Here is a 115,343-nt window from a genome sequence, read left to right as displayed (position 1 = left end):
ATAGCATCAATCGGTGTTTGTGAATTAAAGTAATAAGCACTTTGTGGCAATCGAAGCTCGTCTGCTTCGTCTAGCTCAAATTCATTGCCAGTTGTAGAGCCGGTAATTGAGAAGTTTTTAGCCGTTTCAAGCGTATCGATAATGTGCATGTAATGCGCCCATGTTTCAGCCCAGTCTTCATAAGGGTGCATGGTAGCGTATTCACTAATAAAGGTTTCATGCCAGTTAGCAGGAGCGCCTTGTTTGTAATGAGTATCGAGCGCTTGTTGATAATCTAATTCATCATCACCAAAATATTGCTTACATAAAGCATGTTTTTTTGGTGAATTTGCGATTAGTTGATCAAAATAATAATGACCAAGTTCATGGCGAAAATGACCAAGTAAAGTACGGTAACGCTCACCCATCGCTATTTTAGCTTGAGAGCGTGCTACGTCGTCTGCCTCGGCTAGATTTATAGTGATATGGCCACAGTCGTGTCCTGTAAATACAACGTCTTGACCTATAATTGGGCTTACAAAGTGATCGCTCACGTTACGGTCAGTTATGAAGTCGAAGCTTAATCCGCTTTCAGGTTCTTGAATCGTGGTATTTAAAGGGAGTGATAATGATTTTAATGTATACAAAGCGCGACGTTTTGCTGTCTCCATTTTTTTCCATAATGGAATATGTTCAACAATACTTAAATCGGGCACCGTTTCATTAAAGCGGCATGAAAAACACAGCACTTCGGCTTTATCGGCAACGGGTATAAATGTATCTAAATTAACCATACCATTACAAACGTGGTACTGAGCATTGTTATCACATTTTTTATAAAAAACGTCAGGCGCTTCTGCTTTGTAAAATAGACCCGATTGTTCATCAATTTCATAGGGTTCAACTTGGTCGAACTCATCATCTATACCAACGGTTCTGCCACAAGCCAAACAATGGCTGCTTTCAAAAAATAAAATAAGTTGTTCTGTGCAATTACATTTAAATGTTTTCATATGTTACCGAATAAAAAAGAGACCGTATAAACCACTTTTATTGAGCGTTATGCTATTGGAGGATAGTGGTTAAATCCTTTTTAAAAGTTCAGACTTTTTAATATTAAATTCATCATCACTCAACGCATTTGAATCGCGTAGTTGTGCTAACTTTTCAATAATTTGAAGTGTTTCGTCTACCGAGTATTGCCCCGTTGTATTATTAACAGGTGCTTCAATTTGGCTAGGCGTTAATGATGCAAAATTGGGCTGCGTTACTTGCTGTGTAAAGTCTTTTTGTGGTTCTGGAGTCGTTGGCGTTTGCCCTGAAATTAATGGCAGGGTATTTACATTAATTGTCCCCCACTGACTGTTAAATGTAAGGGAGGTATTATTGCCTTGCTGTTGGCTTACACCACCAATATTATGATCTAACGTGTCGTATACGCTCACTTGTCCATTTAATTCAACGGCTAAGCGATTAGGGAATATAGCGTAGCGAATATTATTTTGCGCACCACTGCTAAATGGGCTGCCTAGATTACCTGGCCACCACTGATTGCTGCCAGGCGATCCTGCAGGAATAACCGGAAATATTTGGTTATTGCTCAATATATTAGCAAGTTCGTTGCACAAGTTATCAACGGTTGATTTTAAACCGTTGTTAAACATGTCGCCAACCATTGTCATTCCGCCACGCATCCATTGACCAGAACCACCAAGTTCTGGGCAATTAAACTGTGCCATTGAGCAACCGCCGTTATTAACGCTAACTAACATGTGAATTACTGCATCGTGACTGAGGTTATAACGAGATGCTATACCATTAACTAAGTTTTCACCGACATCTGTTAGCTTTTGCATAAGAGAATATCCTATTAGGTAGATTGGGTTGATTTAAAAAATCTTAAATACGCTAGGGCGTGTTGTTTTTTGGGATTGAAATTTGTTCAATCTAGGGGCGATTTAATCGCGGCGCGAGGTTTGTAACCTAGTGGGCTAAGTAAAAACCGAGCAACAAAGAGTCAATCGTCCCTAGAAAGAACCCAGGGGCAGCGCATGTTTGGCATTTATGCTGCGTTATCGCCTATGTATGGGGAACAACCACACATCATAGACTCTGCCTTGCTTAAATACCAAACACACTGCTGCAAATTCAACCACCAAAGAACAATACGCCCTAGTGCTGCATTACCTTTAGCTTTGATGATAATGAAAAATTAACAGGTTAGTGAGGTGTGCTGGTTTTTCAAATTGGACGTGTTCTGTTTTGTTTGAAATTAAAACACACCACTGCAAAACTAATCTTTAAAGTAAGCATCTATGTATTAAAAGTTGCTTGTTTTATGTCATCGAGATTGTTAGTTTTACTGTAACGTAAGCGGTTAAAAATCGATCTAGTATAGCACCGTTACTTACTTTAACAGCAGCTTTATTGTGAACTATTTCTTACTATTTAATGATTATTTTTAATGATTTTTAAACTCTAAATAAATACTTTTAATTATAACCGTTTAGCGTTATAAATAACGGAGTAAGTATTTTTAAAAATTAACTTTATTTGTTTTATTTCAATATTTTAAATTAATTAGCTTTAATTGTAAGTTATTTTAAAGCACTATTTTGGTGCATTTTCTGCACCATTAAAAATCTAAAATTGATGGTTTAAATTACACTAAGTTTACTATTTATTAAATAGGTGTGTTTTTCCTATTAATTAGGTCAAAACCTTTATGCATAACGTTGCTTTGTGCAAGAGCCGCGAGTGGATGAACAGTACTACTTAAGCAAGTCTTTTGGTATAAAAATTGCACAAGTGAATTAGTCCAAATAATATTTTCAGCGTTATATTGTGGCCATACATTATTAAAGGGGAATTAATAGATGACAATTACAGTTGGGATTTCGCACCATACTCAGTATAAATACGACCGGTCAGTTAATATGGGGCCGCATATATTCCGATTACGTCCAGCGCCACATAGCCGTACAAAAATTAAAAGTTATTCTTTAAAAATAGTTCCAGAAGATCATTATATAAATTGGCAACAAGACCCTTTTGGTAATTACCAAGCGAGGGTGGTGTTTAACAAGCCAACTACCGAATTTAGTTTTACAGTTGATTTGGTCGCCGAACTAACGGTTATTAATCCTTTTGATTTCTTTTTAGAAGATTACGCCGAAAACTTCCCGTTTGTTTACGATGCTATTTCAAAGTCAGAACTCTCTCCTTATTTAAAAAAACGCAAAGCCAGTCCAAAATTTAAAGAATTAATTGAATCTTTAAACCCTAAAGAGCCGCTTAGAAGCGTTGATTTTTTAGTGGCTGTTAATCAAGCTATTTATGAATTAGTAGGTTATGGCATTCGTTTAGAACCCGGTGTGCAAACGGCAAACGAAACAATAAGTAAAAAAACAGGTTCGTGTCGTGATTCTGCTTGGTTATTAGTACAATTGTTTCGTCATTTAGGGTTGGCATCTCGATTTGTATCGGGTTACCTAGTACAGCTAACCTCAGATCAAAAATCACTAGATGGCCCAAGCGGTCCAGAAGAAGATTTTACCGATTTGCATGCATGGACCGAGGTGTATATTCCGGGTGCAGGTTGGATAGGGCTTGATCCTACCTCGGGTTTATTTGCTGGTGAAGGTCATATTCCATTGGCGTGTACGCCAGAGCCAAGCTCGGCGGCGCCGGTAACCGGCGGTATAGACGACTGTAAATCTGAGTTTAGCTTTTATAATAAAGTAACGCGTGTACACGAAGACCCACGTGTAACTAAGCCATATTCTGAGGCGCAGTGGGCGGCAATTAATCGCTTAGGTCAGCACGTTGACAATGTTTATAATGAAGAAAATATACATTTAACCATGGGTGGCGAGCCTACGTTTATTTCTATTGACGATATGGAACATCCTCAGTGGAATACTGATGCCGATGGCAAAGAAAAAAGAATATTAGCTCAAAATTTATTTGTAGAAATGAATAAAGTATACACAAAAGGTGGCTTTACTCATTACGGACAAGGTAAATGGTATCCGGGTGAGCCATTACCACGTTGGCAATATGCGTGCTATTGGCGCAAAGACGGCGAGCCTTTATGGCAAGATGCCGCACTATTAGCCGATCCTAATAAAGACTATAAATTTGATCATACCGATACTAAAAAGTTTGCTGATAAACTGTGTGACTCACTTGGTCTTGAAACCAAGGCACTTACTACAGCTTATGAAGATATTTTATATCACATGTGGCAAGAAGCCTCATTACCTACCGAAATAAAGCCAGATCAACCAGAACTTCTCCATGCAATGAGCCGAAAAGGCTTTTTAGCTAAAATGGATAAAGGGATAGAAAAGCCAGTTGGTTATGTTCTCCCTTTAAAATGGAACGATAGTAAAAACTGTTGGCAGTCGTGTACGTGGGAGTTTAAACGGGGTCATTGTTTTTTATTACCGGGTGAATCACCACTTGGTTATCGCCTACCTTTAGACAGCCTTGAGTGGAGCGGCAATATTATTGACCGCGACCCGTTTGATATTCCAGAAAATTTTACCAAAGCTAAAAAGCTTAAAAAGGGCTTTATTGGTAAAGAAATGGTTAAAACTGCGCTTGTAATGGAAGTGAGAGAGGGGCGTTTATATATATTTATGCCACCAACAAGTCATTTTGAACATTACATGGGTTTAATAAGTAGTATAGAGAGTGTGGCTAAAGAACTTAAAATGCCGCTTGTTATTGAAGGCTATAGCCCACCTAAAGATAGCCGCGTAGAAAAATACGCTGTAACGCCAGATCCAGGTGTTATTGAAGTAAATATTCATCCTTCAACATCGTGGGATCAATTAGTCAGTCGAACCACAACGCTATATGGTTTAGCAAAAGAATGCCGATTAGGTACCGATAAGTTTATGGCAGATGGTCGCCATACTGGTACTGGTGGTGGTAACCACGTAACGCTTGGTGGCGAAACACCTGAGCAAAGCCCATTTTTACGCAGACCTGATATTTTAAGAAGTTTTATTACCTATTGGCAGCATCATCCTGGTTTGTCGTATTTGTTTTCGGGGCTTTTTATTGGTCCTACAAGCCAAGCACCGCGAGTGGATGAAGCCCGTGATGAAGTTTTATACGAGCTAGAAATTGCTTTCTCACATATGCCCGAAGGTGAGGTGCCTGAGCCTTGGTTAGTTGATAGGTTACTGCGTAATTTATTGGTGGATTTAACGGGTAATACACACAGAGCAGAATTTTGTATAGATAAGCTCTATTCACCCGATTCAGCCACAGGTCGTTTAGGGATTGTAGAATTTAGAGGCTTTGAAATGCCTCCACATTCACAAATGAGTTTAGTGCAAATGCTACTGTTGCGTACTTTACTTGCTTGGTTTTGGAAAAAACCTTACCACAAGCCATTAATACGTTGGGGTACAGAGTTACACGATAAGTTTTTATTACCACAATATGTAGAAAACGATTTAGCTGAAGTAAGCCGCGATTTACAACAAGCAGGTTTTCAATTTCAGTTAAGTTGGTTAAATCCATTTTTTGAATTTAGGTTTCCGGTATGTGGTACGCGAGAACTTGATAACGTTACACTTGAGCTTAGAACCGCAATCGAGCCATGGCATGTACTAGGCGAAGAGGCGAGTGCGTCGGGTACGGCGCGCTATGTGGATTCGTCATTAGAAAGAGTACAGATAAAAGTACAAGGAACAATGAGCGACCGCTATGTTGTAACGTGTAATGGTCGAAGAGTGCCGCTTAAACCGGTTAAAGGTAAAGCAAAAGATGAAATGGTCGCGGGTATACGATACAGAGCTTGGCAACCACCTACAGCGCTTCACCCAACTATTGGCGTACATGCACCATTAGTTTTTGATTTAATCGATACGTGGGAAGGACGTTCAGTTGGAGGCTTTGTATATCATGTGAGCCATGCTGGTGGGCGTAATCCTGAAACGCTACCGGTTAATGCATTTGAAGCAGAAGGGCGCAGAGTCGCAAGATTTTGGGAGCATGGGCATACACCATCTTTACTTGCATCAGCAGAACCAAGCTGGAGCCCATCGGCGGTTACGCATAGTTTTCAATCGGCGCAAAGCGCAAGTGAATACGTGGTACCTGATGAAGAAAGTAGTAATCCTGATTATCCAAATACCTTGGATTTACGCAGGCAGCCTAACTTTAAATAATAATTGATAGTTGTGTCATTCCACTTTGAAATTATTTAAAGTGGAATGACTAAATATTTTTAAAGCATCATTATGAACACGGCTATTTACTATAAATTGGAGCAATTTCAGCTTGTATATTAACAATAACGCGATGCCGGAATTGCCTGAGTGGTTGTCTTTATACCTTGATAAATCACATGGACATGATGAACTAGCAAACCACAGTGGTTTAAACCCAGAACATTGGGATACTTTATTTAAGCGTTTAGCTAGCCTAACAGCAGATGATGTTAGTAGCCGCGCTACAGAAATTAGCCAATTACTACAAAATGGCAATATTAAAAATGAAAGTAATAAGCAATGGCACTTCGACCCGTTGCCTTTTATGTTATCAAAAGCTGATTGGGCGTTGCTCGAAGAGGGAATAAAACAAAGAACCCTTCTATTAAATAAAATTCAGCAAGATATTTACGGTGACCAAACTCTATTAGTTGATGGCCATATTCCTGCAAAGCAGCTTTTTCAAGACCCTAATTACTTACGCGAAGGTTTTAGTTTACCTAGTAACGAATTAACACTTTTTTTTACAGCATTAGATGTTTACCGCACGCCAACAGGCGAATTTAAAGTATTAAGCGATCATTGCCAGTGCCCGCTGGGCTTAGGGCTATTAATTAAAAGCCGTATTATTGCAAGGCGTGTAATGGCTGAAGAATTTGCAGAATGTAATGTTCAGCAAATTAAAGAGTTTTTAAACCTATTCCAAGAGGGTATTAATGAATATACCCACTATATGGATGACCCACGAATTGTAATCCTCACCCAAGGAATTGATGACCCTAACTACAACGAGCATGCATTCCTATCTACCTACTTTGGCTACACATTAGTACAAAGCGCCGACTTAACCGTACGTGGTGGTGACGTTTGTTTAAAATCATTACAAGGCTTGGGTAAAATTAATGTCATTTTACGCTGGGTTTCTGATCGTTGTATTGACTCTTTAGAGCAAACTGAATATTCACTTCATGGTATTCCGGGCTTATTACAATCGGTACGACAAGGGTCGGTTAAGGTTTTAAACCCGTTTGGTAGCGGTGTGCTCTCGTCACCTTCAATAAAGTGCAACTTAGAAAAGTTATCGCAGCAAATTTTAAAACAACCGCTGTTATTAGGTGAGCCAAATTATTTAAGTGTAAAAGAAGCGCAAGCCGTTGATTGGAATAACCTCGAACTACTATCTGCTATAGACCCTACACTCAAGTTAGATGGAGTGTTAGACGAGCAAGAAATAAAGCTACTTATTAGCAAAGAACCCGATAATTACTTTTTCCAAGAAAAACCTTCTTTTAGCAGTGCACCATTTTGGCATGACGGGCAATTAATCTCCAAGCCAGTGGTATTTAGATGTTATGCATTAACCACAGAAAATGGCGTAGAAGTACTTCCTTCAGCACTGTGTTTTTCGAACGAAAAAAGTAACAATCCGAGAATATCTGGTTGGATCAAAGATACATGGATAAATACAGCCGATAGAGTTGATTTAGGCGAGCATAATCCACCGGTACCAATTAGAAAAAGAATGGATGTAACGCTACTCGAAGGGGTTATTTCGAGCCGTACGGCTGAGCACCTTTTTTGGTTGGGTCGATACTTAGAACGCTGCGAAAACACGATACGTATTTTGCGTATTTTTATAGACAAGTACACCGAGTTTTCTGTTTACCCAGATTCAATACGAAAAAGTATAGTTGCACGGCTTTCTAATGCCATTAGGTCGCAATATATTGTTTATCCCTATATAGAACCTGATTTAAAACTAGATGGCATTGATGTAAATCTGTCTAAAGAAACCGCCTTTCAACTCCTTGCAGACGAGCAATGCGCTGGCAGTATTATTAATACATTAAAGTACATTGCAAATGCGTCGGTGCAAATTCAAGAATTACTATCTCATGATAGCCGCCGAATAATTGATGATATTAATGAGCAAATTAAAGTATTTAAAAATGTAAATATTAATATTCCAACGCGTGCAATGCAAAGCAGCCTAGATAGAGTTATAGGCTCAATTATGGCTTTTAATGGCTCGATTGCAGATTGTATGCCAAATAGTAATGGCTGGTTTTTACTCGAAATGGGTAGAAGAGTAGAGCGTAGCTTACAAATAACATCATTAAGTGCGGCTTTATTAACCAAAGAGTTAGACGAGCCCGAAGAGCTTGGCTTACTTGAAGCAGTACTAAGTTGCCAAGTTAGTTTAGTTACGCATAAGCGCCGATACAGAATGTATCAAACCATTGGTACAGGACTTGAGCTATTACTTTTAGATGCTGAATACCCACGTTCTTTATTATTTCAGTTAGAGGAAATTAATAAGTTGTGTAAGCATTTACCCACAAAACGCAGACAAGGTGTAATTGCGGCACACGAAAAAGCAATTTTACTATCTAAAACAAGTTGTTATGTAACTGAGAAAGATTACCTACAAAAAAGTGAAAATAGACAACGTAACCAGTTAATCGAATTTAACCATAATACGCGTATGAACTTAGATACATTTTGTGATGTATTATTACTACAGTATTTTTCTCATACCCAAACGGCAAATAAATTGAACTGGACTAATATTGAGCAAGCTCAATCGTGAAATATAAAATAAAGCACTCGACTACATACAACTATTCAGACTTTGTTAGTTTGTGTCAAAACCAAGCGCGATTAACGCCAAAAACGAATCGCGGGCAAATATGCCACAGTAGTCGTATAGAAATTGAACCTACTCCGACTTACTTACAAACATTTACTGATTATTTTAATAATCAGGTAACAGCGTTTGAAATAGCAATACAGCATAAAAAACTTAAAGTAACGATGATCAGCGAGGTAGAACTGTTAGTCGGCGCTAATAGCAATTTAGAGAGTGTTGATATTACTTGGCGAAAAGTACGTGATTTATTGGTTAAACCAAATACGGCAGAATTATTAAAAACGTCTGAATTTGTACTACCTTCACAACTTATTCCAATAGATAAAGGAATTAAGGAATACGCATTAATTTCGTTTGATGCACACAAAAATATAATTTCTGCGTGCACAGATTTAATGGCACGGATTTTTCATGAATTTCATTATGATCCTGGTTTTACAACAATTAGTACGCCTTTGAGCACTGTTTTTGCACAAAAAAGGGGCGTTTGCCAAGACTTTGCACACTTTGCGCTTGCATGCTTACGTAGCGTAGGGTTAGCAGGTCGATACGTAAGTGGGTACATAGAAACCATGCCGCCAGAAGGCGAAGAAAAGCTAGAAGGTGCAGATGCAACTCATGCATGGTTTGCGGTATTTGTGCCAAACTTTGGCTGGGTTGATTTTGATCCAACAAATAATGTTTTACCACGCGATCAGCATATTACTCTAGCCGTAGGGCGAGACTTTTCTGACGTAACTCCTTTAAAAGGAGTGGTATTTGGTGGCGGTAGTCAATTGCTTGATGTAGCGGTTGATATGATTCGAATGGAATAGCAGTTTAACTACGTCATATATGATGATGGATAAGGTGAAAGAGTGTATGAAAATTGATTGGAAAGCGTACCAAACAAAAGGTTTCTTTGATGAATTAATTGATGCACAAGGAAACGTTAGATCGCATGGAACACAATTAGCACAATTTTTTGCTAATTTATCAGCAGAAGAATTAGTAAAAGCCAGAGCGGTTGCTGATTTAGCAATTAAAGAAATGGGTATTACTTTCACGGTTTACAACGAAGGTAATATGATTGATAGAGCCTGGCCGTTTGATATTATTCCTCGAACTATTGGTAAAAAAGAATGGCAAAGCGTAGAGGTTGGTTTAAAGCAACGTGTTGAAGCGCTTAACCTTTTTATAGATGATTTATACCACGACCAAAAAATAATAAAAGATGGTGTTTTTCCAAAAGGGTTACTAGAAAAATCAGTTAACTTTCGCGAGCAATGCGTGGGAATAAACCCGCCAAATAAGATATGGGCGCATATTTGTGGCTCAGATTTAGTACGCGATGGTAGCGGTACAATGTATGTGCTTGAGGATAACCTGCGTGTTCCTTCTGGTGTATCTTATATGCTTGAAAATCGCTCTGTAATGAAGCGTGTATTCCCTGAATTATTTGAGCAAGTATCGATTTTACCTGTTGATGATTACCCTTCACAATTATTTGATATGCTAGCGGCAATGTCGCCTCGTCCACAAGATAAACCAGAAGTCGTGGTACTTACTCCTGGGGTATTTAACTCCGCTTATTTTGAGCATTGTTACCTTGCCCAAGAAATGGGTTGCGAACTGGTAGAAGGGCGCGATTTAGTTGTTGAAAAAGATGACTGTGTATACATGAGAACAATCACAGGGCTACAACGAGTTGATGTTATTTATCGTCGTATAGATGATTTATTTTTAGACCCAGAAGCCTTTTTACCAGAATCCCAACTTGGCGTTCCTGGATTAATGCGTGCTTGGTCTAAAGGTAATGTGGCTTTAGTTAATGCACCAGGCGCAGGTGTTGCTGATGACAAAGTAGTTTACGCCTATGTACCTGAGATGATTAAGTACTACTTAGGCGAGGAAGCTAAACTTGCTAATGTCCCAACGTTTAAATGTTTAGATCCGAAAGAATGCGACCATGTGATTAAAAATATCGATAAGCTTGTTGTTAAACCTGCAAATGAATCTGGCGGATATGGATTATTAATTGGTCCTAAATCGACTAAAAAAGAACAAGAAGCGTGTATTGCTCAAATTAAAGCGGACCCACGAAATTGGGTAGCTCAACCAACATTAGATTTATCAACAGTACCAACATTTGATGGTAATAAACCAGATGGTCGACATACCGATTTAAGACCGTTTATTTTATCATCAGGTAAAGATACGCAAGTTACCACTGGTGGATTAACGCGTGTTGCTATGGTTAAAGGCTCTTTGGTGGTTAATTCATCACAAGGTGGTGGCAGTAAAGATACTTGGATTGTTGACGAAGAGGCTAAATAATATGTTATCAAGAGTAGGCGAAACTTTATATTGGGTATCTCGATACATTGAGCGCGCGGAAAATGTGGCTCGTTTAATCAACGTTAACAATTTACTGATGATGGACTTACCCAAAGGCGTATGTACCGGTTGGGAGCCATTAATTGATATTATTGGTGTGCGTAAAGCGTATTCAGAAAACCATACTGATTTTACTGAACAAAAAGCATTAAGGTATTTACTTGTTGGTAGTGATAACAGCTCGTCAATTTTAAACTCAATCACTTCGGCACGAGAAAGCGCGCGTACAATTCGCGATGTAATACCGCGAGATGTATGGGAAGAAATTAACTCTCTTTATTATTATGTAAAAGATAATCAAAAAGAAGGGATAACAAAGCGCGGACGTTTTGATTATTTAAAAAAGATTATAGATTCAGCCCATCAAATATTTGGGGCGTTAGATGCCACAATTAATCATGATCAGGGCTATGTTTTTATCCGCTTTGGTTCGATTATAGAGCGCGCAGATATGACATCGCGAATTTTAGATATTCGCTCTGCTACGTTAATTACTAATGAAGAAGAAGTGAAGCCGTTTGATAATATTCAGTGGATCAGTTTATTGCGTTCGTTAAGTGCTTATCAAATGTATCGCCAAGAAATGGGCGTTAGAGTACAGCGTGCTGATGTAATAGAATTTGTGATGCACAGCAAAGTATTCCCACGATCTATTTTATTTTGTATGAATGAATTAAAAGCATTGGTTTTACCTTTGCCAAACTCAACAGAAATTATTAAATCAATTGATGATGCAATTGTTGAGTTAGAAAATAAAGACGTACGAGTACTTAAAAATGGTCTGTTGCATGACTTTATCGATGAAATACAAATAGACTTAGCTGGAATACATAACGGACTGGCCGAAACGTATTTTTTAAAACAAGCAGAATAATAAAAACTGTATATTGTTAAATGACTGCTTAGTCTTAAGCGGTCATTTTTTTGCTTAAATTTATTTATAATAATTTTAAAACCTGCATAATTAATCTTTACTTCCTCATCCGTTGGTATCGCAATGAAAATCATCTCGACTAATATCTCTAAAATTAAAACTCTTATTCATAATGGTAAAGAGGTGAAAACGGGAATATTCAAAACGCCAACTAACGAACCTGTTGTTATTGAAAAGCTAAATATTATAGGGGATGAGCAAGCTGATTTAGTTAATCACGGCGGGGTTGATAAAGCGGTTTACGCGTTTTCGCACAATCATTATGATTATTGGAAACAAACCCTCGAGAATGATGATTTGGCAGTAGGTGCCTTTGGCGAAAACTTCACGATTTCTGACCTTGATGAAGCGAATATACACATAGGTGACCATATTCGAATTGGTACTGCATTACTTGAAGTAAGCCAGCCTCGTGTGCCTTGTTTTAAATTAGCTATCGCCCTTAATAATAAAAACAGCCTTAAACTGTTTACGCAGCATTACTGCACTGGCGTGTATTTTAGGGTACTAGAGCAGGGCGCTGCAAAAACGGGTGATAGTGTTGTTATCGAGAAGAAAGCCTCGCACGACATATCAGTAAAAAAACTGTTCCAGGCTTTTTTTGATAAAAAATATCCAGATTATGAAAGTGTATTATTAGCAGCACTCGAATTGCCGGAGCTTGCTCTTGAGTGGCAAACTAAAATTAAAAAGAAGCTTTGTATTAAAAATGAACTAAGTTAAGCGTAAATTGTTATTTATAGAGGAGCTAGTAAAAAAGATAAAACCTGCTATACCTAATGTGATAAATACTATAATTATTATAGTGTTATTAAAAAACTGTTGGGTTAGTAGCTAAAATAGGTGTCGTATATGAATATCTCCAGAAAACTGATGCTTATTGTGATTTTAACAGCTGCAGAGGTAAGTATTACTGTTTACTCAGCTTTTGAAATAGCTAAAGGGGCCAAGTTTCACCAACTTAATTTTCTTCACTTAAAATATACTCATCAACTTACTAAGTCAGTTAAAAAAATAGAAAATGATCTCCCCATAGATATAAATACCATTGAGTCAGATATATTGTTAATTAGGCAGCAACCAATTGACTGTATTGAAGAAATAAATCCATTAAATTATGCTGTTATGAAATTTATTAACACAGAGCAAACTTTAACAATTTGTGAAAAAGATATAGAAATTGCGGATAAAACACTACTATCAGTTACTCAGTATGAAAAAGGTGAGCTCAGTAGAGCTGATTTTTTACTAAACCTTAATGTTGCACTTGTCAGCTTTAACAAACACTCTGAGATGTTTGAAGAACCAATCAGAAAAACAGTATCGTTTATACTAATGACGTTAATTCCACTTGTTATCGTCATATCTTTTTTTAATATTATTTTTATAAGTTACCTTTCTCGTACTATATCCAGCTCTATTCGAAATCTTACCCTGCTCTTATCAAGTAAACCCGAAAGCAATATTAACCTAGATGATGAGCTTGATATAAAAACGTCGGGTGAATTAAAAGCACTCGTTATTGCGGCCAGGCAGCGTATTAAAAATGATCTTTTAAATATTGAAAACAGTATTGAACTCAAAGAGATTATAAACAGCCAAACGGCGTCCCTGCAGCAAGCAAATGATGAACTTGCCCAGTTTGCTTATCGAGCTTCCCATGACCTGAAATCACCGCTGTCAGGGGCTAAATCCCTAGCGCATTTTGTTATTGAAGATATAAAAGCGGGAGACACAGAGGAGGCAAGCCGAAATGCACTGGTTATCTATCAGCAAATGGAAAAGTTGGAAACACTTGTTGTTGATATTTTACTATTAGCTAAAGCTGAAATTGGCAGTGAAGATAGATATGTAATTGATTTTAATCAGTTGATTATTGATATGAAAGAACGACTGTCTTGGCTCATGAAAGACAACCCTTGTAAGCTCGAGACAACAATTAATCTATCAGTACCTATAAAGTCAGAAAAAGCGCGTTTTGCTCAAATTATTGAAAACTTAATTTCAAACGGGTTGAAGTATTACGACAGAAATAAAGACTCCCCTTATGTCCGCTGTGATATTTTCAATGAGCAAGAGACGTTTTTTATTACTGTTACAGATAACGGAATGGGAATACCACAAAAGCATCAAGGTGAAGTGTTTGATATGTTTAAGCGATTTCATGCACAGACGAGTACGGGCTCTGGTTTAGGGATGGCGTTGGTTAAAAAACATATTGAGTACTTAAACGGTGAAATATCACTGCAAAGCTCTGATAAAGGCACAACATTTAAAATAGTAATACCATTGGATAAGCTAATATGACAAAAATTAAACCCCCTATATTAATTGTCGATGACAACGAAGTTGACCGGTATATTCTTAAAAGGCTAATAAAAGAAGCCAAGTTAGATCTTACAATTTTTGAAAAAAAAGATGGTCAAGAAGCATTAGAATTTTTAGAAAATTATGAATCTAATAGAATAAAGTACCCTGATGGATTTCCTCCAATTCTTATATTTTTAGACATTAATATGCCAAAAGTTAATGGCATTCAATTTTTAGAGAAGTTCTCTAAACTCAGAAAAATGATAGAGATAAGCTCGTGTGTAGTTATGATGTTTAGCTCATCTGAAAGAGAAGAAGAAAAAAAGATTATAATGTCACACGACTTTGTAAAAGGTTACCTTGTAAAAGGAAGTTTTCAGGCGGCAGAGTTAAAAGAAAAAGTCATGGCTGTTATTGGTCAGCATTTAGATAAATACAGCTGATGTGCATGTATTTTAAGTTTTAACCTATTAGGCTGTGCCAATTGAAGAGCCTTTAGTTTGAGTATGTGGCTCAAACCAAAGGTTTTTAGCTTAAAGTTATATAGGTGTCTGATTTAAGCTTCAATTTTACAGAGGCTCAAAATAACCTATTTATTTAAGGATGATTTTTTACAATAGTCATCGAGTATCAAGTTAATCTCGTTTGCAGGCATAGGTTTTGAAAATAGAAAACCTTGCAAGTAGTCTATGTTTAGTTTTTTACATAGCTGATATTGGGCTTTCGTTTCGATTCCTTCAGCTACCACAAAAAAATCTAATTTTTTTAGCATTAAAGATAAACTCTCGATTATTTTTAATCGCTTATTATTTTCTCCATCCAACGACTGCATGCTTTTGTCTAATTTTACTATATCAATAGGGTAAGATATTAGATGAGATATGGATGAGTACCCCATACCAAAATCGTCCAAAGCAATCCTAAATCCCTTGTTAGACAAAGAAGTTAATATCTCAATCACTTCTTTACTATTTTCCATAAAAGCTGTTTCTGTTATTTCAAGAATAATACTGCTGGTATTTAAGTTGTATTTTTTGACTGTCTCTAATAAATAGGTCTCTAAAATCTCTTTTTGTAGCTGAATAGGTGAAATATTAATAGATAGTGTTAACGGCGTTTCATAGCTTTGCTGCCATAAAGATAACTGCTCTAAAGCGGTCATTATTATCCATTTTCCAAGCGGATCAATTAAACGACACTCTTCAGCAATAGGAATAAACTCATCAGGGGTATAATGAATGGTTGTATTTGGCCAACGGATCAGTGCTTCGACACCTGTCATTATTTGTGTTTTAGAACAGTAAACAGGTTGATAAAATAATCTAAAGCTTTTTTCTTCTATGTGCTCTTTTATACTATTTTGAATATCTACCCGGCGACTAAATTCGTACTGATATTGCTCTTTGTAAAAGCTAATTCTACTTTTACCACTTTGCTTTGAGCGATACATTGCAATGTCAGCACATTTTAGCAGTTCATGCGATTCAGTCGCATCGTTTGGGTATAAAGCACTTCCTATACTAACACTGCAATTTAAAGTTCTACCTTCATGCAAAAAGGGTTTAGACACTTCAGCTAGTATTCTATTTGCTATCATACCTATTTGATTAATATTGCAAATTCCACCTATTATAACTGCAAATTCATCGCCTCCTAAGCGTGCAAATCCTTCATTTTGTCTCAGGCAACTATGAATCCTTTCTACTGTTTGTATTAAAATTTCGTCGCCGACACTATGCCCAAGCGTATCATTAATATTTTTAAAGTTATCTAAATCTAAAGCAAGTAACGCCACGCAGTTTTTAGCACGTTTATTGTTAGCTATCATTACTTTTAGTATTTCTTCAAAATGATATCGATTAGACAAACCAGTAAGCTGATCCCGTTCTGCCATATGCTTTACAGCAAGATAACTGTTGTGCATACGTTGTTCTGCCTCGAAGCGTTTTTTGGCATATATAAGTGCTTTATTTAAACTATCCCTCGTTATATCACCTTTTGGTAAAAAGTCTTGAGCGCCTGCTTCTATACACTCAATAGCCAAAGCTGAGTTCTCTGAGGAGCTAATCATGATAATTGCGGTGTTACCGAGTTTAGGCTTTGCACGCATTTCAATTAGCATTTCAATGCCATCTTCTTTAGGCATATTATAATCGAGTAGTATTATATCAAAGTGCGTGTCTTCAATGGCTTTCAAGCCCTCGGGTACGCACGTTACTTCGGTAATGTCATGATGATGAGAGCCATCAGAAATAAGCATTTTTTTAATTAATTTGCGATCAACTAAGTCATCATCAACAATTAAAATATTCATAAGTTCCTTCTAAGAGCAGCATCTACATGATGCTCGTTTATAATTGATAATTTCATAGTTAAACTTTGGGCCAAAAAATAGTGAATGTACTGCCGAGTTCCCCATCGGAGGCTACTTCAATTTTGCCCCCATAATTAATAATGAGCTTATTGGCAATACAGAGTCCGATGCCGCTCCCTTCAACGTCATCTCGAGATTGTAATGTCTGAAATAACTTAAATATGAGTGAAAAATACTTAGGGTCAATTCCTGGGCCATTATCTTTTATTTCAATAATGTAATATTGATTAGAGGGGATAAGTGAAATGTCGATAACCGAGTGCTCTTTATTGTTATGTTTTATTGCATTACTAATAAGATTTTGAAAAACAGTTTTAAAAGGGATCAGTGGTATATCGAGTACTTCGTTATTGGCGTGTATATCAACAGTGACAGCTTGTGGAACTTCTAAAATTTTTTCTATATCTTGGTAAAGACTTTCTAAAGATATGTTTGCACGAGTTGAATCACAGCTATTTATTCTCGAGTAGCTTAGTAAATCTTCTAGGAGTACTTGCATTCTATTAGCTCTGCTGAACACAAGCTGAAAATTTTCTAGGTGCTCTTGAGGGAGTAAATCTTTGCAATCATCATAAACCCATTCTAATAAACGTTTTATAGCATTTAATGGTGACTTGAGATCGTGTGAAGCAATACTAGTAAATTCATCAAGTTCATCGCTCATTTTTTGTAATTTTTTAATTAAGCGATCTTTTTCAGTTTCGTCTTTTTTGTTTTGCTCGCAAATTGTTGAATTATACTTAGCACTGTTTATTTTATCTAATAAGTTTTTACGTTGGACTAACTGATTTACAAAGTTTTTTTGTAAACTATTTAAAATTGATTTTTCTTTTTCTGTAAGTAGTGAATCACTTGCTCGCTCGAATACCAACCATCCAAACTTAAGGTTTGAGGGCAATATAATAGGCGATATAACTCTAAATATTTTAAGGTCATGCTCAATAATCGATTCATTAAAAATATCATCAGCTAGTTGCTCTTTAGCTACTGCTATTTCTGAACCTGATTTATATAGCTCAACGACACCTGAAGGCTGATTAGCAACAATAGAAAATGAGCTCGCATCAAAAATGTTTAAAATTAGCTCAGCAATGTTTTTTATGTTTGTTTGAATGTCATTATCAAGAGAAGTTGTTAATTGCTGCTCATCTATTAATGATACACCTTCTATATAACTCTCTACATTGGGCATTCAAACTCCTACAACAGTATTAAATATGCCTCATTAAAATGAGATGCAACAAATGATTAACTTATTGTAGTTGATTATTTTGAATGCGTTGAATAATTTGCATTATAAATAGACTTCAAATTAGGGTTTTACCTTATTATAGTCAGCAGGTTATGAATCAATTTTAAAATAAGGCAAAACTCAATATGGGTGTGAAATTTGTAACTTAATAAATAACTATTATTTAGGGTAGTGGTATTACTAAAGATCAACATGCCCAAGTAAAAACAGCATATTTAATCGCTCATTTGTACAATTGTTTGCGCTACGCTAAATAAGGTTTTATGCGTATCCATTGCTTGTTTTTGTAGCTGTTTATGGGCTTGCTCTTCGGTGAGCTTTAACTGCTCAATAAGTATGTACTTGGCTTGGTGAATTACCTTTTGCTCACTAATAACTTTTTTAGCGTCAAGTAACGCTTGGTTTATTTGTTTTATATGCTGGCTTTGCTCGATAATTAAATCATACATAGTTTTATTACTGTTGAGCTTATCGGCCGCTATATTTTGGTTTACTTCTGGCTCTGGTTGCTTAATGGCTAATTGGCCAAAAGTAGGGGCTATGTGTTGCTCTGCCATATTGTTAAGTACTTGCTTATTTGTATTTAAACTACGTTGAGCACAGGCTATTTGCATTGCTGCAGTATCAATTAATTGATCTGCTATATTTTGTTCAATTTTGTGCATTATATCTATGCGCGTAGTGGTTACTTCGTACCATACTTCGCTTAGTTGCGAGAGCGGTTGAGCATTCTCGTCATCGAGTTTTTGCAGTAAACTTCTAAGTTGCTCTACCTGATTATTAACCTGATGTGTTGTTAACGTGGCAAAGCATTTTAAAAGGTGCGCATCGGCGTACTCATTAAAAAAGTCAAAGCTGTGGTTTTGCTCTTGTACGAAATGCGCGAGTTGTTGTTTTTGCTCAGTGGTAAATTTACTCGCTGCAAATGCTTGTGCACCACAGGCGCGCTCTTGTCCTGCGTACTCTTTACCTTGCATAAAATTGAAAAATGCGACTAACAAACGCGTTATTTTAGGATCGCTTGCGCCATCTGCTGCCTCTAAAATAATATTGAGTAAACTAGCAATTAACTGCGTGAACGACTGCGTAGCATGCACTGCACTAATGTTTTGTTGTGCTATTTGATTGCGTAATTCGGGCAATGCGTCAAGTGTTTGCAGGCTATAGGTAATTAAATTAAATAACCGAGTATGACCAGTATCGGCGTTGTCGTTTATAAATGTTTGTTTAAGAGAATCATAAAATGCAGTTTGTGCGCTGCTGCTTAAAGGAATTTGTTCTTGTAATTTGGTTTTAAATCGCTCGCGATTTGAGGCCAAAAATATATTACTCATTGCACGTTCTTTTTGTAACTGATGTACAAAATCGCCTAACTTAGTAAGCGAGGCACAACTGTTTTGTAATTGCTTTAGCGCGTGTATTTCTTGATACTTAGCCGCTAATAAAAACTGTTTTGTGAGAGGATTGCTTGTCGCCATTGGTATTATTCCACACTTTTTTGTTTTTAAAGTGCAACCACTGTTCCAATCATTAATAAATTTCATCATTGAATTTAAAATCAAGCTAATACAATTGCTTAAAGTGTTATTTTTGTTTTTCACTTTGTTTCTATAATTTAACTTACCATTACTTTTAACTTATTTGGTGCATTTAAGTATGTTGTTGCACACAACTTGAACCCAAATTAAAAACAAAAAAAGCGCCTACTCCTGGGGAGGTAGTAAGCGCGAAAAGTGCATTATTCATTTTACGTCATGCGTTAACATTTACACTGTTTAGTAACTCAGGACTAATAGCCATTTTATGATTTATTACTTCACCAATCATAATTAGGGTAGGGCCTTGAAGGTTGTGTTTAGCATGCTCATTTACTATTTTCTCAAGCGTACTGGTAATTACTTTTTGCTTAGTAGTAGTGGCATTCTCTATTAGTGCGATGGGTGTATTACTTGGCCAGCCCACTGATTGCAAACCGCAGCTTAGCGTTTGTAAGCGCGAAAGCCCCATATAAACCACTAAAGTGGGGTTGTTGTTTGCAGGCATAAACGCGTAATTTTGCCAATGAGGTTGCTTGTTAGGATCGGCAAACTGCGCTGTTAAAAATGTAACACTACGCGCTACATCGCGTGCAGTGAGCGGAATACCCGTATAAGCGGACGTAGCACAAGCCGTTGTCACACCCGGAACAATAGCAAAATTAATATTATGCTCACTAAGCGCATCGGCTTCTTCGTTAATACGTGCAAATATACTCGGATCGCCGCCTTTTAAACGCACTACGTTTAAGCCTTGTTGTGCGTATTTAACCAGTAGTTCGCAAATGTTAGCTTGGGTCATCGAATGTTTACCCGCACGTTTACCTACAAATACTCGCTGTGCTTTTTTAGGAAGCGTTTTTAATAAATCATCGCTTACTAACCAATCGTATAAAACAACATCGGCGGTATTAATTAAACGCTGCGCTTTTACTGTAATTAGCTCTGCGTCTCCTGGGCCCGCACCAATTATATAAACGTTGCCGCTTTTGACGCTGCGACTATTTGAGCTTGTTAGCTTAGTAACAAGCTTATTTAGCCACACGTTTTCAATACCCGAAAAATAAGACAGTACACTCATACTATTCCCTTAAGCCACTGCTGTTGTAACTTTTGGTTCAGCGCTTATAAATACACTGCCGTCTTCAATTTTTGCATTAAAAACCGGTAGGTGTATTGCTTCTGCTTCTAAACATTCGCCTGTTTCTAGGCAAAAGTGTTGCTTATATAAAGGCGATGCGACAACTAATTTATTGTCGATTGAGCCAATAATGCCACGCGACAATACATTGGCTTTGCCAATCGGGTCGTAGTTACTAATAGCAAACACAGCCGTTGGATTTTGTGGAATGTAAAAAATAGCCACTTGCTGATTATTAACTAATGCGCATACGCCGCTATTAGCCACTAGGTTGTCGATTGTTCCAATATTATGCCAAGACATCAGCTTGCTCCTGTTCAACTTCCATTACTGGAATACGGTTTTGTGTATTACGTTGCTCACGCTTTTCGGCTTCTGTAGCAGGGCGTATTTGGTTACGCTCTTGTACAAATAAAATGTTATCGTCGGTTTCGGGGCTATTAACAAACTGGCGGAATCGTTTGGCAGCATATGGGCTTTCAATCGCTTTTTTCCATTCACACGCATAGGTTTGTGTAATTAATTCCATTTGCGCTTCTAGCTCGTCGCAAATGCCTAAGCTGTCGTCAATTACTACGCTTTTAAGGTAGTCTAAACCGCCTTCAAGGTTTTCCATCCATACCGACGTACGCTGTAATTTGTCAGCCGTTTTAATGTAAAACATAATTACGCGGTCAATGTATTTAATAAGAGTAGGTGTGTCTAAATCGGTCGCAAATAAATCAGCATGGCGAGGGCGCATACCGCCATTACCACACACGTATAAGTTCCAGCCGTTTTCGGTGGCTATAATGCCAATATCTTTACTTTGTGCTTCGGCGCATTCGCGGGTACAACCCGATACCGCCATTTTAAATTTATGCGGTGCACGTAACCCTTTGTAGCGGTTTTCAATTTCAATTGCGTGTCCAACGCTGTCTTGCACACCATAACGACACCACGTACTACCTACACACGATTTAACAGTTCTAAGAGACTTACCATAGGCATGACCGGTCTCAAATCCGGCTTCTATAAGTCGCTCCCAAATAACAGGAAGCTCTTCTAAGCGCGCACCAAATAAATCAATACGTTGACCGCCAGTTACTTTGCAGTACAGGTTAAAATCTTTGGCTACTTGTCCAATTACAATGAGTTTGTCGGGCGTTATTTCGCCACCCGCAATACGCGGTACCACAGAGTACGAGCCATCTTTTTGCATATTTGCTAGGTACGTATCGTTAGTGTCTTGTAAGCCAACATGAGCGGGCTCTAAAATGAAGTCGTTCCATGTTGAAGCTAAAATAGAGGCAATGGCAGGTTTACATATTTCACAGCCATGACCGCTACCGTGTTTAGTTAGTAAGTCATCAAAGCTTTTAATGCTTTCTACTTTTACCATGTGCAGTAGTTCTTGGCGTGAATACGCAAAGTGCTCACATACATGGTTGTTTACTTCAACACCGCGGCTTGCTAATTCGTTATCAACAACTGACTTTAATAACGCTGCACAACCACCACAGCCACTTGCTGCTTTAGTACATGATTTTACTGAGGCTAAATCGCATGAGCCGCCATCAATGGCACCTACAATGTCGCCTTTACTCACATTGTGACACGAACAAATAGTGGCTGTGTCGGGTAGGGCACTGCCCGATAACGACGGCGCGCCGCCGCTATCTGGTAAAATTAAACACTCAGGGTTTTCAGGTAAGTCCATGTCGTTAAGCATGTACTGCAATAAAGTATCGTAATCGCTGGTATCGCCAACAAGTACAGCGCCCAGTAATTTATCGCCTTTTTCACTTAGTATGATTTTTTTATAACAGCCGCGAATAGCGTCTTGGTATATAAGCTCTTTACAGTCAGGCGTTTTTGCATGAGCGTCGCCAATTGAGCCTACTTCTACGCCTAACAACTTAAGTTTAGTGCTCATGTCGGCACCTAAAAACTCAAGCTCGCCACCACTTAATTGGCTCGCTGCAACGCGCGCCATGTTGTAACCCGGTGCGACTAAGCCAAATAGTCTTTTGTCCCACAGGGCGCATTCCCCAATGGCTAAAATATCAGGATCAGATGTTTGGCATTGGTTATTAATAATAATACCGCCGCGCTCACCGAGTTCTAAATCAGCAATTTTGCCGAGTTGGTCATACGGGCGAATACCAGCAGAAAACAAAATTAGGTCTGTTTCTAAAAATGACTCATCCGAAAAATTTAATCTAAAGCGACTGGTTTCGCCTTTTACTATTTCACTGGTTGCCTTTGATGTGTGTACCGTTACGCCAAGTTCTTCTATTTTATTTTTTAGAAGCGTACCGCCTTGTCCATCAAGCTGAACAGCCATAAGCTGCGGTGCAAATTCAACTACGTGGGTATCAAGTCCTAGTTGCTTAATCGCATTTGCGGCTTCAAGCCCTAACAAACCACCGCCAATAACTACACCACTTTTACTTACAGCTGCACTGGCTTTTATTTGTTCTAAATCTTCTAATGTGCGATACACCAAACAATGGGGTTGGTCGTTACCTTTTATAGGCGGCACAAATGGGAACGAACCTGTAGCGAGTATAAGTTTGTCGTACGGGTATTGCTCACCGGTTAATGTGGTCACTATTTTTGCTGATCTATCAATGTCTTCAACCCACTGGCTGGTATGCACATTAATATTTAGTTGTTTATAGTTGTCGTGAGTGGTAAGTGCTAAATCGGCGGCTGTTTTGCCATCAAATACACTTGATAAATACACGCGATCGTATGCAAGATTTGCTTCTCCGCAAAGTACGGTAATGTCTGCGTTGGCATCGCTTTGGCGCATTTGCTCAACAAAGTGGTGTCCGACCATACCATTACCAATAATGAGTATTTTTTGCGAGGTTTGCATATGGCATTCCTTAAAGTGACGGTTTAAATACAAATAACAAAAAAGCCCGCCACAAATACGCATTAAGCATAATTGTGTGCGGGCTTCTTTGCCGATGGTTGCTAATAGCTATAGTGCCAACAACCTAAATTTTTGCCGTAAATAAAACTGGCTTGTTAATAGAGTGTTTGCAAAAACATAGCCAGTTTTTTAAGTTGTTGTTTAAATAGTATTTAATGTTTTTTTAGAGTGAATGAAAAACCCGTTTTGACATATGTTGGTGCGCGCCTGGCACTAAGAGGGTGCAAGTATTGTCATTGTATTGTGCATTATCAGTCAATAAAACACCCATTATCATTCATTGTGTATTGAGTTAAATTTAGCCCATAAAATACGCACACGAATTACAAGCAAAATGATAAACACAAATTCAATAGATGATTCCCCTTTTCACGAAGGCAAGTTGGCAATACAAGACAAACTCGGTAAACGAAAAATAATGGCAACATTTAGCAAACGTGGCGTGCGCTCATTTATGCCAGAGCAGCATAGAAAGTTTGTGGCTCAAAAGGTTACGTCGTTTATTCAGTTTTTATTTGAAAAGTTTGAAGCTAAGCCAAAAACAAAAAAGCCTAAAATCAGTTAAGTGATTTTAGGCTTTTTGGTGCAGGTTATTAAATTTATTTTAAAATAACCACAGGCACATCGCTGTTCTCGAGCATTTTAATTGTGTTACTGCCCACAAAAAACTGCCTTAGTTTAGAGTGCCCAAATGCACCCATTACAATTAGTTCTACATTATTTTGTTCTTTATATTGCATTAACGAGTCAAAAATATTGCCCTCTAAAAAGCTTGCCGACACTTCAAAGTCCATACTGATAAGCTTGTGCTGTGCGTTAACAAATTTTTCTTCAAGGTCTTTTTCGTTATTTTTAATACTCACTAAATGACAATGCAAACCATGTAACAAGCCGCCATCAATCACTTGTTGTAGCGCTTTGTCGGCTGTTTCGCGGCCGTCGTACGCAATCATAAATGATTTAGGTTGTTTAAATGTTTCAGGAATAAGCAAAATAGGTTGTGTTGCATTGCGCACTAAGGTTTCTATATGTGAGCCCAGCACCGCGAAGCTATTACTATGTCCAGCACCATTTTGGCCAATAACAATAAGGCGTGTATCGTCTTTTAAGTCTATAACGGTATCGAGCAAATCACCGTGGCGCTTAATTAGTTCAAAATTAGTAACACCTGCCGATTTAGCATGCTCACTTACTGAATTTAATAATTCGTCAGCCATTTTTAAACTTACTTTGCAGCGTTGTTCGTCAAGCTTAGTCATTTCATCAAGAAGTGTTGACTGTGCACCAAGCCCAATACTACCAGAGTAGTCGCCGATATTAGTTTGCTGCGTTTTTTCAATTGTATGCACAAAGCTAATTGGTTTATTTAGCTTTTTTGAAGCCCAAATAGCAGCATCGGTTACATTTTTAGTAATGGCTGAGCCATCTACATAGGTAATTATTTTAGTCATTGCATTCTCCTTAATGTCCGCCAAGTAGTTTTTCGACTTCTTCAGGGTTGTTATGCACACCAAATTTATCAATTACAGTTTCGGTTGCGCTATTCATACCAATAATACTAACCGTTGCGCCTTCACGCCTAAATTTAATAACCACCTTGTCGAGTGACGATACACCAGTTATATCCCAAAAATGTGCATGGGTTAAATCAATTACCACGTTAGAAACCGCATTTTTAAAATCGAACGATGCAATAAATTGCTCAGCTGAGGCAAAAAATACTTGGCCAACGACTTCATAGGTTATTTTATCGTTGCTTTCATCATGCTTGGTTTTAACCACCATAAAGCGACCAATTTTATTGGCAAAAAACAACGTAGCTAACAACACACCAACTAAAACGCCAATGGCTAGGTTATGCGTGGCAACAACCACAATAACGGTGGAAATCATCACAACATTTGATGAAAGCGGGTTCTTTCTTAAATCCTTAACAGATGTCCACGAAAACGTACCAATCGATACCATAATCATTACCGCAACTAATGCTGCCATAGGAATTAAACGCAGCCATTCATCTAAAAACACCACCATGATGATTAAAAATAAACCTGCAATAAAGGTAGAAAGCCTGCCGCGACCGCCCGATTTAACATTAATAATTGATTGCCCAATCATAGCGCAACCCGCCATACCACCAAATAAGCCTGCGCCAATATTAGCAATACCTTGGCCCTTACATTCTTTATTACGATCGCTCGTTGTATCAGTTAAGTCATCAACAATAGTGGCGGTCATCATTGACTCAAGTAAGCCCACAACAGCAAGACCAATTGAATACGGTAATACAATTTGCAGTGTTTCGAGTGTTAGCGGTACATCGGGCCATAAGAATATAGGTAGAGTGTCTGGCAGTTCGCCCATGTCGCCAACGGTTCTTATATCAAGACCCAAAAATATTGAAATCAGTGTAATAACAACAATACACACTAAAGGAGAGGGAAGTATTTTGCCAATAGTTGGAATATACGGAAATAAGTAAATAATACCTAAGCCCGCTGCGGTCATCGCATAAACATGCCAAGTAACATTAGTCAGCTCAGGTAACTGCGCCATAAATATTAAAATCGCCAGCGCGTTTACAAACCCTGTTACAACAGAGCGCGATACAAAGCGCATTAATTCACCGAGCTTTAAAAAGCCTGCAAATATTTGTAGTACACCAGTAAGTAAGGTGGCAACCAGTAAGTATTCCAAACCATGATCTTTAACCAGCGTCACCATTAACAGTGCCATTGCACCGGTGGCCGCCGATATCATGCCAGGACGTCCGCCTACAAAGGCAATAATAACCGCAATACAAAATGAGGCGTATAAACCTACTTTTGGATCAACACCGGCAATAATAGAAAAGGCAATAGCTTCAGGTATTAGGGCAAGCGCCACAACAATACCAGCAAGCACATCACCACGAACATTAGAGAGCCAATCTCTTTTTACGTGATCAAACATGTAATAAACCTAATTAGTTAGTTTCCCAAAGTATAGGGGAATATTTTATTTAAATAACAGTGATTCTCGCGCAGGCGGCGATTAAGGTTGCACGTAACGTGCTGATGAAAAAGGGGAGTGGTTGCCTAGGGCGGCGTAAGTTTCAAGAAAAAAGCTCCTTTTGATTAGTTTATATTAATAATGCGGACGAATTATAAACATCACATATATATTAGCAATATGTTATTTGGCCTTAAAGACCAAACATTAATTTAATTATGCATTTGCTTATTTAAAACTCAAATGTAAAACCAAACTCTCTTAGTTTTTCGTATACGTTTATATCAAAACGGTACAAAGTAGCAGCTCGGTGAGCTACGTTGGTTTGTTTTTCTTTGCAGTTTATTAGTAAGTTCATTTTTTGGAACTTACGTCTAAAGTTAGGCTTATCGAGTGATTTATTTAAAATCGACTCGTGCCTTACTTTATAGCGTAAGTAATCTAAGCCACTTTTCAAAATGTCGGCGTGGTCAAACATTAAAGGGGGAACGTTATTTACATCAAACCATTCACATTCTAAAGCATTGTCGCCGCTCACAAGATTGGTTTCTTCAAAGCGTACGAGCGAATAGTAAACAATGGTTATAATACGTCTAGCAGGGTAGCGGTCAACGTTACCAAACGCACCTAACTGATCTAAATAAAGGTTTTCAACACCGGTCGTACTTTTAACAACACGCAGAGCTGCTAACTAATGGTGACTTTGAAGCCGGTCTTGATTCATGGCAATCACGAGGCAGTGCTACTATTTCACTTGAAACAACCCAAGCTCACAGCGGAAATAATGGTGCATTAGTACAAGGGCGAGCTGAAACGTGGAATGGGTTACAAAAAGATGTAAAAGGCCTATTTACAGCGGGCAAAACCTATAATGTATCTGCGTGGGTTAAGTTATCTGACGATAACGCAGCGGTATCGCCAGGAATTAAACTTACACTGCAAATTGAGCATGCGAGCACTGAATACCTCGAGCTAACCACTGTTACAAACGTAGTTGCAGGCGATTGGGTAAAGCTTTCGGGCACTTATACCCATTCAATAACAACCGAGGAAAGTGCGGCTTTACTTTATGTGGAGTCAAACGAACTGACTGCTGATTTTTATGCAGACGACGTATCGGTCATTTTGGTAGAACAATAAACCAAACTAAAAGTAATTAACCCCACATTTGATAGTCTGTATTTTTATACAGACTATCAAATGTGGGCTTTCATAAAAAGAAGTGCACTATGCTTTTATATTAGTAATGAGTAACGCTTTAAAGCGACATATACCGTCATTATAAATACATTAGCACGATAACGCCGGTGCGTGAAAAGCTATATTAGTTTGACTCAAATGACGAAAGTTTCTTTTGAACGTTATTTCGTAATACATCGTCTATGTACTCATTAAATGCCTTATTACCGGTTACCACGGGGTTTCGTTGATCAGATTTACGATTTTTTAATGTAATAATTTGATTAATTAGATCATGTGAAAACGGGTGGTTTGAGATACTTCCATCAACATCGTTTTTGTTTGCAATTTTTTGAAAATAATTTAAAGAGTGCAAATAAGTTTGATTTGCTTCTTTAGTATCCGGTAAACCGGTACCTCCCCAAAGTGCAACTGTATGAGGTATGCCATTATCTGTAACAGGTATTATCAAAGACAACCCACCAGGCGTATGCCCTGGTGTAGCAAGTACCGTTAAATTAGTTTTGCCTAAACTTATTTTTTCACCATCGATAACTTGGGTGTAAGTGCTAGGCAATGGTATTTCGGTAGAGAAATTACCGAAAGGATCAGTTAATACAGGTGCATTTGGATTATGGATGTAGTCCCACTCATTTTTTCTCATTAAAACTTTAGCGCCATAATGTGATTCAAAGTAGTGAGCGCCACCATAATGGTCGCTGTGGCCGTGAGTAACTATCACGTATTTAATATCTTCAGGATTTAAGCCTAACTTTTTTAGTCCAGGAACAATCACACGTTTGGCATCGTGCGGGGTCCACATGGTATCGATTAAAATAATGCCCTCAGTTGTAGTGATAACAAAAGTACCTACGCTGACATATCCTACAAAATAAAGGTTATCAAATAGCTGAGTGGGTTCAATAACAGTGGTATTGAACAAATCACTAGAGGTTAGCGAGGAAGGTAATTTATTTAATCTAGTACTTATTTTATCTTCACTCAATTTTGTAATATTACCGTCATTTGATGTTGTGCAGCCGCTCAGTAAGTAAGTTATTACTGTAATCGAGAAAATGCCTAAAAATGTTTTTTTCATATTTTACACCTTAGTTAATTAGGCATATTAAAAGCCCAAGTAATAAACTTTAGTACGTCGTATATTTAATTATTAAATACAGGGTATGAACTCAAAATTAAAATTTAATGGATAAAACAACCTTAGCCTTTGTTTGTTTAGAGATCGAGTTTGTTATCTTTAGGCTAAATGAGAGATGCGAAAGCATTTGTCATTTTGTAAATGAGGGTTTGAATAACGATAGAAGCGAATATATCGTTATTCATTGTATTGAAAATAGCTCTAGTTTACTTACTATCCAAGGCGTTTATATCATTGACTCGGTTAATTATGATATTAATTAAAAAAGCACATAAAATAACGGCAGGTATTGCATTGGCAACACTGTCGTAAACTACATGAAAAAATGTTGCACCAGCCATAATAACTAACAAACCACTTGCAGCTAAAATGCTTAGTTTTTTGATCCAAATAGCAATAGCACCTGCAAGTTCACTTGCACCAATAAAATAGCCAAACCAAGCAGGTAAACCCATAAGAGCAAAAGATAAGTGCATTTGCTCAACTCCTGCTAGTTTTGCAGAGCCTGCAGCTATAAAGGCAAGTGTTGTTAATCCTAGTGATGTATACATAAAAATTCTTTTTACTTTTGTGCTCATGTTATTCCCAACTTTAATAAGAGTGATTTAAGCAGATGCTTAGCTTTTGACGTTAGAATAATCACAGTTCTTGTTAATTAATATTGAATGTTTTTTTATAAGATATAAACTTTAGCTTTACATGTTTGGCGTAAATTATGAAATTAGAACAGCTTAGTATGTTTGTTACTGTTGCTCAGGTTGGATCATTGAGTGAAGCAAGTGCTCTTTTACACAAAACTCAACCAGCTATAAGCCAAGGTATTAAGCAACTAGAAAATACCCTTAACTTTGCCTTATTTAGTCGTAATGGTTATCGGTTAGAGCTTACCAGTGCAGGAAAAACTATGTTTCATAAGGCTATGAAATTGCTAGATGATGCAGCACAACTTAAACAAGTTGCACACCACATAGCACAGGGGAATGAGGTAAGTATAACGATTGCAATTGAAGCATCATTTAATTTAAAAGGTATTTTACCATTACTAAAAAATATGCAAAATCAGTTCCCTGAAACTCAAATAATAATCAGGCAAGAGTACATAACAGGTGCAATTGAAGCCTTACTTGATGGCGGTGCCGATCTGTGTATAACACCAACAATGGAATTTTCTGCACAAGAAGAGAAAATTGAAAAGCATTTGTTAAATAGCGGCTCATTAATCAATGTAGCTTCCCCTTTGTTGTTAAAGCGAAATCCAAACCTTAGGCAAGCCACTGATTTGTTGAACGAATACCAAATAATTGTGCAGGACTCAGGCACTGGTTCAAAAAACATAGAGTGGGGTGTACAGCAAGGTCAGCGACGATGGTATGTAAATGACTTTCCAACTAAAAAAATGCTTATCGAAAGTGCAATGGGTTGGGGCAAATTACCAGGTTATTTAGCTGATGAAGGTATTGTAAATAATACTCTTCAAATGCTGTCACTTAGTGATGTGCAAAATATAACGCCTCTAAAATATTACATTATTAAGAAAAGGGGAGAAGTGTTGGGGCCTGTAGCAGAGGCTGTGTGGGAGCAATTTAAAAACTATCAGATATAACAATCTTATATATGTGAAAAACTTATTTAAGTGTTTATATTGAGGTAATTTTGCAGCTTGTAAAATTAACGAAGGATTGGTTTTTGCATCAACCGGTTGTAGGGCTTTGATTGACTCTACATCGCCACTGTCGGCAACGACCGTGGTTACTTTTTTGAGTTGTTCTAACAAGTTCATAATGATGTACGCCTCGGCTTTAAAACCGAGGCGATGTCCTTATACGTAGCGGTTAACAATATTCTCAAGCAGCTCTTGTCGGCCAGAAACTTGCTTAGGATAGATGTCGTTTTCGTGTACTAACGCAGCAAGGCTCTCAAGTGATTGTTCACCTTTTAAAATGCTTTGGCCTAGGTCTTCTTTCCAACCTGCGTAACGTTTTTCTACAAAGTCAGAAAGCTCGCCGCCTTCAATCATTGCTGCTGCATTGAGTAATGCTTTTGCCATCGTATCCATACCACCAATGTGGCCGATGAATAAATCATCGCGTTCACACGATTGACGACGAAGTTTAGTATCATAGTTAAAGCCACCGGTTGTAAAACCGCCATTCTTTAAAATTTCGTAAACGACAAGTGTTCACTCAGCTACATCGTTAGGGAATTGATCTGTATCCCATCCGTTTTGCATATCACCACGGTTAGCATCAATACTACCCATAATACCTTTAGCGCAAGCAACGGCAATTTCGTGGTGGAAGCTATGACCTGCAAGTGTTGCGTGGTTTGCTTCAATGTTTACTTTAATTTTGTCTTGTAAGCCGTGCTTGTGTAAAAAGCCTGCAACCGTTGCTGTATCGTAATCGTACTGGTGCTTAGTTGGCTCTTGTGGTTTTGGCTCAATTAATAATGTGCCTTTAAAACCAATTTTTTTCTTGTGTTCTACAACCATTTTCAAAAAGCGTGCGTACTGCTCGCTTTCTTGCGCAAGGTCTGTATTTAGTAGTGTGTCGTAACCTTCACGACCACCCCAAAGTACGTAGTTTTCGCCGCCTAAACGATGCGTAATTTCCATTGCATGTTTAACTTGCGCTGCTGCATATGCATACGTATTAGGATTAGGGTTTGTTGCACCACCGGCACAAAAACGTTTGTTTGAGAACAAGTTAGCAGTACCCCACAGTGGCTTTACACCAGTGCGTTGCATTTCTTTTTAGATAATGTTAGCTATGTGCGTTACGTAATCGAGGCTTTCTTGTAGTGTTTTGCCTTCAGGGGCAATATCAACATCATGAAAAATATTTGTATTTAAGTTTTTACACGAAACCAAAGGCAAAGAGCTTGAACAAATGAAAGGGTAAATATTACCCCTTTAATAAGCGCCAAAACTATTGTAATAGTTTGGCGCTTATTTTATTTATTTTCATATCTACAATGAAAAAGAGTGCTTATATTCATTTTTATTTTTCTATAAAAGACTCCTAATAGATAAAGTTATATTTAGGAGTCATTAATTTTCTAACTTGCACCGCAATAGTACCTTACATAAATTATGCTGGCTAAGTGGCCTTAATAATAGTTACCCTATTTGTATGGTTGTTTTAGCAAATTTAAGAGGTTGTAATTTAGGTTTTGCAAAACAATAAGCAAATGTCAGTGGACCTACTCTGCCAATCAGCATAAGTAAAATTATTATTAGCTGGCTTGGCATACTTAAATTACTAGTAAAATCACGAGATAGCCCTACAGTGCTCAATGCCGAAATTACTTCAAAAGTAATATCTAAAAGAGACGCTTGCTCGATTTTACTCATAATCATGATGCTTAAAAAAGCCGTAAATAAGTATAAAATTACAACACTCAGTGCTTTTATCACAAGTTTGTCGCTTAGCTCTCTGTTAAATATGGTTACCTGTGGTTTTTGGCGTAAATAACTATACATAGCAAGTAGTAAAATAACAAAAGTTCCTATTTTAATGCCGCTTGCTGTACTTACCGAACCGCCACCTATTACCATTAATAACAATGTAAGCAATGTCGAGTCGGAACTGAGCTGGCTAATAGGTAAAGTATTAAAGCCTGCAGTACGTGGTGTAACTGCTTGAAACCAAGCAGCAATTACTTGCTCGTTAATAGGTAGGTTGGCAAGTGTGGCTGGATTTGAATATTCAAATAAAAAAATAAGCAAAAATGCACTGCAATTTATTACAGCACTTGCAATTAATACAATACGTGTATTAGTTGCTAATTTATGCCAGCGACGTTGTTGATATATATCTATTAAAACGGTAAACCCTAAGCCACCGATTATAAATAATGCACTGATAATAAGATTAACAGATACATCACTTTTAAAAGCCATTAAGCTATTACTATCGAGTGCGAACCCGGCATTGTTAAAAGCCGAAATAGTATAAAATAGACTTTGATAGGCGCTACCCGCAATACCATAGTCATCTACCCAGCTAATAAAAAGTAAGCAAAATGCTATAGTCTGAATTATTAGCGAGTAAGTTATTACACATCTAGCCACATGGATCACTCCATTTAAATCGCTGGTATCGAATGCTTGGCTTGCAAGTAAACGTTGTTTTAATCCTAAGTTTTTACCAATACTTAAAAATGAAATAACGGCCACAGTCATAAAGCCGATTCCTCCAATTTGAATAAGTACCATAACAACACATTGCCCAAATGTGGTTAGCGCAGTACCTGTATCAATAACAACTAAGCCTGTAACTGTAACCGCAGAGGATGCAGTAAAAAAAGCTTGAATAAAGCTAAGCGATTCAACACTTGCAAAAGGTAATAGTAATAAGCAAGTGCCTAAAATAATGAGAGCAAAAAAACCAGCAGTTAAAATTAAAGGGGGGTTAACAGGCCTTTTGAAATTTTTTAAACGGCGATTAAATTGCTTTGGAAGTACGTGTGCTTGCCAGTTGATCATAAAGCTTTAAACCGTTTGGTGAGTTTTGTTAGGTAATGTTTAGAGCCCAGTAATACAAGGCTATCACCATGGCGTAACTCGGTGTCGAGTGTTAGGTCTGTATTAAAATTATCATCTCGGCGTAAGGTGAGCGGTTTTATATCTGAGTTACGGTCTTTTAAAAGCCAGCCAATATTGCGCCCTGATAAATGTAAATCTATGGCAAGCTCAACAATAAATGTAGATTGTGTAAGCGCAAAGTACTGGTTAACCATAGGGTAGTTAAGTGCATGTGCTACTCTGATACCCATTTCTTCTTCGGGGTGAATAATACGGGATACGCCAAGTTTACTTAAAATTTGATGGTGACTTTTAGAGCACGCCTTAACCCATATTTGTTTAACACCAAGGTTTTTTAAATGCAGCACGCATAAAATACTCGCTTCTATGTTTTCACCAATTGCAACTAATACAGCTTGGCAGCTGGTTAAGTCGAGTCGAGCAAGCTGTGTTTCATCACTAGCATCTAAAATGACAGTGTAATTTAACTGATTAGCAAACGTGTTAATGGTGCTTTCGCTTATATCGGCTGCGCAAACGTGATGCCCCTGATTAGCAAGCTCAAGCGAGGCGGTAACACCAAAACTACCTAATCCAATTACTGCAAACTGTGCCATGTGTGTTCCTATTAAAAAATACGACATAGCAAAGACTATGGAATTTTAAAAAAGAGTCACCCCATATCAATTAAGCTTTATAAACATTTAACACTACAGCCAAAAATCTTTATAAAAACTTTATACACAACGTATTAAAAAGCAGTAACCTATAAAAAGAGAATTTTATGGGAGTGCACAAATGGGTATTAATAAATGGCTTAAGCCGCTTTTATTAACAACAATTGCGCCTATTTTTATTGTGCTGGCTATTTTTCCAGTTCGAGAGTGGCTAACGACCACCGACATTGTGATGTTGCAATTACTTTGGGTGGCATGGGTTGCGGTGCGTCAAAATGCCGCCTTAGCGGGGATTACAACGTTAGTTAGTGTGGCATGTACCGACTGGTTTTTTGTACTGCCGTATTTTACATTTCATATCGAAAAAATTGAATACTTAGTCACTTTTACTGTCATGCTTATAGTTGGCTTGATGATAAGCAAATTGGCGGGCGAGCTAAGTAAAAACGTTCGTGATACCCAGTTACATGCCAGTAATACACGATGTTTATATGAGTTAGCTAAGGCGCTTAATGGGCTTGATGATATAAACGCTCAGCGCCAAGTATTTACAACCTCGATTAAAAACCATCTAGGTATTACACTTCGTTGGAACAATAATACAATGGATAATGGAGAGTACTTCAATATCGAACAAAACACACAATGGGGCGGCTTTAGTTCAGATGCCGAACTTAGTCCTGAAAACCGTGCATTTATAGATACGGCACTGTCTTTGTTGTTTCAGGTCCACGAAAACTCAAATCTTAGAAACCAGTCTGCATCGATGAAAGTACAAGCAGAGTTAGAACGTGCTAAAAACGCATTGCTGCGTAGTTTATCTCATGATCTACGCACGCCTTTAGCTACTATTATGGGCTCATCGAGTATGTTAGCTGACGAAAATATTGAGCTGAGTAAGGCATCAATTACAGAACAAGCAAAAAATATTTATGAGCAAAGTGAAATCTTAAATCAGCATTTTAATAAAGTGATGGAGCTTAGCCGGGTAAATAAAATAGGAGAGCAGCTAGCATGGCAAGCTATCAACGTACATACACTTGTTACTGAGGCTAAAGCACGCAGGCAGCAGCAATTAAGTGGTTTTAACTTAGTGTTAGTCTTTGATAAAGCTACTTGTTGTATAGGTGATATAACACTTTTAGAAATCGCGCTTGCGAATATATTCGAAAACGCGGCACGTTACGGTGATGGAGTGGCGACAGTGGACTTTAATACTGAGCGAATTGCTAATATAACACACTATAAAATAGCCGTAAGCAATCTCATAGTTACTCATCCAAGCAGTTCGGATGAAGGAGTTGGGCTTGGTAGCGTAATTTGCGATGTAGTTGCTCAGTTTCATCAAGGCGAATTTGTATTAGCTATTGATGAGCTGACCCAAGTAGCCACAGCAATACTTAGCTGGAGTGCAAAGAATGATTAATGTATTGGTGCTAGAAGACTCACCTGCATTGCAAAGTTTTTTAAAAACATTACTAGGTGCCAGTGGCTATAACGTATCAATTAGTGCGAAAGGGCTTGATGGTTTTTCATTAATGAGTGAGCAAAGCTTTGACTTAGTGTTACTTGATTTGGGATTGCTTGATATGGATGGACAAGCTTGGTTACTTGAAGTACGACAATGGAGCCAAATACCAATATTAGTGCTTTCGGCTCGCGATGGCGAGGTGGAAAAGGTTACAGCCCTTGATAATGGGGCAAACGATTATATAACCAAACCTTTTAGTGCAAACGAACTTCTGGCAAGAATGCGTGTGCTACTAAGAGTAAATACACAGCCGAGTTTGGCACTGCAATGCGGTAGCATCATTATAGATCCGCATAAGCACACAGTTACGCTTAACAGTAGCGATGTTAAGCTCACTAATAAAGAATATAAAATTTTGCTTATGTTATTTCAAAATAAAGATAAAGTGCTTACTCATAATGCTATTTTAAGTCAGGTATGGGGGGAGCAATACATTAATAGACCTGAGTATATTCGTGTACATGTAGCGCAACTAAGACAAAAGCTTGAAGTAAACCCTGCAAGCCCAATTCATATCTTAACTGAGCCAGCGGTAGGTTATAGATTAGTTGGGTAGGCACTAAAAAATTATCGTCCTAAATTTAGCTATTTAGGACGATAAAGTTACACGTTTTCTAGTTTCGTTCCTTTGGTTTCTGTTACTAAGTAAATAACAAAAAGCACCGATATTAATGCGAAAAATGCATAGAGCGAATATGCGAGTACAAGCCCTCCAGCGGCTAGCAATATGGGAAAGGTAATAGTGACTAAAAAATTAGCCAGCCATTGAGCAAGCCCTGCAACTCCTAAGCCTAATCCTCTCATGCTATTTGGGAATATCTCGCCGAGCATTACCCACATTACGGGACTCCATTAAAGGTTAAAAAAGAATACATATAAGTTGGCCTTTACAAGAAAACCAAAGCAGCAAAATCTTGATTCCATACAAAAAATTAGTAATAACCGCTCATGGACATAGCCGAAGTTGATATAAAAGCTGAACATTCAGCTAACCCAATACAAAGCGAATTAAACCTGCTCTACAGAGTAGTGCTCTTTTTATTTCAGTGTGAGATACCCAAGTTAGTAATACTTATATAATGCGGCTTTTTCATGTGGCTGCATTAATCAATAAGCAATTGCTTAATAAGGCAACCTGCTTAATTTAGGAATTTAATATGAATACCTTAAAACGAATTCGCTTTATCATTGCAATGTTTATGAGCATAAGTATTTGTGCGAACGGGCAAGACTCAGCTGAACTTAATGAGCAAGCAAAAGCCACACATAATGTGATTGCAAAAACACAATTAGGGCTTGTTAAAAGGGTATCTGTACTAGATACAAAAATGCCAGTTAATAAATTTTTGGGGATCCCTTATGCACAAGCACCTAGTGCTAATTTACGCTGGCAGGGACCTAAAAGTGCGACTCAGTGGCGAGACGTGCTTGATGCAACTCAATATGCCCCTGACTGTATGCAAACCACATTTCCTGGTGATTCGGCGCCCCTAAAAGGCTCATTGAGTGAAGACTGCCTTTACTTAAATATATGGGCACCAGCACAAGATATCACTCAAAAGCGCCCAGTTATGGTGTGGATACACGGTGGAGGCTTTGTCAATGGCGGTTCGTCAGCGGCTATTTATAGTGGTCAGTCGTTTGCCGAATCGGGCGTTGTATTTGTTAGTTTTAACTACAGGTTAGGGCGTTTTGGTTTCTTTGCTCATCCTGGGTTGAGTGAACAAAGCAAAAATACACCGCTTGGAAATTACGGCTTAATGGATCAAATCGCGGCCCTAAAATGGGTTAAAAATAACATTACCCATTTTGGTGGAGACGCTGATAATGTAACACTTTTTGGTGAGTCAGATGGTGGGCGCTCGGTGAATTTTCATATGTTATCGCCCCAATCTAAAGGGCTTTTTCACAAAGCGATTGTGCAATCAGGGGGTGGTAGAAGTGATTCGACAGAGACGGTCGTATACTTAAATAAAAAAGGCACTAAAGGTAACCCTTCAGCTGAGGATGCTGGCATTCAATTTGCAAGAAGTGTGGGAATTAATACCAATGATATAAAAGCACTCGCAAAACTACGTGCTTTACCTGCAGAAAAGGTATTGAGCGGTTTGAATATGATGAACGCAAATACGCCTACTTACAGCGGGCCTATGATTGACTCATCTATTGTATTAACAAGTGTCGAGGAGGGGTTTGCTCAAGCTCTACAAACAAAAGTTCCACTTTTTATTGGCAGTACGGATTTTGAGTGGGGATTTTTAAAAGACTACAATCCGAAAGGTGCTATTGCAATAGCCACAGAAACGCTCGAATCAGTGAACAATAAAGCTCAGTTTACTAAAGCGTATGCGCCATTTGTGCTAGCTAAAAATGGGGAGTTAAATTATCCACTGCTAGGCTCTATGATATTCGGTGATAAGCGTTTTGTAGAACCTGCGCGCTATATTGCAAGCAAAGCGAGTATGAGTGAACAGCCTACATGGCTTTATCGTTTTAATTACGTCCCTAGCCACTTAAAAGGCAAAGTTGATGGCGCATACCATGCCACTGAAATACCTTTTGTATTTAATACTCTTGCGCAAAATCCGTTAACATCGCAAAACGATTTTAAAATTGCCAGTGCAATGCACGCTGCATGGGTAAGGTTTGCTAAATACAGCAACCCGTCACCTAAGCAAGGCATTGCTTGGCCTAATTACAATGCTAAAGATAATAGAATAATTGAATTTAACGAGAACGGAAGTGAGGTAAAACAAGACCCACTTGAGAATCGCTTAAATGAGATAACCAATCTAATTAGTCAATAAACATTTATAGAGCCCGTATATATACGGGCTTTTATTGGCATAAATATTAAATTTTCATAACTAAAATTTATATTTTTAGAGCGTGTTGATATGTGTTTATTAAAAAATTAAACAAAGCATGTTTAGTGCATTTTAAGCATGATATTAGATTTTAATGTATTAACCATTTGGTCCGTCTGTTAGGCTGATTCAGTATGCTAAAGCTGCATATGTGCCATTTAAATTAAACTCAAATACCACACAATAGCATTAAATCAAGGCGCAAACCCTGACCAAAGCGTTGCTGTTTACTTTTTAATTATTACGAAAAATTTCATTGATTCAGTAAAATTGTAGCTAGGTAAGCCGTATTTATTGGGTAGCAGACATGGCCTTAACGATTCAAATACATAGCTTATAGCTTAAAAGGAAAAGTTTAGGAGGCATATTATACAATTTGAATTCAATTGTTTTGATTCTGTGAAAGTTAAATTTCAGCAGCAAATCACCTCCAGATAAAATGTTGCCACTGAAATGTATGTTGTTTGGGTTAAATTTGTTACATATGGCAACCCATCACCTTATTTTACTCAAAATTTGCCACTACTTTCAGCGATAAAGAATGAAATTATTGAATTTAATCAGTTTTGGTAAGCTATCAAAAACGATCAGATAGTTAAGCTTTTAAACGATATAACTAAGTTAGTTAACTAATTGTATATTAATAAATAAAGCCCATGTTACTAATATCATATGAGCTTATTATTTTAAGGGAACTTGTTTAAATTTTCTCGTATGGCATTCCCACATATTGGATTGCTATTACTTTTTTACCTTCTTCATAATTTAGATGAAAATCAAGGTCGGATGCCATGAATCGTTCAAGCGTTTTAGTCTCGTTTTCATTCATGTTGTCATCATCGTATTCATGCAGCATGTTTGACATCCACCATGAGAATCGCTCGGCGTGCCATACTCTTTTTAATGCTATTTCGGAGTATTTGGCTACCGCATCAGGTTCCTCACCATTGTATGTCTTATCTAGCAATTTGCTGAGGGTGGATACATCAGATGCTGCCAGATTAAGACCTTTAGCGCCTGTAGGTGGTACAATGTGAGCGGCATCGCCAACTAAAAATAAGCGTCCATCTTGCATTGGTTCACATACAAAGCTACGCAGAGGGGCAATACTTTTTTCAATGCTGGGGCCGGTAATCAGCATCTCAGCTACGTCTTCAGGTAAGCGTTTTTTAAGCTCAGTCCAAAATTCATCATCAGACCAATCTTCAATTTTATCAGTTAATGGCACCTGTAAATAATAACGTGAAAGGGTTGAAGAGCGCATACTAGCTAAAGCAAAGCCTCGTTTAGTTTTACAGTAAATAAGCTCATCAGCAACGGGGGGAGTATCGCTAAGTAACCCAAGCCAGCCAAAAGGATAAATACGTTCAAATTCGTTACGTTTTTCTTTAGGGATAGATTGTCGAGAAACGCCATGAAAGCCATCGCATCCAGCAATATAATCACAGTCTAATTTATATTCAATACCATTTTGTGTAAACGTTACAAATGGGGAGTTTGAACTTTGCTCATGAATGGCAACATCACTAGACTCATAATAAGTCGTTGCCCCTATGTTTTGGCGCGCTTGCATTAAATCACGGGTAACTTCTGTTTGCCCGTAACACATAACGGTGCTGCCATTTGTAAGTGCCTTTATATCGATTCGATGACGTTGACCATAATGTGCTATTTCAAAGCCATCGTGAATGTGGCCTTCCTTTTTCATTCGCTCATCTACACCAGCTTCTGCTAGTAGACTCACTAATCCTTGTTCTAAAATACCTGCACGAATACGACCTAAAATATATTCGCCTGATGCGCGCTCTATAATTATGTTATCGATCCCCTTTTTAGCTAGAAGTTGACCGAGTAACAATCCAGAGGGCCCAGCGCCAATGATTGCTATTTTAGTTTTTAATGATTGCATTTTTATACTCGTTGAAAACATCGTGTTCTTTTATATTGCTCATTAGTTAATGTTTAAACCATTCACAATTGATGTCATCTGTTGTACTTTTGAGTCAAAGTTAATTTGAGTACACGTGCACATGAATAAAAAAATTCCATTTTATGACCTATACGGAGAGCCGTTTATTCGCCAAGAGCCAGGTGCTGTTCATGTTGAAGATATAGCTTATCGAAGCAGTGAGCTTAAATGGGAGATATCACCACATCGTCATAATAAGTTAGTTCAAATTGTAATTGTTTTTAATAACTCTTGGGCTGCGAGGTTAGATGAAAGAGAGTATCAACTGAATGGGGATTGGGGGGTAATTATTCCGGCTGGTGTTGTACATGGCTTTCATTTTAAACCACGCACACAAGGCTTTGTAATTTCAATAGACGACAGTTTTTTAGTAAGCAATTATGGTGAGACTAGCCTGAATCAATTGTTATTAAAGCCATTAACGGTTGAGTTTGAAAATGCAGCACGTTTAGTGCATTTAAAGCACCACATAGAGCTGCTAATGTATGAAATTAATTATAATGAATTAGGTTCGCCTATTGCCGTTGAGCAATTGCTAAAATTGATATTATTAAATATTTTTAGGCAAAAAAACACTACTCTTTTGGCAAGTAACGCCCGCAGTCGAGAAACAGAAATAGTCGTTAATTTTAGAAGCTTAATTGAGCTAAATTATACCTCACATATGACTATTCCTGACTACGCTGAGAAGCTACATATATCTACTTCAAAGTTAAACCGTATTTGTAAAAGTTTATTAAATGATTCTCCCAAAGCAATTGCTCATCAACGTCTGATCACTGAGGCAAAGCGACGTTTAATCTATACTACACAAACAATCGACGAAATAGCGCTTCATTTAGGATTTAAAGATAGCGCGTATTTTTGCCGTTTTTTTAAGTTAGCCACTAATACAACCCCAACATTATTCAAGCAACAGTCGAATATTAACTAGCTCGATTAAAGCATGCGCGTATTGTTTTTAATTATTGTTAAAAAACGCGATTGCATTTGGGTAGGCTGCCAGTCTTTTCGTATCGTCAGTCCTATACTACGGTCAGTATCGGGCAGTGTCATCGGGCAGATAGCTAATATTCCTGTTTGTACTTCTATTTCAACTTGCTTGGCTGGTAACAAGGCCGCTCGAGAACTGTTTAATAAAATACCGCGCGCAGCAACTTGCGAGCTGCACTCTATTACATGGCTTGGTGGTGGTAAACCTCGGCTAACAAATATGTTACTAAAAACCTGCCACGCGGGTGTGCTTTTGTTAGGTGCTACCCAATCAAGTTGCTGGAGCTCTTTTGTTGATATTGTTTGGCGGCTTGCCAAAGGGTGTTGAGCATTTACTACAACACAAAGTTGATCTTTAAATAATGGAATTTGTTCAATATCATTATGTTGAGCAGGGATGCGTAATGCACCGACAATGATGTCAATTTCACCATGAAGTAAGTTAGCTAGCTGCTCTTGGTATGGACCATCTATAATACTTAGCTGGGCATCAGGAAATTCATTATTTAAAGCAATAATACTCAATGGCACAATAGCTGAGCGTGCCAATGGTAAGCTACCTACTTTTAGAGCACCATCCATTTGTCCATTAAACTCCCTCATTTCATAAATACCTTGGCGTAATTCAGAGAAAAACAGCTTTGCAAAACGATTTAGCAAGTTTGCCGTCCAAGTAGGTTCAATACCCACGGGTGAACGTACCGCGAGGTCCTTTTTACATAGTTGCTCTAAATCTTTGATGCTGCGGTGTAAGGTGGGTTGCGACAAATTAAGTTTATTGGCTGCAGCGGTGTAGTTTTTCATTTGTACTAAGTGTATGAGTGCTACTAATTGCTTTGAAGTGACAGAGCGATTAAAGGCATCTTGCTTATGTTTATTATTAAAAATAACCCTCGAAAATTCATCCAAATACTCAAATGCACGTTCAACCCGATTTAGAAAAAATATACCGCTTGGCGTCGGTGTCATCCCCGAGTGGGTCCGAATAAATAGGACTTGATTAAGTTCGTTTTCAAGTTTTTTAATGCCTTGGGTGAGTGCCGACTGGGTTAAGTGAACAGTATTAGCTGCCTTGCTTAACGACATTAAGTTCTTTATATACAAGGCGCTTAACAAATGTCTATTGTTAAAATTCATTTTTATTTAACTCACACATTAATATTTGATTACTACCACTATAGAAAAAACTAATGTCCTTTGACAGCTTTTTAAAGTTCTTTATATAGCTGACTTCAATATACTCATTGCATCAATAGCGTTTAATTATAAATAAGGTAAATAGTATGGCTGTGTGTATTACAGATATAGCGCGCCCTAATAAAGAGATATTAGAAAAATACCAAAATGCTGAAGTTGCAACGGTACATGAGGCACAAGGTCGCGTTGGCTTATTAGCCAGCTATATGAAGCCTATTTATCGCTCTGCTCGTATTGCTGGCAGTGCAGTAACATGTGAAGTGGCTCCTGGCGACAACTGGATGATTCATGTAGCTGTAGAGCAATGTCAGCCAGGTGATGTACTTGTTGTTACACCTACGAGCGGGTGTATTGACGGTTTTTTTGGTGACTTGTTGGCAACTTCATTACAAGCGCGAGGCGTTAAAGGTTTAATTATTGATGGTGGCGTACGCGATATCGCAACACTGACTGAAATGGGCTTCCCGGTTTGGTCTAAAGATGTTTATGCGCAAGGTACAGTTAAAGAAACCATTGCAAATGTCAATGTGCCAGTTGTGTGCGCAGGGGCTTATATAAAACCTGGAGACATCATTGTTGCTGATGATGATGGCGTTGTTGTTGTTGAACAAAGTCGTGGTGAAGAGGTTCATGAAAAAGTCCTGAAACGTGTTGCTAACGAAGAAGACAAGCGAAAGCGTTTAGCTTCGGGTGAGTTAGGCTTGGATATATATGCTATGCGCGAGCGTTTAGCAGCTAAAGGCTTAACTTATATAAAGCAAAGTGAGGATAAGTAAATGCACGCGGCTATTCCTTGCTCAATTATGCGCGGTGGTACCTCTAAAGGGCTTTATTTTTTAGCCAGTGATCTTCCGAGTGATTCCTCAAAGCGCGATGAATTACTGTTACACATAATGGGGTCGCCTGACACAAGGCAAATTGATGGTTTAGGTGGTGCGCATCCTCTCACCAGTAAAGTGGCTATTGTTGAAAAATCAATGCGAGCAAATACTGATGTGGATTACCTTTTTTTACAAGTTGTAGTTGATAAAGCGGTGGTGAGTGATACACAAAATTGTGGCAATTTACTCGCCGGTGTTGCGCCATTTGCAATTGAGCAGGGTTTAGTGAATGCAAAAGAAAAAACAACCGATGTACGAATTCATATGCTAAATACTGCAGCCTCAGCTGTGGCACGCGTTCAAACTCCTAATGGCAAAGTAAGCTATAAAGGGGAGGCCGTAATCGACGGTGTACCAGGTTCAGCAGCGCCTATCACGCTCGACTTTCTAGATATAGCGGGTGCCAATTGTGGTGCACTTTTTCCTACGGGTAATGCCATAGATGAAATTAATGGGTATTCAATAACCTGTATTGATAACGGCATGCCAGTGGTTATTTTAGATGCTAGCGAGTTTGGTTTAGTGGGTGATGAGTCGCCTAATACACTCGAAGATAATACCGATTTAAAGCAAAAGATTGAAGCTATTCGTTTAATCGCGGCTAAGATGATGAATTTAGGGGATGTAACTAATAAAACGATTCCAAAAATGTCTTTAGTAAGCCCTGCAAAAAATGGTGGGGTAATTAACACTCGAACATTTATACCCCACCGTGTTCATGAGGCTATTGGGGTGTTAGGCAGTGTGAGCGTAGCAAGTGCATGTGTTTTAAAAGGTACAGTAGCCTATAGGCATGCTAACCAAAACTTTATTGATGGGGAGTTTGATATCGTTGTTGAGCATCCAACGGGTCAGTTTACTGTTGAAATGCAGGTATCAGGTATCGCTCAACTGAGCACTTATAAAATACATCGTTCTGCGCTGTTAAGAACCGCGCGCTTATTAATGGTCGGCTCAGCAATGGCTTGATCGACTACTAAAAGATAGTTTCAATAATACTCTCAGCAGGAGACACACAATGATAATAGACTGCCACGGACATTACACAACAGCGCCAGAGCCATTACAACTTTTTAGAGAAGCGCAAATTAAAGCATTCAAAGAGGGAAAAGCGCTCCCAGACGTTCCCCATATTTCAGACGATGAAATTCGCGAAAGTATTGAAAAAAATCAGTTAAAATTGCTCGATGAGCGCGGCCTAGACATGACCATTTTTTCACCTCGTGCATCGGCTATGGCGCATCACGTAGGTAATGAAGAGGTATCAAAACAATGGACCTCAGCGTGTAATGATTTAATAGCAAGGGTTGTTGACTTATACCCTACGCGCTTTATAGGAGTGTGCCAATTACCACAATCGCCGGGAGTACCGATTGAAAATTCAGTTGTTGAGCTAGAGCGCTGTGTTAATGAATTAGGATTTGTTGGCTGTAATTTAAATCCTGACCCTTCTGGCGGTCATTGGACTTCAGCGCCGTTAACCGATCCAAGTTGGTTTCCACTTTATGAAAAAATGGTTGAATTAGATGTTCCTGCAATGATCCATGTATCGGGCTCATGTAATCCAAATTTTCACGCAACAGGTGCGCACTATATGAATGCTGATACCACCGCATTTATGCAATTTTTGCAAGGTGATTTGTTTAAAGAGTTCCCTGATTTAAGGTTTATTATACCTCATGGTGGTGGAGCTGTGCCTTATCATTGGGGGCGTTACCGAGGATTGGCTGATATGATGAAGCAGCCACCTTTAAATGAGCACGTAATGAAAAATGTGTATTTTGATACCTGCGTTTATCACCAACCGGGGATTGATTTATTAGTAGACGTTATTGATACTAAAAACATTTTATTTGGCTCTGAAATGATTGGTGCCGTGCGCGGTATTGATCCACAAACCGGGCACTATTTTGATGATACTAAACGTTACATTGACACATTAGAAATATCGGCAGCGGACAAAAAAGCGATATTTGAAGAAAATGCGCGTCGCGTATACCCACGTTTAGACGCCAAATTAAAAGGGTTGGGTTTATGAGTCAATTTGTAATGGATGCCGATTGGCTTCATTGGCATCAATCGCCATCACAACCTAGCTTTGAGTTACCGAAAGGGGCTGTTGATGCGCATTGTCATGTGTTTGGTCCTGGCAATGAGTTTGGTTTTGCACCCGAACGTAAATACACACCATGCGATGCATCAAAACAGCAGCTCTGGGATTTACGCGACTACTTAGGGTTTAGTCGAAATGTGATAGTGCAAGCAACCTGTCATGGAGCTGATAATAATGCGATGGTAGATGCGCTTTTGGCATCAAATGGTTTAGCACGTGGTGTTGCAACTATTAAAGAAGATATTAGCGACGCTGAGCTTGATAGATTGCATGCTGCAGGTGTTAGAGGTGTACGCTTTAATTTTGTTAAGCGGTTAGTTGATGCTTTGCCATTTGACTCGTTAAAACGCATTGCAGAACGAATAGTTAAACGTGATTGGCACATTGTTATTTATTTTGAAAGCCAAGATTTACCCGAGCTTTATGATTTTTTCACTAGTTTACCAACGATATTAGTTGTTGATCATATGGGGCGCCCAGATGTTACTAAATCTGTTGAAGGCGAAGACTTTGCGTTGTTTTTAAAGTTTATGCGCGAAAATGAAAATGTATGGTCTAAAGTAAGCTGCCCTGAACGAATTTCTATTGATGGTCCAAATAAAGGCTACCAAGATGTTGTTCCTTTTGCGCGCAAAGTCGTCGAAAGTTTTCCTGACCGTGTTTTGTGGGGCACAGATTGGCCTCACCCAAATATGAAAAGCCACATGCCTGACGATGGTAAATTAGTGGACATGATCCCGCTGTTTGCCCCCACTACTGAATTACAGCAAAAGTTATTAATTGATAATCCAATGCGTTTGTATTGGTCAAAATAAGGAATATATATGGCTATTAATAAACCTTACAAAGAGGTGCCAGGTACCACTATATTTGACGCCGATATGGCGCGTTTAGGTTTTCACTTAAATCAATTTTGCATGTCGTTGATGAAGGCGCCAAATCGTGAAAGGTTTAAAGCAGGTCAGAAAGCCTACCTTGATGAGTGGCCAATGAGTGAAGCACAAAAAGAAGCGGTTATAGCACGTGATTACAACAAAATGATGAGCTTAGGCGGCAATATTTATTTCCTTGCAAAAATCTTTTCTAGCGACGGTATTAGTTTTCAAGCCGCAGCATCAACGATGACGGGTATGACACAAGACGAATACGCGCAAATGATGCTATCAGGGGGTCGTGTACCCGACAGCAGTAATACATTAAAAAAAGGAAGTTAATCATGGCCAAAATAAAAGCAGGTGTTGCAACATCACATGTTCCGGCTATTGGTGCCGCAATCGATAATGGCATAACTGATAATGAGTATTGGAAACCATTATTCGAGGGGTATGATTACGCTAAAGAATGGATAAAGGAGCAAAAGCCGGACGTTGTATTATTGGTATATAACGATCATGCAACCGCGTTTGACTCTAATTTAGTTCCTACCTTTGCGATTGCAACAGGTGAAGAGTTTAAACCAGCCGATGAAGGGTGGGGGCCACGTCCTGTACCCAATGTAAAAGGCTATCCTGAATTTGCATCACATATTGCTCAATCTGTTATTCAAGACGACTTTGACTTAACTGTTGTTAATACTCTAGATGTTGATCATGGCTTAACGGTTCCGTTATCGCTAATGTTTGGTCAGCCTGAAAATTGGCCATGTAAAGTTATACCTATTGCTGTCAATGTAGTACTTTATCCAACCCCATCTGGGCAGCGTTGTTACAATTTAGGTAAGGCCTTACGTAAAGCTGTAGAAAGCTTTGATGAAGACCTAAATGTACAAATTTGGGGGACGGGCGGCATGAGCCATCAATTACAGGGGCCACGTGCAGGTTTAATTAATAAAGAATTTGATAATGCCTTTTTAGATGACATTGTTGATGATGCTGAAAACTTAGCCCTAAAACCTCATCTTGAATACATTAACCTTGCTGGCTCTGAAGGGATTGAGCTTATTATGTGGCTTGTAATGCGTGGAGCGCTCAATGATGAGGTTGAATTAAAGAAGCGTCATTATCATGTACCCGCATCGAATACTGCTGTTGGTCATCTTGTTTTAGAAAATAAATAACCTGGAGAAATTTTATGAAAGTAATTGTTGTTGGACCAGGCGCATTTGGCATTAAGCACCTTGATGGTATTAAAAATATCGATGGTGTTGAAGTGGTTGCACTCGTTGGTCGTACGCCAGAAAAAACTCAAAAAGTGGCTGATGACTACGCCATACCACAAGTTTTTACGAGCTTAGACGATGCGCTTAAAATTGATGCAGATGCAGTGATTTTATGTACACCCACTCAGCAACACGCTGCGCAATCTATTCAATGTATGGAAGCGGGTAAGCATGTGCAAGTTGAAATCCCATTAGCAGATAGCTGGGAAGATTCATTAAAAGTAGTTGAGGTACAAAAGCGCACGGGGCTGACCTGTATGGTTGGGCATACTCGCCGCTTTAATCCATCTCATCAATGGGTTAATAATAAAATTTCGGCTAACGAGTTTAATATTCAGCAAATGGATGTACAAACGTACTTTTTCCGTCGTAAAAATATTAATGCTAAAGGCGAGGCCCGGTCATGGACTGATCATCTGTTATGGCACCATGCTGCTCACACTGTTGATTTGTTTGCTTATCAAGCTGGCGCTAAAGTGGTTAAAGCTAATGCTATTCAGGGGCCAATTCACCCAGAGCTCGGTATTGCTTTAGATATGTCTATTCAGTTATTAGCTGAAAATGGTGCAATTTGTACCCTATCATTATCGTTTAACAATGATGGGCCTTTAGGGACATTTTTTCGCTATATCGGTGACACAGGTACATATATAGCACGCTATGATGATTTAGTGGATGGCAAAGAGAATGCGATTGATGTCTCTAATGTTGACGTATCTATGAATGGCATTGAGCTACAAGATAGAGAGTTTTTTACTGCTATCAAAGATGGCCGAGAACCTAACTCGAGTGTTAATCAGGTACTTGATTGTTATCGTGTGCTTCACGACTTAGAGCAACAATTAAATAATCAATAATTAATCGCAAAGGAGGGGGTATGAATAAGCGTCAAATTAATGGTTATAGCGTTAATCCAATTGGGTTGGGGTGTATGAACTTGAGCCATGCCTATGGGCATCCTCCCTCAAATGAAGCTGCAATTAATTTATTACACGAGGCGATTGAGTTAGGTGTTGAACATTTTGATACTGCCGCTTTGTATGGGTTTGGTAAAAATGAAGCTCTGCTAGGCAAAGCAATAAAACAACACAGAGATAAAATTTTTTTGGCGAGCAAGTGTGGTATGGCCGGCGTTAATGGCAAACGCGTTATTGATGGGCGCCCTAAAACGCTTCGCTCAACAATAGAATCGTCCTTAACTAGACTAAATACAGAAGTCCTAGATTTATATTACCTGCATCGTATGGATAAATCTGTCCCGATTGAAGAGAGTGTTGGTGAGCTTTCGCGTTTAGTTACTGAAGGAAAAATTAAAGCAATTGGCTTATCTGAGGTATCAGCTGAGTCAATAATGCGAGCAAATAGCGTACATTCGATTGCAGCAGTGCAAACAGAGTATTCGTTATGGACGCGTAATCCTGAGATTGCAGTGCTCGAAACATGTAAGCATATAGGGGCTGCTTTTATTGCATTTTCACCATTAGCCAGAGGCTTTTTAACTGATCAGGTTACCAGTCGAGAGGCACTAGTTGAAAGGGATATTAGACGTGGAATGCCGCGCTTTAACGAACCTCACTTTAGCAAAAATAAGCAATTGTTAAGTGCACTAAAATCTATTGCACAGAGCACACACTTAACACTGGCTCAATTGTGTTTAGCTTGGGTGCTTCATCAAGGTGAGCATGTACATGTTATTCCTGGCACACAGAATAGTGATCATTTAGCCGATAATGTAAGTGCTGAAAATATTGTACTGTCTGCAGAACAGTTAACGCAACTATCAGCTTTATTCTCACCATCTTCAGTTAGTGGTTCGCGTTATCCTGAAGCAACTCAAGCAGAAATAGATACCGAAGAGTTTTAAATGTAGCAATTAAGGTCTTTCGGTTTGAGCTTATTACTAAATGATTTACTCTCCCCGCTTTATGCGGGGATTTTAATTGCATCCGCTTTTTTTGGATCATTTATTACTGCCGCATTTGGTGCAGGAGGCGGCTTATTACTACTTCTTACAATGGCCTCAATGCTGCCTATGTCCATTGTCATTCCTGTTCATGGCCTTGTTCAGTTAGGCTCTAATGCGACTCGTGCAATAGCAACGTATAGATACATTGACCTAGATATGTTGGCTTATTTTTCAGTAGGGGGCTGTTTGGTGCTGTGTTATCGACTACCGTATTAACACAAATAGCACTTGAGCCGATGAAAATTGTGTTGGCAATATTTATTTTTTATTTGTTGTGGGGTCCAAAGCCCAAATTTAGTGGCACATCACCAAGCGTGCGCCTTATTGCAGGGTTGAGTACTGCCTTTCTCTCTGTATTTGTTGGCGCTAGCGGCCCAATTGTAAGCAGTTATTTGTATACAAAAGAGTATGAAAAATTAAAATTTACGGCAACATTTTCAAGCTGTATGGCACTTCAGTATGTATTAAAAGCGGCGGTTTTTAGCGTTGTTGGATTTGCTTTTCTTGATTAGCTGCCTTTAATTTTTTGTATGGTTATTAGTGGTGTGTTCGGAACGTTTGTAGGTTTACATGTATTAAATAAAACTCATGGAGCTAACTTTAGAAAGGTATTACGACTTATCTTGAGCTTTTTATCCCTGCATTTGATATGGCAAGGCGTCCGTTATTTTTATAGTTAGTTGGGATAAGGTAAATAATACCCCCTCGCTGTCACTCATTTTCAGCGAAGGGGTATTAACAACCTAGTTAACCTAAAAACGGGTCAGTTATATTGCTTTAGCTAAAGCAATATGGGAGTCGCGCATAATTGCAGAGTGCTCAGCTTTGTCGCCTCCTTCTATTTCAATTTGAGCAAGCCGACCCGAGTTTTCAACAACAAGCTTACAACGCTCCCAACGGCGCTCTTTAAAGGCGCTAAGTGCTTGTTCCAAGTGAGCATGATTAGTTAGTTCATCAGCCAATACAATAGCATCTTCAATACCTATACATGCACCCGACGCTAAATGGGGTGTTGTTGCATGTACTGCATCGCCGATAAGGACGATTCGGTTTTTGTGCCATGCATCTTTAACTAATAGTCCTTCAAGCGGGCGGTAATCAATTTTAGAGTTTTCATTTAGATGAGCATGTATCTCTTGTACTACAGGAGCCGGAAATTTGGCTACAAGTGCTTTTAATAAAGGTAAAAAGTCTTTTGGTTCAATATAATTATTTTCAATTTTATCTTCAGTAACAAACATATACATTTCGTTTTTCGACATAGGGTTAACCCCTACTTTAATATGTTCGCCTACCCACATTACCGTGTTATCAATGCCTTCAAGGCGAGGCAGTACGGCTCGCCATACACCTTGGCCTACAAATTTAGGCTTTTCAGCTTCAGGGAATATGATTTGTCGTACTTTTGAGTACAAGCCATCAGCACCAATAATTAGGTCATATGTTTTTGTCGTGCCATCGGTAAAGGTTACTGTTGCCCCATTTTCGTCTTGTTCTATAGATGAAAATGTACAGCCAAGCCTAACATTGGCATTGGTTTGTTTCGTTTTATTTGCCAAAATTTGTGCAAGTGCTGGTCGCATTATAGCGCCCGCTTTTGGAATATTAGCATCAGCCATTAATGGCGTTGGTATATGGGCAAGGTGCAAACCATGCGGGGCATATATATCTAGCCCTTCATGGGCACTGCCTTTTGCTAAAAACTCTTCTAAAATTCCAAGTTGTTGAAAAGCTCGAATGGTGGCTCCGCCTAAACTGATCCCAGCCCCTTCTGCTCGCCAGTTAGGGTCAATTTCGACCAAATCGACAGCAATATTTTTTTTCTCAAGTTCGATGGCTGCTGACATACCAGAGAAGCCACCACCAATTATTAATACATTAGAAATACACGGGTTCATTTTAGAACTCCTTTATTGTTGTTATATCCACCCAAATTTCATTGTGTTGGCGAATATCTAATTCAATGTTTGTTAAGACCTGATTTTTACATGGCCCTTGTGTGCAAATACCAGTGCGAATTTCGAATAAAGCGCCGTGGGCAGCGCAGACTATTTGATCACTTTTTGAATCTAAGTATTTATCTTTTTTCCAAGGTAATGTGGTATCACCGTAGTGAGGACAGATATCTTTATAGCCATAATACTCCCCATTTTTATGAACTATAAAGAGGCTGTCGCGCCCTTGATTAAGAGGGTCAAAGCCTTTCGCTTGCCCCTCTGTAATATCGCTTTTATGGGCGATAAATACTTTACTCATGTTTACTCTGGTTTACCCGGAGGTGGGCCCATTGGTGCCCACTTTTCCCGGTACTGAAGTAAGAAAGCTTGCGAATTATCAGCACCAGGCATCGCTTCTCGCGCAGTCCATTCATCATCATGTAAATCCATATCAGCATCATACTCAATGTTGCAGCCAAACGGACTTTTGAAGTACCAGAACCAATTTGATCCGAATATATGACGACCTGGCCCCCAAAAGCTTTGATAGCCTTTATTAACTAAGGCAGTACCTGCCTGAGAAACTTCTGTTGGTCCGCTCATATGAAAAGTGAAATGCTCAATACCTTGCATATGTGGTGGGGTATTTATAAAAAATAATGTGTGGTGATCATTGGTACCGGCAGGGCGCATAAAAGGACCTACGTGGGTAAAACGATCCGTAGTAATAAAGCCTAAACGCTGTGCGTAAAAAGCTTCAGCTTTAACGGCATCCGGTACAAAATACACAACATGAGAAAGGCTACGAGGCTTTGCCTTGAAGTCTGTATTAATACCAATATTGTTTACAGCACGGTTGTTTTCACACCCTGGCGCGTTGACTTTTTCTGCTGGTAGATTCTCGAGCGATTGCCGTATGGTCACTTGAAAACCAATAACAAACCCTAAATCGTCAACAGATTCGATACTGCCATCGTCTAAAGTTGTTACTGTTCGGTCTTTTTCAAGCTCTGTTTTTAAAGCATCTATTGTATGCTGATCTTTTACACCGTAAATTGTTTTACGCAGCATTGAACCAGTAGCAAGAGGATTCGGTAATGAGCTGTCATCTGCTTTTTTAATCTCAATACCTGTGCCATCAAGAGCAACAAATCGTGTTTCAGTTTTTTGTGTTAAGCCATAATCTAGTGCGAACTGCTTACAACTCTCGGTGTCTTCAACACCAAAAACAAGCGTATCGGGGCCAATAATATTCATGGTGTGATCCTTATTGTTTTTTTAATTCGTTAAATGTTTCAGCTACCCAATCAGCTATGTACTGACCCGCGTTTGAACTGTTGTCGAAGCTAGAGTGCTGTACACCACCTTCTCGTTCTGTAAAGATTTTTAGCTCACGCTTAGGGCTATTGACTAGTTGCTCAAAGGTGCGCTCGGCCCATTTAAGTGGAATTTGCGAATCTTTAGCGCCGTGAGTGACTAAAAATGGCACTTTAATTTTTTCAATTTGACCATCAAGGTGGACGTTTTCAGCGATTTCCATGAAGTCGTCTATATCTTTGGCGCCCCAAACCCATTGCACATGTGCCCAGTAATGAGGTACGGGGAAGTCACCTTCTTTTTCTAAGCGACGTTTTTGAACGTCACGCCAATCGTGGTTTGCACCCCATACACAGCCTAGGGCAAGTCTCGGTTCATTCGCTACCGCACGAGGGCAGTAATAGCCACCTAAAGAGACACCTTCCATGCCAATTAGCTTGCTATCTACTTCATCATGTTGTTCTAACCAATCAACAACAACACTTGCCCAATGCTCAGTGTCAAAACGAGCATGGAAGTCTTGTAGCTTTAACGCTTCACCTGTACCTGGTTGATCTAAAACAAGTGATGAAACGCCACGTTCTGCTAACCATTGTGGTAAACCAACGCGATATTTCATTTCCTTTGATGAATCTAGGCCGTTTATTTGTATAAGAATAGGGGCAGGGCCTTTAACGCCTTTGGCTTTGACATAAAGAGCACTAAGGTGTTTGCCTTCATAAGGAATTTCCACGCGTTCACAGTTTTCGTGACCCAGTTCGATTGATTTTTGAAAAAGCGAAAGTGAACGTTTATACAGCTCTGTTCTTCCCGAGGCGCCATGTGCTTGAATGCGTTCACAGGTTATAAGGTAGGTTGCAGCGCGATTATATTTGTACCCTGCAGAAAGCAGTCTGCCACGTTCTAGATCTTCTTCAGCAAGACCACATAGTTTATCGGCCATTTTAGCCCACGTGTCTCTAAATGCTTGAACGCCTTCTTTATCTGGTGATTTTGCAGCCTCTTGTAAAGGGCCACACATTTCTTCGATTTCGCCAATGCGAGCGCCCATTTCGATAGCTAAATTTACTGATAAATTCCATACATAATTCGTCGGGAAATACTTAAACATAATAACCTCTTAATAAATTAATGTGTTGTGCTCAACTACTTTTCTAGAAATGCGACAGCTCTGACAAAACCTGCTGAGGCATGTTTAATTTTGTAAGGAAAACATGAAACTAAAAAACCACTACTTGGTAGTGATGCTAAGTTTGCTAGCTTTTCCATTTGCCCATAACCAATGTCGCGACCCGCTTTATGGCCTTCCCAAATGATTGATGGGTCGCCGCTTTCTTCGAAACGTTGTTTAGTGAATTTAAAAGGAGCATCCCAGCTCCAAGCGTCGGTACCCACAACTTTTATACCGCGCTCTAAAAGATACAAGGTGGCTTCGCGGCCCATACCAACACCAGCATCAAGGTAACCAGGCTTACCGTAAACAGAGCCTGCACGGGTATTGACTAAAACGATGTCTAACGGCGATAAGGTGTGATTAATTCGGGCTAGCTCTTTTTCAACGTCTAGGGCAGTAATTACATAACCATCAGGGAAATCTCTAAAATCTAATTTAACACCGCGTTGAAAACACCACTCCAAGGGCAACTCATCAATACCAAAGGCTGGTTTTCCACCATCTGTGGTAGAGGCATAGTGCCATGGTGCGTCCATGTGAGTGCCACTATGAGTGGTGATCTCTAAACGTTCAGCCGCCCACGATTCATTCCCTGGGAGTTGATCTTTTTTTAAACCAGGGAACATTGATGACATTTCTGGCCAACCTTGTTGGTGGTCGGTATACTCGATTTTTGGTAATAATGGCGGTGGATCGGTATAGGGGTTATTCTCAAGCGTTACCGATAAATCGATTAATGTGTATTGTGATGGATTAAACATGTGTATTCTCCATTATGGCTTCTTGTTTTATATCTCCAAATATTGACTTGCCCTGCGAATCTAGTACTCGCATATGAACTGTTTCGCCAGATTGTAAAAAGTCTGTTTGTGGTTTGCCTGTGGCAATCATTTCCTTAGCACGTAGCTCTGAGATACAGGCTTGTCCTTTACTAATATCTGCGTTAGAAACAGTACCTGAGCCAAACACGGTGCCCGCTTTAATAGGGCGAGTTTTAGCGACATGGGCAATTAATTCATGAAAACCAAAAAACATCTCTGTGCCATCAGGCGCACCAAACCATTTGTCGTTACGGTAAACTTCTAGTGGCAGTGAAATACGACCATTACGCCAGTTTTCACCAAGCTCATCAGGGGTAATAGCAAATGGTGCGAAGCTGGTAGGGCCTTTAGCTTGTACAAAGCCAAAACCTGTTTTCATTTCTCTTGGCCCGAGTGCGCGATAGCTGATGTCGTTAAGCATGACTATTAGACGTATTTTCTCAAGTGCAAACTCTGGACTACTCCCCATTGGGATGTCACCGACCATCACGCCAAATTCACCCTCAAAATCAAGACCAACTTCGTTACTTGGAGCTGCAATTTTATCATTAGCGCTAAGAAAGCTATCGCCAGCACCTTGATAAACAAGTGGATAAATATCAGCATCTTCGATTGGGTCCAGATGAAATGCTTGCTGCATCAACACGCCATGATTTAAAAAAAGTGAACCGTCTAACCATTGCCAACTACGTGGTAAAGGGGCCATTAATTGAGTTTTACACACTTTATTAATGCCTGTTAGCTCAAGTGCGTTAAGTGCCTCGTAGCGAAGTAAAAGCTTATCTTGTATAGCAGGCCATAAATCTAGTGCCTCTTGGAGCGTGCCGGCTAGGTCGCTAATGTCTACGTAGTCAGTTAGATCCTTAGAGACTAATACAAGCTGACCATCTGGTTTTGAATTATTAATTGTTGCAAATTTCATTGTGTGTCCGCAGATGTTGTTAAACTTTGGTTTAAGTCATATTAATACTTCATTTGCAATTGATGAAATTGAATGTTTAGATAGGTTGTATCAATAATTTTAATACTTAAAAATAATCAAAATTTAAAAATCAGCAGTGGGCCAATGTTATGAGATTTGAGCATTTAGATTTAAATTTACTGGTTGCATTAGATGTTTTACTAGAAGAAAAAAACATAACCAAAAGCGCTAAGAGACTGCATTTATCGCAGTCTGCTATGAGCAGTATTTTGGGTAGAGCACGTGCCTTTTTCGAGGATGACTTGTTGGTGCAAGTTGGTAAAACTATGCAACCGACCCCTTTTGCGCTTGAAGTTCAAGTACCAATTACTGAAGTTCTGACAACCATTAGAGGCGGGATTATTGGTAAGCGATTTAATGATCCATTAAAAAGTGAACGTCATTTCAAAATTGTTGCATCGGATTATGTTATTCAAGTTCTGTTTTCTAGTATTTTAACCGAGCTTGCTACGTTAGCTCCATTATTGACGTTTGAGTTTTTATCGCCGTTTTCGCATGAAGTTAATATACTTACCAAAGGAGGAGCCGATTTATTTATAGCACCGGAATCGGTAATGCTTGATGGTTACCCTAGTTCATTACTTATGGTTGATGAACTTGCATGTGTAGTCGATATGGATAACAAGTTAGTTGCTGGTGATGTAATTTCAGCTGAACAAGTTGGCAGTATGGGGCATGTGTCGGTAGGTTTTGCACGAACAAGTCATTTAAGTATTGAAACATGGTTAACGGAGACGATGGGAGGAAGTCGAAAAGTTGATATTATTACAAATGACTTTTCTACTATGATTTATACTTTGAAGGGGACTCAACGCGTAGCTATTTTACCCAAAAAGTTTGCCAATATACACGCACAAAAGCATGGTTTAAAGGTCGTTTCATTTCCCTTTGATACACCCCTTTTAGTTGAATCAATGATGTGGCACCCTACACTTGATAACGACCCTATACACCGGTGGTTAAGAGAAAAAGTAATTTCTACTGCACAAAACTTATAAAAAAGTCGCCTTAATAGGCGACTTATAGTTTTATATAATTAGGTCAGTGCTTTAATTCATACCGATTCAAATCTTGAGCTATTGATATCGTCCCTTTGTATTCACCTTGCACTTGCTTGGTATAAAAGTCGATTTCCTCTGAAGTATCTAACCCTGGCGCCATATGAGTAATGACGAGTTTTTTTACGTCTGCTGCTTTAGCCAGCTCACCGACCTGCTGAGGCGATAAGTGATGCTTTGAAAGGTGCCTATGAATACCTTTAAATTTTTTCTCTGGCATACGAGGATTCGTTTTCTTAATTTGATTAACGGTATGATCAATATCCATCATCTCACTAACTAATAAATCAACGCCGTTTGCGAGTTTTTCTACGGCCTTACTAGGGCCCGTGTCACCAGTGTAAACAGCAGTATAACCATCATCCAGTGTAAACTTAAACGATAAAGCTTGAAACTTGTTCCATTCGTCACTGCCTTTTGGCCAGCTATAATGAGTGTTTCTAATTACATTTAGGGTAAAGTCATCAAATTTAATATCTGAGCCATCTTGAACCTCAATTACTTTAATATTGTTATTTGCAGGAGCTGGAACTTGACCAGGAACACCATAATGACCTAATGCACCGTAAGTCATGTATTTAAAAATACCATCAACGGTTTGCTGAGTACCTGGCGGGCCATATATAACAAGCTCATTATTAGCACTTGTTTGCCACCTTAAGCTAATAATTGCAGGCAAACCACCTGTGTGATCAAAGTGAAGGTGACTTAAAAATATAGCATCCACATCCTTTATATTAAGTCCTGCTTTTGCTAATTGCCCTGCAGTTCCATCACCCGCATCTACTAAATAGGTATTACCATTAACAAGCATCGCATTAGCTGGTTGAGAGTGTTTTGCATTAGGAATAGGGCCTGCCATCGTACCTAGAGTTATCCACTCATTTTTTGTTTCGCTTGCGTTACCGTTAAACGTAAATGCTAAACAGCCTATAGATAGAAATAAATTAAATAAAATACTACTTTTTTTCATTGTGTGTGCTCTCTTAATAGAAGTCATATTTAAATGTAATGCCGTATGTTCTTGGTTTTTCATAGGTTGACACCATGGTGTTGCCACCATTTGCAAATAACTGTGATGTTGCTTTTATCTCTTCGTCAGTTATGTTTCTCACATATGCGAGAATTGACCACTTATCATTTGCTGAAAATAATTGCATAGAAGTGTCTAAGGTAATAACATCTTCAGCACGCTGTGATGGTAAGAAGTCAAAGCCAACCCAACGTTCGTCGCGGTAACGAGCATCAAAAGACACCGATGCCGAATAACCATTATTAAACTCTAAGTAATGGTTAATACTTGCAGTTAAAGAAAGTGATGGCGAGTTTCTGCCTTCCTTACCTGAACAGTTGACATTATATGTGGGCTCCCCATCAGTCATGCTTATTACCGTTGTGTCACAACCAGTCACAACATTTACAGCTTCGTCTGGCGTTTTTTGAAGGTAACTAAACTCTTCAATCTCATTTTTTAGGTATTGAATATTACCTTTGATTCGTGTTGCTTCAGTCAGTTGATAAAGAATATCAACTTCAACGCCTTTAATACTTGATTGACCTATATTTTCAGTAAAGAATGCAGAATTACCATTACCATCAATACCAAAGTGACTTGCCTGTTGATCTTCATAATCCCAAATAAATGCCTCAGCATTGATTTGTAAATAATTATCTAAAAATCTATTTTTAGAACCAAATGTCCATGCGTTTATATACTCAGGTAAAAACTCTTCACGACCTGCTGTTGGACTAAACCCTCCTGAACGATAGCCTGTTTCGTAACTAGTGTAGAGTAAATTACTATCAGCAATATCGTATTCTATTGCTGCTCGATACGTTATTTCGTCATTTTCTTGAACACGGTCAATTTGTGTTTGGTTAATGAAAAGCAAGTTTGCACGCAGGTTATCTGGCGCACCAGGAAACAACGGAATTTGGCCATACGGAACAGGACCTCGATTAGCTATAGGAGCTCCTTCTGGCAAATCCGCTGGATCAATAGATGCAATTGTTTCTGCAACAGTTGCACCAACAGGAATAACTGGCGCACCGTCACAATTAGGGATTTCTGGTCCGCCAGGGTAGGCTGGTAAATCTCTAATACATAAATTTAGAAATACATCCGCTTGTCCCTTAAATTCTTTTTTATCTTTGGTCCAACGCACAGCACCAACGAGTCTAAGATCATCAGAGATGTGATATTTACCATGAACAAAAAACGCGGTTGACTTTGTACTGGAGTTTTCAATATCTTGCGTTGATTGCAAGCTGTATTGGTTAAATGAGGCTAGACCATCAACTTTTTCATCAAAGTAAAAGCCACCCATAATTAAATCAAGCGCCCCTACGGTTGTAGAGAAACGAGCTTCTAAACTAGATTGCTGGTGATTTTCTTGATTAATAGCTGCTTGGAAAGCGGGATTATTAAATAAAACGTCAACCGTATTCTCTCTATAAGCCGGAATAATTGTTAGATCACCCAATGATGTTGCAACGTTTAACTCTGCCGACACCCCCATATACTCGTTGTCTATATAAGGGTCATATAGGGGAGTGATAGAAGTAAATGCTGGCGAGGTTATTTGGCCTGTGTAGTATTCAACTGCAGCTGGTGTACCTGGGCCTGTATGAGGAGCTGATACATTATCTGGAGCAGGATTGAAGTTGTAACCTGGAATATTTTTTGGGTGGTTATTACTTCCTTGGAGTGGGAATCCGTAACTACCTTCAAATGAAGGTGAATTACCATTGCCTTTTGTTGTTGAGTAATCTGCAGTGACGGTAAGGTTTACATCTTCTGAAAACTCACCAAATAAACGTGCGCGGAATGCGGTATCATCTGTTGCCGCTGTACCATCATCGTTGTAGCCGTCATTTTTAGTTTTACCAATCGCAAAACGAGCTGCCCAGTCATCGCTTATTGGTAAATTGACAGCACCAGAAGCTGTTATTGTTCCATAGTTAGCAGCACCAATAGAAATATTGCCAAATGTCTCACCAAGTTCAGGTTTTGTTGAAATAACATTGATCGCACCCGCTGTTGCATTTCGGCCATAAAGAGTGCCCTGAGGTCCCTTTAAAACCTCTATACGTTCTACATCTAAAAATGATGCCGTTGTGGCTGTTGGGCGCCCTAAAAATACACCGTCTACGTTAAATGCTAAAGCAGCATCTGTGTATGCATTTACAGCAAAGTTACCAACGCCTCTGACAAAAAATACAGTATTAGAGCCGCCACCAGAGACAACATTGAGTGCAGGTGATATTTTATTAAGCCCTGTTGCATCGGTAACACCGATGCGTGATAGTTCTTTACCTGTTGCGGCATCAATAGGTACAGCCACATCTTGTAAACTTTCTGTTTTTCTAAGTGCTGTAACCGTTATTAACTCAATACCACTATCTGCTTTAGGTTCTGTAGTTTTTTCGGCAGTTTGAGCCGAAATAGCTAAAGGTGCTAAACATGCAGTCAGAATACATGAACGTAAATACGATTTGTTCATAGTTCTATCCTTATAATTGTGTGTGTAAAAGCGTTTTACTAATCACTTGTTAATACAAGTGACGAGATTGCGATGTGTGTGCAACGCAAAAGTAAAGATAAAGTAAAAACTGCATATCAAGTTAATTGATTTTTATGATTGAAGTTACCTATTTCATAGATACATGAGAGAGCTAGGCACTCTAGCGAGGAAAGGTGATAAAAAAGGTAATTGCAATTAACTATTTATTTACGTGATACATTCTATCTAAATATTAAATTCTACAATTGGAAACTTTCAACACATAGTGGAGCCTTCGGGTTTGTATTTAATGACCCGACAACACACTAAGCAAAACACACAATAATTAAAGGAAGTTTTTATGAATACTATCTCGCCCACTGTGGCTTCTACTAAACACGGTATTATTTTAATTTTAGCGGCTATTATGCCTGTTATGGCAGTCATCTCCCTTGTTCCTGTGCTGCCTATGTTACTTGAAGAGTTTAAGCATATTAGTGGTTATGAGGTTTTAGTGCCTATTGCTATGACTATTCCTGCACTCTGTGTTGCTGTATTCTCTCCAATTGCGGGTTCTCTTTCTGATAAGTTTGGCAGGAAGTCGCTCCTTATTTTTGCTCTGTTAATATACAGCGCTGTTGGGGTATTACCTTATTTCTTGGAAAGTTTATCTCATATAATAGTATCTCGTATTTTTTTAGGTATTACAGAAGCGGTTATTATGACAATTGCTACCGCATTAATTGCTGACTACTTCATAGGAAAAGAAAGACAAAAATGGATTTCTATACAAATAGCGTCAGTGAGCTTAAGTGCTATTTTTCTCATTGCACTTGGCGGTATGTTGGGTGAAGTATTGGGTTCAAGAGGCCCATTTGTTTTATACTTACTTGCCTTGCCTGTTGCTTTGCTGGTTGCTTTAAACTTATTTGAACCTAAAGTAAGAGCAAATGAAGACAAACAACTCACGGGATTCCCTGTAAAAAAAGTACTGCCTCTATTATTTATAACACTATTTGTTGGTATTATTTTTTATTCTATGATTGTAAAACTAGGTGAAGTACTGTCGATTAGTCAGGCAGTGACGCCCGCTATTATTGGCGGAATAGGAGCTTTAGCAAATATAGGTGTTGCATTAGGTGCATTTTGTTACGGAAAAATTAAGCATATCTCAGGGCCACTTTTATTATGTGTTGGTTTTGGTTTAAGTGCCTTTGGTTACTTTGCAACAGCAGTGTCTTCTTCAATTGTAATTTCATCAATAGCTATTTTTATTGGTTGCTTGGGTTTTGGCTCTTTATTACCAACGACTTTAACATGGGTATTAAAGCTACTCCCTGAAAATGTACGTGGTAAAGGAACTGGGATGTGGACGGGTATGTTCTTTTTAGGTCAGTTTACAGCACCTATTGTTGTAACTTTACTTCAAAAAACATTGGACTCTTTGAGTGCTGTGCTTGTGCTAATTGCTATTTGTTGTGCAATTGCATCGCTGGTCGCTGCACTAAAAAGTAAAGGTGCAAGAGATTTAAAGTGTGATGATACAAATAAGGCACCTGTTTGAACATTCAATGGGCCTAAATTCAATCTCTTAACTCCAATGAATAGAGCTTAATTGTTTCAAGCATTGATTTAGCCGCGATAGATAAAGACGTGATAGGTTTAGAAATAACGCCTACACGTCTTGCAATAATAGGGGAATTTATTTCTCTGCATATTACGCCTGCTTCTAATGCTTGCTCTTTGCAAAGTGCAGGTACAACAGCCACTCCTAAATCATTACTCACCATCCTTATAACAGTCGCTAACTGGTGCGCATCAAATGCAGGGTTGAGTGCAATGTTATGCTGCGAGAGAGTGTCTTCAATTAGCCCTCTGACAGAAGAGGGACTTTGCAGAGTAATTAACTCAAACTTTAGTAGCTCCGACCAACTAATACTATGGCACTTAGCAAGCGGATGAAATTGAGGTAAAACCACAATAAATTGATCGTTATACAGCGGATGAAATACTAAGTCACCATTATGTTTAGGCTCAAATGAAATACCGAGTTCCACCAAGTCAGCATTTACCAAGTCAATAACCGTATCAGATAAGACATCGTCCACTGAGAGTTTTATGTTTGGGTACTTTGTATGAAAACGCTTAATTATTTTTGGCAAAATTGAACTGGCAAAAGAGGGCATGGCTGCGATAGATGTATGCCCAAGATCCAGTGCAAATCGCTTTTTCATCTCTCGTTCTGCTGCGTCTATTTGGTTTAATAAGTTTTTAGCGACAGGTAAAAATGCTTTACCTTCTTGGGTGAGTACTAATGTACGTGTTGTGCGAGTTAATAATTTACCGCCCAAGCTCTCTTCTAAATTTTTGATACTTAAACTAAGCGCGGGTTGCGATAAGTGTAATTTAGCTGCGGCTTCTACAAAGCTTAGGCTGGAAGCCACCTGCGTAAATGCCTTCAATTGTTTTATATTCATTTATAAGAAAAACTAATTAATAAAACATAATTATAAAATTAACTATATCTTGCTTTGTTGTCAAACTAATAAACACATTCTTAATTTGGACTTAAACAATGGCTGGATTTAATAAAGTAGTAATTACGTATTCTCAAGCGCTTGAAGGACTTGAAGACGGTATGACCGTTTTAGCTGGTGGCTTTGGCTTATGCGGTATACCAGAGAATTTAATTAAGGAAATACAAAAAAAAGGTACTAAGGGGTTAACGCTTGTGTCGAATAACTGTGGTGTTGATGACTTTGGTTTAGGGTTGCTGCTAGAAAAACGACAAATCAAAAAGATCATTGCGTCTTATGTTGGTGAAAATGCAGAGTTTGAGCGACAAATGATGTCTGGTGAACTGGATGTTGAATTGACACCTCAAGGTACATTAGCCGAAAAAATGCGTGCCGGTGGTGCCGGTATTCCTGCCTTTTTCACCGCAACGGGTTATGGAACTCAGGTTGCACAAGGGAAAGAAGAACGTAACTTTAAAGGTAAAACCTACATTTTAGAAGAATCGATAAAAGGTGACTTTGCCATTGTAAAAGCGTGGAAAGCCGATACGTATGGTAATTTAGTTTATCGAAAGACAGCACGTAACTTTAACCCTTTGGCGGCTACAGCGGGGAAAATTACGGTGGCAGAGGTTGAAGAGATTGTAGAGGCAGGACAATTAAATTCAGATGAAATTCATACTCCTGGCATTTACGTGGATCGTATTATTAAAGGTTCATTTGAAAAACGTATAGAACAACGCACTATTCGTGCTTCGCAAGCTGAAGGAGTGTAACAATGGCTTTATCTCGTGAACAATTAGCAATGCGTGTTGCGCAAGAATTACAAGATGGATATTACGTTAACTTAGGCATTGGTATTCCGACGCTTGTTGCTAACTATGTCCCTGAAGGTATTGAAGTAATGCTTCAATCTGAAAATGGCTTATTAGGCATGGGTCAATTTCCAACAGAGCAAGAAATTGATGCTGATTTAATTAATGCCGGCAAACAAACGGTGACTATGGCAACCGGCGCCTCTGTTTTTGATAGTGCAGAGTCGTTTGCCATGATCCGTGGCGGGCATGTTGATTTAACCGTATTAGGTGCCTTTGAAGTAGATGTGAATGGTAATATTGCGTCTTACATGATCCCTGGTAAGTTAATTAAAGGGATGGGAGGCGCTATGGATTTAGTGGCGGGTGCTGATAATATTATTGTCACAATGACTCATGCATCAAAGCATGGTGAATCAAAGTTATTAGCAAATTGTACATTGCCATTAACAGGTAAGGGCTGTATTAAAAAAGTATTAACTGATCTCGCTTTTATGGAAATTAAAGACGGTAAATTTCATTTGTTAGAAAGGGCGCCGAATGTCTCGGTAGAAGATATTCAACGGTTAACAGCAGGTGAGCTTGTTATTCCTGAGCATGTACCCGAAATGGACTTGCCCGAGGTGGTAGCATGAAGGCTGTTATTGTTGCTGCAAAAAGAACCGCAATTGGTGGTTTTGGACAAAGTTTATCAAGCCTGTCAGCTATTGAAATAGGTAGTCAGTTACTTAAAACCGTTCTTGATGAAGCACCGCAAGTAAAGCCACACATTGAGGAGGTGATTTTAGGGCAGGTGCTAACAGCAGGTTGTGGCCAAAATCCAGCAAGGCAGACAGCACTTAATGCCGGACTACCTATTAATGTGTCTGCTTTTACTATTAATCACGTATGTGGCTCAGGACTAAAAGCGGTGCAATTGGCTGCGCAATCAGTTCTTTGCGGTGATACTAAAATGGTGGTTGCTGGTGGGCAAGAAAGTATGTCTCAGGCGGCGCACGTATTACCCAATAATAGAGTACCTAAAAAATTAGGTGATTTATCACTGGTTGATAGCTTAATAAAAGATGGACTGTGGGATAGTCGTGAAAATATTCATATGGGAATTACAGCTGAAAATATAGCTGAAAAATTTGCTGTTTCTAGAGCGGAACAAGATGAATTTGCAGTTCATTCACAGCAAAAAGCAGCACATGCTATTAGTAGGGGTTTATTCAAAGATGAAATTGCCCCTATTTATATTGCAAAACGTGGAGGCGATATCCAGAGTTTTGATGTTGATGAATCAGTAAAAGCTGATACACAAATTATAAACCTTAGTAAGCTTAGGCCTGCGTTCAAAAAAGACGGTTCAGTTACTGCTGGAAATAGTTCGACTATTAACGACGGCGCAGCGATGGTGGTGGTTACTACAGACGAGTATGCAAAAAAGTTAAACTTACCTATTTTAGCTGTGATTGAAGCTACCGCTTGCGAAGGTGTTGAGCCGCTTTACATGGGCACTGGCCCAATAGCGGCCACGCAGGCTGTGTGTAAAAAAGCGGGCTGGCAGGTGCATGATATTGATTTAATTGAGGCTAATGAGGCATTTTCAGCCCAAGCACTGCACGTAAATAATGAATTAGGGCTTGATCCTAAAAAATTAAATGTAAATGGGGGGGCGGTAGCTTTAGGCCACCCCATAGGTGCTTCAGGTTGTCGTATTTTAGTCTCGCTGATATATCAAATGCAGCGAGCTAATAAAACAAAAGGGTTAGCAACACTTTGTATTGGTGGTGGTATGGGCATTGCTATGTTGGTCTCGCGTGAACGCACAAAGGCTTAATAAGTTTTAATATTTAAAGGCCTCCTTCATTAGCAAGCTTTATATCTTATAGAATATGGCTCCCTCAATATGTAAGAGTGAGTAACACTTCTGTGCAGGTTATTAATTTGCGTGCGAAATAACTGTGAGTTTGTTTTTAAGCTCTGTTCGGTGATAGTTTCGATCGTAACCGAGTGTTGCTTGTGCATGCTCACGCATAATTCCTTCAGCACGAGCACCTTGGCGAGAAAGCATTGCATGAAATACGTGGTGATGTTGCTGATGTGCAAATGCAAAGCGTTTAAACTCTTTTTGCATATTATTTTTGTCGATGGCAAGCGCGCTTACCGAGGCAAATGGTAGGTGCTCATTTTTAGATAGTGCAGCCTGGATAGCCAAGTTACCCGACGCTTCAATAATTAGTAGATGAAAACGGCGGTTCATATCATGGTAGGTTGCTAAGTCATCTTCAGTTAGTTCGGCCCCTTCAAATAATAAATCACCACAAGCAAGCAGGGATTGCATTTCATGCTTTTGTTCTTCGTTAAGGCCGTTTTCAGCAGCTTGTCGAGCAGCTAGGCCTTCTAATACTCCTCTTACTTCAATAGCGCCTTCAATTTCAATTGGTGAGACTGAGCGAACTTCGTAGCCACGCCTAGGAAGTTTGGTCAACAAACCTTCTTGTTCAAGTGTTCTAAATGCAATTCTGACAGGCGTTCTTGAAACACCTAGACGCTCAGAAGTAGCAATTTCAACGAGCCTTTCTCCGGTTTTTAGTGCTCCAGTTAAAATCATTTGTCGCAATGTGGTTACTGCATTTTGGCCTGACTTAGTCATAAAAAATTACCTTAATTACTTTTTAAACTGGATCCAATTAAGAATCTACACTGCATATAGTCATTGAAATAGTGTGAATTTACAACTAAAGCGTGACTAAAAGTACAAAAAATAAAATTATATGGATCCAATTTACGCATGTTTGTTTTATTTATCTGGATTATTAGTTTATATTGGATCCAATGACAACAAAAACACAACAGGAGATCAAGGTATGGCTAAGCAGACCTTTATTAAAAATACATGGTATGTGGCGGCAATGAGTGATGAAATCAATCACAATAAACCACTCGGCCGAAAAGTGTGTGATCAAAGTATTGCTTTTTATCGTCAGACGGATGGAAAAGTAGCTGCGGTGCTAGATTTTTGTCCACACCGTGGCGCAGCTTTATCTTTAGGATATGTTGAGGACGGCTTGCTTGTATGCGGCTATCATGGTCTAAAAATGGGTGAGGACGGTAAAACAAAAGAAATGCCGCTGCAACGTGTGCAGAGATTTCCGTGTATGAAGTCATTTGCAGTTGAGGAGCGCTTTGGTTTTATCTGGGTTTGGCCTGGTGATAAAGAGGCTGCAAATACAGATCTTATCCCACACTTACCTTGGGCTGAAGATGATACTTGGGCCTATGGGGGGGGGTTGTATCATATAAAATGCGACTATCGTTTAATGATCGATAATCTAATGGACTTAACACATGAAACGTACGTTCATGCTAGTAGTATAGGCCAAAAAGAAATTGATGAGTCTCCGGTGCAAACTGAAGTAGAAGGCGATAAAGTTTTTTGTCGCCGTTATATGGAAAATATTATGGCACCGCCATTTTGGCGAACTGCTCTGGAGGGTAATGGGCTTGCATCGGATACACCAGTAGACCGTTGGCAAATTTGTCGCTTTATGCCGCCATCACATGTAATGATTGATGTGGGTGTAGCACATGCTGGTTATGGTGGTTTTGATGCACCAAAAAATAAAAAAGCGAGCAGTACAGTGGTTGATTTTATTACTCCTGAGACTGAAAATACGATGTGGTACTTTTGGGGGATGGCACGTAACTTTAATGCCCAAGACGCTACATTAACTGATAAAATTAGAGAAGGGCAAGGCAGTATTTTCCAAGAAGATTTAGAGGTATTAGAACGTCAGCAGCAAAATCTGAAGAATTTCCCGCAATTTGATCTTTTAAAGCTTGATATAGATGCAGGTGGTGTTCAGTCGCGACGTATCATTGAGCGTTTAATCGATAAAGAAATAAATGCGAAAAATATATCTACAGACGAGCTACCACTCCAATCAGTAACATTTTAACAAAGGGAATTAGGATGATTTCAGTTATTGTTAAAAATGTGGTCATTGAGGCAAAGGCGGTTGTGAGGCTCGTACTTGGACGCGCTGACAATGTGGATTTGCCACCATTTGAGGCAGGTGCACATATTGATATAAAGCTACCAAATGGTTTGCTTCGTCAATATTCTCTATGTCGGTTACAGTGCGACCCTCGTTACTACGAAATTGCAGTATTAAAAGATCCTCAATCTCGTGGCGGATCAGCAGAGGTACATAGCCTACAAATAGGCGATCGAGTCGAAGTAAGTGAACCTAAAAATCACTTTTCATTGCTGAATCCAAAGAAAAATACATTACTGATTGCAGGTGGAATAGGGGTTACGCCATTATTAACGATGGCTCAAACATTACATAGTTTAGGGACACCTTTCGCATTTCACTATTGCACTAAATCTTCTGAAACTGGAGCATTTGTTGAAGCATTAAAATTAGGGTCGTTTAGCGATAAAATAGCGTTTCACTTTAGCCAAGAATTGCAATCGGGTCGTATGGATGTAGAACAGGTGCTAAGTGAGCATATTCATGATACTGACTTGTATATATGTGGCCCTGCTGAGTTTATAACATATGTATTAAATCATGCTCGTTTGCTGGGTTGGTCTGAGGAGAGATTGCATCGAGAGTACTTCGCCGCACCAGTGGTTGCTGAAAATGTTTTAGAAGACACGTCATTCACTGTGAAAATTGCTAGCTCAGGTAAACAGTTTACTGTAGGCGAAGGGCAGTCTATCTCTCAAGTGCTAGAGGTTAATGGGATATTTATACCAGTTGCGTGTGAATCAGGAGTTTGTGGCACTTGCCAAACTGGTGTAGTGGAAGGCAATCCGGAACATCGCGATGTTTTTTTAACAGACAAAGAAAAAGCACAAGGCAAGTTGATTATGCCGTGTTGTTCAAGAGCAAAAACAGGGTTTATAACACTCGATTTATAAATACACTTACACGTATAAAACGATTTATAATTACTTTTATACGTGTAACCCGTATCAGCAACGCATAATTTAGGCTTTCCCACGAAATGCCGAGATACAGCTTGCTAGAATTACAAAGCCTAAAGACACGTTAAACGCGAGTGAAATTGTACTCATTAAAGCATGACTATGTTGCGCTGAAAACGTGCTGTCCCCTAAGTAATAATGCACAATTAAATTTACCAAGCTCATTCCAAATAAATTACCAATTGTCCGTGATAAATTCATGGAAGAAGAGGCTACGCCTAGCTCATTCTTATCTACAGCACCCATAATTGCATTATTGTTAGGCGTTGAGAATAAGCCAAAGCCAATACCTAACAATAACAGTGAGCCACTAATGTATGTGATACTTGAGTCCATAGATAACAGTGATAGTAAAAAAAAGCTGACCATAACAATTATACAGCCAAATGTAGCTATTATGCGTGGCTGTAATTTATCTGAAAGTTTACCAGACAATGGTGCCATAATGGCCATAGAAACCGCTTGCAGTAACACGATTTGGCCAGCATGAGAAGGACTTAACCCTTTAATATATTGCAGATATAAGCTTAACAAAAAAGCCAATGAAAAATTACTGGCGTACATTAAAAACGATGTAGACAGCGATAAGCTAAATACTCTGCTTTCTAAGAACATTTGTACTCTGATTAGTGGTCGCCTGCTTTTACTTTGGTGAATAATAAATAATCCTAAGCTTATTACCGAAAGTAATGTTAAACCCCATCCAGTCATAGTGGGTAAATCACTGAGTCCTAATACTAAACATATTGCAAAGAGTGAGAAAAGTGCAGTACCCCACCAGTCAAACGAGGATTTTTTATCGTTTTTCCACTCACCATGTAAAAAAAGTTTAATAGCAAGTAGTAGCAGAAGGACAAGCGGAATTTGAGAGTAAAATACAGCCCGCCATCCCCATATTTCGGTGAGCCAACCGCCTATTGCAGGGGCTGCACTTAAGCCTATATACACACACGCTGCAGAGGTGCCCAGTGCCATGCCTCTTTTATTATTTGGCGTAATAGAAGTAATAATTGCAACACCAATACCAAAAATCATGGCACCTGCAGCGCCTTGTACAAAACGCCAAAAAAGTACCCATTCAATTGATGACGCAATAGCACACATCAGTGATGCTAGTGCATTTAGGCCTAAACCAAATGCATATACTCGTTTTCGACCATAGTTATCGGCTATTTTCCCGCAAGGCAGCATAAATATCACGCTACTAAGTAAGTAAAGGGTCGGCATCCAACCAATCATTTTAGCGCTTGCTTGTAAATCCTCGGCAAGATTTGGAATAGCTATGTTGACGCCGGCCATGCCGAGAGGTCCGATAATAGATCCGCTGCATACAATTATAAGCGCGATGGTAGTAATAGGGAGTTTAAACAAATATGATCCTTAAACGCATAGACTATAAAAATAATAAAAGGTGGTGTTTGAGAACATGGGTTTTTTAATGTGTTTATTATTGCCAATAGCAACAGAGGTAGCAAGCTGGTCTACTAAGTATCTACGTAATTTTTAATTAGCGTATTTTTGGTCCAATATGATGAGGTATTACTTTGTAGGCCATTGAAAAAGTAATACCGTATTTTTTTAATATAAATAAAACAAGCCTTTAAGCTTTACATAAGCGCTTAATTATTCGCCTAGCGTGATTTGCACCGGTATCAACATGGATATCAATCATAGGTTGCCCTTTAAAGTGCTTCATTGATTTGTGTTGCGCTTCAATAACCACTTTGTCTTCATTGAACGTGTAACGAGTTTGTTCTACTACTTTTTGTTTTACGTTTTCAATATCAGTTGTTGGGTTTGTTGATATAGTCCAAAAATAATGACATGTTTCTTCTGTCTCTGGAGTTATGCAATGTAAGCCACGCATATGAAAGCCGCCACGGTTAGGGTTAGTTACCGATTCACTGTTTGCGTCAATACCGCCAGTCCATATCCTTAAATGTGATGGATAGAATTCAATTTCTTGCCAGCGATCTATTTTATCTTTAAATGGATAAGCAGCTGTATATGTTGGTGGCGGGGTTGAATTTGGCATGTAACGTTTTACGGTCACTTTATCACCTATAGCTTCTACATCCATTTGTGCATGCATATGCGTTTTAGCGTCACCACCAATCGTTTTAAGGTGTACGTAACCTAAGTGGCTAAGATCAAGTAAATTGTCATGTATGAGTTGAAATGGTGCTTGGTAGTGATATACATCACCATCGTAAACATATTTTTCGTCAGAATGATAAAGATAGCGAGGTGGGTCTTGATCAGGGGTTGAGCCTTGCTCTGAACCAAACCAAATCCAAATTAAATCATCTTGCTCTTTAAGTGTAAAAGGCGTTACTTTTGCTTTTCTTGGAACTTTTTTTTGCCCTGGTACTTCAAGACATTGGCCTTGGCCATTAAATAATAGACCATGATAACCGCATCTTAATCCTTCTTTTTCAAGTGTTCCCATCGATAAAGGCAGTTGGCGATGGCAACAACGATCTTCAAGTGCGCTAGCATGGCCTTGTGCATCTCTAAATAAAACTATAGGGGTGTTTAATAAAGTGCGAGCTAGTGGCTTGTCGGTTAACTCTTTGCTTAGAGCTGCTAAGTACCACATGTTAAGAGGAAAGGGGGTTTTAGTGTCCGAATTAGTTTGTGTATGTGTGGTCATAAGTGTCTCGTGTAAAGTCTAGTGTTAAAATTTTCTCTATAAATCTAGCGTTAGAGAGTCGCTTAACGCTCTTGAACAACAGGGTGTGAACCTATCGTTTTTTGCCTTTTCATCAACAGTAAAAAATTCATCTCTGTGGTCAGGTATACCGCATGTCACAGAGGTAACGCATGTCCCGCAAATTCCCATTTCGCATGATACGTCTAACTCAATACCCGCATCTTCCATAGCTTCTAATGCGGTTTGCTCTGCAGAAACATCAATTTCTAAGCCTGAACGGCTCAAAATGAGCTTAAACGGAATATCTTCAGTACCTTCTGCTTTAGGTTCAGCTTTAAAATTTTCTTTGTGTAAGTACTCGTCTTTCCAGTTATTTGATTTTGCACTGTCAAAAATATATTCCATATAAGCTGCTGGGCCACAAGTGTATAAATGCGTATTCGTTTTAAATTCACCAATAAGTTCTTTGGCATCTTTTTTTGGCTGGGTTGAAAAGTGAAAAAATACCTTTTCAGAAAATGAACACTCTAGCAATTCTTGATAAAAAGCAGCCTCTACGGGGGATTTAGCATGATAATGAAGCTCAAAATCAACGCCGTTAATATCAAGCTCTCTTGCCATTGAGATTATCGGAGTAATGCCTATACCGCCTGCGAATAATAGTGCTTTATTATGAGTTGAATTGAGTGCAAAGAGGTTGCGAGGATCAGAAATTGATAATGTATCACCGACTTGCACATCAGAGTGAAGTGCAATTGAGCCTCCTCGTGAATTGGCATCTTTTAATACAGCTATTTTATAAAACTCATCGGATTGAGGATGGCTGATAAGTGAGTACTGACGAGTTATTTTATCATTAAGCACCACATCAATGTGGCTACCCGCATCAAATTTAGGTAAAGCTTGCCCATTTATAGGTATTAGCTCAAAACTGACAATATTAGGTGTTTCAACCTTTTTACTGCGTACGTTTACTGAAAACATAAAGTTCCTAATGTTTGTTACTTTATGTTTATAATGTTGAATTATAGTTGAGGTGTCAACTATAATTTGGGTGTAGAGATTAACTTAGTGTTAACGTTATGAATGTAAAACTCTTTGCTCGTAATAAGCAATGATCATAAATAGTTTTAATCTCAAGATTTACCTAGTAAAATTTATTTATACCTAAAAATTGGAAAAACCAATGCCTTCTAAACCCAAAGAACCTAGTGCTAAGCAGCTAGATCTTGAACGATATATACCTGCGCTTGTAAATTTTCTTTCTAATAAACTCTCAAGTGGTGCATCTGTATGCTATCGAAAAAACTTTAATGTAGGCGTTATTGAGTGGCGTGTATTAGCAATGCTCAAGGTGGAATCAAATATTTCTGCAAATCGCATCTGTCAGGTCATTGGTTTAGATAAAGCCGCTGTGAGTCGAGCTTTAAAACAATTACAAACGTTAGGCCATATTAGCTTTATAAAAAATGCTAAAGATGGTCGTTCATCATTAGCAAAGCTGACGGAAAAAGGTGAAAAGTTACATGATAAAATTCTATATGTAGCTTTAGAGCGAGAAAGATTGTTATTACAAGGGGTTTCACAAAAAGAGCTTGATACACTTATTGAGGTATTGTTAAAACTAAATAAAAACATTAAGCAAGTAAATGAGTTTAAGGTAAGTAATACCACATAGGGACTCTTCCTCAAACTGTTGAAAGGTAATTGTTTAAATTTTTTGTTGCTCAATCTAAACTACTGTAAAGTTATACACTTGCTAAGAAGTGGTCTATTTTAACTGAAAATAGCTTTAGGCGTTCAGATATTGTTTTAGGAACAACTCGATGAAAAGCATAATATTTAGGACGGTTTTTTGGATTTGGCTCTAGTTAGTCCTAAATTTTGAATACAAAATAATAAAAACTTAGAATTTAAATTCAGCGTAAAAATTATATAGATAGATTATTTAGGTTTTTAACCGTTTAAAATGTATAGTTTAATTGGTACGACTGAGTGGATTCGAGTTACTGCCCCTTGGACCGGTGGTCAAGATTAGGTAGTGCTCTTTCCTTCAATTATACGTTTATTAATGTTGGTACGACTGAATGGATTCGAGTTACTGACCCTTGGACCGGGTGGTCAAGAGTAGGTAGTGCTTTTTCCTTCAGATGTACTTTTATTTATTTATTTTACTTAAATGTTGGTACGACTGGGTGGATTCGAACTGCTGACCTTTGGACCGGGTGATCAAGAGTAGGTAGTGCTTATTCTTCGGTATTTTTAGTTTTTTTTATTACTTTGAAGTGGTACGACTGAGTGGATTCGAACCACCGACCCCTACCATGTCAAGGTAGTGCTCTAACCAACTGAGCTACAGTCGTACAATTTTTGAGGTTTTACTTATACGTTGGTACGACTGAATGGATTAGAACTACTGACCTTTGGACCGGGTGATCAACAGTAGGTAGTGCTTTTTCCTTCAATTATACTTTTTTAAATGTTGGTACGACTGAGTGGATTCGAACTACTGACCTTTGGACCGGGTGATCAAGAGTAGGTAGTGCTTTTTCCTTCAATTATACTTTTTTAAACGTTGGTACGACTGAGTGGATTCGAACCACCGACCCCTACCATGTCAAGGTAGTGCTCTAACCAACTGAGCTACAGTCGTATTACTTTATTTAAGTAAGTGTTAATTGCTTAACAACGGCGGCTAATATATAGCGTGGCGGTTGGTGAATCAAGCAAGTTTGTTGTTTTTGAGTTTATTTGCCGTTTTTTTATTCATATTGGGCTTATTTCACACGTTTTATAAAAACCTTGCCACCAAACTACATGTTTTTTAGCTGAGCTTTTAAGTAAGTTCAGTAAGTTACTTGTCGAGCCCGTTTTTACTAAGTTATTAATTTGAGGGCTTGAGATACTTTCGTTAAACCAAAGCTCATTATAAAGCGGTTGTAGTACCTCTAGATAACCAGTTAATTGCGCTTGATAGGGCTGAATTTCTTTTAGGTAAAACTTTTGAAATACGTTGCTTATGATTTTTGCGTTTTTATTATTTTTATCCTCTGGGCACAGCGTATTAAAGTTTAGTGTTTTTACAAACTGTGTAGCGTTGTGATTTAACACGACCTGCATGCGCACTGATTGAATGAGTGCTTGGTTAAATTGAAATTTATTAAGCTGCTCGAGTGCACTAAAAATAGAGTCGCTATTAATTTCACTAAATTCTTTAGCCTTAATTTGCTGTTTAATGAGTACAAGTTGCTTTAGCGCAAATACGGTATCGCGAAAACCAGCGGGTTCAGTAGTGAGCTCGTTTGAGGTGAGTTGCCAGGTACGATTTAACTCAGGTTCTTTAAATAACATGGTATTAAAAAAGTACATTAGGTGTGTTTCTTTATAGTTTTTGGCTGCGAGTATTTTTGTGTAACTAGGGCTATTTTTATCAAGCGTATTTAAGCAAACCTGCGCACTTTTAATAAAGTTTATTTGATATTTTAATTGCCCAGCAGCGCTGGCTGTTTTTCCTAATTGGTTATTGTGCTCACTTATAAGCACGTTAAGCTTACATTGGCTAATGCCTGCAAGCTCCACAATACTCAGTGTTAAGTCACTTTGTGCTATTGGGGGAGGCTGCAGTAAAGGGAGTTGCTTTAGTGGCGTAGACTGTGTTGGGCTTGCATTAACTGTGCTACTTAAGCGTTCAATATAAGTCGCGTTTACAGTACTTTGTGGTTTGTTGCAGCCAGTAAGCATTAAAAAACACATTACCAGCAAAGCAGCTGATAATGTTTTAAGGCTGAGCTTATTTGTTTTGATTGAGTGCATCACTGTTAACAAATTCATATTTTAGACGCTTTCTTACTGTTAGCATTAATAAAATAGCAGCGACACTAAGGCCTACTATTATTCCAACCCAAAAGCCATGCGGTCCCATAGCTGGCACAATTATGTCTGTTCTTGCCAATACGTAACCTAAACAAAAGCCGATTAACCAATACGATATAAACGTAATATACGATATAGGCGTGGTGTATTTTAACCCACGAAGCATGCCATTTGCAGCAACCTGTAATGCATCGGGTAACTGGTAGACACACGCTAGTATCATTATTGATGAAGCCAGAGCCATTACTGCGGGACTGTCGGTATAAAGTTGGCTAATTAAATCACGACCTGTAAAAGTCATAAGTGCCAAAAATAGTGCAATTACAATAGCTAATATGTAACTAGTCGATACGGCAACTTTTAACTGCTGTAAATTATTTTGACCATATAGATTACCAATACGAATACTTATAGCGATAGAGAGGCTCAGTGGCATCATAAACAGCAATGTAGTTACACTCGCTGCTATTTGGTGCCCCGATACAGCCACTGCTCCTAAATGCGCAATAAATAGCGGTATACACGCAAATAAAGTGACTTCAAAAAAGGTGGCAAGTGAAATTGGTATACCTAGCTTAGTAATAATACCAATGGTAGTGAAATTAGGTTTTTCGAATGATGAAAGAAGGCCTCTAGCATCTACCTTTTTACTCATTTGGCAGTAAGTGACTTGTGCTATTGCCATAACAGTTAAAACGATTGCTGTGGCAATGCCACAGCCTGCGCCGCCATAAGCAGGAAAACCAAATAAGCCATTTATGAAAATATAATTTACTGGAATATTAACGGCTAAACCTAATAGGCTTATATAAAAGGCGGGTTTGGTCATCCCCATGCCCTCGGTAACGTTTCTGTATACTGTAAAAATTAAAAATCCAAACACACCCCATTTCACAAAATGGATGTAGTCAATGGCAAGGTTTGCAATAGCAGGCGTTGTATCGAGCTTTAAAATAATGGCATCTGCTAAATGGGCAATACCAAAACCTGTAAAGCTTAAAATAGCGGTTAAATAAAGCGCTTGTTGAAAATAGTGGCTAATGCCTTTGCGGTCATCGCTGCCCGAAAACTGCGCAATAATACCAGTAAGCGCTAATAAAATACCTTGCAGAGCAAGTAATAATGGGTTCCATATTCCTGTTGCAATAGAAAGTGCAGCTAAGTCAGTAGGGCTAACTTGGCCGGCCATAATTGTGTCGACTACCGACATTAAAATAAGTGTAACTTGTGCTAAAAAAACGGGTAAGGCTAGGGAAAGTAAACGCTTGGCTTCCCAATTGCAAAAGGTCATAAAAAAAGCTATTAAATAAAACAGGCGGCAATTGTAATCTATTGCGTTTCAAATAAAAATCACAGTAGTGAATGATTTTATGAGTTGATACGTTAAACTAGCACTTTGTAATAATTTTAAGTGATTTTATGTTTACAGGAATAGTGCAAACACAAGCAACAGTGGTCTCTAAAACGCAAGCTGATGGTGTGTTACGCTTAGTTGTATCGGTGAGCGATGAGTACGTTAAGCATTTAGATTTAGGCGCAAGTATTGCTATTAATGGCTGTTGTTTAACGGTTGTGCAAGTTGAGCTAAGTAATCATGATGTGGTGGCGCAAGTGCATTTCGATGTGATTGACGAAACTCTAAAGTTAACTAATTTAGGCTTGCTTGAGCTAGGTAGTTTAGTAAATTACGAACGCTCTGTTACGTTTGGTACTGAGCTAGGTGGGCATATAGTGTCTGGGCATATTCATTGTACGTCACAAATCTCTCAAATAGTGAAGCTTGAGAATAACTGTAAAATTCAGTTAAGCCTGCCAAAAGAGTGGCAAAAGTATGTGTTATATAAAGGCTTTGTTGCTATAAATGGCTCAAGCTTAACCGTAGGCGAAGTTGATGAACAAGGTTTTTGGATACACCTAATTCCGGAAACGCTCGCCATTACAAACATTGGTGCAGCGCAAGTGGGTGACAAGTTTAATATTGAAGTTGATCAGCAAACTTACACTATTGTAAATACGGTAGAGAACTACTTACGCCATCAGGCTTAAGTTAAAATATTTGTTCGTCGTCACTGTCTACGTGTAGCTCCAATTTATTGTTAGCATGGTCTATATGCATATTTAAATGAATTGGGTTACAGCAGGCAGTGCAATCTTCAATATAGTCTTGATCGCCGCTGCTAGCGTCTAAGTCTAGATGTATGTGGTGTCCGCAGTGTGGGCACGTTATTCGTTGTGATAAAAAATCTTTCATAATCACTCCAGTTATAAATAATTAAGTTAGGTTCAACTTAATCGCTTACAGATGAACGTCTACTTACTCATTAAATATAGTGCTCAAATGCAGCTTATGACACTTATTTTATACCTTCAAATACCAGCTTTTCTATATGTTGTTTAGCTTCAGTAAGATAGTGACCGGCAAAGATGTTGGCGTGATTTAAAATGGGGTATAGCTGGTATATTAACTTACGCTTCTCGTAATTTTGAGAAAGCGGGTAGTGCGCGTTATAGGCGCTATAAAAGTCTTTAGGCAGGGGGGCAAATAGTTCGCTCATTGCAATATCCACTTCCCGGTCACCATAATAACAAGCCGGGTTAAATATTGTTGGTTCTGCTTTTAAAAATCCCATATTGCCACGCCAAAAATCGCCATGCAGTAACGAAGGTTTTACTTGATGGCTATGTAGTTGCTCTTTTACGGTATTAATTAAGCGTTCGGGCTCAATAAAGTTAATGCCTTTTTCAGCGAGTAGTTGTAATTGCCACCCTATACGTTCTTCGGCGTAAAATACATCCCACTTTTTGTGCCAGCGGTTTGGCTGTATGGTTGTGGCTAGGTAATTATCTACATCAAAGCCAAACATAGCTTGGTCATGTTTTTGATGCATTTTAGCGAGGTTGCGACCCATATTAGTCCACGTGTCGTGGGGTTGTTTATCTAAAACAAGCCATTGTAAAACAATAAACGAAAACTCTATATTTGCACCAGTTGTAATACATTCAGGTACTTTAAAATTACTATTTTGCGCCAAAAGCTTTAAGCCAACAAATTCACTTTCTAAACGCTCGAGCTCGCTTTTTAGTGCTATTTTAACGAAGTAGTTATGCGTACCATTGGTAATATGAAATAGTTTGTCGGTGTTTGTACTTTGTAATTGGCGTTTGTAGGTGTGCTTAAAGTCAAAATTAATGGCTTGGCTGATGTGCTCATTTACTGTTTTCCACATAACAATTGCTCGCCTTTTAAACAGATACTTAAACTATGGCAAAAAGGTATTAATTTAACAATCTAAACGTTGTAAAATTAACGGCTATATTGAATAAAATTACACTTACTGTAGTGGAGTTAAAATGAACAAAAGTTTAATAACCAATTTGCTAGCGGGTTTATGTGTTGTTGTAGGTTTTATGTTTAACCAAGCAATTGTGTTGTCTGTTGGTTTATTTGCACTTTCTGGCGCGGTAACTAATTTATTAGCTATTCATATGTTATTCGAAAAAGTCCCGTTTTTATATGGTTCTGGTGTTATAGCGCTTAAGTTTGAAAGCTTTAAAGTAGCTATACGAAACCTGATATTAACGGAGTTTTTTTCAGAGCAAAAAATTAATAATTTACTCAATAAAGCGCAGCCCAATATCGACTTTGAGCCAATAATTAGCAATGTTGATTTAAACCCTGCATTCGACAATTTGTTAGAGGTAATAGAGCAGTCTCAGTTTGGTAGTATGCTAGGAATGTTTGGCGGTACAGCTGCAATAGAGCCGATGCGTGAAAAGTTTATTGAAAAAATGCAATTGTCGCTTAGTGAGATTTCTCAAACTGACGACTTTAAAGCATTAGTAAGCCAAACACTTTCACAAGGTAATAGCGCAGAAAGCCTACATAAAACGGTGCTTAAACTAGTTGATGAGCGCTTAGATGAGCTTACTCCTAAAATGGTTAAAGAGATTATTCAGACCATGATCCGCGAGCACCTAGGCTGGCTTGTAGTATGGGGCGGTGTGTTTGGTGGTTTGTTTGGTTTAATAGCGGCCGTTATTTAAATCTAGCGACTAATAAAAAACATAATCATTCTATTGCATTAAATAGTGTACTTACTGCGTTAAAAATTATTTGTATAGAATAACTACACGTTGTTATTTGTGCCTGTTATTGCACTACTTTTTAGCGAAATAATAGAGCACTAATTTAATGCAATTGGTATAACTTATTTTTTCAGGCTGTTATTATCGCCTCCATAATTTAGTCGTGTTTTTTCAAGGAGCAACGGTGAGCAAAACGTTAGCCAGTTATTATCAGCAAGCATATGCGTGCGATCAGCAGCATTTTAATCAGTGTTTTTATTGTGGCTGTGAAGCGACAGAGCGCGATCATTGTCCGCCACTGCATATGCTACAAAGTATCGTTGATTTAGGTGAAGAGGCTGACTTTATCTCAATCCCTGCGTGTTATGAGTGCCACGCACTTTTACATAACGAAAGACTGATGACGATTGATGAGCGCTTTACCAAACTTAAAAAAAAGCTCTCAAATAAATATGCTAAACCACTGCGCGTTTATAACATGTGGGAAGAAAGCGAACTTGGCGACATGAGCGACGAGTTTGCCCATAGTATTCAAGCGGGTATGAAATTAGGCAAAGAAGCCGCTGAGCGTTTAGCCTTTACGGGTTTTAGCTATGCCACAGAAGATGCCAAAGTAGCAGTGCGCGAAAAAACAAAAGAGTTTGATGTAGAAGGCATGATATTTACCGACTTTAAAGAGGCGTTAAATTACTGCATTAACGATCTAAATGTTCAAAAAAGCGACTTTTATAAAATTTTGGTTGAAGACTATCAAGGCGATTTTAATAAAGCATTGAGCCAGTATCGTCATCGTCATGACAAAGTTACTGCGGCTAAAGACGGTAATACACTTATTAAAGATTTTTCAAAGCTACATAAGCAAAACTCTGATTTTGTAACGCGTACGGTTAAGCACTTTATTAGTAAAGATCCCTCGCTTACCACCGAAGGTGCGCTTGAAAAGCTATATAACAATTATATAAAGAAATAATTACAGAAATTCATCTTAATTAACTGCGTTTTCACCTGTTTTTTTGGCTTTATCCTTTAGGTTTCGCTAAAGTAGCAAAAAAACAGGAGATCCAAACAACATGCAAAAATTTGCACCTTCTTTATTAGCGGTTGGCTTAGCTGCTGCACTTGTAGGCTGCCAAGAAAACGGCCCACAAGACGATAAAATAACAATTAACAAAAATCCTTACCCAAGTACTTATCAGCCACTTTCTACATCAAGCACTCTTATCACAAATGCAACAGTACTTACCGGTACTGGTGAGCGTTTAGATGAGGCTGATGTATTACTTGTTGATGGTAAAGTACAACAAGTCGGTAAAGACTTAACAGCCACTGCTGATATTACAATTGATGCACATGGAAAATGGGTAACACCGGGTATTATTGACGTACATTCACATTTAGGCGCATACCCAAGTCCTTCGGTCGAGTCGCATCAAGATGGTAACGAAATGACCAGCCCTAACACTGCAGAAGTGTGGGTTGAGCATTCTGTTTGGCCACAAGATCCAGGCTTTAATCGTGCACGCGAAGGCGGCATTACTTCTCTACAAATTTTACCAGGCTCAGCTAACTTATTTGGTGGACGCGGCGTTACGCTTAAAAACGTACCAGCGCACACTATGCAAGGGATGAAATTTCCAGAGGCGCCGTATGGTTTAAAAATGGCGTGTGGTGAAAACCCTAAACGTGTTTATGGTCGTCAAGGTGTATTGCCTTCAACCCGTATGGGTAATATGGCTGGTTACCGTATGGCATGGGCTGAAGCCGCTGAGTACAAACGTGCATGGGATAAATACGATGCCGATTATGAAGCCGGTTTAAACCCAGAAGCGCCAGTACGTGATATTAAACACGATACGCTTCGCGGTGTGCTTGAAGGCGAAGTACGTATTCATAATCATTGTTATAAAGCTGAAGAAATGGCAATGATGATTGACCTGTCAAAAGAATTTGGTTACCACGCAGGTACTTTTCATCACGGTGTAGAAGCATATAAAATTGCTGACTTACTTGCGCAAAATGGTTCGTGTGCTGCACTTTGGCCAGACTGGTGGGGCTTTAAAATGGAAGCCTACGACATGGTTCAAGAAAACGTGGCTATTGTTGATGCGGTTAAAAACTCGTGTGCAGTTGTTCACTCAGATTCAGATACTACTATTCAGCGTTTAAACCAAGAAGCGGGCAAGGTGATGTACCGAGCTAACGAAAATGGTTTTGATATTTCTGAGCAACACGCTATTAAATGGATCACGTCTAACGCTGCTAAATCGCTAGGTATTGATGACAAAACAGGTTCACTAGAAGCGGGTAAGCAGGGCGATGTTGTTATTTGGAATCAAAGCCCATTTAGTGTCTATGCTAAAGCTGAACAAGTGTTTGTTGATGGTGCAAAGGTTTACGATAGAAACGACAGCGCGTACCAAGCAACAAGTGATTTTATGTTAGGTCAACAATAAGGAGCACCCAGAATGAAAAATTTATCACGTTCGTTTTCGCTTTCTCTGGTTGCTGCAGGATTATTAGCATCTGGTGCTGTAAGCGCACAATCACTAGCAATTATTAATGCAACATTGCATACGTCTTCTGATCAAGGTGTATTAGAAGCGGCAAGCATTGTAATGACAGATGGTAAAATCACAGCGATTAACCCAACTGAAATTAAAGTAGATCAAATTATTGATGCAAAGGGGCAAATTGTAACCCCTGGCTTTATAGCAAGTATTAATCAACTTGGTTTAGTTGAAGTAAGTGCAGTTGCAGGCTCACGCGATGCAGGTGAAGAAAAAGCCGGTATTGATTTTGATGTAAGCCTTGCTTACAACGCACATTCAAGCTTAATTCCTTACGCTCGTAAAGGCGGCGTAACACGCGATGTAATTACTCCTCATGGCGGCGATAGCATTTTTTCAGGTCTTGCGAGTGTTGTTGATTTAAGTGGTAGTTTTGACAGCGACATGCAAAAACAAGCGGCTTTAATTGTTTACTTAGGTGAGCGTAGTAAAGGCTCACGTGCTTTTACTTTGCAAACACTTATTAATAAGCTTGATGAGCACAAAACTAAAGCTGGTAAAAAAGCGAAAAAAGACGATGACAAGCCAAGTACTGAAGATAAAGTAATGGCTAAAGTACTCAGTGGTGAAATACCATTAGTGGTTGGCGTTTCGCGTGCGGCGGATATTATAGAGCTAATTAAAGTAAAAGAGCAATTTGGTATCAACCTAGTGCTTAATGGTGCGCAAGATGCTGTTGTAGTAAAAGAGCGCGTTGCTAAAGCAAATATTCCAGTGATTATTAGTGCAATGGATAGCTTACCAGGAAGCTTTGATTCGCTTCATGCGAGTTTAGATAATGCTAGTGTGCTTGAAAAAGCAGGCGTTAAAGTATTATTAACGGTAGGTGGTGATGCAAGTCACAATATTTATCAGCTGCGTTTTGATGCTGGTAATGCTGTGTCGTACGGTATGAGCCAAGAAGGTGCGTTAAAAGCGCTTACATCAAACGTTGCTGATGTATTTGGCATTAATGCAGGTAGTCTTGAAGTTGGCAAAGCTGCTGATGTAGTAATATGGAGTAATGACCCGTTTGAGTTAAGCAGCCATGTGAGCAAAATGTTTATTAATGGCGTTGAGGTATCTACACAATCTCGTCAAGATAAACTGCGTGACCGCTATACGACAGATTCAAAAATGCCACGTGCTTATACCAACCCGCAATAATACTTAATCAATTTGAGGGATTAAATCTGACGGTAACTGCGTTAAAAATTTCTGATATAGAGCAACTAAATAACGAAATTTTTGCCTTGTTATCGACAAGATTTTCTTGCCTCAAAGTTGATCACTTAATTAAGCGAATTGGTATGATACTAAATAATTAATTAATTAAATAAATAAATTTAATTATTCAAAGGCGGCTATTTTATAAATAGCCGCCTTTATTTGTAAAGTTTAGACATAAAAAAGCCGCTTACTTTTGCAAGTAAGCGGCTTTTAAATTTAAACCGATATTTATACTAATTTAGCAAGAATATCGTTAAATGTAGTGCTTGGACGCATCGCTTTAAAGGCTGCATCATCGTTAGGCTGGAAGTAACCGCCTAAATCAACTGCAGGGCCTTGCGCATCGTTAAGTTCACTTACGATTTGCTCTTTATTAGACTCAAGGTCACTAGCGATTTGAGTAAACTGTGCTTTAAGTTCACGGTCATCATTTTGCTTAGCAAGTTCTTGTGCCCAGAATAAAGATAGGAAGAAATGAGAACCACGGTTATCAATTTCTTTCACTTTACGTGACGGCGATTTGTTTTCAGCAAGGAACGTACCTGTTGCTTTATCTAGGGTATCAGCAAGTACTTGTGCCTTGTTGTTACCAGCAGTTACGCTTAAATGCTCAAGTGATGCAGCAAGTGCTAAAAATTCACCTAAAGAATCCCAACGTAAGTGGTTTTCTTTTTCGAATTGTTGAACATGCTTAGGTGCAGAACCACCCGCGCCAGTTTCAAATAAGCCACCACCGTTCATAAGTGGAACAATTGAAAGCATTTTAGCACTTGTACCCAATTCTAAAATTGGGAATAAATCTGTAAGGTAATCACGTAGTACGTTACCTGTTACAGAAATCGTGTCTTTACCTTCTTTAATACGCGCTAGTGAGAACAATGTTGCTTCAAGCGGTGCTAAAATTTGAATATCTAGGCCAGCTGTATCGTGATCTGGTAGGTATTTATTTACTTTTTTGATTAGCTGCGCATCATGTGCACGGTTTTCGTCTAACCAGAAAATAGCTGGAACGCCTGTTGCGCGTGCACGATTTACTGCAAGCTTAACCCAATCTTGAATTGGTGCGTCTTTAACCTGACACATACGCCAGATATCGCCTTGCTCAACATTGTGCTCAAGTAATGTATTACCATTTGCATCAACAACACGGATAGAACCGTCCGCTTTTGCTTCAAATGTTTTGTCGTGTGAACCGTATTCTTCAGCTTTTTGAGCCATAAGGCCAACGTTTGGAACGCTACCCATTGTTGTTGGATCAAACGCACCATTTTCTTTACAAAAATCGATAGTTGCTTGGTAAACACTTGAGTAACAACGATCAGGAATTACAAAGCTAGTGTCTTGTAATTTACCATCGTTATTCCACATTTGACCGCTTGAACGGATTGCTGCAGGCATAGATGCATCGATGATCACGTCACTTGGTACGTGTAAGTTTGTAATACCACGGTCAGAATCAACCATAGCAATAGCAGGGCGGTTAGCGTAAACAGCTTGAATATCTGCTTCAATTTCTTCGCGCTTAGCATCGTCTAATGTTTGAATTTTAGAATATACGTCGCCTAAACCATTATTTACATCAACACCTAGCTCTTCAAAAAGCTCACCGTGTTTAGCAAATACATCTTTGTAGAATACTTTAACAGCGTGACCGAAGATGATTGGATCAGATACTTTCATCATTGTCGCTTTCATGTGAAGCGAGAACAAAACACCTTTTTCTTTAGCAGCGTCAATTTCTGCAGCTAAGAAAGCTTGAAGCTTAGGAGCGCTAATGCTTGATGCATCAATAACTTCGCCAGCTAAAAGAGGTGTGCTTTGTTTAAGAACAGTAACGTCACCGTTAGTTGCAACATGTTCAATACGCACATCAGTTGCTGTATCAACAGTTACTGATTTTTCTGAACCGAAGAAATCGCCTTCGCTCATACTTGCAACGTAAGACAGAGAATCTTTGCTCCACGCACCCATTGAATGTGGGTTGTTACGTGCATATTCTTTTACAGAGCCTGGCGCGCGACGATCTGAGTTACCTTCACGTAGTACAGGGTTTACTGCACTGCCTTTAATTTTGTCGTAAGCCGCTTGAATTGCTTTTTCTTCATCATTTTTAGGTTCAACAGGGTATTCTGGAAGAGCGTAACCTTTTGCTTGAAGCTCTTTAATTACAGCGCGAAGCTGTGGTACAGATGCACTGATGTTTGGTAATTTGATGATGTTTGCTTCTGGTGTTTTAGCAAGCTCGCCAAGTTCAGCAAGTGCATCACCAATGCGTTGTTCTTCTGTTAAATAATCAGGGAAGCTAGCAATTACACGACCTGCTAATGATATGTCGCGAGTTTCAACTTCAACACCGGCCGCATTTGTATATGCTTGGATGATCGGTAGCAACGAATAAGTTGCTAGTGCCGGAGCTTCGTCCGTTTTTGTATAGATAATTTTTGATGTCATCATCATTCCTAGATAGTCGACCGATAAGGTCTTATTCAACAATGCAAAGAAAATCATTACTTATGAGTGAGTACATATTATTAAACAAGTTAATAAACACGTACGCTCGTAATGAGTAGTTTGTTAGGTGTTGGTACTCAGCGTTGCTCTTTTATAAAAGCAGAATAGTCACACCTGACGAACTGGAATCGTATTTATAGCTAAAAAATTAACAAAAATAAATCAGCCTTTAGCCTAGTACATATAAAAGAGGCGATAAGGTGTTATGCGCAATTTTTAGCACCAAGAGTGTAACAAGCTTAAATAAAAAGGGCTAGAGTTTGAGCATGCCCAATAAGCAGTTAAACAATCAACTCTTAGAACATTGGGGTATATAAAATAAATTCAAGGAAAAGGGTTGAATTTGAATGAAAAGAGGCAATAAATAAGAGAAGAAGAGATAAGTTAGTATGCTTAAGGAATTAAGCGAGGATCTTAAAAGGTCGCTCGCTTTAGTCGAACAAAACAATCGTCACTCAATAATGTCACCATCTGGGGCAATATTTTTAGCGTGTAGACCTTTAGGCCCTTGTTCTAATTCGAATGTTACATCTTGACCAGCTTTAAGCGTTTTATAGCCGTCCATTACAATTGTTGAGTAATGAGCGAAGATATCATTCTCGCAGCCGTCTTCTACGATGAAACCAAAACCTTTGGCGTTGTTGAACCATTTAACTTTACCACAAGCCATACTTCTACATCCTTCAATAAGTTGACTAATTTAGTTATTCTAAACCGTATAATTTGCTAGACTGACTAAGGTTTAATCAATCTATGTTTGACTGTAGTTTATTTAGCCAACCAGTCAAGTGTTTTGAGTTATTTTTTAACATTTTATTTATTTTTTATTCAAGTTTGCTTGAGTTACAAAGACAAGACTATATTTAATTATGAGTGGTATGAAAGATTCAGGTGTTATCGACACAGTTCGCGACAGTGAAAAGCAAAAGCTACAGCCGCCGCGAAAATATAAAGTTGTTTTAAATAACGACGACTACACGCCGATGGACTTCGTAATTGAAGTTTTAACGACGTTTTTTAATATGGATAGCGATAGAGCAACCGATGTGATGCTTCAGGTTCATGAAAAAGGTAAGGGTATTTGCGGTGTTTACAGCGCCGATGTTGCCCACACCAAAGTTGAACAAGTTAACCGTTACTCACGGGATAACGAGCATCCACTGCTTTGTAGTTGTGAGCAGGAATAATACCAATTTAATACAATTGGTATAAATACCAATTAGGGTGATCAAACATCCGATTGTTGTGGTATAAATTATTATCTCAGTAAGGGGTTGCCAATGCTAAACAAAGACTTAGAACTCACTTTAAATGCCGCGTTTCGTGAAGCGCGCACTCGCCGTCATGAGTTTATGACCGTAGAGCACCTTTTACTTGCGCTATTAGATAATCCTTCTGCAGGAGAAGCCTTAAACGCGTGTGGTGTTAATCTTTCAGGCTTAAAAACCGAATTATTAGAATTTATTGACGAAACAACACCTGTCATCCCAGATTTAGAAGAAGAGCGTGAAACTCAGCCAACGCTTGGTTTTCAGCGTGTATTACAACGTGCTGTGTTTCATGTGCAATCGTCAGGAAAAAACGAAGTGACGGGTGTCAATGTACTGGTTGCTATTTTTTCAGAGCAAGAGAGCCAAGCTGTTTATTTACTTAAAAAGCATGATGTATCGCGCTTAGATATTGTTAACTTTATTTCGCACGGCATTTCAAAAGCTGATGATGAACTAGGCGACGACAGCGATGATATACATGAAGAAGTGCAAGAAGTTCAAAACGAAGAAGCAAGTAAGCTAGACAGCTTTACAACTAACTTAAACGCTCAGGCTCGTGAAGGTAATATTGACCCATTGATTGGGCGCGACAGCGAAGTAGAGCGCACGGTACAAGTATTGTGTCGTCGTAAAAAGAATAACCCATTACTTGTTGGTGAAGCGGGCGTTGGTAAAACAGCCATTGCTGAAGGTTTAGCGTACCGTATTGTGAACGAGCAAGTACCAGAAGTAATTGCAGATGCAGTTGTGTACTCACTAGATATGGGGGCATTGCTTGCAGGTACTAAATACCGTGGCGATTTTGAAAAACGCTTTAAAAGCTTATTAAAAGAGCTTCAGGCACAACCTGGGTCTATTTTATTTATTGATGAAATACATACCATAATAGGTGCTGGCGCAGCGTCTGGTGGCGTTATGGACGCTTCAAACTTACTTAAACCACTTCTTTCAAGTGGTAAGTTACGCTGTATGGGTTCAACCACTTACAATGAGTATAAAAATATTTTTGAGAAAGACCGTGCATTAGTACGCCGTTTTCAAAAAATTGATGTACTTGAACCAAGTGTTGCTGATACCACTAAAATTTTAAATGGATTAAAAGAGCGTTACGAAGAGCACCATGGTATTCGCTACACTCAAAAAGCATTAAAAGCAGCTGCTGAACTTAGTGCTAAATACATTAATGAGCGCCACTTGCCAGATAAAGCAATTGATGTAATTGATGAAGCGGGCGCTAACCAACGTTTACAGCCTAGTTCTAAACGTAAAAAAACCATTGGTGTGGCTGATATAGAGCTAATAATATCGAAGATGGCACGTATTCCACCACAAAATGTGTCTTCAACAGATAAAGAGACGCTTAAAAATCTAGACCGTAACCTTAAAATGCTGGTGTTTGGACAAGATCAATCTATTGATGCGCTTACATCGGCTATTCGTTTATCTCGCTCAGGTTTATCAAGCGAAGAAAAACCAGTGGGTTCGTTCTTGTTTGCAGGCCCAACAGGTGTTGGTAAAACAGAAGTAACTAAGCAACTTGCTAAATGTATGGGTGTTGAGTTTATTCGTTTTGATATGTCTGAGTATGTAGAGCGCCACGCAATCAGCCGACTAATTGGTGCTCCACCAGGATATGTTGGTTTTGAGCAAGGCGGGTTATTAACCGAGGCGGTTATTAAAAACCCTCATGCGGTTGTACTTTTAGATGAGATTGAAAAAGCGCATCCAGATATTTACAATATTTTACTACAAGTTATGGATCACGGTACGTTAACCGATAATAACGGTCGTAAAGCTGATTTTAGAAATGTAGTGGTTGTAATGACTACCAATGCGGGCGTACAAGAAACTACGCGCAAGTCGATTGGTTTTACAGAGCAAGATCACACGCACGATGCAATGGGTGAAATTAATAAAGTATTTTCGCCAGAATTTAGAAACCGTTTAGATAACATTATTTGGTTTAACCACCTTGAACGTGAAGTTATTTTACTGGTGGTTGATAAATTTATTGTGGAACTGCAAGCTCAGCTTGATAAAAAATCGGTTAATCTTGAGCTTACGCCTAAAGCGCGTGAATGGCTCGCAGATAAAGGTTATGACAAGGCTATGGGTGCACGACCAATGGCACGTGTTATTCAAGAAGAGCTTAAAAAGCAATTAGCTAATGAAATACTGTTTGGTGAACTTGTTGATGGCGGTACAGTTAAAGTATCGGTTAAAGACAAGAAGATTCGCTTTGATTACGAGAGCAATTTAACGCCAGCGTAAAACGTTAATTACACTACTAAGTTAAATAAAAATGGCCTGCTAAATAATAGCGGGCCATTTTTTTGCCATTTTTATAGGCAACAAAAAACCCAGTAAAAACTGGGTTTTTTGTTTATTAAATGTAATTGCTAGTCAATGTCTATCAATTACATTTAATAAACGCTTAAAGCTAGTAAAACACTAGCCAAAAACTAAATCTCGTTTACGCACTTACTTAGCGAGCACGGAATACGATACGACCCTTTGATAAATCGTAAGGAGTCATTTCTACCGTTACTTTATCGCCGGTTAAAATACGGATATAGTTTTTGCGCATTTTGCCTGAAATGTGAGCCACAACTACGTGACCATTTTCTAGCTCAACTCGGAACATTGTATTTGGTAAAGTATCAAGGACTGTCCCTTGCATTTCGATTACGTCTTCTTTCGCCATGTTTAGCGTAACACCTCTTTAATAGTTAAACGCTGCAGATTTTGCCCAAAATACATCAATAAGTAAAGGCGCAGGGGCTATATTTGCAAATTAAATAGCCACCCACTCATCATTGAGCTGTTTTTGAGCTGGTAAAAACTGAGTTTTGTACTTCATTTTATCGCATTCATCAATTTGATAGCCTAAGTACACGTATTGCTTATTTTGCTCTTTTGCAAATTTAAGCTGCTCTAATATCATCACAGAGCCTAAACTATAGTGTTCAAATCGGGGTCAAAAAAAGTATAAATTGCAGAAATAGAGCTGTTCATACAATCAGTTACGGCAACTGCGGCTAAAGTATCTTGGTGCCATAGCTCAATAAATGTGATTTTGAGCCAACTGCAAAGTAAAAAGCTTTGAAACTGTTCTTTTTCAGGAGGATACATACTTCCATCCTGATGGCGCATCGTTATGTACTTGCTATAAAGCGGATAATACTCAGGGCGTTCTTGCGTCGAGTATTTCACTTCAAACTGGTTTTTTGCTTTGTTTAGTTTACGTTTTTGCGATTTTGAAGGGATAAAGTCTTGTGCTAATACACGTACAGAATTACATGCACTGCATATTGGGCAGTGTGGACGATATATTTGGTTACCACTGCGACGAAACCCTAAGCCTAATAATGACTCAAATTTGTCTGTACTGTAGCAACTAGGATCTAGAATAACTAATAGTTGCTCTTGTCTGTTGGGTAAATAACTACAGTCAAACTCTTGGGTTAAACCAACACGTGCAGGAAGTTGCTCATTCATAGATTGTGTCAAGTTCTTGTGGCTCCCACATAATAGGATTAATAATATAGTTATGTGCAGCTTTTAGTTTAGTCAAAAATGTTGAGCGGGGGATTACTTGTGCACCTAAGGTCATTAAATAAGGGTTTTCTAACTGGCAATCAATAAAATGCGCATTATGACGTTTAAGCCAATTTACCAGTGCCCACATAGCAAGCTTTGAGCAATTGGTTTGATGATGAAACATCGATTCACCACAAAAAACACCATTTTGCATAATACCGTATAATCCACCTGCAAGCTCTCCGTTGCTCCACACTTCTAAGCTATGGGCAATGCCAGCATTATGTGCATTAATATAAGCGTTGAGCATGCCAGAGGTGATCCAAGTGCCATCGGTATCAAGGCGTTGATCGCGACAAGCTTCTATTACCTCCTCAAAGGCATTATTAATGGTTACTTTTACAGGGTGCTTTTTTAAATGTTTACGCAGGCTCTTACTTATATGAAAATTATCCAGTTCAAAAATCCCGCGTTCGCTTGGCGACCACCACATAATAGGCTCATCTTCGCTAAACCAAGGGAATATCCCGCTTTTGTAGGCATTACTTAGGCGGGGTAAACTTAAATCACCGCCAATTGCTAACAAGCCATCAGGGGATTCTAATGCGTATTCCGGATTGGGGAATGCTATATCGGTTTCACTTAATTGGTATAGCTGATTTCTCATACAGTACTTATTTTATAATTGATCGTAAAAGTGTAACTATATTTTGGACATAAAAAAAGGGCTGAATAATCAGCCCTATTATAATTTATTTAATTGCTTATAAATTATCTAAGAAACGCTCTGCATCAAGGGCAGCCATACAGCCTGTACCCGCTGATGTGATTGCTTGACGGTAAATGTGGTCAGACACATCACCTGCAGCAAAAACGCCCTCTACACTTGTTTGAGTTGCGTTACCATTCAATCCTGATTCTACAACTAAGTAGCCGTCTTTCATTTCTAGTTGACCAACAAACATATCTGTATTTGGCTTATGACCAATAGCAATAAATACACCGGCTAAATCTAGCTCTTGTGTTGCATCAGAGTGTGCATCTTTAATACGAATGCCAGTTACGCCCATTTGGTCGCCTAATACTTCGTCAAGCGTACGGTTGTAATGTAAAACAACGTTACCGTTAGCTACTTTTTCAGCAAGGCGGTCTGCAAGTATTTTTTCACTACGGAAACTATCACGGCGGTGGATAACATGTACTTCGTCAGCAATGTTAGATAAGTATAGCGCTTCTTCAACCGCTGTATTACCACCACCAACAACCGCTACTTTCTGACCTTTATAGAAAAAGCCATCACATGTAGCACAGGCTGAAACGCCACGGCCTTGGAAATTAGTTTCAGACTCTAAGCCTAAGTATTTAGCAGAAGCACCTGTTGCAATGATTAACGCATCACATGTGTAAGTACCTTGGTCGCCAGTTAGTGTGAAAGGGCGCTTAGATACATCTACTTTATTGATGTGATCGAATATGATTTCAGTTTCAAAGCGCTCAGCGTGCTCTTTCATACGATCCATTAATGCAGGGCCCGTTAAGCCGTGTGCATCACCAGGCCAGTTTTCAACTTCAGTTGTGGTTGTTAATTGACCACCTTGTTGAATGCCTGTAATTAAAACAGGGTTTAAATTTGCACGTGCTGCATATACTGCGGCAGTATAACCAGCTGGGCCAGAGCCTAAAATTAGTAGCTTACAATGTTTTGCTTCAGTCATTATTTTTTCCTAAACGTTTAATACGGTCTTTAATGCGCTCGATTCTAAGAAAATCAAGGCGGATGTAAACAAAATCCGCGATTATTTTTTTTCGCAAATCGAAAAGCTGTGCAGTATTGTGTACTAGAGCTCAGTACTTTTACAGTTAAAACACCTAAGTAGCTCAATAAATAGACTAACAGGCAACAAAACAGCGTTAATTCATGACCCCTTTGATTTTTTTTGTTATGTTTTACCTAATTTTATTTGTCACTGATAGATTATGTGACCTAAGCGAATAGGCAACTATGTTATTTTGGCAGGAAAAACCCGCATTCGGGTTGACTTCAAAAGACGTTAACGTCTTAACCAATGCGCAAGATTACCGAACGCAATTGCTACGTTTGATAGCTAATGCAAAAAAACGAATTTATATCACAGCGCTTTATTTACAGGATGACGAAGCAGGTCGCGAGATTTTAGAAGCCTTGCATCGAGTATCATTAGAGAACCCTGCGCTTGATGTAAAAGTGCTGGTGGATTTTCATCGTGCGCAACGTGGTTTAATTGGTGCAGAGAAATCTGATGGTAACGCAAGTTTATACTGTGACGATTTAGAAAAGTTTAAATCGAACGTACAAGTTTATGGCGTACCTGTAAAAGCTAAAGAATTATTTGGCGTATTACATTTAAAGGGTTTTGTCATTGACGATACCTTGCTTTACAGCGGCGCAAGCTTAAACAACGTGTATTTGCAGTATAATGAGCGTTACAGACTCGATCGTTACTTTTTAATAACGCAGAGCGAGCTGTGTGACTCAGTGGTTGATTTTATTGAGAATAAGCTAATTAGCTCTGTTGCTGTGCCACGCATAGACACACGACCGCTTAAGCGTTTACACGACTTCAAACTTGATCAAAAGCAATTAATGCGTGATTTAAAAGTCGCAAGTTACAACGCAGCAGAGCAACTAAATACGCAAGCATTAGGTATTCGTTTGTTTTTAGGGCTTGGTCGTCGTAATAACGAATTAAATCGTTTAATAAAAGCGTTATTTGATACCACAGAGCAAGAGCTTGTGTTGTATACGCCATACTTTAATTTTCCGGCGCCACTTATGCGATCACTGCGCCGATTATTAAAGCAAGGCAAGCAAGTTACGATTGTGGTAGGGGATAAAACAGCAAATGACTTTTATTTACCGCCAAGCGAGCCGTTTAGTAAAATAGGGGCATTACCTTATTTATACGAAACTATTTTGCATAAGTTTGTAAAAACGCAAAAACGCCACATCGATAACGGTAATTTAAATGTGTATCTGTGGAAAGATGAAAGTAATTCGTTTCATTTAAAAGGTATTTGTTCAGATAGAACAAAACATTTACTGAGCGGGCATAACTTAAATCCGCGTGCATGGGGTCTTGATATCGAAAATGGTATTTTAATAGAGGATCCAGAGCAAACAATTATGGATGCTATTGATAACGAAAAGCAGGAAATTTTACAACACTGCCGCCGTTTAACAGGCCCAGATGATTTAGAAACAATGGATGATTACCCGCAGCCAGTTAAAAAACTACTTGGCCAAGCTAAGCGCGTAAAAGTAGATTTTATAATTAAGCGTTTCATATAAATTTACTTTAAATCAGACATAAAAAAAGCAGCTAATTAGCTGCTTTTTTATGGGTTGTAGTTAGGTTGCTACATTACTTAATACCAACCTAACTACAAAACGCTAAATTATGCGTTTTCTACCGCTGTGCGTGGGTCAACATATTCCATGTTGAACGCTTCTGCTACTTCTTTGTAAGTTACTTGGCCTTTAATTACGTTTAAGCCTTTTAAGAAGTGAGCGTCATCTAGTAGCGCCTTTTTATAACCTTTGTTTGCAAGGTTAATGATGAAAGGCAATGTTGCATTGTTAAGTGCAAACGTAGATGTGCGTGGAACAGCACCTGGCATGTTAGCAACACAGTAGTGAACAACTTCATCAACGATAAAAGTTGGATCAGCATGCGTAGTTGCTTTAGAAGTAGCAATACAGCCACCTTGGTCGATTGCAACGTCAACAATTGCAGAACCAGGTTTCATTGCTTTAATGTGCTCAGCAGTTACTAGTTTAGGTGCAGCTGCACCAGGGATCAGTACACCTCCGATTACTAAATCAGCTTCTAGTACGTGTTTTTCTAGTGCATCAGCAGTTGAGTAAATAGCTTTAACTTTATTACCAAATTGCGCGTCTAGTGCACGTAATACGTCGATGTTACGATCAAGAACGACAACTTCAGCACCAAGACCAACAGCCATTTGAGCTGCGCTACGACCAACCATGCCACCGCCAATTACAACAACTTTAGCAGCTTCAACGCCAGGTACGCCACCTAGTAGCATGCCACGACCGTGGTTAGATTTTTCTAGCGCTTGTGCACCAGCTTGAATAGACATACGACCAGCAACTTCGCTCATAGGAGCAAGAAGCGGTAAACCACCGCGTGAGTCAGTTACAGTTTCGTATGCAATACAAATAGCTTTGCTTTTTACAAGGTCTTCAGTTTGTGGAAGATCAGGTGCAAGGTGTAAGTAAGTGAAAAGAATTTGGTCTTCACGTAGCATTGCACGTTCAACAGCTTGCGGCTCTTTTACCTTTACAATCATGTCTGCTTTAGCAAAAACATCAGCAGCAGTTGCTAAAATTTCAGCACCCGCTTGTGTGTAATCTTCGTTAGTAAAACCAATGCCCATGCCTGCATCAGTTTCTACAATCACTTGGTGACCGTGGTTTACTAATTCACGAACACTTGCAGGAACCATACCTACACGGTATTCATGGTTTTTAATTTCTTTAGGAACACCAATAATCATATCATTTGCCTTATTAAGAACGGATTAACATTTTCCACTATTATATTCATCATAAGCCCGTGTGTCTCACCTTTTTTAAACTCAAATCTAGTGTTATCATCTAGATAATAAAAATAAACAGCATAAAAAACTAGTTGGTACTATGCATCAATTATTAGATAGAATTGACCGTAAAATTTTAATGGAATTACAACACGATGGACGTTTGTCGAACGTAGAACTGGCCAGACGAGTTGGCCTAAGCGCCACACCCTGCTTGGAGCGAGTAAAAAAGCTAGAACGGGAAGGTTATATACTTGGCTATAAAGCGGTGGTCGATCCCGCTAAGCTTGGGCAAGGTTTATCGGTGTATGTAGAAGTAACGATTACTAAAACATCTCCCGACGTATTTGATGAGTTTAGTGCTGCGGTTAAAAAGCACGAAGAAATTATCGAATGTCATTTAGTATCGGGTAATTTCGATTTTTTACTTAAAACGCGCGTAAATGATATGTCAGAATACCGTGGCGTATTAGGCGACATACTATTGAAACTGCCAAACGTAAGTGAAAGCCGAACTTATGTAGTAATGGAAGAAGTAAAAGGTGAAGAAGGCGTAATTATTCGTCCTTATATTACTTGAGGTTATTTATATTAACTGCGTCATTTGCTTATATAAGCTCAAATTATAAAAACTTGTTCATAATCAGGCCATCAAGGTTAAGATAAAGTGCAACAAATTGCATTTCCTGCTAAGGTATTTCACTGCTAAGTAAGTGTGAATAAAAATAGAATAATAAAGAGGAATAGGGAACTATGCGCCTAAACGGTGTGCAAAGACTATTAGAAACAGGGCTGATTATCAGTACCTTTACGGCAATATTTATTTTATGTGCCTTGATCAGCTTTGATCCAGCAGATGCTGCATGGTCGCAAACTAGTTTTAGCGAAGTAAGCAACATCACAGGAGCAGCCGGTGCATGGATAGCCGACATTTTATTACTCACCTTTGGTTGGTTGGCTTACTTAGTGCCAGCGGCCATTCAGCTATTTGGCTACTTGCTATTTAAACAACCTCACCGCATTTTACAGCTTGATTACACTACCTTAGCGCTGCGAGTTATTGGTTTTGCTTTATTTATTACCTCAGCTACCGCTATTAGTAGTATTAATTTCGACGATATTTATAACTTTTCATCGGGTGGGGTAGTGGGCGATGTTATTGCATCAGCCATGATGCCTGCGTTTAACTTTACCGGTACATCTATATTATTGCTGTGTTTCTTTTTTGCTGGGCTTACCTTATTGACGGGAGTATCGTGGGTTGATTTTGTAGATTACCTTGGCGATTTAATGGTTAGGCTTTATCGCTATGTTGTATCGTATGCAAAAGGCTGGATGCACCGAGAACACACTGCAGGTAAAGTAAATAATAACGATGAAGCAGACGCCCATTTTGAAGACGATATAAAAGAGCAAATAGAGCTGCCTACATCAGCTAAAAAAGCAGATCAACAAAAAGCAATAGATAAGCCTCAAACACCATTTAGTGAACCACAAATTAGTGATGACTTTATGCCGTTTGATGAACTTGACGATATACTCGATCAAGAAATTGGCTTTAGCGCAATAGATGACGAACCAATGGACACGGCAGCTGCATTAAATGCGCTTGATCAAAGCCCAGTTGTGGAACCTGAAAAACCAGTTACAACGGTGGTATCGCCAGCAAGACCAATGCCTAAACCAAAAGCGCAATATCAACCACCACCAACGGCAAAAGAAAAGTTTGAGCAATTATTAACGCAAGAGCCACCACCGGGGCCATTACCATCGCTCGATTTACTCGACAGACCGGATAAAGCTAAAAACCCAATTTCGCAAGAAGAGCTTGATAGCGTATCGCGCCTAGTAGAGACAAAACTTCTCGACTTTAACGTACAAGCAACCGTAGTAGCGGTATACCCAGGCCCCGTTGTTACGCGTTTTGAGCTAGATTTAGCGCCAGGTATTAAAGTGTCTAAAATTACAGGCTTAGCTAAAGATTTAGCCCGTTCGCTTTCGGCAATTAGTGTACGTGTTGTAGAAGTTATCCCAGGTAAAACCTATGTTGGTATTGAGCTTCCAAATAAACACCGTGAAATAGTTCGTTTATCAGAAGTAATAAACGCCCCTAAATTTGAGCAAAATCCGTCGCCTCTTACCATGGTGCTTGGTAAAGACATTGCTGGTCAGCCGGTATGTGCTGACTTAGGTAAAATGCCACATTTATTGGTAGCCGGTACAACTGGTTCAGGTAAATCAGTGGGCGTTAATGTCATGATAGTAAGCTTGCTTTACAAATCGGGTCCTGACGATGTACGTATGATCATGATTGACCCTAAAATGCTTGAGCTTTCAGTATACGAAGGCATTCCGCATTTATTGTGTGAAGTAGTTACCGATATGAAAGAAGCTGCTAACGCACTGCGTTGGTGTGTAGGCGAAATGGAACGTCGTTATAAATTAATGTCAGCATTGGGTGTGCGTAACTTAAAAGGTTACAACCAAAAAGTGCTTGAAGCCAATGAAGCGGGTTACCCAATTCTTGATCCATTATTTAAAGACACCGATGGCATGAAAGAAGGCCCCGACGAGCTAGGTAAATTACCAAGTATTGTTGTAGTAATAGACGAATTTGCCGACATGATGATGATTGTAGGTAAAAAAGTAGAAGAACTTATTGCACGTATTGCTCAAAAAGCACGTGCGGCAGGGATTCACTTAGTGCTTGCTACGCAGCGCCCGTCAGTTGATGTAATTACCGGCTTAATTAAAGCTAATATTCCAACACGTATGGCGTTTCAGGTATCGAGCAAAATAGATTCACGGACAATACTTGACCAACAAGGCGCAGAAAACTTACTAGGCATGGGCGACATGCTTTATTTACCGCCAGGCACTAGCGTACCAGAGCGTGTGCATGGCGCGTTTGTAGACGACCACGAAGTACACGCCGTAGTAAACGATTGGAAAGCACGTGCTAAACCAAATTACATTGACGAAATACTCAATGGCGATGCCACTGAAGATATTTTATTACCGGGTGAAGCTAGCGAAAATGCAGATGAAGAATCTGATCCGTTATACGACGAAGCTGTGTCGTTTGTAATTGAAACCGGCAAAGTATCTGTATCGTCAGTGCAACGTAAATTACGTGTTGGCTATAACCGCGCAGCACGTTTAGTAGAACAAATGGAAACATCGGGTATCGTGAGTTCACCAGGTCATAACGGTGCTCGCGATGTATTAGTACCTAATGGAGCAAATTCATGAAAAAAGTTAACGCCTTATTATTAGTGTTAGGCAGCGTACTTGCCGCACCAAGCTTTGCTGACGACAGCCAAGCATTACAAGACAGACTTGCCACTTTAAAAAGCTTTAAAGCGCAGTTTGCACAACAAGTAACAGACAAAGAAGGCCAAGCAGTTATGCAAGGCGAGGGCACAATAGCGCTTCAACAGCCTATGATGATTCGCTGGCAGCAAACTAATCCAGACGATACGTTATTTGTATCAAACGGTGATAAAACCTATTACTTCGACAGCTTTGCTGAGCAAGTAACGATTATGAAAACCAGCAGCCTAATCGACTCAACACCATTTGTGCTACTGACATCAAAAGACCCAGCACAGTGGGAAAAATACAGCGTACTTGCAACAAGTACAGGCTTTAGCGTAACGCCAAATAAAGGCGTAGAAAGCCAAGTAGAACAACTTGATATAGCATTTGCGGGTAACGAGCAAGGGCTTGCTAAACTAGTGGTTACCGACAACTCAGGGCAGCTATCGTCATTTACGTTTAACAATGCCCAAGTTAATACACCGCTTGATCAAAGCACTTTTGAATTTACGCCTCCTGAAGGTGTTGAAATAGACGATCAGAGTAACGGTGAGTAATTTAGGTTTTAATTTTGGGCCCGATGTACGCCCACTTGCTGCGCGTATGCGCCCTACAACGCTTGATGAATACATTGGTCAGCAGCACTTATTAAGCGCTGATAAACCACTGCATCAAGCAATTGTCGCGGGGCGATGCCATAGTTTAATTTTATGGGGCCCGCCTGGTGTAGGTAAAACCACACTTGCGCAAATAATTGCCAACCATGCTGATGCCTCACTTATTCAAATGTCGGCGGTAACTGCAGGCGTAAAAGATATACGCGACAGCGTAACGCAAGCGCGGGACAACCTAGAAAGCCGTGGCCAACGCACCCTTATGTTTGTTGACGAAGTTCATCGCTTTAATAAATCCCAACAAGATGCCTTTTTACCGCACATAGAAGACGGCACCTTTATATTTGTAGGTGCAACCACAGAAAACCCATCGTTTGCCCTTAACAACGCTATATTGTCGCGTGCACGCGTGTATGTTTTAAAATCGCTTGCCGATACCGACTTATACACCGTAATAGAGCGCGCACTTAAACAAGACGAGCAGCTAAGCCAAAAACACATCACTATTGCCGACAACGCTAAAAAGGCACTTTGCCAAGCAAGTGGCGGCGATGCGCGTAAAGTACTTAATTTACTTGAACAAGCAGTTGACTTAACGTCCGAGCAAAACGGTCAATACAACGTAGATGAGCACGTACTTAGCCAAGTGTTACCAACGCATTTAGCTAAATACGATAAAGGCGGAGATGAGTTTTACGATTTAATATCGGCCTTTCATAAATCAGTACGAGGTAGCTCCCCCGACGGTGCACTGTATTGGTATTGCCGAATTTTAGCCGGTGGTGGCGACCCTTTGTATGTAGCAAGGCGTTTACTTGCCATAGCTACAGAAGACATTGGTAACGCCGATCCGCGTGCGATGGAAGTGGCTTTAAACGCGTGGGATATATTTCAACGAGTAGGCCCAAGCGAGGGCGAACGTGCAATTGCACAAGCTACATTGTACTTAGCCAGCGCACCTAAAAGTAATGCGGTGTATATGGCGTTTAATCAAGCCAAAGCAGATGCTCAAAACGAGCCAAGTTACCCCGTGCCAGGGCATTTACGCAATGCGCCAACCAACTTAATGAAAGACCTAGGTTACGGCGCTGAGTACCGTTATGCGCATAACGAAGAAGGCGCATTTGCCGCAGGTGAAAAATATTTACCACCAGAAATGGAAGGCAAAGAATATTACTTACCGAGCGAGCGCGGCCTTGAGCAAAAAATTAAACAAAAACTCGATTACCTAAAAGAGCGCGATGCGCAAAGCCCACTTAAACGGTACGAAAATGATTAAACTTTATATGATGATCGCCCTTGGCGGAGCCTCAGGTGCGTGTTTACGGTTTTTTATTAGCGAAAGCATGCTAAAACTCCTCGGTAGGGGATTCCCTTTTGGCACGTTGACGGTTAATATTCTGGGTTCATTGTTAATGGGCATTTTGTACGGTTTGATAGATAAAGAAATTATCACCGCAAGCCCCGCCAAAACCCTTATCGGTATTGGCTTTTTAGGTGCATTAACCACCTTTTCAACATTCTCAATGGACTCGTTGTTGTTATTACAACAAGGTCACTTTATTAAAATGGCCCTCAATATCATCTTAAACGTGATGGTGTGTATTTTTATGGCTTGGCTGGGCCTTCAGCTAGTAATGCAAAAAGGTTAAAAAACTAACATGTTAGATTCTAAATTTTTACGTCAAGACATCGAACAAACTGCAGCACGTTTAGCAGCTCGCGGTTACGAACTCGATGTAGCGACGGTAACGGCACTTGAAGAAAAACGCAAAACATTACAAGTAAAAACGCAAGAACTTCAAAGTCAACGTAATGCAAGCGCAAAAGCAATTGGTCAAGCCAAAGCTAAAGGCGAAGACGCACAGCCTCTACTTGATGCAGTGGCTAACTTAGGCAGTGAGCTAGATGCCGCTAAAACAGAGCAAGATGAAGTATTAGCCGCAATTAACGACATTGCTTTAGCAATTCCAAACTTGCCAGACGAGTCAGTACCTGAAGGTAAAGACGAAGACGACAACGTTGAAATTTTAACGTGGGGCACACCTAAAAAGTTTGATTTTGAAGTTAAAGACCACGTTGATGTAGGCCAAGACCTAAACGGCTTAGACTTTGAAATGGGCGTTAAAATTAGTGGCGCACGCTTTACTGTAATGCGCGGCCAAGTAGCGCGTATGCACCGTGCACTAACGCAATTTATGCTAGATACGCACGCTGACAAAAACGGCTACACAGAAATGTATGTACCGTACTTAGTAAATAGTGCAAGCCTTTACGGCACAAGTCAGTTACCTAAGTTTGCAGGCGATTTGTTTCATACATTAGGCCTTGTAAATGACGATGGTGAACAACAAGCCGGCTTTAGCTTAATTCCTACAGCTGAAGTACCGCTTACAAACAGCGCCCGCGACGAAATTTACGACGAAAGCGATTTACCAATTCGCTTAGTTGCCCACACTCCGTGTTTCAGAAGTGAAGCAGGCAGCTATGGTCGCGATACACGTGGCTTAATTCGTCAACACCAGTTTGATAAAGTTGAACTTGTACAACTTGTAAAGCCAGAAGACTCAATGGCAACGCTTGAAGAGTTAACAGGTCACGCAGAGCAAATACTACAAGCGCTTGAACTTCCGTACCGTAAAGTAATTTTATGTATGGGCGACATGGGCTTTGGTTCAGCGAAAACATACGATTTAGAAGTATGGTTACCTGCGCAAGACACATACCGCGAAATTTCATCATGTTCAAACATGGCTGATTTTCAGGCACGCAGAATGCAAGCACGTTTTCGCCGTGAAGGTGTTAAAAAGCCAGAGTTACTACATACACTAAATGGTTCAGGCTTAGCTGTTGGCCGTACACTAGTAGCTATACTAGAAAACTACCAACAAGCCGATGGTTCAGTAGTAGTACCAGAAGTATTACGCCCATACATGGGTGGACTTGAAGTAATTGGTAAGCAATAAAAATCAAGTTTAAGTTAAGCAAGCTTTAAGCTTGTAAATCTTAAGACGAAAGCCGCTATTTGCAATAAACAGCGGCTTTTTTGATTTAGGTTAAAGGTAAAAACTTAAAGAAAAAATTCAAGTCATCTTATTAATAATATCGCTTACACCTATTTTTATAGCTCATTACTTTTTTGTCCGATATTACTGATCTCTACCATTTTGGGGTATTTCTACATCAAGGAAACTTAAATATCGGCTAACTAGTTGTTTACAAGTCCTTATTAGCTGGTTAAATTAGAATCTTTGTAATATTTGGACATTTGTCGGTTTATAAAGCGACAAATGTCGGATACAAAGTTGTTAAACCTCATCGAGAGAATGGAGTCTAAATGAAATCAATTATATTGTTATGTTCAATTTTTATTAGTTTTGGTGCGCTGGCTACAGAGCTAGAAATGAAGCCAACAAAATCAGGATTATATGATGTTGGTGGATTTAAGCTTTATCTTGAGTGTTACGAAAATGAGAAGCCACAATTAATACTTGAGCAGGGTTTTGGGCGTTCTGGTTCAGATGGTGTTTGGTTAGAAAATATAAAACGATTAAAAAACGATTTTAGTATTTGTTTATATGACCGAGCTGGATTGGGTAAAAGTGAAAAAGGTGTAATTCCATTCACTGTTAATGATATGGCAAGTAGGCTCAGAAATTTGCTTCAAAATGCTAATATCAAAGCACCGTATTATTTTGCTGGTGGTTCATATGCTTCTTATATAGTCGCCGCATACAATAACCTTTATCCACAAGAAGTCATGGGAGCTGTACTTATTGACCCACCACCACTTGGGTATTTTTATACAATGGGTACTAGATGGCCTATAAACTTTAAAACAGATAATGAAAAATTAGAGCGTTTTTATAAATTTGAGCAAAGTGTTTATGACCCAATGTTTGAAAGGGTTCCTGAAAATGTAGACCATATGAAAAGCTATAAAATATTAGCTGACGCCTCAAATTACGGAGACAAACCAGTAATAGTTGTACGCTCAAAGCAAACAGGTAAACGATACGATCCACCTTTTGTTCCCGATGAAATAGCAAATACCATGGATTCCTTATACGCTGGTGCAGAAAGTTACTTCAAAAATTTATCCACTAATAGCCGCATTATCTATTCGGAATCAGAAAAACACCACCTGCATATCGCAGACCGCGATTTGGTAGTAAAAAGCATTAAAGAACTTGTTGGCAAATGAGGCTTAACAAGTTGCTAAAGTTCGTTCGTAAACTCACTGGGACAATTAACAGTTGGCTTGGCGCTTCGCGCAAGTTTAGCCAACAGTCAATTGCCCCTTAGCAAAGCGTTAAATGCTTAATCAACCATCAACTACAACATAATGTTGTTCTAAGGAAAGAAGTAATGTTCAATCATGTAAAAGCAGTATCTATCAGTGTTCTTGCAGCCGCTATTTTGACTGGTTGCGGTGGAGGTACATCAGATTGCACAGACAGCGATGTTAAAGATACTGTTGTCAGTATAATTACAAATGAGGTTCAAAAGGCACGATGGGGTCAGGAACTATTTTCGAAGGGTTTAGTTGACGATCTTGAAGTAACAAGGATCAAAACTACTGACTATGATGAAAAGTTAGATCGCTATACTTGTGCAGCAACATTCTCATTCACATTTAAGGGTAAAGAGCAAAGTAAAGACATACAGTATGTTAACTCATACCTAGAAGAAGAGGGAGAAACAGAAGTCGCTGTATACGGTGCTGATGATGTAAAAACACGCATGCTGGCATTAGGGATGACAATGGGACGCTGATTTACTGCAACCGCATTTAACAAGCAAATCCAGGTGACGCCTACGGCGCACCTGATTTGGGCGTTAGGCATCACCGAGATGATTATGAATTTAAATATAGAAGGTCAAACATCGACTTTAGTAACGCTTATAACAGAACTCCAACCACTGCTTAATGACGAGGCTTTAAGGATTCGGAAAGATGCCGAAGTTACTGAAAAGATGAAGTTTGACGCTGATTCATGGTGTCGCTCGGTAATGGGAGATAGCTTAGTTAAGTTAAGATTGTTTACAGAGCAGAATTTTAACTACATAGAAACCATGAGCATATTAGCAGTGACGAGATACATTTTTGAGATGTCTGTTTGGTTGCTATTGTTTAAGATGGATTCACGGTATGGTTTGGTTTACTACAGCCGATTAATTGAAACCCAGCTGAGGTATTGGCAGGATTGCAAAGTTCAAACTGAGCGAGAGGTTCTACTCTTGAAAAAGTTTGAAAGCGAAGAAAAATCAATAATGGACGAGGAGCTTAAAAAGCTTAATGATATTATTGATCCTAAGATAAAAGAGAAAGAAGCTTTTAATCTAAGCTCTTTCGTAATGAAAAAGATTGATGATAAAGCCGATCGACATTTCTCTATTTATGCTGAGCAAGCAAAATCAAATGGATATAGTTTTCAAGCTCATTTAGTTGAAAATAAACAGTTACCAATTATTACAAGCTCCATTGCTGAGCTTGAAAACGAAAAGACTAGTTTTTTGTCTTCAATACCTGACGATATTAAACTTCTTATCCCTAAGCGTTGGAACTGGTGTGATATGGCAAAAAAAGTCGACTTAGGTGATGAGTATGAATATATCTATTCGTACACAAGTAAGCTTTTGCATGCGACACCATCAAGCATTACAACAAATCAGAAGAATCTCGAGCTAAGTGAGATCAATATATTTCTTAAATATGTCCGTGTTAAAATTAACGATATATTGAGTTTAGCAAAGCAGTATTCGTAATTAATGCCTAACAAGCAGCTGCAATTTGACTCCGCAAACTGTCACGCTTTTTGTTCCAAAAATCCCGCCAGCTTGCTACGCAATTGCAGAATAATATTGACACGCATCCTATTTTTTGCAGTTTAGTGAACGATAATTAGGATGACACCCATCCTAATTATTACGAAAAAAGCCAATAAAAACAGCATGAAGAGTGAATTATTATAAATAATGAATCACCCAAAAAGCTGCAAACCAAAGGGGTAAATCTTGACTTCAGACGTCAAGTCCTAAAGCACGTGGTAAGTTGGGTTGTCCGATGTTAATTTACTATTTATGACGGATGGCGTGGCTTCGCCACTTATCCGACCTACGTAAAAAGGTAGGTTAGTTAAGCCGGAGGCGCCACCCAACAGAGTTCTTAAATTTATTAATACGGCCTATTGAAACCGCTTTTATCCTCTAAAAGCGAAGCGCCTCTAATCCTCTTTGTGAATTAATTTTCTTGAAACAACATTAGCTTTGCCTCTTTACCGTCAGTTAATACCGCTACGTTACCTTTATCAGTTATAAACACATCTCTTAACCTGCCTGCGGCTTCTGGAAATACGTGAGACTGCGTAAATTGACCACTTACCAGATTAACGCTGTAGAGCTTTTTATCAACAAGAGTAGTGATAAGCACATGTTGTTGCAATGAAGGAAAAGCTGCATGTTTAGAGCCGTAATACGCCATGCCTGACGGCGCTATTGATGGCGTCCAATTAACACTTGGTTTTTGCATGCCTTTATATTCGGTAAAGGGTGAAATACGCGCTTGCGAGTAATCTTTGCCATAGGTGATTACCGGCCAGCCGAAATTAGTCCCAGCGGTTAAGTAGTTTAGCTCGTCACCGCCTGCTGGGCCGTGTTCGTGGCTAACAGTTTGCTGCGTATCGTAATCATAAACTAAGCCTTGAGGGTTACGATGACCAAGTGAGTAGACAGCATGTGCATTTAGGTTTTTATGATTAATAAATGGGTTATCTGTTGGAATGGTGCCATCTAGGTTTATACGTAATATTTTACCAAGTTGGCTGGTGATAATTTGTGCTTGCTCTCTAAAGTCAAACCCATCGCCCGTTGAAACTAATAATGTATTGTCGGGTAGGATAAGGGCGCGTCCTGCGTAATGTTGCGGTGTGTTTTTATCAGTCGCTACTTTAAAAATAACATTAGGCTTTGAAAAGCTAGTGCCATTAAACGTGGCTTTGGCAACAACAAGCCTGTTTGCGCTTGCTTCACCTTGGGCATAGGTAAAAATAACTTCTTTGGAGTCGTTATAATCTGGTGATAACACAATGTCGAGTAAGCCACCTTGGCCTGCAACGTACAAACCGATCAGATCTAGTTTTACTCTTGATTGCACGTTGTTTTTAACTATAACTACGTGGCCATCACGCTCTGTAATTAGCCATGTGCCGTTTGGTAGTTCAACCATGCTCCATGGTGACTGTAATTGCGTAGCCAGTGTTTTTGTACTGTATTGCTCCTTTGGTAACGTTGCATCTGCATTAACAGAAAACGAAAGAAGCGAAAGCAGAGTAAAAAAAGAGATACATTGTTTACGGGGCAAGCCTTTGCTAGCATGGCTAGTATAATAAAAAAGCTTTATTTTAAGTTGAGATAACCATGTCGTTTTTAACACGTATATTGCCTTCATTTTTAGTTTCTTGGTTACTTACATTCACACTTGCTAGCTTGTTTCATAGCCAATACGTTGTCAATGAATTAGTTAATGTAGGTGTAGTGGTGGGCTTTAGTGATCGGGCTAGTTTAACGCTTGATGATTGGTTAGGCTTGCTACCTACCTACGGGGCTATTATTGCTGTGGCACTTGCCATCGCTTTTTTTGCTACAACAAAGCTTAATAAAAAGGTTCAAAAATACAGTACTCAGCTATTTGTTATTGCTGGCATTGTGGCATTTGCTATTGTGTTAATCGCCATTGAATCAATTATGAATATTCATATTATAGCGGGCGCAAGAGGCTGGGGTTTTTATACTCAACTGCTTGCAGGCGCGGTAGGTGGTTTTGCGTTTTCGCAATTATTTAAGACAGCTAAAACCCAAAAAGCGTGTTGATGTGTGAATATAAGTACGGTTGATACGTTATTTGATGATTAACAAATAAAGGCTGCTGTTTATTGTAAACAGCGGCCTTTAAATATGATTTTTAGAGTTTAATTAAAAAATTAAACTAATTAGTTTGTAGCTACTTAGCCCAAAAATTAGGATTAAAACGGGTAGGGTGACTAGGTTTAAAGCCAAAGAGTTAGTGTAGTTTCCCATAACCCCTTTTTGATTAACCAGCCATACAAGGTAGGTGCTAACAATAGGGAGTAATAACCCGTTAGCCGCTTGTGCGAATATAATTACCGCGACAGGGTCTAAACCGAGTGACGCCACCGCAGTACCAAACAATAAAATAATAATAGCAACGCCTTTAAAGCGTAAGTTACCCATATCGTTTGACCAACCTAACATGCCACATACGGCGTAAGCACCGGCAAGTGGCGCTGTAATAGCGCTTGTTAAACCTGCTGCAAACAAGCCAATAGCAAAAAAGTAATGAGCGGCGTCGCCAAGCAATGGCTCTAGTTGCACGGCCATGTTAGCCGCACTAATTTGCCCAGCATCGGTGCCATAAAATGCAACTGAAGCTGTAGATAAAATAGCTAAAGTGATCACACCGCCCAAAGTGATTGATAGGCCTGTATCAACATTTGTTTGTTTAATCATTTTTTGCATGTCGCTGTTACTGTCGTGTCTAGCAGCGAGTACGCCGGAGTGCAAAAATAAGTTATACGGCACAATGGTAGTGCCAACTAAAGCTAGTATGGTTGTAATAGAGCCTTCAGGCATACTAGGAATAAAACCAGCAAATACATCACCCAGTGAAGGCGCTGCCATTACAAGTGTTGAGATAAACACTAAGCTCATTAAAATAACGAGTAAAATTAGCGCGTTTTCAACCACTTTATGTTTGCCGCTATACAGTAAAGCTGCACTAAAAAAAGCAATAAGTGGTGTCCATAGTTGGGAGCTAACTTGAGGGAATATTTCAATTAATCCCATGCTAGCGCCACTTAAGTTACCCGCTTCATAAGCTGCACTGCCCACACCAATGGCGCTGATGACTAAAAATATAGCTAAAGATTTAAATAAAGGCGTTTGAATATGTGCTCTGAGCGCTTGAGCTAAATCTTGCCCGGTGGCAACGCCAAGGCGCGCCGCCATAGATTGTAATAATATAGTGGCAACTACTGAAAACAGTAATGTCCATATAAGTGCAAAACCAAAGTTTGCACCTGCTACGCTTGCGGTAGTAATGGTCCCTGGTCCAATGAAGGCAGCGGTGACAAGTAGTCCTGGTCCTAATCGCATAATTGACCTTAATAGTGCTATTGCATGTTGCTATTTAAAGTTACATCTTACGTTTAAAACCAATATTTATACGCGATGCCGATTGTGTTAAAGCTGTCACTTACAGTAAGTGCCTTGCAGCTGTATTCGCTCCTTGACTGGTTCTTTTTTAATAAGCATATGTTAAAAAAGGGCGCGTAGGATATCAACTTGTATATAAATTTAAAGGGGATACAGTGCGTTTGCATGAATTTTAAACGAATATATAAGCGAATTAAATGAATGATGCCGATATTTATATCGGCATCAGTATATTTACTTTATTAGGCTTTTAATCGCTTCTAAGCCTTTTTTTAGGGTATCTGCATCGGTAGCATAGTTAATACGGATACACTCGTGCTTGTGCGCCCAATCATCGTCAATGCCGATAAAAAAGTTGTGACCTGGGATCACAAACACGTCTTGCTCTTTAAGTTGTTGATACAACACCTCGCTTGTTATTTTTGTATCTTTAAACCACAGCCACATAAAAAATGCACCTTCAACTTTGTGCAAATAAACAGGCAGTTCGGCAAATACTTCGTCAAACAACTCAATCGCTATGTGTGCTTTATTACGATAAAAAGGCAGTACAACGTTGCGGCACAGTGGCAGTAGTTCGTTGTCGTTAATTAAGCGTGTCACTAAGCTTGGGCCAATACTATTTGGCGATAACACCATGCTGCCGTTTACGCGGCCAATTGCTTTAATAATCTCATTGTTTGCAACTACAATACCGCTGCGTAAACCCGGTAGGCCCAGTTTTGAAAGTGACATACATAAAATTATATTTGAGTTCCACGTTAGGTTTGCATCGGTGTAAATACAACCTGGGAACGGATCGCCATATGCGTTATCAATAATGAGTGGAATGCCATATTGCTTAGCAAGCAAATCAAGGTGTTTTACTTCATCGTCAGTAATTACATTACCTGTTGGGTTGGTTGGGCGTGATACGCACAGCGCGCTTATACTGCTGTCGTTTGCTAGTGTTTTCTCAACTGCTTTAAAATCAATGACGTATTTAAACTGTTTTGATGTGTTGCCTGTATTTAAAATTTCGATATCAGGCTTTATGGCAACAAACATATCAGCCGATAAACCTTGATCGGCATAACCTATGTACTCTGGCGCGAGGGGGAATAAAATCTTTTTTTGGCTGCCATCCGGCATTTCGCCTGCCAACATATTAAACAGCACAAAAAAGTTAGCTTGACTGCCATTACCGAGTGCTACGTTATCAGCGCTAATATCCCATGCGTACTCTTTACTTAGCTGGCCAGCTAATGCAGCTCTAAACTCGTCGTTACCGGTTGGGCCATCGTAAAGCCCAAATACTTGCGATACTTTATTGCTGGCAACAAGTTTTTGTAATTCACTTAAAAAAACCTCATTTACTTGTGGTACTAATGCGGGATTACCGCCACCCAGCATAACAATATTAGGATTGTTACTGTTTTTAGCCCCGCCTAAGTCTTCCATTAATTGGGTAATGCCGTTGGGTTGTGTAAATTTAGTGCCAAAGTTTGAGTAGTTCATAATGCATAGCGTTTGTTAATAATGGGGAGGGCAGTATAGCGTAAATATAGGGCTTAAATCCGATGATGAGAATAATTCAATGCTGAGATTTACAGCTAGTTAAAGTAATGTAATTCCTTATAAAACAAAGGCTAAGTTAAGACTTTTTAACGCCGTATAAAAACTCTTCGCCGCAGTCCATATACAAATCAAATTTGGCCATGACTTTGGTGAAAATAGGGGCGTGTAAAAACTCGTTTAACCATGCACGAACATGCGTATATTCACTTTGTAAGTACCAGTGTTTATCTACGCGGGCAAACTGTCTAATAAATGGCAGCAGGGCATAATCGGCTAGACTTTTTTCATCGCCTATTAAGTATTTATGCGTGGTTAGTTTTACTTCAAATTGCTTAATAAACTCTTCGCAGGCTTTTTGATAATAAATTTGTGCCATGTCTTTTGTACGAGCATAAAATTTGTACTTTTCGAGCACCGGTTTAAATTGCGTGTCGTTTAGCTTAATTAACTCAAGCATGCGCTCAAGTGCTAATGGGTCTTGAGTATGCAGTAAATTATGCGGATCGTTTTGCTTTAAAGCCCACAGCATTATATCGAGGCTTTCATCTATAACTTGGTTATTAGGCAGTAATAAAACAGGCACAGTGCCTTTAGGCGATATTTGCAACAGATGCGGCGGTTTATTTTTAGTTTTTATAGCGCGTAGAAGTATTTGTTGCTCTGCCATTAAAATACCCATTCGTGCACGCATTGCGTATGGGCAGTGTTGTAATGAATATAATAATGGCAATGTCATGTTAGTTACCTTAGCTGTTTAGGCCTTCAACATACTGCTGGCGGGTTTGTACTTTAACCAAGCTATTTAAGTGTTCAACCGCTTGTGTTTGCCCGTTAATTAAATCTTGAAAATGCGCAAGTAACACGGCTTTATCCAGTTTTTCTTTATCGCCTGAGCCAATGTCGGTTAAATCAATCATAAATTCGTCAAATTTGTCGGCAAAGTCACTCACAATATCCATGTTTAAAAATTGCTCATGGTTGTAAATACTTGGGTAGCCGCCTTTTTGTTTATCAATAGCAAAGCTAATACCTTTAACATTGGTAACGGTGGTTTCTTTTTTACAGCTCAGCATACAGCTTGCGTCAATACGTGGTTTTTTACATCCTACTGTTTGCTGGAAAAAACATTGTCGGCTAGTCATCATTAGTATTGGATGATAAATGCTGTACATCATTTTAAAATTGTTAGGGCGTTTAATATTACGCATTTGTGGTTTGTTTATTTCGTTTGAAATAAACGCGCCTTTTGCGTTTAAATCTTCTTGTAGTGTTAGTAACGCATAAGAGTTTGTGGTGTTTAACAACGGGCCTGCAATCCAGTCAATACCCATTTGTACTGCTTTAAATGCAACGCCTGTGTTGTTACTAATAATAAGCTTAGGTTTTACAACCTCGAGCAAACGTACCGCTTCTTCAAAATCTTTACCAATTAACACCGCCGGAAACCACGGAATTAAATGTGGGTGCTCTAAAAATACATTAATGTATTTATCGTTATCGGTTCTAAAGCTCTCTGGTAATTTAAAGTAAACATCGCCATCTGTTAAATCACATAGATGAACGTCTTTTATGTCCGATATTAAAATAGAGAGTGTTGTTTTGTTATCGGCTTTAGGGTGGTTTACTAGTTTTGGCAGTTCAACAGGGGCGAGTACGTCTTTGCCTTCGTTTAATAAAAACGCGACTTGCTTTTTAATACGGGCAAGCTCTTTAAACGGAATGCTCAAGTTGTTGCCTAAGTTTGAGTAATCCATATTTTTAATTTCAAAATTGGCATTACTAAAGGTTTTAAAGCGTTTATCAATAGCTGCAATGTCCACAATCGATTTATCGGCGGTTTGCATAGGCATTTGCGATTGAACTTCAAAGCGTAGAGGTTGCAGAGCGCTTTGCTCTGCTAGGGTGTTGTCGTGTTTATCGTTTATTGTCAGTGTTACTGTAAATGGCTGGTTTAATTGGCCGCTAAACTCAAAGCGTAGTTCTCGCTTTGAAATATCTAAAAACTCAATTTTCTTTTTAACTAACGTATCAATGTCATTTTTTTCTGCGGCGAGCTCTTGTTGTGCATCGTAAATTTGCACAACCGAAATCGCGTTACTCTTTTCGTTAGCGTGATCAAAGCTATGGTCGCGCGGGTTGTCGGTAAACATGTTTTTTGTCATGTCACCTTGCAAAAACTTATTAGTAAAATTACGGTTAAATACTTTGTATAAGCTTGAATCATCTTCAATTAAATTACCTGTTTGTACAAAGGTATCTATTTGTTTGCGCCAGCTATCAATAACGGTATGTACGTAGTTAGCACCTTTAATGCGGCCTTCTACTTTTAACGAGTCAACACCCGCGGCTACCAACTCCGGTAAATCAAAATAGGCTGAATTATCTTTTAAGTTTAACGGATGTTTGTTACCCATGGCGGTTGGCTCGTATTCATCACGACATGCCTGTGAGCAACGACCACGGTTACCTGAGTTACCCACACTTACTGAGCTTGAATAACATTGCCCCGAAAACGCAATACACAATGCACCATGTACAAACACCTCGGTTAATACATCGCATTTGTGCGCTACGTCGGTCAATATTTTAATTTCAGTTAAGTTAAGCTCGCGCGATAAATTTACACGTGTAGCGCCAATGCGCGCTAAAAACTCAACCTGTGATTCGTTATGGGTGGTTAACTGAGTTGATGCGTGAATATGCAAAGTAGGAAAGTGCTTTTTAACTATATTGAACAACCCTAAATCTTGCACAATAATGCCATCGAGCGTGGTATTTACGAGTTGGTTAAGTAGCTTAAATAGCGCGCCCATTTCATGCTCTAATATAACTACATTAAGTGTTAAAAATATTTCACAGCCGTATTCATGGGCTAGGCGAAGTGCGCCGTTAAGCTCATCAAACGAAAGATTAGACGCTCGGTTACGTGCATTAAAGGTATCTAATCCACAATAAACCGCATTAGCACCGGCTACAATGGCGGCTTTTACCGCGTTAACATCACCGCCTGGGGCTAATAGTTCAATCTTTCTACTCATTACAATGTCGCTTCGCTCATATTTAATTGCCGCGAATTTTATATGGTTAAGCACGTTAATGCTATTTATTGAGGGATATAATAAAGACTAAAATAAAAGAGTGCATAAAATTACAATTAAGCTGGCTGATTTATTACGTAAACATGTAATAAAATGATAGTTTATAAGCCAGCAACACTTTCAACTTTACTTAGGCGAACCCCATCAGCAATCAATATCTTAAACAGTTAGATACAGATTTAAAAAGTGATGAATCTGGAATTATTAACACCCAACTAAAAATAGCCACATTTAACCTGTTTAACTATCTTGAGCCGCCCAATGCATACTATGAGTTTGAGAAAATTTATACTGTGCAGCAGTGGGCTAAAAAGCAGCGTTGGATTGTTGATTACTTAACAGAACATGCCCCTGATGTGATTGGTTTTCAGGAAGTGTTTAGCATTGACTCATTAAAAGAGCTAGTAGGCGAGCAAGGTTATAATTACTTTGCTGTAGTGGATACGCCAGAGGTGATTGATGACTTTATTTATAAACGCCCTGTAGTGGCAATCGCCTCTAAATACCCCATAGTTGAAGTAGCAGTGGTTGAGCACGATAGTGAGCTTGCAAATGCGCTTGGCCTTAATAGTGAGTTTACTTTTAGTCGTAAAGTACTAAGAGCAACTATAACGCTGCCGCATATAGGCAATACTGATTGTTATGTGGTGCACTTTAAATCTAAGCGCCCAATGATTAATGTTGATGAACACAATAAAGAGCTTGCACCTGAGCAAAACATAATCGAAATTTTAAAAGCGAATGTAGCGGGCGGGTGGGGCTCAACTATTCAGCGTGGCAGTGAAGCTACATTACTAATGATACAAATGATTACTCGCCGTGAAGCTACGCAGCAACCCATGCTATTAATGGGGGACTTTAATAATGAACTTGCGGATGGCGTATTAAGCCATTTACTGACAAGTACGCTACGCTTTGCGCCTGCATTTGATGCTAAAACCTACCTCGCTAAATATTGTTTAAATGATTCATGGGATTTGTTTGTTAAGTCGCAGCTAAGCGAAGATGAACTGTCTAATGGTGAGGCAATGACTAGCGATGAAATAAGCGATAGTGAAAGCAATAGCATTTTTGATTTAGCTGATGAAAACGAAGCAAAAAATGTTAATGCAACTAAGCTTATGCCCTTAAGAGCACCAACACATTATTATGGCGCGAGCAGCTCCGTGCTTGATTATATTTTATTATCTTGTGAGTTTGATGCCAGCTACCTTGGCAGTTTTTTTGAGGTGATTGAGTATAATACTTATGATCGTCACTTAATTAACCCCGAATTTGAGCGTGATGATTTAAGTACCGATCATGGTATTGTGTTAGTTACACTAAAACTAAGAAGCTAGGCTTGCTCTATGCATAATTATGCTAAAGTTATAAATTAAAAGTATTCATATAGCAGCAATACTTGATGTATTGCGCCGGTTTGTATATTTTATCATCAGCCTTTTGAATTGTATTAATAATAAATTACTAAAATGGTAAATATGGAATTTTATACCTACTTGAATCATAAGCGAAATATGGATTTACCTTCGCAAATACATAGTTTCATTGTAAAGCGAATTTATAATTTTACATTTTTAGTGAAAGCTTTGCTTTTTGCTTTGTTTGTTAGCTTAAACAGCGCTTACGCACAAGAAACCACCTCATACAGTTTAACTAATGAATCTAATGCAGGGCTGCTAAAAAGAGCTGAATTACTTATAGATACTGACGTTATAACAAGTATAGAACTAAGTAAGTCGTTGTTGTCACAAGCGCAAAGTGCTGATGACACGTTACTCAGCGCAAAGCTACATAACTTGCTAGGTAGGGCGAATAAAAAAAATAACAATATTAATGAATCTCTCGAGCACTTTTTACAATCCTCTGTTTACTACAGCAAATTAAATGATTCACGAAACCAAATAAAGGCATCTATTAATTATATAAATATATTATTAGAAGAAAAACGCTATGACGAACTTACTACCCGCATTGAAACTCTATTACCAACAACCCTTGTGTATGGCGATGACTTTTTTATAGCGCAAGTGCTCCTTACTAAGGGGGATTCGTTTTATGAACAAAAAAAGTACAATAACGCGAACGCGCAATATACATCTGCTTTAAAATACCTTGTTGACGAAGACGAATTAATACAAAGACAGTTAGGTGAAACGTATAAAAAATTAGCTCAGTCGTATAAACGCCTCAAAAATA

General features: G+C 39.0%; 98 protein-coding genes, 2 tRNA genes and 4 pseudogenes (2 of these 104 cut by a window edge). 53 read left to right on the top strand and 51 right to left on the bottom strand.

All coding sequences use genetic code 11. The features are described 5' to 3' along the window. A protein-coding gene (locus tag H5088_RS02150) for a putative zinc-binding metallopeptidase (RefSeq protein ID WP_182752103.1) crosses the window boundary here: on the bottom strand, positions 1 to 992 show its 5' portion. The gene continues 178 nt to the left of window position 1, outside the view; only the first 992 of its 1,170 coding nucleotides appear in the window; the start codon lies at positions 990 to 992; its stop codon lies beyond the left edge, outside the window. 69 nt (positions 993 to 1,061) lie between these two features. Then, the gene (locus H5088_RS02145) at positions 1,062 to 1,835 is read right to left on the bottom strand and encodes an SHOCT domain-containing protein (protein WP_182752102.1); all 774 of its coding nucleotides are present in this window, start codon (positions 1,833 to 1,835) and stop codon (positions 1,062 to 1,064) included. A 1,020-nt stretch (positions 1,836 to 2,855) separates the two neighbouring features. On the opposite strand from H5088_RS02145, the gene H5088_RS02140 reads away from it, so the two are divergent. The 8 genes from H5088_RS02140 to H5088_RS02105 all read left to right on the top strand — a co-directional run bounded on the left by H5088_RS02140 (position 2,856) and on the right by H5088_RS02105 (position 14,922). Then, the gene (locus tag H5088_RS02140) at positions 2,856 to 6,167 is read left to right on the top strand and encodes a DUF2126 domain-containing protein (RefSeq protein WP_182752101.1); all 3,312 of its coding nucleotides are present in this window, start codon (positions 2,856 to 2,858) and stop codon (positions 6,165 to 6,167) included. 112 nt (positions 6,168 to 6,279) lie between these two features. After that, a complete protein-coding gene (locus H5088_RS02135) occupies positions 6,280 to 8,799 on the top strand; it encodes a circularly permuted type 2 ATP-grasp protein (RefSeq protein ID WP_182752100.1) in 2,520 nt (839 codons plus the stop codon). Next, positions 8,796 to 9,674 (top strand): transglutaminase family protein, encoded by an 879-nt coding sequence (locus tag H5088_RS02130; protein WP_182752099.1) that lies wholly within the window; start codon positions 8,796 to 8,798, stop codon positions 9,672 to 9,674. The genes H5088_RS02135 and H5088_RS02130 overlap by 4 nt, the downstream gene beginning before the upstream one ends. A gap of 46 nt (positions 9,675 to 9,720) precedes the next feature. Beyond that, on the top strand, positions 9,721 to 11,175 hold the full coding sequence (locus H5088_RS02125) for a circularly permuted type 2 ATP-grasp protein (RefSeq protein ID WP_024604870.1): 1,455 nt from the start codon (positions 9,721 to 9,723) through the stop codon (positions 11,173 to 11,175). A gap of 1 nt (position 11,176) precedes the next feature. Next, the gene (locus H5088_RS02120; protein ID WP_007585221.1) at positions 11,177 to 12,109 is read left to right on the top strand and encodes an alpha-E domain-containing protein; all 933 of its coding nucleotides are present in this window, start codon (positions 11,177 to 11,179) and stop codon (positions 12,107 to 12,109) included. Between the two features lie 123 nt (positions 12,110 to 12,232). Continuing rightward, positions 12,233 to 12,892 carry an MOSC domain-containing protein gene (locus H5088_RS02115; RefSeq protein WP_182752098.1) on the top strand — a complete coding sequence of 220 codons (660 nt, stop codon included), beginning with the start codon at positions 12,233 to 12,235 and terminating at the stop codon, positions 12,890 to 12,892. Positions 12,893 to 13,021: 129 nt separating this feature from the next. After that, positions 13,022 to 14,476 (top strand): ATP-binding protein, encoded by a 1,455-nt coding sequence (locus H5088_RS02110; RefSeq protein ID WP_182752097.1) that lies wholly within the window; start codon positions 13,022 to 13,024, stop codon positions 14,474 to 14,476. Then, a complete protein-coding gene (locus H5088_RS02105) occupies positions 14,473 to 14,922 on the top strand; it encodes a response regulator (protein ID WP_024596059.1) in 450 nt (149 codons plus the stop codon). Before H5088_RS02110 ends, H5088_RS02105 begins: the two co-directional genes overlap by 4 nt. 146 nt (positions 14,923 to 15,068) lie before the next feature. On the opposite strand, the gene H5088_RS02100 is transcribed toward H5088_RS02105, so the two are convergent. The 6 genes from H5088_RS02100 to nirB form a co-directional block, all read right to left on the bottom strand. Then, positions 15,069 to 16,793: a GGDEF domain-containing response regulator gene (locus H5088_RS02100; protein WP_182752096.1), complete on the bottom strand. Its 1,725-nt coding sequence runs from the start codon at positions 16,791 to 16,793 to the stop codon at positions 15,069 to 15,071. Positions 16,794 to 16,851: 58 nt separating this feature from the next. Next, complete coding sequence (locus tag H5088_RS02095; protein ID WP_182752095.1) at positions 16,852 to 18,045, bottom strand: ATP-binding protein; 1,194 nt, start codon at positions 18,043 to 18,045, stop codon at positions 16,852 to 16,854. 275 nt (positions 18,046 to 18,320) lie between these two features. Then, on the bottom strand, positions 18,321 to 19,583 hold the full coding sequence (locus H5088_RS02090; RefSeq protein ID WP_182752094.1) for a nitrate- and nitrite sensing domain-containing protein: 1,263 nt from the start codon (positions 19,581 to 19,583) through the stop codon (positions 18,321 to 18,323). 274 nt (positions 19,584 to 19,857) lie between these two features. Then, a complete protein-coding gene (cobA, locus tag H5088_RS02085; RefSeq protein WP_182695777.1) occupies positions 19,858 to 20,721 on the bottom strand; it encodes a uroporphyrinogen-III C-methyltransferase in 864 nt (287 codons plus the stop codon). A 9-nt stretch (positions 20,722 to 20,730) separates the two neighbouring features. Further along, positions 20,731 to 21,084, bottom strand: a complete 354-nt coding sequence (gene nirD / locus H5088_RS02080; protein ID WP_008167772.1) for a nitrite reductase small subunit NirD — start codon at positions 21,082 to 21,084, stop codon at positions 20,731 to 20,733. Further along, positions 21,071 to 23,644 carry a nitrite reductase large subunit NirB gene (gene nirB / locus H5088_RS02075; protein WP_182752093.1) on the bottom strand — a complete coding sequence of 858 codons (2,574 nt, stop codon included), beginning with the start codon at positions 23,642 to 23,644 and terminating at the stop codon, positions 21,071 to 21,073. Before nirB ends, nirD begins: the two co-directional genes overlap by 14 nt. 394 nt (positions 23,645 to 24,038) lie before the next feature. Here nirB and H5088_RS02070 point away from each other — a divergent pair, with 394 nt between their 5' ends. Next, positions 24,039 to 24,269, top strand: a complete 231-nt coding sequence (locus tag H5088_RS02070; protein ID WP_182752129.1) for a hypothetical protein — start codon at positions 24,039 to 24,041, stop codon at positions 24,267 to 24,269. A 34-nt stretch (positions 24,270 to 24,303) separates the two neighbouring features. Here H5088_RS02070 and H5088_RS02065 read toward each other — a convergent pair whose 3' ends face one another. The 3 genes from H5088_RS02065 to H5088_RS20225 all read right to left on the bottom strand — a co-directional run bounded on the left by H5088_RS02065 (position 24,304) and on the right by H5088_RS20225 (position 27,233). Next, the gene (locus H5088_RS02065) at positions 24,304 to 25,155 is read right to left on the bottom strand and encodes a universal stress protein (RefSeq protein ID WP_024596346.1); all 852 of its coding nucleotides are present in this window, start codon (positions 25,153 to 25,155) and stop codon (positions 24,304 to 24,306) included. A 10-nt stretch (positions 25,156 to 25,165) separates the two neighbouring features. Then, complete coding sequence (locus H5088_RS02060) at positions 25,166 to 26,656, bottom strand: SulP family inorganic anion transporter (RefSeq protein WP_182711647.1); 1,491 nt, start codon at positions 26,654 to 26,656, stop codon at positions 25,166 to 25,168. A 271-nt stretch (positions 26,657 to 26,927) separates the two neighbouring features. Next, the gene (locus tag H5088_RS20225; RefSeq protein WP_310737269.1) at positions 26,928 to 27,233 is read right to left on the bottom strand and encodes an NrtR DNA-binding winged helix domain-containing protein; all 306 of its coding nucleotides are present in this window, start codon (positions 27,231 to 27,233) and stop codon (positions 26,928 to 26,930) included. Positions 27,234 to 27,379: 146 nt separating this feature from the next. Here H5088_RS20225 and H5088_RS02050 point away from each other — a divergent pair, with 146 nt between their 5' ends. Further along, a complete protein-coding gene (locus tag H5088_RS02050; RefSeq protein WP_259398077.1) occupies positions 27,380 to 27,835 on the top strand; it encodes a carbohydrate binding domain-containing protein in 456 nt (151 codons plus the stop codon). Positions 27,836 to 28,019: 184 nt separating this feature from the next. On the opposite strand, the gene H5088_RS02045 is transcribed toward H5088_RS02050, so the two are convergent. Next, a complete protein-coding gene (locus H5088_RS02045) occupies positions 28,020 to 28,973 on the bottom strand; it encodes an MBL fold metallo-hydrolase (protein ID WP_182752092.1) in 954 nt (317 codons plus the stop codon). Positions 28,974 to 29,239: 266 nt separating this feature from the next. Continuing rightward, a complete protein-coding gene (locus H5088_RS02040) occupies positions 29,240 to 29,584 on the bottom strand; it encodes a DoxX family protein (RefSeq protein WP_045984457.1) in 345 nt (114 codons plus the stop codon). 164 nt (positions 29,585 to 29,748) lie between these two features. Here H5088_RS02040 and H5088_RS02035 point away from each other — a divergent pair, with 164 nt between their 5' ends. Continuing rightward, positions 29,749 to 30,636 (top strand): LysR family transcriptional regulator, encoded by an 888-nt coding sequence (locus H5088_RS02035; protein WP_182752091.1) that lies wholly within the window; start codon positions 29,749 to 29,751, stop codon positions 30,634 to 30,636. Between the two features lie 27 nt (positions 30,637 to 30,663). Here H5088_RS02035 and H5088_RS02030 read toward each other — a convergent pair. From H5088_RS02030 to H5088_RS02015, 4 genes and pseudogenes are all read right to left on the bottom strand, one after another. Beyond that, positions 30,664 to 30,816, bottom strand: a pseudogene (locus tag H5088_RS02030) (transaldolase); the annotation flags it as partial. Between the two features lie 36 nt (positions 30,817 to 30,852). Next, a pseudogene (locus H5088_RS02025) lies at positions 30,853 to 31,869 on the bottom strand (xylose isomerase); the annotation flags it as partial. Between the two features lie 282 nt (positions 31,870 to 32,151). Then, positions 32,152 to 33,519 (bottom strand): TrkH family potassium uptake protein, encoded by a 1,368-nt coding sequence (locus tag H5088_RS02020; RefSeq protein WP_101163049.1) that lies wholly within the window; start codon positions 33,517 to 33,519, stop codon positions 32,152 to 32,154. Further along, positions 33,516 to 34,175 carry a TrkA family potassium uptake protein gene (locus H5088_RS02015; RefSeq protein WP_182672167.1) on the bottom strand — a complete coding sequence of 220 codons (660 nt, stop codon included), beginning with the start codon at positions 34,173 to 34,175 and terminating at the stop codon, positions 33,516 to 33,518. Before H5088_RS02015 ends, H5088_RS02020 begins: the two co-directional genes overlap by 4 nt. 181 nt (positions 34,176 to 34,356) lie before the next feature. Here H5088_RS02015 and H5088_RS02010 point away from each other — a divergent pair, with 181 nt between their 5' ends. After that, on the top strand, positions 34,357 to 35,661 hold the full coding sequence (locus H5088_RS02010) for a DUF4118 domain-containing protein (protein ID WP_154903777.1): 1,305 nt from the start codon (positions 34,357 to 34,359) through the stop codon (positions 35,659 to 35,661). Then, the gene (locus tag H5088_RS02005; RefSeq protein ID WP_154903778.1) at positions 35,654 to 36,322 is read left to right on the top strand and encodes a response regulator; all 669 of its coding nucleotides are present in this window, start codon (positions 35,654 to 35,656) and stop codon (positions 36,320 to 36,322) included. The genes H5088_RS02010 and H5088_RS02005 overlap by 8 nt, the downstream gene beginning before the upstream one ends. Positions 36,323 to 36,369: 47 nt before the next feature. Here the strand turns inward: H5088_RS02005 and H5088_RS02000 are convergent. Beyond that, a pseudogene (locus H5088_RS02000) lies at positions 36,370 to 36,660 on the bottom strand (MFS transporter); the annotation flags it as partial. Between the two features lie 263 nt (positions 36,661 to 36,923). Here H5088_RS02000 and H5088_RS01995 point away from each other — a divergent pair. After that, entirely contained in the window at positions 36,924 to 38,573 is a 1,650-nt protein-coding gene (locus H5088_RS01995) for a carboxylesterase/lipase family protein (RefSeq protein WP_182752090.1), read from the top strand. A gap of 760 nt (positions 38,574 to 39,333) precedes the next feature. On the opposite strand, the gene pobA is transcribed toward H5088_RS01995, so the two are convergent. After that, complete coding sequence (gene pobA, locus H5088_RS01990; protein ID WP_182752089.1) at positions 39,334 to 40,542, bottom strand: 4-hydroxybenzoate 3-monooxygenase; 1,209 nt, start codon at positions 40,540 to 40,542, stop codon at positions 39,334 to 39,336. A 121-nt stretch (positions 40,543 to 40,663) separates the two neighbouring features. On the opposite strand from pobA, the gene H5088_RS01985 reads away from it, so the two are divergent. Further along, complete coding sequence (locus H5088_RS01985) at positions 40,664 to 41,536, top strand: helix-turn-helix domain-containing protein (protein WP_182752088.1); 873 nt, start codon at positions 40,664 to 40,666, stop codon at positions 41,534 to 41,536. 5 nt (positions 41,537 to 41,541) lie between these two features. Here H5088_RS01985 and H5088_RS01980 read toward each other — a convergent pair whose 3' ends face one another. Next, positions 41,542 to 42,681 carry a LysR family transcriptional regulator gene (locus tag H5088_RS01980; protein ID WP_259395096.1) on the bottom strand — a complete coding sequence of 380 codons (1,140 nt, stop codon included), beginning with the start codon at positions 42,679 to 42,681 and terminating at the stop codon, positions 41,542 to 41,544. A 197-nt stretch (positions 42,682 to 42,878) separates the two neighbouring features. On the opposite strand from H5088_RS01980, the gene H5088_RS01975 reads away from it, so the two are divergent. The 10 genes from H5088_RS01975 to H5088_RS20430 are packed head-to-tail and all read left to right on the top strand — an operon-like array spanning position 42,879 to position 50,422. Continuing rightward, complete coding sequence (locus H5088_RS01975; RefSeq protein ID WP_154903784.1) at positions 42,879 to 43,568, top strand: 4-carboxy-4-hydroxy-2-oxoadipate aldolase/oxaloacetate decarboxylase; 690 nt, start codon at positions 42,879 to 42,881, stop codon at positions 43,566 to 43,568. Then, positions 43,569 to 44,642 carry a 4-oxalomesaconate tautomerase gene (locus tag H5088_RS01970; protein WP_182716387.1) on the top strand — a complete coding sequence of 358 codons (1,074 nt, stop codon included), beginning with the start codon at positions 43,569 to 43,571 and terminating at the stop codon, positions 44,640 to 44,642. Positions 44,643 to 44,691: 49 nt separating this feature from the next. Beyond that, on the top strand, positions 44,692 to 45,711 hold the full coding sequence (locus tag H5088_RS01965) for an amidohydrolase family protein (RefSeq protein ID WP_182752087.1): 1,020 nt from the start codon (positions 44,692 to 44,694) through the stop codon (positions 45,709 to 45,711). Beyond that, positions 45,708 to 46,601, top strand: coding sequence for an amidohydrolase family protein (locus tag H5088_RS01960; protein ID WP_182752086.1), 894 nt, complete (start codon positions 45,708 to 45,710; stop codon positions 46,599 to 46,601). Before H5088_RS01965 ends, H5088_RS01960 begins: the two co-directional genes overlap by 4 nt. A 9-nt stretch (positions 46,602 to 46,610) precedes the next feature. Continuing rightward, complete coding sequence (gene ligA, locus H5088_RS01955) at positions 46,611 to 47,000, top strand: protocatechuate 4,5-dioxygenase subunit alpha (protein ID WP_058429838.1); 390 nt, start codon at positions 46,611 to 46,613, stop codon at positions 46,998 to 47,000. Positions 47,001 to 47,002: 2 nt separating this feature from the next. Continuing rightward, positions 47,003 to 47,842 (top strand): class III extradiol dioxygenase subunit beta, encoded by an 840-nt coding sequence (locus H5088_RS01950; protein WP_104642979.1) that lies wholly within the window; start codon positions 47,003 to 47,005, stop codon positions 47,840 to 47,842. A 14-nt stretch (positions 47,843 to 47,856) separates the two neighbouring features. After that, positions 47,857 to 48,801, top strand: coding sequence for a Gfo/Idh/MocA family oxidoreductase (locus H5088_RS01945; RefSeq protein ID WP_182752085.1), 945 nt, complete (start codon positions 47,857 to 47,859; stop codon positions 48,799 to 48,801). 20 nt (positions 48,802 to 48,821) lie between these two features. Then, entirely contained in the window at positions 48,822 to 49,808 is a 987-nt protein-coding gene (locus H5088_RS01940; protein ID WP_182752084.1) for an aldo/keto reductase, read from the top strand. A gap of 24 nt (positions 49,809 to 49,832) precedes the next feature. After that, a complete protein-coding gene (locus H5088_RS20435) occupies positions 49,833 to 50,126 on the top strand; it encodes a hypothetical protein (RefSeq protein ID WP_310737268.1) in 294 nt (97 codons plus the stop codon). Continuing rightward, entirely contained in the window at positions 50,105 to 50,422 is a 318-nt protein-coding gene (locus H5088_RS20430) for a hypothetical protein (protein WP_310737267.1), read from the top strand. Before H5088_RS20435 ends, H5088_RS20430 begins: the two co-directional genes overlap by 22 nt. Before the next feature lie 255 nt (positions 50,423 to 50,677). Here the strand turns inward: H5088_RS20430 and H5088_RS01930 are convergent, their stop codons facing one another. The 6 genes from H5088_RS01930 to H5088_RS01905 are packed head-to-tail and all read right to left on the bottom strand — an operon-like array spanning position 50,678 to position 56,081. After that, entirely contained in the window at positions 50,678 to 51,808 is a 1,131-nt protein-coding gene (locus H5088_RS01930) for an FAD-dependent oxidoreductase (RefSeq protein WP_058429833.1), read from the bottom strand. A gap of 1 nt (position 51,809) precedes the next feature. Further along, positions 51,810 to 52,166, bottom strand: a complete 357-nt coding sequence (locus H5088_RS01925; protein WP_182752083.1) for a Rieske (2Fe-2S) protein — start codon at positions 52,164 to 52,166, stop codon at positions 51,810 to 51,812. A 2-nt stretch (positions 52,167 to 52,168) separates the two neighbouring features. Further along, positions 52,169 to 53,104 (bottom strand): VOC family protein, encoded by a 936-nt coding sequence (locus H5088_RS01920; protein ID WP_154902988.1) that lies wholly within the window; start codon positions 53,102 to 53,104, stop codon positions 52,169 to 52,171. A 10-nt stretch (positions 53,105 to 53,114) separates the two neighbouring features. Beyond that, a complete protein-coding gene (locus tag H5088_RS01915) occupies positions 53,115 to 54,275 on the bottom strand; it encodes a S9 family peptidase (RefSeq protein WP_182752082.1) in 1,161 nt (386 codons plus the stop codon). Positions 54,276 to 54,310: 35 nt separating this feature from the next. Beyond that, positions 54,311 to 55,099 carry a cyclase family protein gene (locus H5088_RS01910; RefSeq protein ID WP_154902990.1) on the bottom strand — a complete coding sequence of 263 codons (789 nt, stop codon included), beginning with the start codon at positions 55,097 to 55,099 and terminating at the stop codon, positions 54,311 to 54,313. Continuing rightward, positions 55,092 to 56,081 carry a fumarylacetoacetate hydrolase family protein gene (locus tag H5088_RS01905; protein ID WP_182752081.1) on the bottom strand — a complete coding sequence of 330 codons (990 nt, stop codon included), beginning with the start codon at positions 56,079 to 56,081 and terminating at the stop codon, positions 55,092 to 55,094. Before H5088_RS01905 ends, H5088_RS01910 begins: the two co-directional genes overlap by 8 nt. Before the next feature lie 149 nt (positions 56,082 to 56,230). On the opposite strand from H5088_RS01905, the gene H5088_RS01900 reads away from it, so the two are divergent. After that, positions 56,231 to 57,139, top strand: coding sequence for a LysR family transcriptional regulator (locus H5088_RS01900; RefSeq protein ID WP_182721105.1), 909 nt, complete (start codon positions 56,231 to 56,233; stop codon positions 57,137 to 57,139). Between the two features lie 43 nt (positions 57,140 to 57,182). Here H5088_RS01900 and H5088_RS01895 read toward each other — a convergent pair whose 3' ends face one another. Both H5088_RS01895 and H5088_RS01890 read right to left on the bottom strand, forming a co-directional pair. Beyond that, the gene (locus tag H5088_RS01895; RefSeq protein ID WP_220488812.1) at positions 57,183 to 58,235 is read right to left on the bottom strand and encodes an MBL fold metallo-hydrolase; all 1,053 of its coding nucleotides are present in this window, start codon (positions 58,233 to 58,235) and stop codon (positions 57,183 to 57,185) included. Beyond that, entirely contained in the window at positions 58,186 to 60,702 is a 2,517-nt protein-coding gene (locus tag H5088_RS01890) for a TonB-dependent receptor (RefSeq protein ID WP_154902994.1), read from the bottom strand. Before H5088_RS01890 ends, H5088_RS01895 begins: the two co-directional genes overlap by 50 nt. A 361-nt stretch (positions 60,703 to 61,063) precedes the next feature. Here H5088_RS01890 and H5088_RS01885 point away from each other — a divergent pair, with 361 nt between their 5' ends. Next, positions 61,064 to 62,266: an MFS transporter gene (locus H5088_RS01885; RefSeq protein ID WP_154902995.1), complete on the top strand. Its 1,203-nt coding sequence runs from the start codon at positions 61,064 to 61,066 to the stop codon at positions 62,264 to 62,266. Between the two features lie 19 nt (positions 62,267 to 62,285). Here H5088_RS01885 and H5088_RS01880 read toward each other — a convergent pair whose 3' ends face one another. Next, positions 62,286 to 63,179, bottom strand: coding sequence for a LysR family transcriptional regulator (locus tag H5088_RS01880; RefSeq protein ID WP_154902996.1), 894 nt, complete (start codon positions 63,177 to 63,179; stop codon positions 62,286 to 62,288). A gap of 98 nt (positions 63,180 to 63,277) precedes the next feature. Here H5088_RS01880 and H5088_RS01875 point away from each other — a divergent pair, with 98 nt between their 5' ends. The 3 genes from H5088_RS01875 to H5088_RS01865 are packed head-to-tail and all read left to right on the top strand — an operon-like array spanning position 63,278 to position 65,855. Continuing rightward, on the top strand, positions 63,278 to 63,994 hold the full coding sequence (locus H5088_RS01875; protein ID WP_182752080.1) for a CoA transferase subunit A: 717 nt from the start codon (positions 63,278 to 63,280) through the stop codon (positions 63,992 to 63,994). 2 nt (positions 63,995 to 63,996) lie between these two features. After that, the gene (locus tag H5088_RS01870) at positions 63,997 to 64,668 is read left to right on the top strand and encodes a 3-oxoacid CoA-transferase subunit B (RefSeq protein ID WP_182716394.1); all 672 of its coding nucleotides are present in this window, start codon (positions 63,997 to 63,999) and stop codon (positions 64,666 to 64,668) included. After that, positions 64,665 to 65,855: an acetyl-CoA C-acetyltransferase gene (locus H5088_RS01865; protein WP_182752079.1), complete on the top strand. Its 1,191-nt coding sequence runs from the start codon at positions 64,665 to 64,667 to the stop codon at positions 65,853 to 65,855. Before H5088_RS01870 ends, H5088_RS01865 begins: the two co-directional genes overlap by 4 nt. A 102-nt stretch (positions 65,856 to 65,957) precedes the next feature. Here the strand turns inward: H5088_RS01865 and H5088_RS01860 are convergent, their stop codons facing one another. Then, the gene (locus H5088_RS01860; RefSeq protein WP_182752078.1) at positions 65,958 to 66,671 is read right to left on the bottom strand and encodes a GntR family transcriptional regulator; all 714 of its coding nucleotides are present in this window, start codon (positions 66,669 to 66,671) and stop codon (positions 65,958 to 65,960) included. Between the two features lie 214 nt (positions 66,672 to 66,885). Between H5088_RS01860 and H5088_RS01855 the strand changes: the two genes are divergently transcribed. Next, the gene (locus H5088_RS01855; protein WP_182752077.1) at positions 66,886 to 67,977 is read left to right on the top strand and encodes an aromatic ring-hydroxylating dioxygenase subunit alpha; all 1,092 of its coding nucleotides are present in this window, start codon (positions 66,886 to 66,888) and stop codon (positions 67,975 to 67,977) included. Between the two features lie 14 nt (positions 67,978 to 67,991). Further along, positions 67,992 to 68,948, top strand: coding sequence for a PDR/VanB family oxidoreductase (locus tag H5088_RS01850; protein WP_182752076.1), 957 nt, complete (start codon positions 67,992 to 67,994; stop codon positions 68,946 to 68,948). 69 nt (positions 68,949 to 69,017) lie between these two features. Here the strand turns inward: H5088_RS01850 and H5088_RS01845 are convergent, their stop codons facing one another. From H5088_RS01845 to H5088_RS01835, 3 genes are all read right to left on the bottom strand, one after another. Continuing rightward, positions 69,018 to 70,370 (bottom strand): MFS transporter, encoded by a 1,353-nt coding sequence (locus tag H5088_RS01845; protein WP_371541811.1) that lies wholly within the window; start codon positions 70,368 to 70,370, stop codon positions 69,018 to 69,020. 244 nt (positions 70,371 to 70,614) lie between these two features. Continuing rightward, a complete protein-coding gene (locus H5088_RS01840; protein ID WP_182752075.1) occupies positions 70,615 to 71,667 on the bottom strand; it encodes an aromatic ring-hydroxylating dioxygenase subunit alpha in 1,053 nt (350 codons plus the stop codon). Between the two features lie 36 nt (positions 71,668 to 71,703). Next, entirely contained in the window at positions 71,704 to 72,651 is a 948-nt protein-coding gene (locus H5088_RS01835) for a PDR/VanB family oxidoreductase (protein ID WP_182752074.1), read from the bottom strand. Positions 72,652 to 72,853: 202 nt separating this feature from the next. Between H5088_RS01835 and H5088_RS01830 the strand changes: the two genes are divergently transcribed. Next, entirely contained in the window at positions 72,854 to 73,345 is a 492-nt protein-coding gene (locus H5088_RS01830; protein WP_154903005.1) for a MarR family winged helix-turn-helix transcriptional regulator, read from the top strand. Between the two features lie 608 nt (positions 73,346 to 73,953). On the opposite strand, the gene H5088_RS01825 is transcribed toward H5088_RS01830, so the two are convergent. The 4 genes from H5088_RS01825 to H5088_RS01810 form a co-directional block, all read right to left on the bottom strand. Further along, a tRNA-Val gene (locus H5088_RS01825) sits at positions 73,954 to 74,030 on the bottom strand. A gap of 213 nt (positions 74,031 to 74,243) precedes the next feature. After that, a tRNA-Val gene (locus tag H5088_RS01820) sits at positions 74,244 to 74,320 on the bottom strand. A 113-nt stretch (positions 74,321 to 74,433) separates the two neighbouring features. Beyond that, positions 74,434 to 75,480: a DUF3080 family protein gene (locus tag H5088_RS01815; protein ID WP_182752127.1), complete on the bottom strand. Its 1,047-nt coding sequence runs from the start codon at positions 75,478 to 75,480 to the stop codon at positions 74,434 to 74,436. Then, complete coding sequence (locus H5088_RS01810; RefSeq protein ID WP_182724900.1) at positions 75,458 to 76,831, bottom strand: MATE family efflux transporter; 1,374 nt, start codon at positions 76,829 to 76,831, stop codon at positions 75,458 to 75,460. Before H5088_RS01810 ends, H5088_RS01815 begins: the two co-directional genes overlap by 23 nt. A gap of 128 nt (positions 76,832 to 76,959) precedes the next feature. Between H5088_RS01810 and H5088_RS01805 the strand changes: the two genes are divergently transcribed. Then, complete coding sequence (locus H5088_RS01805; protein ID WP_182752073.1) at positions 76,960 to 77,586, top strand: riboflavin synthase subunit alpha; 627 nt, start codon at positions 76,960 to 76,962, stop codon at positions 77,584 to 77,586. A gap of 1 nt (position 77,587) precedes the next feature. On the opposite strand, the gene H5088_RS01800 is transcribed toward H5088_RS01805, so the two are convergent. Beyond that, positions 77,588 to 77,791 carry a CPXCG motif-containing cysteine-rich protein gene (locus H5088_RS01800; protein ID WP_002962509.1) on the bottom strand — a complete coding sequence of 68 codons (204 nt, stop codon included), beginning with the start codon at positions 77,789 to 77,791 and terminating at the stop codon, positions 77,588 to 77,590. Between the two features lie 103 nt (positions 77,792 to 77,894). Beyond that, positions 77,895 to 78,767 (bottom strand): fructosamine kinase family protein, encoded by an 873-nt coding sequence (locus H5088_RS01795; protein ID WP_182752072.1) that lies wholly within the window; start codon positions 78,765 to 78,767, stop codon positions 77,895 to 77,897. Positions 78,768 to 78,891: 124 nt separating this feature from the next. On the opposite strand from H5088_RS01795, the gene H5088_RS01790 reads away from it, so the two are divergent. The 4 genes from H5088_RS01790 (at position 78,892) to H5088_RS01775 (ending at position 83,339) form a co-directional block, all read left to right on the top strand. Then, complete coding sequence (locus tag H5088_RS01790) at positions 78,892 to 79,584, top strand: hypothetical protein (protein WP_024603971.1); 693 nt, start codon at positions 78,892 to 78,894, stop codon at positions 79,582 to 79,584. A gap of 226 nt (positions 79,585 to 79,810) precedes the next feature. Beyond that, positions 79,811 to 80,596, top strand: coding sequence for a hypothetical protein (locus tag H5088_RS01785; RefSeq protein ID WP_002962505.1), 786 nt, complete (start codon positions 79,811 to 79,813; stop codon positions 80,594 to 80,596). A 100-nt stretch (positions 80,597 to 80,696) separates the two neighbouring features. Next, complete coding sequence (locus tag H5088_RS01780; protein ID WP_154903009.1) at positions 80,697 to 82,079, top strand: amidohydrolase; 1,383 nt, start codon at positions 80,697 to 80,699, stop codon at positions 82,077 to 82,079. A gap of 12 nt (positions 82,080 to 82,091) precedes the next feature. Further along, complete coding sequence (locus H5088_RS01775; RefSeq protein WP_182752071.1) at positions 82,092 to 83,339, top strand: amidohydrolase family protein; 1,248 nt, start codon at positions 82,092 to 82,094, stop codon at positions 83,337 to 83,339. 291 nt (positions 83,340 to 83,630) lie between these two features. Here H5088_RS01775 and H5088_RS01770 read toward each other — a convergent pair whose 3' ends face one another. Continuing rightward, positions 83,631 to 85,853, bottom strand: coding sequence for an NADP-dependent isocitrate dehydrogenase (locus tag H5088_RS01770; RefSeq protein ID WP_182752070.1), 2,223 nt, complete (start codon positions 85,851 to 85,853; stop codon positions 83,631 to 83,633). A gap of 511 nt (positions 85,854 to 86,364) precedes the next feature. Then, the gene (gene cspD / locus H5088_RS01765) at positions 86,365 to 86,583 is read right to left on the bottom strand and encodes a cold shock domain-containing protein CspD (protein WP_002962500.1); all 219 of its coding nucleotides are present in this window, start codon (positions 86,581 to 86,583) and stop codon (positions 86,365 to 86,367) included. A 208-nt stretch (positions 86,584 to 86,791) separates the two neighbouring features. Between cspD and clpS the strand changes: the two genes are divergently transcribed. Next, on the top strand, positions 86,792 to 87,100 hold the full coding sequence (gene clpS, locus H5088_RS01760; RefSeq protein WP_002962498.1) for an ATP-dependent Clp protease adapter ClpS: 309 nt from the start codon (positions 86,792 to 86,794) through the stop codon (positions 87,098 to 87,100). A 93-nt stretch (positions 87,101 to 87,193) separates the two neighbouring features. Beyond that, positions 87,194 to 89,455 carry an ATP-dependent Clp protease ATP-binding subunit ClpA gene (gene clpA, locus H5088_RS01755; protein ID WP_024595509.1) on the top strand — a complete coding sequence of 754 codons (2,262 nt, stop codon included), beginning with the start codon at positions 87,194 to 87,196 and terminating at the stop codon, positions 89,453 to 89,455. Between the two features lie 214 nt (positions 89,456 to 89,669). Here the strand turns inward: clpA and infA are convergent, their stop codons facing one another. From infA to trxB, 4 genes and pseudogenes are all read right to left on the bottom strand, one after another. After that, entirely contained in the window at positions 89,670 to 89,888 is a 219-nt protein-coding gene (infA, locus tag H5088_RS01750) for a translation initiation factor IF-1 (RefSeq protein WP_002962494.1), read from the bottom strand. Positions 89,889 to 89,978: 90 nt separating this feature from the next. After that, positions 89,979 to 90,682: pseudogene (locus H5088_RS01745) on the bottom strand (arginyltransferase). Further along, a complete protein-coding gene (gene aat, locus H5088_RS01740) occupies positions 90,675 to 91,391 on the bottom strand; it encodes a leucyl/phenylalanyl-tRNA--protein transferase (protein ID WP_182752069.1) in 717 nt (238 codons plus the stop codon). Before aat ends, H5088_RS01745 begins: the two are co-directional and overlap by 8 nt. A gap of 97 nt (positions 91,392 to 91,488) precedes the next feature. After that, a complete protein-coding gene (gene trxB, locus H5088_RS01735; protein ID WP_182752068.1) occupies positions 91,489 to 92,439 on the bottom strand; it encodes a thioredoxin-disulfide reductase in 951 nt (316 codons plus the stop codon). A gap of 287 nt (positions 92,440 to 92,726) precedes the next feature. On the opposite strand from trxB, the gene pssA reads away from it, so the two are divergent. Continuing rightward, positions 92,727 to 94,052, top strand: a complete 1,326-nt coding sequence (gene pssA / locus H5088_RS01730) for a CDP-diacylglycerol--serine O-phosphatidyltransferase (RefSeq protein WP_182752067.1) — start codon at positions 92,727 to 92,729, stop codon at positions 94,050 to 94,052. A gap of 107 nt (positions 94,053 to 94,159) precedes the next feature. Here pssA and ald read toward each other — a convergent pair whose 3' ends face one another. After that, positions 94,160 to 95,281: an alanine dehydrogenase gene (ald, locus tag H5088_RS01725; RefSeq protein WP_002962982.1), complete on the bottom strand. Its 1,122-nt coding sequence runs from the start codon at positions 95,279 to 95,281 to the stop codon at positions 94,160 to 94,162. Positions 95,282 to 95,423: 142 nt separating this feature from the next. Here ald and lrp point away from each other — a divergent pair, with 142 nt between their 5' ends. The 9 genes from lrp to H5088_RS01680 all read left to right on the top strand — a co-directional run bounded on the left by lrp (position 95,424) and on the right by H5088_RS01680 (position 105,024). Further along, complete coding sequence (gene lrp / locus H5088_RS01720) at positions 95,424 to 95,903, top strand: leucine-responsive transcriptional regulator Lrp (protein WP_007582985.1); 480 nt, start codon at positions 95,424 to 95,426, stop codon at positions 95,901 to 95,903. Positions 95,904 to 96,076: 173 nt separating this feature from the next. Beyond that, a complete protein-coding gene (locus tag H5088_RS01715) occupies positions 96,077 to 98,575 on the top strand; it encodes a DNA translocase FtsK (RefSeq protein WP_182747828.1) in 2,499 nt (832 codons plus the stop codon). After that, entirely contained in the window at positions 98,572 to 99,198 is a 627-nt protein-coding gene (gene lolA, locus H5088_RS01710) for an outer membrane lipoprotein chaperone LolA (RefSeq protein ID WP_138489158.1), read from the top strand. The genes H5088_RS01715 and lolA overlap by 4 nt, the downstream gene beginning before the upstream one ends. After that, positions 99,191 to 100,534, top strand: a complete 1,344-nt coding sequence (locus tag H5088_RS01705) for a replication-associated recombination protein A (protein ID WP_182752066.1) — start codon at positions 99,191 to 99,193, stop codon at positions 100,532 to 100,534. The genes lolA and H5088_RS01705 overlap by 8 nt, the downstream gene beginning before the upstream one ends. Further along, a complete protein-coding gene (crcB, locus tag H5088_RS01700) occupies positions 100,527 to 100,907 on the top strand; it encodes a fluoride efflux transporter CrcB (protein ID WP_021032117.1) in 381 nt (126 codons plus the stop codon). The genes H5088_RS01705 and crcB overlap by 8 nt, the downstream gene beginning before the upstream one ends. A gap of 9 nt (positions 100,908 to 100,916) precedes the next feature. Next, the gene (serS, locus tag H5088_RS01695) at positions 100,917 to 102,221 is read left to right on the top strand and encodes a serine--tRNA ligase (protein WP_182673391.1); all 1,305 of its coding nucleotides are present in this window, start codon (positions 100,917 to 100,919) and stop codon (positions 102,219 to 102,221) included. A 371-nt stretch (positions 102,222 to 102,592) separates the two neighbouring features. Then, complete coding sequence (locus H5088_RS01690; RefSeq protein ID WP_182752065.1) at positions 102,593 to 103,459, top strand: alpha/beta fold hydrolase; 867 nt, start codon at positions 102,593 to 102,595, stop codon at positions 103,457 to 103,459. A gap of 164 nt (positions 103,460 to 103,623) precedes the next feature. Beyond that, positions 103,624 to 104,031: a hypothetical protein gene (locus tag H5088_RS01685; RefSeq protein ID WP_182752064.1), complete on the top strand. Its 408-nt coding sequence runs from the start codon at positions 103,624 to 103,626 to the stop codon at positions 104,029 to 104,031. 84 nt (positions 104,032 to 104,115) lie between these two features. Continuing rightward, entirely contained in the window at positions 104,116 to 105,024 is a 909-nt protein-coding gene (locus H5088_RS01680; RefSeq protein ID WP_182752063.1) for a hypothetical protein, read from the top strand. Between the two features lie 475 nt (positions 105,025 to 105,499). On the opposite strand, the gene H5088_RS01675 is transcribed toward H5088_RS01680, so the two are convergent. Further along, positions 105,500 to 106,690 carry a PQQ-dependent sugar dehydrogenase gene (locus H5088_RS01675; protein ID WP_182752062.1) on the bottom strand — a complete coding sequence of 397 codons (1,191 nt, stop codon included), beginning with the start codon at positions 106,688 to 106,690 and terminating at the stop codon, positions 105,500 to 105,502. Between H5088_RS01675 and H5088_RS01670 the strand changes: the two genes are divergently transcribed. Beyond that, a complete protein-coding gene (locus H5088_RS01670) occupies positions 106,675 to 107,127 on the top strand; it encodes a hypothetical protein (protein ID WP_182752061.1) in 453 nt (150 codons plus the stop codon). The genes H5088_RS01675 and H5088_RS01670 overlap by 16 nt on opposite strands. Before the next feature lie 102 nt (positions 107,128 to 107,229). Here the strand turns inward: H5088_RS01670 and H5088_RS01665 are convergent, their stop codons facing one another. From H5088_RS01665 to H5088_RS01650, 4 genes are all read right to left on the bottom strand, one after another. After that, entirely contained in the window at positions 107,230 to 108,429 is a 1,200-nt protein-coding gene (locus H5088_RS01665) for an Nramp family divalent metal transporter (protein ID WP_182752060.1), read from the bottom strand. 294 nt (positions 108,430 to 108,723) lie between these two features. Continuing rightward, complete coding sequence (locus H5088_RS01660; protein ID WP_182752059.1) at positions 108,724 to 109,986, bottom strand: valine--pyruvate transaminase; 1,263 nt, start codon at positions 109,984 to 109,986, stop codon at positions 108,724 to 108,726. 136 nt (positions 109,987 to 110,122) lie between these two features. Further along, a complete protein-coding gene (locus tag H5088_RS01655) occupies positions 110,123 to 110,782 on the bottom strand; it encodes a glutathione S-transferase (RefSeq protein ID WP_182752058.1) in 660 nt (219 codons plus the stop codon). Between the two features lie 10 nt (positions 110,783 to 110,792). Next, positions 110,793 to 113,084, bottom strand: a complete 2,292-nt coding sequence (locus H5088_RS01650) for a peptidase U32 family protein (protein WP_182711187.1) — start codon at positions 113,082 to 113,084, stop codon at positions 110,793 to 110,795. Positions 113,085 to 113,380: 296 nt separating this feature from the next. Here H5088_RS01650 and H5088_RS01645 point away from each other — a divergent pair, with 296 nt between their 5' ends. Both H5088_RS01645 and H5088_RS01640 read left to right on the top strand, forming a co-directional pair. Then, a complete protein-coding gene (locus H5088_RS01645) occupies positions 113,381 to 114,484 on the top strand; it encodes an endonuclease/exonuclease/phosphatase family protein (RefSeq protein WP_182752126.1) in 1,104 nt (367 codons plus the stop codon). 177 nt (positions 114,485 to 114,661) lie between these two features. Further along, positions 114,662 to 115,343 carry the 5' end (the start) of a GGDEF domain-containing protein gene (locus tag H5088_RS01640; RefSeq protein WP_182752057.1) on the top strand. Its footprint extends 1,706 nt past the window's final position, so only the first 682 of its 2,388 coding nucleotides appear in the window; the start codon lies at positions 114,662 to 114,664; its stop codon lies off the right edge, out of view.

Origin of the sequence: Pseudoalteromonas sp. SR43-3 (genome assembly GCF_014163875.1) — a bacterium.
Taxonomy (GTDB): domain Bacteria; phylum Pseudomonadota; class Gammaproteobacteria; order Enterobacterales; family Alteromonadaceae; genus Pseudoalteromonas; species Pseudoalteromonas distincta.
The sequence above is the reverse complement of the archived record's forward strand: the minus strand, read 5'-3'. Positions and strand labels throughout refer to the sequence as shown.

Coding starts and splice junctions, on each gene's coding strand:
- H5088_RS02145 (WP_182752102.1), bottom strand. CDS start 1,835: ATGCAAAAGCTAACAGATGTCGGTGAAAACTTAGTTAATGGTATAGCA.
- H5088_RS02140 (WP_182752101.1), top strand. CDS start 2,856: ATGACAATTACAGTTGGGATTTCGCACCATACTCAGTATAAATACGAC.
- H5088_RS02125 (WP_024604870.1), top strand. CDS start 9,721: ATGAAAATTGATTGGAAAGCGTACCAAACAAAAGGTTTCTTTGATGAA.
- H5088_RS02120 (WP_007585221.1), top strand. CDS start 11,177: ATGTTATCAAGAGTAGGCGAAACTTTATATTGGGTATCTCGATACATT.
- H5088_RS02115 (WP_182752098.1), top strand. CDS start 12,233: ATGAAAATCATCTCGACTAATATCTCTAAAATTAAAACTCTTATTCAT.
- H5088_RS02110 (WP_182752097.1), top strand. CDS start 13,022: ATGAATATCTCCAGAAAACTGATGCTTATTGTGATTTTAACAGCTGCA.
- H5088_RS02105 (WP_024596059.1), top strand. CDS start 14,473: ATGACAAAAATTAAACCCCCTATATTAATTGTCGATGACAACGAAGTT.
- H5088_RS02100 (WP_182752096.1), bottom strand. CDS start 16,793: ATGAATATTTTAATTGTTGATGATGACTTAGTTGATCGCAAATTAATT.
- H5088_RS02095 (WP_182752095.1), bottom strand. CDS start 18,045: ATGCCCAATGTAGAGAGTTATATAGAAGGTGTATCATTAATAGATGAG.
- H5088_RS02090 (WP_182752094.1), bottom strand. CDS start 19,583: ATGGCGACAAGCAATCCTCTCACAAAACAGTTTTTATTAGCGGCTAAG.
- cobA (WP_182695777.1), bottom strand. CDS start 20,721: ATGAGTGTACTGTCTTATTTTTCGGGTATTGAAAACGTGTGGCTAAAT.
- nirD (WP_008167772.1), bottom strand. CDS start 21,084: ATGTCTTGGCATAATATTGGAACAATCGACAACCTAGTGGCTAATAGC.
- nirB (WP_182752093.1), bottom strand. CDS start 23,644: ATGCAAACCTCGCAAAAAATACTCATTATTGGTAATGGTATGGTCGGA.
- H5088_RS02070 (WP_182752129.1), top strand. CDS start 24,039: ATGATAAACACAAATTCAATAGATGATTCCCCTTTTCACGAAGGCAAG.
- H5088_RS02065 (WP_024596346.1), bottom strand. CDS start 25,155: ATGACTAAAATAATTACCTATGTAGATGGCTCAGCCATTACTAAAAAT.
- H5088_RS02060 (WP_182711647.1), bottom strand. CDS start 26,656: ATGTTTGATCACGTAAAAAGAGATTGGCTCTCTAATGTTCGTGGTGAT.
- H5088_RS02045 (WP_182752092.1), bottom strand. CDS start 28,973: ATGAAAAAAACATTTTTAGGCATTTTCTCGATTACAGTAATAACTTAC.
- H5088_RS02040 (WP_045984457.1), bottom strand. CDS start 29,584: ATGTATACATCACTAGGATTAACAACACTTGCCTTTATAGCTGCAGGC.
- H5088_RS02035 (WP_182752091.1), top strand. CDS start 29,749: ATGAAATTAGAACAGCTTAGTATGTTTGTTACTGTTGCTCAGGTTGGA.
- H5088_RS02020 (WP_101163049.1), bottom strand. CDS start 33,519: ATGATCAACTGGCAAGCACACGTACTTCCAAAGCAATTTAATCGCCGT.
- H5088_RS02015 (WP_182672167.1), bottom strand. CDS start 34,175: ATGGCACAGTTTGCAGTAATTGGATTAGGTAGTTTTGGTGTTACCGCC.
- H5088_RS02010 (WP_154903777.1), top strand. CDS start 34,357: ATGGGTATTAATAAATGGCTTAAGCCGCTTTTATTAACAACAATTGCG.
- H5088_RS02005 (WP_154903778.1), top strand. CDS start 35,654: ATGATTAATGTATTGGTGCTAGAAGACTCACCTGCATTGCAAAGTTTT.
- H5088_RS01995 (WP_182752090.1), top strand. CDS start 36,924: ATGAATACCTTAAAACGAATTCGCTTTATCATTGCAATGTTTATGAGC.
- pobA (WP_182752089.1), bottom strand. CDS start 40,542: ATGCAATCATTAAAAACTAAAATAGCAATCATTGGCGCTGGGCCCTCT.
- H5088_RS01985 (WP_182752088.1), top strand. CDS start 40,664: ATGAATAAAAAAATTCCATTTTATGACCTATACGGAGAGCCGTTTATT.
- H5088_RS01980 (WP_259395096.1), bottom strand. CDS start 42,681: ATGTCGTTAAGCAAGGCAGCTAATACTGTTCACTTAACCCAGTCGGCA.
- H5088_RS01975 (WP_154903784.1), top strand. CDS start 42,879: ATGGCTGTGTGTATTACAGATATAGCGCGCCCTAATAAAGAGATATTA.
- H5088_RS01970 (WP_182716387.1), top strand. CDS start 43,569: ATGCACGCGGCTATTCCTTGCTCAATTATGCGCGGTGGTACCTCTAAA.
- H5088_RS01965 (WP_182752087.1), top strand. CDS start 44,692: ATGATAATAGACTGCCACGGACATTACACAACAGCGCCAGAGCCATTA.
- H5088_RS01960 (WP_182752086.1), top strand. CDS start 45,708: ATGAGTCAATTTGTAATGGATGCCGATTGGCTTCATTGGCATCAATCG.
- ligA (WP_058429838.1), top strand. CDS start 46,611: ATGGCTATTAATAAACCTTACAAAGAGGTGCCAGGTACCACTATATTT.
- H5088_RS01950 (WP_104642979.1), top strand. CDS start 47,003: ATGGCCAAAATAAAAGCAGGTGTTGCAACATCACATGTTCCGGCTATT.
- H5088_RS01945 (WP_182752085.1), top strand. CDS start 47,857: ATGAAAGTAATTGTTGTTGGACCAGGCGCATTTGGCATTAAGCACCTT.
- H5088_RS01940 (WP_182752084.1), top strand. CDS start 48,822: ATGAATAAGCGTCAAATTAATGGTTATAGCGTTAATCCAATTGGGTTG.
- H5088_RS01930 (WP_058429833.1), bottom strand. CDS start 51,808: ATGAACCCGTGTATTTCTAATGTATTAATAATTGGTGGTGGCTTCTCT.
- H5088_RS01925 (WP_182752083.1), bottom strand. CDS start 52,166: ATGAGTAAAGTATTTATCGCCCATAAAAGCGATATTACAGAGGGGCAA.
- H5088_RS01920 (WP_154902988.1), bottom strand. CDS start 53,104: ATGAATATTATTGGCCCCGATACGCTTGTTTTTGGTGTTGAAGACACC.
- H5088_RS01915 (WP_182752082.1), bottom strand. CDS start 54,275: ATGTTTAAGTATTTCCCGACGAATTATGTATGGAATTTATCAGTAAAT.
- H5088_RS01910 (WP_154902990.1), bottom strand. CDS start 55,099: ATGTTTAATCCATCACAATACACATTAATCGATTTATCGGTAACGCTT.
- H5088_RS01905 (WP_182752081.1), bottom strand. CDS start 56,081: ATGAAATTTGCAACAATTAATAATTCAAAACCAGATGGTCAGCTTGTA.
- H5088_RS01900 (WP_182721105.1), top strand. CDS start 56,231: ATGAGATTTGAGCATTTAGATTTAAATTTACTGGTTGCATTAGATGTT.
- H5088_RS01895 (WP_220488812.1), bottom strand. CDS start 58,235: ATGAAAAACCAAGAACATACGGCATTACATTTAAATATGACTTCTATT.
- H5088_RS01890 (WP_154902994.1), bottom strand. CDS start 60,702: ATGAACAAATCGTATTTACGTTCATGTATTCTGACTGCATGTTTAGCA.
- H5088_RS01885 (WP_154902995.1), top strand. CDS start 61,064: ATGAATACTATCTCGCCCACTGTGGCTTCTACTAAACACGGTATTATT.
- H5088_RS01880 (WP_154902996.1), bottom strand. CDS start 63,179: ATGAATATAAAACAATTGAAGGCATTTACGCAGGTGGCTTCCAGCCTA.
- H5088_RS01875 (WP_182752080.1), top strand. CDS start 63,278: ATGGCTGGATTTAATAAAGTAGTAATTACGTATTCTCAAGCGCTTGAA.
- H5088_RS01870 (WP_182716394.1), top strand. CDS start 63,997: ATGGCTTTATCTCGTGAACAATTAGCAATGCGTGTTGCGCAAGAATTA.
- H5088_RS01865 (WP_182752079.1), top strand. CDS start 64,665: ATGAAGGCTGTTATTGTTGCTGCAAAAAGAACCGCAATTGGTGGTTTT.
- H5088_RS01860 (WP_182752078.1), bottom strand. CDS start 66,671: ATGACTAAGTCAGGCCAAAATGCAGTAACCACATTGCGACAAATGATT.
- H5088_RS01855 (WP_182752077.1), top strand. CDS start 66,886: ATGGCTAAGCAGACCTTTATTAAAAATACATGGTATGTGGCGGCAATG.
- H5088_RS01850 (WP_182752076.1), top strand. CDS start 67,992: ATGATTTCAGTTATTGTTAAAAATGTGGTCATTGAGGCAAAGGCGGTT.
- H5088_RS01840 (WP_182752075.1), bottom strand. CDS start 71,667: ATGACCACACATACACAAACTAATTCGGACACTAAAACCCCCTTTCCT.
- H5088_RS01835 (WP_182752074.1), bottom strand. CDS start 72,651: ATGTTTTCAGTAAACGTACGCAGTAAAAAGGTTGAAACACCTAATATT.
- H5088_RS01830 (WP_154903005.1), top strand. CDS start 72,854: ATGCCTTCTAAACCCAAAGAACCTAGTGCTAAGCAGCTAGATCTTGAA.
- H5088_RS01815 (WP_182752127.1), bottom strand. CDS start 75,480: ATGCACTCAATCAAAACAAATAAGCTCAGCCTTAAAACATTATCAGCT.
- H5088_RS01810 (WP_182724900.1), bottom strand. CDS start 76,831: ATGACCTTTTGCAATTGGGAAGCCAAGCGTTTACTTTCCCTAGCCTTA.
- H5088_RS01805 (WP_182752073.1), top strand. CDS start 76,960: ATGTTTACAGGAATAGTGCAAACACAAGCAACAGTGGTCTCTAAAACG.
- H5088_RS01800 (WP_002962509.1), bottom strand. CDS start 77,791: ATGAAAGATTTTTTATCACAACGAATAACGTGCCCACACTGCGGACAC.
- H5088_RS01795 (WP_182752072.1), bottom strand. CDS start 78,767: ATGTGGAAAACAGTAAATGAGCACATCAGCCAAGCCATTAATTTTGAC.
- H5088_RS01790 (WP_024603971.1), top strand. CDS start 78,892: ATGAACAAAAGTTTAATAACCAATTTGCTAGCGGGTTTATGTGTTGTT.
- H5088_RS01780 (WP_154903009.1), top strand. CDS start 80,697: ATGCAAAAATTTGCACCTTCTTTATTAGCGGTTGGCTTAGCTGCTGCA.
- H5088_RS01775 (WP_182752071.1), top strand. CDS start 82,092: ATGAAAAATTTATCACGTTCGTTTTCGCTTTCTCTGGTTGCTGCAGGA.
- H5088_RS01770 (WP_182752070.1), bottom strand. CDS start 85,853: ATGACATCAAAAATTATCTATACAAAAACGGACGAAGCTCCGGCACTA.
- cspD (WP_002962500.1), bottom strand. CDS start 86,583: ATGGCTTGTGGTAAAGTTAAATGGTTCAACAACGCCAAAGGTTTTGGT.
- clpS (WP_002962498.1), top strand. CDS start 86,792: ATGAAAGATTCAGGTGTTATCGACACAGTTCGCGACAGTGAAAAGCAA.
- clpA (WP_024595509.1), top strand. CDS start 87,194: ATGCTAAACAAAGACTTAGAACTCACTTTAAATGCCGCGTTTCGTGAA.
- infA (WP_002962494.1), bottom strand. CDS start 89,888: ATGGCGAAAGAAGACGTAATCGAAATGCAAGGGACAGTCCTTGATACT.
- aat (WP_182752069.1), bottom strand. CDS start 91,391: ATGAGAAATCAGCTATACCAATTAAGTGAAACCGATATAGCATTCCCC.
- trxB (WP_182752068.1), bottom strand. CDS start 92,439: ATGACTGAAGCAAAACATTGTAAGCTACTAATTTTAGGCTCTGGCCCA.
- pssA (WP_182752067.1), top strand. CDS start 92,727: ATGTTATTTTGGCAGGAAAAACCCGCATTCGGGTTGACTTCAAAAGAC.
- ald (WP_002962982.1), bottom strand. CDS start 95,281: ATGATTATTGGTGTTCCTAAAGAAATTAAAAACCATGAATACCGTGTA.
- lrp (WP_007582985.1), top strand. CDS start 95,424: ATGCATCAATTATTAGATAGAATTGACCGTAAAATTTTAATGGAATTA.
- H5088_RS01715 (WP_182747828.1), top strand. CDS start 96,077: ATGCGCCTAAACGGTGTGCAAAGACTATTAGAAACAGGGCTGATTATC.
- lolA (WP_138489158.1), top strand. CDS start 98,572: ATGAAAAAAGTTAACGCCTTATTATTAGTGTTAGGCAGCGTACTTGCC.
- crcB (WP_021032117.1), top strand. CDS start 100,527: ATGATTAAACTTTATATGATGATCGCCCTTGGCGGAGCCTCAGGTGCG.
- serS (WP_182673391.1), top strand. CDS start 100,917: ATGTTAGATTCTAAATTTTTACGTCAAGACATCGAACAAACTGCAGCA.
- H5088_RS01690 (WP_182752065.1), top strand. CDS start 102,593: ATGAAATCAATTATATTGTTATGTTCAATTTTTATTAGTTTTGGTGCG.
- H5088_RS01685 (WP_182752064.1), top strand. CDS start 103,624: ATGTTCAATCATGTAAAAGCAGTATCTATCAGTGTTCTTGCAGCCGCT.
- H5088_RS01680 (WP_182752063.1), top strand. CDS start 104,116: ATGAATTTAAATATAGAAGGTCAAACATCGACTTTAGTAACGCTTATA.
- H5088_RS01670 (WP_182752061.1), top strand. CDS start 106,675: ATGTCGTTTTTAACACGTATATTGCCTTCATTTTTAGTTTCTTGGTTA.
- H5088_RS01665 (WP_182752060.1), bottom strand. CDS start 108,429: ATGCGATTAGGACCAGGACTACTTGTCACCGCTGCCTTCATTGGACCA.
- H5088_RS01660 (WP_182752059.1), bottom strand. CDS start 109,986: ATGAACTACTCAAACTTTGGCACTAAATTTACACAACCCAACGGCATT.
- H5088_RS01655 (WP_182752058.1), bottom strand. CDS start 110,782: ATGACATTGCCATTATTATATTCATTACAACACTGCCCATACGCAATG.
- H5088_RS01650 (WP_182711187.1), bottom strand. CDS start 113,084: ATGAGTAGAAAGATTGAACTATTAGCCCCAGGCGGTGATGTTAACGCG.